The sequence below is a fragment of the Tsukamurella ocularis genome, from assembly GCF_024807615.1.
GTDB classification, from domain to species: Bacteria; Actinomycetota; Actinomycetes; order Mycobacteriales; family Mycobacteriaceae; genus Tsukamurella; species Tsukamurella ocularis.
Genome location: NZ_JANUCJ010000001.1, coordinates 165,734 through 275,397 on the forward strand (window position 1 = coordinate 165,734; position 109,664 = coordinate 275,397).

The 109,664-nt window shown below is 70.0% G+C and carries 118 protein-coding genes and 3 tRNA genes (2 of these 121 running past the window's edge); 49 read left to right on the forward strand and 72 right to left on the reverse strand.

All coding sequences use genetic code 11. The features are described from left to right. Nucleotides 1–345 carry the 3' portion of a hypothetical protein gene (locus HNP44_RS00860; RefSeq protein ID WP_259143977.1) on the forward strand. Its footprint begins 207 nt before the window's first position, so the window shows 345 of its 552 coding nt (coding positions 208–552); its start codon lies off the left edge, out of view; it ends in the stop codon at nt 343–345. Between the two features lie 103 nt (nt 346–448). Beyond that, nucleotides 449–991 (forward strand): hypothetical protein, encoded by a 543-nt coding sequence (locus tag HNP44_RS00865; protein WP_259143978.1) that lies wholly within the window; start codon nt 449–451, stop codon nt 989–991. A 95-nt stretch (nt 992–1,086) separates the two neighbouring features. On the opposite strand, the gene rpsQ is transcribed toward HNP44_RS00865, so the two are convergent. From rpsQ to rpsJ, 11 genes are read right to left on the reverse strand one after another with little or no spacing between them, the layout of a single operon-like run. Next, nucleotides 1,087–1,371, reverse strand: a complete 285-nt coding sequence (gene rpsQ / locus HNP44_RS00870) for a 30S ribosomal protein S17 (protein ID WP_068573211.1) — start codon at nt 1,369–1,371, stop codon at nt 1,087–1,089. Next, nucleotides 1,368–1,598: a 50S ribosomal protein L29 gene (rpmC, locus tag HNP44_RS00875; RefSeq protein ID WP_013128010.1), complete on the reverse strand. Its 231-nt coding sequence runs from the start codon at nt 1,596–1,598 to the stop codon at nt 1,368–1,370. Before rpmC ends, rpsQ begins: the two co-directional genes overlap by 4 nt. Further along, entirely contained in the window at nt 1,598–2,014 is a 417-nt protein-coding gene (gene rplP, locus HNP44_RS00880; RefSeq protein ID WP_259143979.1) for a 50S ribosomal protein L16, read from the reverse strand. The genes rpmC and rplP overlap by 1 nt, the downstream gene beginning before the upstream one ends. A gap of 4 nt (nt 2,015–2,018) precedes the next feature. Continuing rightward, entirely contained in the window at nt 2,019–2,828 is an 810-nt protein-coding gene (gene rpsC, locus HNP44_RS00885; protein WP_068522668.1) for a 30S ribosomal protein S3, read from the reverse strand. Between the two features lie 2 nt (nt 2,829–2,830). Next, nucleotides 2,831–3,232, reverse strand: coding sequence for a 50S ribosomal protein L22 (gene rplV / locus HNP44_RS00890; RefSeq protein ID WP_146485435.1), 402 nt, complete (start codon nt 3,230–3,232; stop codon nt 2,831–2,833). Next, nucleotides 3,232–3,513, reverse strand: a complete 282-nt coding sequence (rpsS, locus tag HNP44_RS00895; RefSeq protein ID WP_068573204.1) for a 30S ribosomal protein S19 — start codon at nt 3,511–3,513, stop codon at nt 3,232–3,234. Before rpsS ends, rplV begins: the two co-directional genes overlap by 1 nt. 14 nt (nt 3,514–3,527) lie before the next feature. Further along, the gene (rplB, locus tag HNP44_RS00900; RefSeq protein WP_224647304.1) at nt 3,528–4,364 is read right to left on the reverse strand and encodes a 50S ribosomal protein L2; all 837 of its coding nucleotides are present in this window, start codon (nt 4,362–4,364) and stop codon (nt 3,528–3,530) included. Beyond that, entirely contained in the window at nt 4,365–4,676 is a 312-nt protein-coding gene (gene rplW / locus HNP44_RS00905) for a 50S ribosomal protein L23 (protein WP_068522672.1), read from the reverse strand. Further along, complete coding sequence (rplD, locus tag HNP44_RS00910; protein WP_259143981.1) at nt 4,676–5,329, reverse strand: 50S ribosomal protein L4; 654 nt, start codon at nt 5,327–5,329, stop codon at nt 4,676–4,678. The genes rplW and rplD overlap by 1 nt, the downstream gene beginning before the upstream one ends. After that, nucleotides 5,326–5,991 carry a 50S ribosomal protein L3 gene (gene rplC / locus HNP44_RS00915; protein ID WP_224647306.1) on the reverse strand — a complete coding sequence of 222 codons (666 nt, stop codon included), beginning with the start codon at nt 5,989–5,991 and terminating at the stop codon, nt 5,326–5,328. Before rplC ends, rplD begins: the two co-directional genes overlap by 4 nt. Before the next feature lie 20 nt (nt 5,992–6,011). Beyond that, entirely contained in the window at nt 6,012–6,317 is a 306-nt protein-coding gene (gene rpsJ / locus HNP44_RS00920) for a 30S ribosomal protein S10 (protein WP_003938093.1), read from the reverse strand. A gap of 363 nt (nt 6,318–6,680) precedes the next feature. On the opposite strand from rpsJ, the gene HNP44_RS00925 reads away from it, so the two are divergent. The 3 genes from HNP44_RS00925 (at nt 6,681) to HNP44_RS00935 (ending at nt 9,033) form a co-directional block, all read left to right on the forward strand. Beyond that, nucleotides 6,681–7,694, forward strand: coding sequence for an alpha/beta hydrolase family protein (locus HNP44_RS00925; protein WP_259143983.1), 1,014 nt, complete (start codon nt 6,681–6,683; stop codon nt 7,692–7,694). A 31-nt stretch (nt 7,695–7,725) separates the two neighbouring features. After that, entirely contained in the window at nt 7,726–8,208 is a 483-nt protein-coding gene (locus tag HNP44_RS00930; RefSeq protein WP_259143985.1) for a hotdog fold domain-containing protein, read from the forward strand. A 117-nt stretch (nt 8,209–8,325) separates the two neighbouring features. Next, nucleotides 8,326–9,033: a S1 family peptidase gene (locus HNP44_RS00935; protein WP_259143988.1), complete on the forward strand. Its 708-nt coding sequence runs from the start codon at nt 8,326–8,328 to the stop codon at nt 9,031–9,033. 86 nt (nt 9,034–9,119) lie between these two features. Here the strand turns inward: HNP44_RS00935 and HNP44_RS00940 are convergent, their stop codons facing one another. Beyond that, nucleotides 9,120–10,217, reverse strand: a complete 1,098-nt coding sequence (locus HNP44_RS00940; RefSeq protein WP_259143990.1) for a CaiB/BaiF CoA transferase family protein — start codon at nt 10,215–10,217, stop codon at nt 9,120–9,122. Between the two features lie 33 nt (nt 10,218–10,250). On the opposite strand from HNP44_RS00940, the gene HNP44_RS00945 reads away from it, so the two are divergent. Next, complete coding sequence (locus tag HNP44_RS00945; protein ID WP_259143991.1) at nt 10,251–10,862, forward strand: alpha/beta hydrolase family protein; 612 nt, start codon at nt 10,251–10,253, stop codon at nt 10,860–10,862. Here HNP44_RS00945 and HNP44_RS00950 read toward each other — a convergent pair. Beyond that, nucleotides 10,847–12,334, reverse strand: coding sequence for a flavin-containing monooxygenase (locus tag HNP44_RS00950; RefSeq protein ID WP_259143992.1), 1,488 nt, complete (start codon nt 12,332–12,334; stop codon nt 10,847–10,849). The genes HNP44_RS00945 and HNP44_RS00950 overlap by 16 nt on opposite strands. A gap of 84 nt (nt 12,335–12,418) precedes the next feature. Beyond that, nucleotides 12,419–13,171: a M50 family metallopeptidase gene (locus HNP44_RS00955; RefSeq protein WP_259143993.1), complete on the reverse strand. Its 753-nt coding sequence runs from the start codon at nt 13,169–13,171 to the stop codon at nt 12,419–12,421. Nucleotides 13,172–13,293: 122 nt separating this feature from the next. Here HNP44_RS00955 and HNP44_RS00960 point away from each other — a divergent pair, with 122 nt between their 5' ends. Beyond that, nucleotides 13,294–14,316 (forward strand): ferredoxin--NADP reductase, encoded by a 1,023-nt coding sequence (locus tag HNP44_RS00960; RefSeq protein WP_259143994.1) that lies wholly within the window; start codon nt 13,294–13,296, stop codon nt 14,314–14,316. Next, nucleotides 14,316–15,431 (forward strand): alcohol dehydrogenase catalytic domain-containing protein, encoded by a 1,116-nt coding sequence (locus tag HNP44_RS00965; protein ID WP_259143995.1) that lies wholly within the window; start codon nt 14,316–14,318, stop codon nt 15,429–15,431. The genes HNP44_RS00960 and HNP44_RS00965 overlap by 1 nt, the downstream gene beginning before the upstream one ends. Before the next feature lies 1 nt (nt 15,432). Here HNP44_RS00965 and HNP44_RS00970 read toward each other — a convergent pair whose 3' ends face one another. Next, nucleotides 15,433–16,251: an SDR family oxidoreductase gene (locus tag HNP44_RS00970; protein ID WP_259143996.1), complete on the reverse strand. Its 819-nt coding sequence runs from the start codon at nt 16,249–16,251 to the stop codon at nt 15,433–15,435. A gap of 102 nt (nt 16,252–16,353) precedes the next feature. Here HNP44_RS00970 and HNP44_RS00975 point away from each other — a divergent pair, with 102 nt between their 5' ends. Both HNP44_RS00975 and HNP44_RS00980 read left to right on the forward strand, forming a co-directional pair. Continuing rightward, entirely contained in the window at nt 16,354–16,512 is a 159-nt protein-coding gene (locus HNP44_RS00975) for a DUF5302 domain-containing protein (RefSeq protein WP_259143997.1), read from the forward strand. 220 nt (nt 16,513–16,732) lie between these two features. Then, entirely contained in the window at nt 16,733–17,566 is an 834-nt protein-coding gene (locus HNP44_RS00980) for a hypothetical protein (protein WP_259143998.1), read from the forward strand. A gap of 7 nt (nt 17,567–17,573) precedes the next feature. Here the strand turns inward: HNP44_RS00980 and HNP44_RS00985 are convergent, their stop codons facing one another. The 9 genes from HNP44_RS00985 to HNP44_RS01025 form a co-directional block, all read right to left on the reverse strand. Then, entirely contained in the window at nt 17,574–17,933 is a 360-nt protein-coding gene (locus HNP44_RS00985) for a DUF732 domain-containing protein (RefSeq protein ID WP_259143999.1), read from the reverse strand. Between the two features lie 156 nt (nt 17,934–18,089). Beyond that, nucleotides 18,090–19,280: an elongation factor Tu gene (tuf, locus tag HNP44_RS00990; RefSeq protein WP_224647326.1), complete on the reverse strand. Its 1,191-nt coding sequence runs from the start codon at nt 19,278–19,280 to the stop codon at nt 18,090–18,092. 122 nt (nt 19,281–19,402) lie between these two features. After that, complete coding sequence (gene fusA / locus HNP44_RS00995) at nt 19,403–21,508, reverse strand: elongation factor G (protein WP_259144000.1); 2,106 nt, start codon at nt 21,506–21,508, stop codon at nt 19,403–19,405. A gap of 129 nt (nt 21,509–21,637) precedes the next feature. Beyond that, nucleotides 21,638–22,108, reverse strand: a complete 471-nt coding sequence (gene rpsG, locus HNP44_RS01000) for a 30S ribosomal protein S7 (RefSeq protein ID WP_068522691.1) — start codon at nt 22,106–22,108, stop codon at nt 21,638–21,640. Further along, nucleotides 22,108–22,482, reverse strand: coding sequence for a 30S ribosomal protein S12 (gene rpsL / locus HNP44_RS01005; protein ID WP_224647328.1), 375 nt, complete (start codon nt 22,480–22,482; stop codon nt 22,108–22,110). Before rpsL ends, rpsG begins: the two co-directional genes overlap by 1 nt. Nucleotides 22,483–22,825: 343 nt before the next feature. Beyond that, nucleotides 22,826–23,704: a DNA-3-methyladenine glycosylase family protein gene (locus tag HNP44_RS01010; RefSeq protein WP_259144001.1), complete on the reverse strand. Its 879-nt coding sequence runs from the start codon at nt 23,702–23,704 to the stop codon at nt 22,826–22,828. Nucleotides 23,705–23,713: 9 nt separating this feature from the next. Further along, nucleotides 23,714–24,106 (reverse strand): DUF5313 family protein, encoded by a 393-nt coding sequence (locus HNP44_RS01015; protein WP_224647330.1) that lies wholly within the window; start codon nt 24,104–24,106, stop codon nt 23,714–23,716. Between the two features lie 50 nt (nt 24,107–24,156). After that, nucleotides 24,157–24,921 (reverse strand): ABC transporter permease, encoded by a 765-nt coding sequence (locus HNP44_RS01020; RefSeq protein ID WP_259144002.1) that lies wholly within the window; start codon nt 24,919–24,921, stop codon nt 24,157–24,159. After that, nucleotides 24,918–25,799: an ABC transporter ATP-binding protein gene (locus tag HNP44_RS01025; RefSeq protein ID WP_259144264.1), complete on the reverse strand. Its 882-nt coding sequence runs from the start codon at nt 25,797–25,799 to the stop codon at nt 24,918–24,920. The genes HNP44_RS01020 and HNP44_RS01025 overlap by 4 nt, the downstream gene beginning before the upstream one ends. A 107-nt stretch (nt 25,800–25,906) precedes the next feature. On the opposite strand from HNP44_RS01025, the gene HNP44_RS01030 reads away from it, so the two are divergent. Continuing rightward, entirely contained in the window at nt 25,907–26,800 is an 894-nt protein-coding gene (locus HNP44_RS01030) for a hypothetical protein (RefSeq protein WP_259144003.1), read from the forward strand. Between the two features lie 46 nt (nt 26,801–26,846). On the opposite strand, the gene HNP44_RS01035 is transcribed toward HNP44_RS01030, so the two are convergent. After that, nucleotides 26,847–27,131 carry a DUF2277 domain-containing protein gene (locus HNP44_RS01035; RefSeq protein ID WP_259144004.1) on the reverse strand — a complete coding sequence of 95 codons (285 nt, stop codon included), beginning with the start codon at nt 27,129–27,131 and terminating at the stop codon, nt 26,847–26,849. A 217-nt stretch (nt 27,132–27,348) separates the two neighbouring features. Then, nucleotides 27,349–28,263 carry an FAD-dependent oxidoreductase gene (locus tag HNP44_RS01040; protein ID WP_259144005.1) on the reverse strand — a complete coding sequence of 305 codons (915 nt, stop codon included), beginning with the start codon at nt 28,261–28,263 and terminating at the stop codon, nt 27,349–27,351. A 162-nt stretch (nt 28,264–28,425) separates the two neighbouring features. On the opposite strand from HNP44_RS01040, the gene HNP44_RS01045 reads away from it, so the two are divergent. Then, nucleotides 28,426–29,259, forward strand: a complete 834-nt coding sequence (locus tag HNP44_RS01045; protein ID WP_259144006.1) for an acyl-[acyl-carrier-protein] thioesterase — start codon at nt 28,426–28,428, stop codon at nt 29,257–29,259. A 117-nt stretch (nt 29,260–29,376) separates the two neighbouring features. Beyond that, the gene (locus tag HNP44_RS01050; protein WP_259144007.1) at nt 29,377–31,140 is read left to right on the forward strand and encodes an MFS transporter; all 1,764 of its coding nucleotides are present in this window, start codon (nt 29,377–29,379) and stop codon (nt 31,138–31,140) included. Between the two features lie 26 nt (nt 31,141–31,166). Here the strand turns inward: HNP44_RS01050 and HNP44_RS01055 are convergent, their stop codons facing one another. The 7 genes from HNP44_RS01055 to HNP44_RS01085 all read right to left on the reverse strand — a co-directional run bounded on the left by HNP44_RS01055 (nt 31,167) and on the right by HNP44_RS01085 (nt 39,492). Beyond that, a complete protein-coding gene (locus HNP44_RS01055; RefSeq protein WP_259144008.1) occupies nt 31,167–33,506 on the reverse strand; it encodes an FdhF/YdeP family oxidoreductase in 2,340 nt (779 codons plus the stop codon). Then, nucleotides 33,503–34,348 carry a formate dehydrogenase accessory sulfurtransferase FdhD gene (fdhD, locus tag HNP44_RS01060; RefSeq protein WP_259144010.1) on the reverse strand — a complete coding sequence of 282 codons (846 nt, stop codon included), beginning with the start codon at nt 34,346–34,348 and terminating at the stop codon, nt 33,503–33,505. Before fdhD ends, HNP44_RS01055 begins: the two co-directional genes overlap by 4 nt. A 65-nt stretch (nt 34,349–34,413) precedes the next feature. Next, nucleotides 34,414–35,184 (reverse strand): MerR family transcriptional regulator, encoded by a 771-nt coding sequence (locus tag HNP44_RS01065; protein ID WP_259144013.1) that lies wholly within the window; start codon nt 35,182–35,184, stop codon nt 34,414–34,416. Between the two features lie 9 nt (nt 35,185–35,193). Next, nucleotides 35,194–36,678 (reverse strand): flavin-containing monooxygenase, encoded by a 1,485-nt coding sequence (locus HNP44_RS01070; protein ID WP_259144015.1) that lies wholly within the window; start codon nt 36,676–36,678, stop codon nt 35,194–35,196. Nucleotides 36,679–36,692: 14 nt separating this feature from the next. Then, nucleotides 36,693–37,616: a ferritin-like domain-containing protein gene (locus HNP44_RS01075; protein WP_259144017.1), complete on the reverse strand. Its 924-nt coding sequence runs from the start codon at nt 37,614–37,616 to the stop codon at nt 36,693–36,695. A gap of 38 nt (nt 37,617–37,654) precedes the next feature. After that, nucleotides 37,655–38,509, reverse strand: coding sequence for an SDR family NAD(P)-dependent oxidoreductase (locus HNP44_RS01080; protein WP_259144018.1), 855 nt, complete (start codon nt 38,507–38,509; stop codon nt 37,655–37,657). Next, on the reverse strand, nt 38,509–39,492 hold the full coding sequence (locus tag HNP44_RS01085) for an alpha/beta hydrolase (RefSeq protein WP_259144019.1): 984 nt from the start codon (nt 39,490–39,492) through the stop codon (nt 38,509–38,511). The genes HNP44_RS01080 and HNP44_RS01085 overlap by 1 nt, the downstream gene beginning before the upstream one ends. An 87-nt stretch (nt 39,493–39,579) precedes the next feature. On the opposite strand from HNP44_RS01085, the gene HNP44_RS01090 reads away from it, so the two are divergent. Further along, nucleotides 39,580–40,638: a ferredoxin--NADP reductase gene (locus tag HNP44_RS01090; protein WP_259144020.1), complete on the forward strand. Its 1,059-nt coding sequence runs from the start codon at nt 39,580–39,582 to the stop codon at nt 40,636–40,638. A 7-nt stretch (nt 40,639–40,645) separates the two neighbouring features. Here the strand turns inward: HNP44_RS01090 and HNP44_RS01095 are convergent, their stop codons facing one another. Further along, nucleotides 40,646–42,034 carry a lipase family protein gene (locus HNP44_RS01095; RefSeq protein WP_259144021.1) on the reverse strand — a complete coding sequence of 463 codons (1,389 nt, stop codon included), beginning with the start codon at nt 42,032–42,034 and terminating at the stop codon, nt 40,646–40,648. A gap of 175 nt (nt 42,035–42,209) precedes the next feature. On the opposite strand from HNP44_RS01095, the gene HNP44_RS01100 reads away from it, so the two are divergent. Next, entirely contained in the window at nt 42,210–42,833 is a 624-nt protein-coding gene (locus HNP44_RS01100; RefSeq protein ID WP_259144022.1) for a TetR/AcrR family transcriptional regulator, read from the forward strand. 36 nt (nt 42,834–42,869) lie between these two features. Here HNP44_RS01100 and HNP44_RS01105 read toward each other — a convergent pair whose 3' ends face one another. The 8 genes from HNP44_RS01105 to pdxA all read right to left on the reverse strand — a co-directional run bounded on the left by HNP44_RS01105 (nt 42,870) and on the right by pdxA (nt 48,158). Continuing rightward, nucleotides 42,870–43,808, reverse strand: coding sequence for an LppP/LprE family lipoprotein (locus tag HNP44_RS01105; protein ID WP_259144023.1), 939 nt, complete (start codon nt 43,806–43,808; stop codon nt 42,870–42,872). A gap of 98 nt (nt 43,809–43,906) precedes the next feature. After that, nucleotides 43,907–44,098, reverse strand: coding sequence for a hypothetical protein (locus HNP44_RS01110; RefSeq protein ID WP_259144024.1), 192 nt, complete (start codon nt 44,096–44,098; stop codon nt 43,907–43,909). Nucleotides 44,099–44,454: 356 nt separating this feature from the next. Next, a tRNA-Phe gene (locus tag HNP44_RS01115) sits at nt 44,455–44,528 on the reverse strand. A 41-nt stretch (nt 44,529–44,569) separates the two neighbouring features. After that, nucleotides 44,570–44,646: transfer RNA gene (locus HNP44_RS01120), tRNA-Asp, on the reverse strand. A 25-nt stretch (nt 44,647–44,671) separates the two neighbouring features. Beyond that, nucleotides 44,672–44,744: transfer RNA gene (locus HNP44_RS01125), tRNA-Glu, on the reverse strand. A gap of 147 nt (nt 44,745–44,891) precedes the next feature. Continuing rightward, the gene (locus tag HNP44_RS01130) at nt 44,892–46,355 is read right to left on the reverse strand and encodes an amino acid permease (RefSeq protein WP_259144025.1); all 1,464 of its coding nucleotides are present in this window, start codon (nt 46,353–46,355) and stop codon (nt 44,892–44,894) included. 14 nt (nt 46,356–46,369) lie between these two features. Beyond that, nucleotides 46,370–47,068, reverse strand: coding sequence for a 1-(5-phosphoribosyl)-5-((5-phosphoribosylamino)methylideneamino)imidazole-4-carboxamide isomerase (locus HNP44_RS01135; RefSeq protein WP_259144026.1), 699 nt, complete (start codon nt 47,066–47,068; stop codon nt 46,370–46,372). Between the two features lie 70 nt (nt 47,069–47,138). Further along, complete coding sequence (gene pdxA / locus HNP44_RS01140) at nt 47,139–48,158, reverse strand: 4-hydroxythreonine-4-phosphate dehydrogenase PdxA (protein WP_259144027.1); 1,020 nt, start codon at nt 48,156–48,158, stop codon at nt 47,139–47,141. Between the two features lie 74 nt (nt 48,159–48,232). Here pdxA and HNP44_RS01145 point away from each other — a divergent pair, with 74 nt between their 5' ends. After that, nucleotides 48,233–49,117, forward strand: a complete 885-nt coding sequence (locus tag HNP44_RS01145; RefSeq protein ID WP_259144028.1) for a LysR family transcriptional regulator — start codon at nt 48,233–48,235, stop codon at nt 49,115–49,117. Nucleotides 49,118–49,476: 359 nt separating this feature from the next. Here HNP44_RS01145 and HNP44_RS01150 read toward each other — a convergent pair whose 3' ends face one another. Beyond that, nucleotides 49,477–49,893: a VOC family protein gene (locus tag HNP44_RS01150; RefSeq protein ID WP_259144029.1), complete on the reverse strand. Its 417-nt coding sequence runs from the start codon at nt 49,891–49,893 to the stop codon at nt 49,477–49,479. 109 nt (nt 49,894–50,002) lie between these two features. Between HNP44_RS01150 and HNP44_RS01155 the strand changes: the two genes are divergently transcribed. After that, a complete protein-coding gene (locus HNP44_RS01155; RefSeq protein ID WP_259144265.1) occupies nt 50,003–51,256 on the forward strand; it encodes a glycosyltransferase in 1,254 nt (417 codons plus the stop codon). Here the strand turns inward: HNP44_RS01155 and HNP44_RS01160 are convergent. Genes HNP44_RS01160 through HNP44_RS01175 form a run of 4 tightly spaced genes read right to left on the reverse strand, consistent with a single transcriptional unit; the run spans nt 51,170 to nt 55,404 of the window. Continuing rightward, nucleotides 51,170–52,240: an ABC transporter ATP-binding protein gene (locus tag HNP44_RS01160; RefSeq protein WP_259144030.1), complete on the reverse strand. Its 1,071-nt coding sequence runs from the start codon at nt 52,238–52,240 to the stop codon at nt 51,170–51,172. The genes HNP44_RS01155 and HNP44_RS01160 overlap by 87 nt on opposite strands. Before the next feature lie 46 nt (nt 52,241–52,286). After that, on the reverse strand, nt 52,287–53,603 hold the full coding sequence (locus tag HNP44_RS01165; RefSeq protein ID WP_259144031.1) for an ABC transporter substrate-binding protein: 1,317 nt from the start codon (nt 53,601–53,603) through the stop codon (nt 52,287–52,289). A 38-nt stretch (nt 53,604–53,641) separates the two neighbouring features. Continuing rightward, entirely contained in the window at nt 53,642–54,445 is an 804-nt protein-coding gene (locus tag HNP44_RS01170) for a carbohydrate ABC transporter permease (RefSeq protein WP_259144266.1), read from the reverse strand. A 26-nt stretch (nt 54,446–54,471) separates the two neighbouring features. Further along, nucleotides 54,472–55,404, reverse strand: a complete 933-nt coding sequence (locus tag HNP44_RS01175; RefSeq protein WP_259144032.1) for a carbohydrate ABC transporter permease — start codon at nt 55,402–55,404, stop codon at nt 54,472–54,474. Nucleotides 55,405–55,595: 191 nt separating this feature from the next. On the opposite strand from HNP44_RS01175, the gene HNP44_RS01180 reads away from it, so the two are divergent. From HNP44_RS01180 to phoU, 8 genes are all read left to right on the forward strand, one after another. Beyond that, nucleotides 55,596–55,877 carry a hypothetical protein gene (locus HNP44_RS01180; protein ID WP_259144033.1) on the forward strand — a complete coding sequence of 94 codons (282 nt, stop codon included), beginning with the start codon at nt 55,596–55,598 and terminating at the stop codon, nt 55,875–55,877. Then, nucleotides 55,874–56,836, forward strand: a complete 963-nt coding sequence (locus HNP44_RS01185; protein WP_259144034.1) for an ABC transporter ATP-binding protein — start codon at nt 55,874–55,876, stop codon at nt 56,834–56,836. Before HNP44_RS01180 ends, HNP44_RS01185 begins: the two co-directional genes overlap by 4 nt. Continuing rightward, the gene (locus HNP44_RS01190) at nt 56,833–57,651 is read left to right on the forward strand and encodes an ABC transporter permease (RefSeq protein ID WP_259144035.1); all 819 of its coding nucleotides are present in this window, start codon (nt 56,833–56,835) and stop codon (nt 57,649–57,651) included. Before HNP44_RS01185 ends, HNP44_RS01190 begins: the two co-directional genes overlap by 4 nt. Further along, a complete protein-coding gene (locus HNP44_RS01195) occupies nt 57,648–58,805 on the forward strand; it encodes a sensor histidine kinase (protein ID WP_259144036.1) in 1,158 nt (385 codons plus the stop codon). Before HNP44_RS01190 ends, HNP44_RS01195 begins: the two co-directional genes overlap by 4 nt. Beyond that, nucleotides 58,802–59,440 (forward strand): response regulator transcription factor, encoded by a 639-nt coding sequence (locus tag HNP44_RS01200; protein ID WP_259144037.1) that lies wholly within the window; start codon nt 58,802–58,804, stop codon nt 59,438–59,440. Before HNP44_RS01195 ends, HNP44_RS01200 begins: the two co-directional genes overlap by 4 nt. Nucleotides 59,441–59,595: 155 nt before the next feature. Continuing rightward, on the forward strand, nt 59,596–60,582 hold the full coding sequence (locus HNP44_RS01205) for an acyl-ACP desaturase (RefSeq protein WP_259144038.1): 987 nt from the start codon (nt 59,596–59,598) through the stop codon (nt 60,580–60,582). A 140-nt stretch (nt 60,583–60,722) separates the two neighbouring features. Beyond that, nucleotides 60,723–61,925: a tRNA dihydrouridine synthase DusB gene (dusB, locus tag HNP44_RS01210; RefSeq protein ID WP_259144039.1), complete on the forward strand. Its 1,203-nt coding sequence runs from the start codon at nt 60,723–60,725 to the stop codon at nt 61,923–61,925. A gap of 500 nt (nt 61,926–62,425) precedes the next feature. Further along, nucleotides 62,426–63,088: a phosphate signaling complex protein PhoU gene (phoU, locus tag HNP44_RS01215; protein WP_259144040.1), complete on the forward strand. Its 663-nt coding sequence runs from the start codon at nt 62,426–62,428 to the stop codon at nt 63,086–63,088. A 69-nt stretch (nt 63,089–63,157) separates the two neighbouring features. On the opposite strand, the gene HNP44_RS01220 is transcribed toward phoU, so the two are convergent. From HNP44_RS01220 to HNP44_RS01250, 7 genes are all read right to left on the reverse strand, one after another. Continuing rightward, complete coding sequence (locus HNP44_RS01220) at nt 63,158–64,297, reverse strand: FHA domain-containing protein (protein WP_259144041.1); 1,140 nt, start codon at nt 64,295–64,297, stop codon at nt 63,158–63,160. Between the two features lie 49 nt (nt 64,298–64,346). Continuing rightward, the gene (pstB, locus tag HNP44_RS01225) at nt 64,347–65,123 is read right to left on the reverse strand and encodes a phosphate ABC transporter ATP-binding protein PstB (protein ID WP_259144042.1); all 777 of its coding nucleotides are present in this window, start codon (nt 65,121–65,123) and stop codon (nt 64,347–64,349) included. Nucleotides 65,124–65,137: 14 nt separating this feature from the next. After that, complete coding sequence (pstA, locus tag HNP44_RS01230; protein ID WP_259144043.1) at nt 65,138–66,052, reverse strand: phosphate ABC transporter permease PstA; 915 nt, start codon at nt 66,050–66,052, stop codon at nt 65,138–65,140. After that, on the reverse strand, nt 66,049–67,056 hold the full coding sequence (gene pstC, locus HNP44_RS01235) for a phosphate ABC transporter permease subunit PstC (protein ID WP_374758714.1): 1,008 nt from the start codon (nt 67,054–67,056) through the stop codon (nt 66,049–66,051). The genes pstA and pstC overlap by 4 nt, the downstream gene beginning before the upstream one ends. Nucleotides 67,057–67,166: 110 nt before the next feature. Beyond that, entirely contained in the window at nt 67,167–68,252 is a 1,086-nt protein-coding gene (gene pstS / locus HNP44_RS01240) for a phosphate ABC transporter substrate-binding protein PstS (RefSeq protein WP_374758737.1), read from the reverse strand. 168 nt (nt 68,253–68,420) lie between these two features. Continuing rightward, on the reverse strand, nt 68,421–69,296 hold the full coding sequence (gene mshD, locus HNP44_RS01245; RefSeq protein ID WP_259144044.1) for a mycothiol synthase: 876 nt from the start codon (nt 69,294–69,296) through the stop codon (nt 68,421–68,423). Continuing rightward, nucleotides 69,297–70,031 carry a winged helix-turn-helix domain-containing protein gene (locus HNP44_RS01250; protein WP_259144045.1) on the reverse strand — a complete coding sequence of 245 codons (735 nt, stop codon included), beginning with the start codon at nt 70,029–70,031 and terminating at the stop codon, nt 69,297–69,299. A 109-nt stretch (nt 70,032–70,140) separates the two neighbouring features. On the opposite strand from HNP44_RS01250, the gene HNP44_RS01255 reads away from it, so the two are divergent. From HNP44_RS01255 to HNP44_RS01295, 10 genes are all read left to right on the forward strand, one after another. After that, nucleotides 70,141–70,956 carry an LmeA family phospholipid-binding protein gene (locus tag HNP44_RS01255; protein ID WP_259144046.1) on the forward strand — a complete coding sequence of 272 codons (816 nt, stop codon included), beginning with the start codon at nt 70,141–70,143 and terminating at the stop codon, nt 70,954–70,956. A 70-nt stretch (nt 70,957–71,026) separates the two neighbouring features. Then, nucleotides 71,027–71,110 carry a putative leader peptide gene (locus tag HNP44_RS20865; RefSeq protein ID WP_369123335.1) on the forward strand — a complete coding sequence of 28 codons (84 nt, stop codon included), beginning with the start codon at nt 71,027–71,029 and terminating at the stop codon, nt 71,108–71,110. A 131-nt stretch (nt 71,111–71,241) separates the two neighbouring features. Next, nucleotides 71,242–72,069, forward strand: a complete 828-nt coding sequence (locus HNP44_RS01260) for a sulfurtransferase (RefSeq protein ID WP_259144047.1) — start codon at nt 71,242–71,244, stop codon at nt 72,067–72,069. An 11-nt stretch (nt 72,070–72,080) separates the two neighbouring features. Further along, nucleotides 72,081–72,386, forward strand: a complete 306-nt coding sequence (locus tag HNP44_RS01265; RefSeq protein ID WP_126196371.1) for a DUF1416 domain-containing protein — start codon at nt 72,081–72,083, stop codon at nt 72,384–72,386. A 168-nt stretch (nt 72,387–72,554) separates the two neighbouring features. Further along, entirely contained in the window at nt 72,555–73,598 is a 1,044-nt protein-coding gene (locus HNP44_RS01270; protein ID WP_259144048.1) for an alpha/beta fold hydrolase, read from the forward strand. An 83-nt stretch (nt 73,599–73,681) separates the two neighbouring features. Further along, on the forward strand, nt 73,682–74,215 hold the full coding sequence (locus tag HNP44_RS01275; protein WP_259144049.1) for a methylated-DNA--[protein]-cysteine S-methyltransferase: 534 nt from the start codon (nt 73,682–73,684) through the stop codon (nt 74,213–74,215). Further along, complete coding sequence (locus tag HNP44_RS01280) at nt 74,212–74,682, forward strand: RNA polymerase sigma factor (RefSeq protein WP_259144050.1); 471 nt, start codon at nt 74,212–74,214, stop codon at nt 74,680–74,682. The genes HNP44_RS01275 and HNP44_RS01280 overlap by 4 nt, the downstream gene beginning before the upstream one ends. Next, nucleotides 74,679–75,281 (forward strand): methylated-DNA--[protein]-cysteine S-methyltransferase, encoded by a 603-nt coding sequence (locus tag HNP44_RS01285; protein ID WP_259144051.1) that lies wholly within the window; start codon nt 74,679–74,681, stop codon nt 75,279–75,281. Before HNP44_RS01280 ends, HNP44_RS01285 begins: the two co-directional genes overlap by 4 nt. Then, entirely contained in the window at nt 75,278–75,772 is a 495-nt protein-coding gene (locus tag HNP44_RS01290) for a 2OG-Fe(II) oxygenase (RefSeq protein ID WP_259144053.1), read from the forward strand. Before HNP44_RS01285 ends, HNP44_RS01290 begins: the two co-directional genes overlap by 4 nt. 1 nt (nt 75,773) lies before the next feature. Further along, complete coding sequence (locus HNP44_RS01295; RefSeq protein WP_259144054.1) at nt 75,774–76,442, forward strand: alpha-ketoglutarate-dependent dioxygenase AlkB family protein; 669 nt, start codon at nt 75,774–75,776, stop codon at nt 76,440–76,442. Between the two features lie 20 nt (nt 76,443–76,462). On the opposite strand, the gene HNP44_RS01300 is transcribed toward HNP44_RS01295, so the two are convergent. Continuing rightward, on the reverse strand, nt 76,463–77,149 hold the full coding sequence (locus HNP44_RS01300; protein WP_259144055.1) for a TetR/AcrR family transcriptional regulator: 687 nt from the start codon (nt 77,147–77,149) through the stop codon (nt 76,463–76,465). A gap of 180 nt (nt 77,150–77,329) precedes the next feature. Between HNP44_RS01300 and HNP44_RS01305 the strand changes: the two genes are divergently transcribed. Next, entirely contained in the window at nt 77,330–78,037 is a 708-nt protein-coding gene (locus tag HNP44_RS01305) for a hypothetical protein (protein WP_259144056.1), read from the forward strand. A 2-nt stretch (nt 78,038–78,039) separates the two neighbouring features. Here the strand turns inward: HNP44_RS01305 and HNP44_RS01310 are convergent, their stop codons facing one another. Continuing rightward, entirely contained in the window at nt 78,040–78,648 is a 609-nt protein-coding gene (locus HNP44_RS01310) for a nucleoside/nucleotide kinase family protein (protein ID WP_259172155.1), read from the reverse strand. Between the two features lie 212 nt (nt 78,649–78,860). Here HNP44_RS01310 and HNP44_RS01315 point away from each other — a divergent pair, with 212 nt between their 5' ends. Then, complete coding sequence (locus HNP44_RS01315; protein ID WP_259144058.1) at nt 78,861–79,508, forward strand: FABP family protein; 648 nt, start codon at nt 78,861–78,863, stop codon at nt 79,506–79,508. Nucleotides 79,509–79,967: 459 nt separating this feature from the next. Here HNP44_RS01315 and HNP44_RS01320 read toward each other — a convergent pair whose 3' ends face one another. The 3 genes from HNP44_RS01320 to HNP44_RS01330 all read right to left on the reverse strand — a co-directional run bounded on the left by HNP44_RS01320 (nt 79,968) and on the right by HNP44_RS01330 (nt 82,516). Beyond that, nucleotides 79,968–80,933, reverse strand: a complete 966-nt coding sequence (locus HNP44_RS01320; RefSeq protein WP_259144059.1) for an NAD-dependent epimerase/dehydratase family protein — start codon at nt 80,931–80,933, stop codon at nt 79,968–79,970. Next, nucleotides 80,930–81,487 (reverse strand): TetR/AcrR family transcriptional regulator, encoded by a 558-nt coding sequence (locus HNP44_RS01325; protein ID WP_259144060.1) that lies wholly within the window; start codon nt 81,485–81,487, stop codon nt 80,930–80,932. Before HNP44_RS01325 ends, HNP44_RS01320 begins: the two co-directional genes overlap by 4 nt. Nucleotides 81,488–81,838: 351 nt before the next feature. Further along, entirely contained in the window at nt 81,839–82,516 is a 678-nt protein-coding gene (locus HNP44_RS01330) for a DUF899 domain-containing protein (protein ID WP_259144062.1), read from the reverse strand. 54 nt (nt 82,517–82,570) lie between these two features. On the opposite strand from HNP44_RS01330, the gene HNP44_RS01335 reads away from it, so the two are divergent. Then, a complete protein-coding gene (locus tag HNP44_RS01335) occupies nt 82,571–83,167 on the forward strand; it encodes a TetR/AcrR family transcriptional regulator (RefSeq protein WP_259144065.1) in 597 nt (198 codons plus the stop codon). Nucleotides 83,168–83,225: 58 nt separating this feature from the next. Here the strand turns inward: HNP44_RS01335 and cydC are convergent, their stop codons facing one another. From cydC to HNP44_RS01365, 6 genes are all read right to left on the reverse strand, one after another. After that, nucleotides 83,226–84,791 (reverse strand): thiol reductant ABC exporter subunit CydC, encoded by a 1,566-nt coding sequence (cydC, locus tag HNP44_RS01340; RefSeq protein WP_259144067.1) that lies wholly within the window; start codon nt 84,789–84,791, stop codon nt 83,226–83,228. Then, on the reverse strand, nt 84,784–86,388 hold the full coding sequence (gene cydD / locus HNP44_RS01345; RefSeq protein WP_259144068.1) for a thiol reductant ABC exporter subunit CydD: 1,605 nt from the start codon (nt 86,386–86,388) through the stop codon (nt 84,784–84,786). The genes cydC and cydD overlap by 8 nt, the downstream gene beginning before the upstream one ends. Further along, the gene (gene cydB / locus HNP44_RS01350; RefSeq protein ID WP_259256818.1) at nt 86,381–87,415 is read right to left on the reverse strand and encodes a cytochrome d ubiquinol oxidase subunit II; all 1,035 of its coding nucleotides are present in this window, start codon (nt 87,413–87,415) and stop codon (nt 86,381–86,383) included. The genes cydD and cydB overlap by 8 nt, the downstream gene beginning before the upstream one ends. A gap of 9 nt (nt 87,416–87,424) precedes the next feature. Next, entirely contained in the window at nt 87,425–88,936 is a 1,512-nt protein-coding gene (locus HNP44_RS01355; RefSeq protein ID WP_259144070.1) for a cytochrome ubiquinol oxidase subunit I, read from the reverse strand. Nucleotides 88,937–89,154: 218 nt separating this feature from the next. Beyond that, nucleotides 89,155–90,537 (reverse strand): amino acid permease, encoded by a 1,383-nt coding sequence (locus HNP44_RS01360; RefSeq protein ID WP_259144071.1) that lies wholly within the window; start codon nt 90,535–90,537, stop codon nt 89,155–89,157. Between the two features lie 60 nt (nt 90,538–90,597). Continuing rightward, nucleotides 90,598–91,461: an aminodeoxychorismate lyase gene (locus HNP44_RS01365; protein WP_259144072.1), complete on the reverse strand. Its 864-nt coding sequence runs from the start codon at nt 91,459–91,461 to the stop codon at nt 90,598–90,600. 92 nt (nt 91,462–91,553) lie between these two features. On the opposite strand from HNP44_RS01365, the gene ygfZ reads away from it, so the two are divergent. From ygfZ to HNP44_RS01380, 3 genes are all read left to right on the forward strand, one after another. Further along, on the forward strand, nt 91,554–92,570 hold the full coding sequence (gene ygfZ / locus HNP44_RS01370; RefSeq protein ID WP_259144269.1) for a CAF17-like 4Fe-4S cluster assembly/insertion protein YgfZ: 1,017 nt from the start codon (nt 91,554–91,556) through the stop codon (nt 92,568–92,570). Beyond that, nucleotides 92,567–93,205: an MOSC domain-containing protein gene (locus HNP44_RS01375; RefSeq protein WP_259144074.1), complete on the forward strand. Its 639-nt coding sequence runs from the start codon at nt 92,567–92,569 to the stop codon at nt 93,203–93,205. The genes ygfZ and HNP44_RS01375 overlap by 4 nt, the downstream gene beginning before the upstream one ends. A 135-nt stretch (nt 93,206–93,340) precedes the next feature. Continuing rightward, a complete protein-coding gene (locus tag HNP44_RS01380; RefSeq protein ID WP_259144076.1) occupies nt 93,341–93,541 on the forward strand; it encodes a DUF3073 domain-containing protein in 201 nt (66 codons plus the stop codon). Nucleotides 93,542–93,613: 72 nt separating this feature from the next. On the opposite strand, the gene purM is transcribed toward HNP44_RS01380, so the two are convergent. Then, nucleotides 93,614–94,690 (reverse strand): phosphoribosylformylglycinamidine cyclo-ligase, encoded by a 1,077-nt coding sequence (gene purM, locus HNP44_RS01385; protein ID WP_259144078.1) that lies wholly within the window; start codon nt 94,688–94,690, stop codon nt 93,614–93,616. 73 nt (nt 94,691–94,763) lie between these two features. Then, nucleotides 94,764–96,326, reverse strand: coding sequence for an amidophosphoribosyltransferase (gene purF, locus HNP44_RS01390; protein WP_259144079.1), 1,563 nt, complete (start codon nt 96,324–96,326; stop codon nt 94,764–94,766). A gap of 132 nt (nt 96,327–96,458) precedes the next feature. Here purF and HNP44_RS01395 point away from each other — a divergent pair, with 132 nt between their 5' ends. Then, the gene (locus HNP44_RS01395) at nt 96,459–96,812 is read left to right on the forward strand and encodes a sterol carrier family protein (protein WP_259144270.1); all 354 of its coding nucleotides are present in this window, start codon (nt 96,459–96,461) and stop codon (nt 96,810–96,812) included. A 32-nt stretch (nt 96,813–96,844) separates the two neighbouring features. Here the strand turns inward: HNP44_RS01395 and HNP44_RS01400 are convergent, their stop codons facing one another. Then, nucleotides 96,845–97,882, reverse strand: coding sequence for a LacI family DNA-binding transcriptional regulator (locus tag HNP44_RS01400; RefSeq protein WP_259144080.1), 1,038 nt, complete (start codon nt 97,880–97,882; stop codon nt 96,845–96,847). A gap of 126 nt (nt 97,883–98,008) precedes the next feature. Between HNP44_RS01400 and HNP44_RS01405 the strand changes: the two genes are divergently transcribed. Both HNP44_RS01405 and HNP44_RS01410 read left to right on the forward strand, forming a co-directional pair. Beyond that, a complete protein-coding gene (locus HNP44_RS01405) occupies nt 98,009–99,469 on the forward strand; it encodes a purine-cytosine permease family protein (RefSeq protein ID WP_259144081.1) in 1,461 nt (486 codons plus the stop codon). Then, nucleotides 99,466–101,085 carry an amidohydrolase gene (locus HNP44_RS01410; protein ID WP_259144082.1) on the forward strand — a complete coding sequence of 540 codons (1,620 nt, stop codon included), beginning with the start codon at nt 99,466–99,468 and terminating at the stop codon, nt 101,083–101,085. Before HNP44_RS01405 ends, HNP44_RS01410 begins: the two co-directional genes overlap by 4 nt. Before the next feature lie 15 nt (nt 101,086–101,100). Here HNP44_RS01410 and HNP44_RS01415 read toward each other — a convergent pair whose 3' ends face one another. Continuing rightward, on the reverse strand, nt 101,101–101,814 hold the full coding sequence (locus HNP44_RS01415; protein ID WP_259144083.1) for a hypothetical protein: 714 nt from the start codon (nt 101,812–101,814) through the stop codon (nt 101,101–101,103). 87 nt (nt 101,815–101,901) lie between these two features. Beyond that, on the reverse strand, nt 101,902–102,618 hold the full coding sequence (locus HNP44_RS01420) for a hypothetical protein (protein ID WP_259144084.1): 717 nt from the start codon (nt 102,616–102,618) through the stop codon (nt 101,902–101,904). Nucleotides 102,619–102,757: 139 nt separating this feature from the next. On the opposite strand from HNP44_RS01420, the gene HNP44_RS01425 reads away from it, so the two are divergent. Next, entirely contained in the window at nt 102,758–104,266 is a 1,509-nt protein-coding gene (locus tag HNP44_RS01425; protein ID WP_259144086.1) for a glutamate-cysteine ligase family protein, read from the forward strand. Nucleotides 104,267–104,273: 7 nt separating this feature from the next. Here the strand turns inward: HNP44_RS01425 and HNP44_RS01430 are convergent, their stop codons facing one another. Beyond that, nucleotides 104,274–104,813 (reverse strand): DUF4334 domain-containing protein, encoded by a 540-nt coding sequence (locus HNP44_RS01430; RefSeq protein WP_259144088.1) that lies wholly within the window; start codon nt 104,811–104,813, stop codon nt 104,274–104,276. Between the two features lie 40 nt (nt 104,814–104,853). After that, on the reverse strand, nt 104,854–106,200 hold the full coding sequence (locus HNP44_RS01435) for a TIGR01777 family oxidoreductase (RefSeq protein WP_259144089.1): 1,347 nt from the start codon (nt 106,198–106,200) through the stop codon (nt 104,854–104,856). Between the two features lie 95 nt (nt 106,201–106,295). Here HNP44_RS01435 and HNP44_RS01440 point away from each other — a divergent pair, with 95 nt between their 5' ends. The 4 genes in view from HNP44_RS01440 to HNP44_RS01455 are tightly spaced (at most 37 nt apart) and all read left to right on the forward strand, a layout consistent with a single transcriptional unit that may run on beyond the window. Beyond that, a complete protein-coding gene (locus tag HNP44_RS01440; protein ID WP_259144090.1) occupies nt 106,296–107,558 on the forward strand; it encodes an NAD(P)/FAD-dependent oxidoreductase in 1,263 nt (420 codons plus the stop codon). Nucleotides 107,559–107,572: 14 nt separating this feature from the next. Next, the gene (locus HNP44_RS01445) at nt 107,573–108,295 is read left to right on the forward strand and encodes a DUF1365 domain-containing protein (protein ID WP_259144271.1); all 723 of its coding nucleotides are present in this window, start codon (nt 107,573–107,575) and stop codon (nt 108,293–108,295) included. After that, nucleotides 108,292–109,578 carry a class I SAM-dependent methyltransferase gene (locus HNP44_RS01450; protein WP_259144092.1) on the forward strand — a complete coding sequence of 429 codons (1,287 nt, stop codon included), beginning with the start codon at nt 108,292–108,294 and terminating at the stop codon, nt 109,576–109,578. The genes HNP44_RS01445 and HNP44_RS01450 overlap by 4 nt, the downstream gene beginning before the upstream one ends. Before the next feature lie 37 nt (nt 109,579–109,615). After that, nucleotides 109,616–109,664 carry the start of a lipocalin family protein gene (locus HNP44_RS01455; protein WP_259144093.1) on the forward strand. The gene runs 548 nt beyond the window's last position, so 49 of the gene's 597 nt are visible here — the first part of the coding sequence; the start codon lies at nt 109,616–109,618; the stop codon falls past the right edge of the window.

The following is a 109,664-nucleotide window of genomic DNA, read 5'->3' on the forward strand; positions in this document are numbered from 1 at the left end:
TGGCAGTCCGGGTACGACACCCGCATCGTCGCCAGTCGCGCGACCGTCGCCTTCACCAAGGACCCGAAGTGGACCTGGGACGGCATCACCGGCCTGATCAACGCGGAGTTCGCCGCGATCGCCACGGAGACGGGCCGACTGCCGGGCATCATCGCCACGGAGAACCTCGCGCCCACGATCAAGACCGCGATCACCGACTACAAGGCCAAGCTCGACGCCTACAACGAGGGCCTGCGGGTCGACCAGGCCGCGCGCGGCTCGGGCGAGAACACCTGGGCCAAGAGCAACCCGGCGTTCTCGGCGCTGGGCGATGCCGCCAGCGCGGTGCGTCGCGCCTGCGCCTGATTGATCAACGACGTGTTCTAGATCACGAATATTTCCGTACGCTGACGTCGTTTGCCGGGCTATCTTCTTGGTGTTCATCATTTGACATCGAGAGGTAATCATCGTGACCATTCGCATCTGGGGTGCCCGCACCGTCTCCGCGGGCCTGCTGGCCGCCGCCCTCGCCACGCCCCTCGCCGGCGTCGCCGCCGCGGCACCGAATCCCGTACCCGGCACCGGAGCAGCGGCACCGTCGGCCCCGGCACCGGGCGCGAGCCCGAACGCCCGCACGGCCCGCGCCGTCTACGACCAGTGGATCGCGAACCGCGCGCCGCGCGCGAATGCGACCAAGGCCGCTGCGCAGTTCACGAAGAACCCGAAGTGGCAGTGGGACGGCATCCAGCCGCTGATCAATGCCGAGCTCGCCGCGATCCGCACCGAACAGGGCACCCTGCCGGGCACCATCAACCGCGCCGCCACCGTCCCTACTGTCGCGAACGCGCTGCGCGCCTACCAGGCCCGCCTGGCCGAGTACGCCACTGCGCTGAACAATGACCGCAACGCGCGCGGCACCGGCGATCGCACGTGGCCGACCTCGAACCCCGCCAGCACGCGCCTGAGCTCCGCGAGCCAGGCGGTCCACGACGCCGTCGGCGCTGTCCGCTAACTGCGGCACTGCGGCGACGGTCAGGCACCGTCGGACGACGAAACCCCGGCCTCCTCGCGGAGGGCCGGGGTTTCGAGTCTGTGGAGCGGGAGGGCCTACTTGGCCTTCTCCAGCACCTCCACCAGGCGCCAGTGCTTGCTGGCGCTCAGCGGACGGGTCTCCATGATCCGGACGCGGTCGCCGACACCGGCGACGCCCTCTTCGTCATGCGCCTTCACCTTGGAGGTGGTGCGGATGATCTTGCCGTACAGGGAGTGCTTCACGCGGTCCTCGAGCTCGACGACGATGGTCTTCTCCATCTTGTCGGACACGACGTACCCGATGCGGACCTTGCGGCTGTTCCGCTCCTCGGTGGTCACATTGCTTCCGTTCTCACTCATGCGGCGTCACCCTCCGGGCCCGAGGCCAGGCCGAGCTCCCGCTCGCGCAGGATCGTGTAGATCCGGGCGATGTCGGTACGCACGGTGCGCAGGCGACGGTTGTTGCTCATCTGCCCGGTGGCCATCTGGAACCGCAGGTTGAACAGCTCCTCCTTGGCCTCGCGCAGCTTCTCCACCAGCTCGTCCGCGGTGAGACCGCGAAGATCAGCGGCGACGGTGTTCGACATCAGAACTGCTCCTCTCGGGTCACGATGCGGGTCTTGCACGGGAGCTTGTGCTGGGCGCGGCGCAGGGCCTCGCGAGCGGTCTCCTCATTGGGGTAGGTCATCTCGAACAGCACGCGACCGGGCTTGACGTTCGCGACCCACCACTCGACCGAACCCTTACCGGAACCCATGCGGGTCTCGGCGGGCTTCTTCGTGAGGGGGCGGTCCGGGAAAATGTTGATCCAGACCTTGCCGCCACGCTTGATGTGCCGGTTGATGGCGATACGAGCGGACTCGATCTGACGGTTGGTGATGTAGGCGGGCTCGAGAGCCTGGATGCCGTAATCACCGAACGTCACCTGGTTGCCGCCCTTGGACTGGCCGGAACGGCCGGGGTGGTGCTGCTTGCGGTGCTTCACCCGACGGGGGATCAACATGGCGTCAGCCCTCCTGGTTCGTTGCAGCCGGAGCCGCCGCCACCGGAGTCTCCTCCGTTGCGGCGCGACCGGCCTCGGTGCTGGTGGCGGTCGTGCCCGACGCGCCGCTGCGACGCGGGCGCTGCGGGCGCTCACGACGCGGGCCGCGACGGTCGTCGTTCGACGGTGCCGCCAGCTCGCGCCGGCCGCCCACGACGTCGCCCTTGTAGATCCACACCTTGACGCCGATCCGCCCGAAGGTGGTCTTCGCCTCGTGCAGGCCGTAGTCGATGTCGGCGCGCAGCGTGTGCAGGGGCACGCGGCCCTCGCGGTAGAACTCGCTGCGGCTCATCTCCGCGCCGCCCAGGCGACCCGAGCACTGGACCCGGATCCCCTTGACGTTCGGCTGACGCATCGCCGACTGGATCGCCTTGCGCATCGCGCGGCGGAACGCCACGCGGTTGCTCAGCTGCTCCGCGATGCCCTGCGCGACGAGCTGGGCGTCGGCCTCGGAGTTCTTCACCTCGAGGATGTTGAGCTGCACCTGCTTCTTGGTGAGCTTCTCCAGCTCCGAGCGGATGCGATCGGCCTCGGCGCCGCGGCGGCCGATGACGATGCCCGGACGCGCGGTGTGGATGTCCACCCGCACGCGGTCCCGGGTCCGCTCGATCTCGATCTTGCTGATGCCGGCACGCTCGAGGCTGTCGGTCAGACGCTTGCGGATCTGAACGTCTTCCTTGACGTACTCGGAGTACTGCTTATCGGCGTACCAGCGGGACTTCCAGTCCGTGGTGATGCCGAGGCGGAAGCCGTGGGGATTGATCTTCTGACCCATGCTTACGCTCCCTTCCGGCTGTTGCGGCTGGCGGCGGGCTTCTTCGACTCGACCGACTCCACCACCACGGTGATGTGGCTGGTGCGCTTACGGATCCGGTACGCGCGGCCCTGGGCCCGCGGCTGGATGCGCTTCATGGTCGGGCCCTCGTTGGCGTACGCCTCCGAGACGACCAGGGTGCGCGGGTCGAGGCCCAGGTTGTTCTGCGCGTTGGCGATGGCCGACGCGAGAACCTTGGCGACGGGCTCGCTCGCGGCCTGCGGTGCGAACCGCAGGATCGCGAGCGCCTGCTCGGCGTCCTTACCGCGGACCAGATCGATGACGCGACGGGCCTTCATGGGCGTGACGCGCACGAAACGTGCGGTCGCCGACGCCGAGGTCTGTGCTGCTGTGTCGTTGCTCATTAGCGGCGCTTCGCCTTCCGGTCGTCCTTGATGTGGCCCTTGAACGTCCGCGTCGGGGCGAACTCGCCCAGCTTGTGACCCACCATGTTCTCCGAGACGAACACCGGCACGTGCTTGCGACCGTCATGGACGGCGAAGGTGTGACCGATGAAGTCGGGGATGATGGTGGAGCGGCGCGACCAGGTCTTGATGACCTGCTTGGTGCCCTTGTCGTTCTGGACGTCGACCTTCGCGAGGAGGTGGTCGTCGACGAACGGGCCCTTCTTGAGGCTGCGTGGCATTCTCTAACTCCCTCCTAGCGCTTGTTCTTACCGGACTTGCGGCGACGAACGATCATCTTGTCGCTCGCCTTGTTCTTGCGGGTGCGGCCCTCGGGCTTGCCCCACGGGCTCACCGGGTGGCGACCACCGGAGGTCTTACCCTCACCACCACCGTGCGGGTGGTCCACCGGGTTCATGACGACACCACGGACGGTCGGGCGCTTGCCCTTCCAGCGCATACGGCCGGCCTTGCCCCAGTTGATGTTGCTCTGCTCGGCGTTGCCCACCTCGCCGACGGTGGCGCGGCAGCGCACGTCGACGCGACGGATCTCGCCGGAGGGCATACGCAGGGTCGCGTACGCGCCCTCCTTGCCCAGCAGCTGGACGCTGGCACCGGCCGAGCGGGCCATCTTGGCACCGCCACCGGGACGCAGCTCCACGTTGTGGATCACCGTGCCGGCGGGGATGTTCCGCAGCGGCAGGCAGTTGCCCGGCTTGATGTCGGCGTTGGGGCCCGACTCCACGATGTCGCCCTGCTTCAGGTCCTTGGGGGCGAGGATGTAACGCTTCTCGCCGTCCAAGTAGTGCAGCAGTGCGATCCGCGAGGTGCGGTTGGGGTCGTACTCGATGTGCGCGACCTTGGCGTTGATGCCGTCCTTGTCGTGACGACGGAAGTCGATCAGACGGTAGGCACGCTTATGGCCGCCACCCTTGTGCCGGGTGGTGATGCGGCCGTGCGCGTTACGGCCACCACGGCCGTGCAGCGGACGAATCAGCGACTTCTCCGGGGTCGAACGCGTGACCTCGTCGAACGTCGAGCCCGACGAGCCGCGGCGACCCGGAGTGGTCGGCTTGTACTTACGGATAGCCATTTAGCTCGCGCCTCCGAAGATGTCGATGGGCTTGCTATCGGCACTCAGGGTCACGATGGCGCGCTTGGTGCTCTTGCGCTGACCGTAACCGGCACGGGTGCGCTTGCGCTTGCCCTGGCGGTTCAAGGTGTTGACGCTGTCGACCTTGACGCCGAAGACCTTCTCCACGGCGATCTTGATCTGCGTCTTGTTCGCGTCCGGGTGCACCACGAAGGTGTACGTGTTCTCCTCGATGAGGCCGTAGGCCTTCTCGGAGATCACCGGCGCGAGCAGGATGTCCCGCGGGTCGGCGGGGATGGTTGCGGTGGCCATCAGGCGTTCGCCTCCTCGGTCTTCGTGGCGCTCGCGATGAACGAACCCAGAGCCTCGCGGCTGAACACCAGGTCATCGGCGTCCAGGACGTCGTAGGTGTTGAGCTGGTCGGAGTAGATCCACTTCGCGTTCGGCAGGTTCTGGACGCTGCGCTGCGCGGTCAGGTCCTCGCGGCCGACGACCACGAGGAACTTCTTGCGCTCCGACAGCGCGGCCAGGAACAGGCGGGCGGTCTTGGTCGACGCCTCCTGGCCGGCCACCAGCTCGGTGACGACGTGGATACGGTCCTCGCGAACCCGGTCGGTGAGGGCACCGCGCAGGGCGGCGGCCTTCATCTTCTTCGGGGTGCGCTGGCTGTAGTCGCGCGGCTGCGGACCGTGCACCGTGCCACCGCCGTTGAACTGCGGCGCGCGGGTCGAGCCCTGACGGGCGCGGCCGGTGCCCTTCTGGCGGTACGGCTTGCGCCCACCGCCGCGGACCTCGCCGCGGGTCTTGGTGGAGTGCGTGCCGGCACGCGCAGCGGCGAGCTGCGCGACGACCACCTGGTGCATCAGCGCGATGTTGGGCTCGACGTCGAAGATCTCGGCGGGGAGCTCGACGGTGCCGTCGACCTTGCCGTCGGCGGTCTTCACATCAAGAGTCAGCTTGCTCATGCGCGAGCACCACCCTTCACTGCGGTACGGACCATCACGAGGCCGCCCTTGCGGCCGGGGATGGCGCCCTTGATCAGCAGGACGCCGGCCTCGGCGTCCACCTTGAACACGGACAGGTTCTGCGTGGTGACGTTGTCCGAGCCCATGCGGCCGGCCATCCGGACGCCCTTGAAGACGCGACCCGGGGTGGCGCAGCCACCGATGGAACCGGGCGCACGGTGCACGGCCTGCACACCGTGGCTGGCGCCGAGGCCCGAGAAGCCGTGGCGCTTCATGACGCCGGCGTAGCCCTTGCCCTTGCTGACGCCGGTGACGTCGACGAAGTTGCCGGCCTCGAAGACGTCGGCGCCCAGCTCCTGGCCCACCTCGTAGTCGGCGGCGGCATCGGCGTCGGCGAGCCGCAGCTCGGCGATGTGGCGGCGCGGGGTGACACCGGCCTTGGCGAACTGACCCGAGACGGGCTTGTTCACCTTGCGGGGGTCGATCGCGCCGAAGGCGAGCTGCACGGCGTCGTAGCCGTCAGCGGCCTGGGTACGGATCTGGGTGACCACGTTCGGCCCGGCCTTGACGACGGTGACCGGGACGACCCGGTTGTTCTCGTCGAAGACCTGGGTCATGCCGAGCTTGGTGCCCAGGATTCCCTTGATCTTGTTCTCAGTCATAATCGTTTCTCCGCAGCCGCTTACTGGATGTTCACGTCGACGCTGGCCGGCAGATCGATGCGCATCAGCGCGTCGACCGTCTTCGGCGTCGGGTCCAGGATGTCGATCAGCCGCTTGTGCGTACGCATCTCGAAGTGCTCGCGCGAGTCCTTGTACTTGTGCGGCGAGCGGATGACGCAGTACACGTTCTTCTCCGTCGGCAGCGGCACGGGACCGACGACACGGGCGCCGGTGCGAGTCACGGTCTCGACGATCTTCCGAGCAGACGCGTCGATCGCCTCATGGTCATAGGCCTTGAGCCTGATGCGGATCTTCTGTCCCGCCACGCTGTGTCCTCTTCCGTCAAGTGTTCAAACGTATTGCCTGACACACGGACAGCTGAATCACCTGCGGGAACGTATCCCGCTTGAAGTCGATCGACGCTGTTCATGTATCAAATTGCTCCGGTCCACGCGGTCGGGCGTGTCGCGCTGGCGCTCATACTCCGCCGTGTGTTCCGGTGGCTCCCTCGAGGGGTGCCGGGCGATACCGTAGCCGGTGGTACGGCCCCATACAGGACCGCGCCGCCCGACAGGGCAACCCGACCAGTATGCACTGCTCGGGCCGCATCTTCAAATCGAACCGGTCGATCCCGCCTATGCGATTCGCGTCACACCCGTCGCCCGGTCGCGCTCTGGAACAATATGGGCATGACCGAACGGGGCGTCCCGCCGAGGCCGGGCGCGCTGCTCCCGGCTGTGCTGCTGTGCGCCGCCCTGCTGGTCACCTCCGCGTGCACCCCCGTCGTTGACGGTGCCGCGACGCAGTCCTCTTCTGCGGACGCCTCGAAGTCGCGGATCCTCCCGCGCCCGGTCGCCGCGGTGCGGGACGACGCGGTCCGCTACCGCTACCCCGCGCCGAACGCGGACCCGCGGCAGAACTACGGCAACCTCTACCTCCCCCGCGGTGTCCACGCGCCGCGCAGCCTGCCGGTGGTGGTGCTCATCCACGGCGGCGGCTGGAAGAACCGGTCGAGCGCCGGCTACATGGCCGAGGTCGCGCGGGCCCTGCAGGCGCAGGGCCTCGCGGTGTGGAACATCGAGTACCGGCGGGTCGGCTCGGGTGGCGGCTGGCCCACGACCTTCACCGACGTCGGGCACGCGGTCGACTTCGTCCCGACCCTCGCCGAGTCCGCGCCGGCGTTGGACCCGACGAACGTGATCCTGGTCGGGCACAGCGCGGGCGGCCAGCTCGCGGCGTGGGCGGCTACCCGGCGCACGCTCCCGGCGGGGTCGCCGGGCGTGACGTGGCCGGCGGGCGGGGGCCCGACGGTGACCCCGCGCGCCTTCGTCTCCATGGCGGGGGTGCTCGACATGCGCACCAGCTCGCGCCTCAACGACCACGTGCGCAAGGCACTGGGCGGCATGCCCGACCGGGTGCCGGAGCGGTACGCGCTGGCGAACCCGATCCAGCGGATCGACCCGCTCATGCCCTCCGTCGCGATCCACGGATCCGAGGATTCGATCGTGCCCGCGTCGGAGTCGGTGGACTTCGTCGCTGCGGCGCGGGCGCTCGGCGCACCGTCGCTGCTGGTGGAGCTCGACGGGGCGAACCACGGGACCCCCGTCAACGTGCACTCGCCGTACTGGCCGCGGATCCGCGAGACCATCGTGACGCTGGCCCGGGAGGGCTTCGACGCGCTCGCCGCGAACCCGCCCCGCTGACCCCGAACTTACCGTGGAGTAAGATAGTGGCATGAGCGAGACTCCCACGTACAAGCTGTGGCGCACCCTCAGCGACAAGCCCCTCGGCAAGCTGGCCTTCTCCGCCGGAGCCTCCCTCAAGGCGCCGTACTTCGCCTCCATCACCCCGTACATCTCCGAGATCGAGTACGGCCGCGCCGTGGTCCACGGGCCGAAGTGGTGGTTCGTGCACAACCACATCGGCACCTATCACGCCATCGCGGCCTGCAACCTCGCGGAGGTCGGCATGGGCATGGTGATGGAGGCGTCCACGCCGGGCACGCATCGCTGGCTCCCGAAGTCGATGACGGTCGACTACCTCGCCAAGGCGGAATCCTCGCTCGTCGCGACCGCGACGCTGGCAGCGGGGACCGACTGGGACGCGATCACCACCGGGAGCGACGTGGTCGTCGACATCGCCGTCCGCGACAAGAAGGGCACCGAGGTGGTGCACGCGAAGATCACGACCTGGGTCACTCCCAAGCCCGCCGCATGAGATTCGGTAACTCGCGTCACTTGAGTTGACCTGCGCATCGTCGTTCACTCGGTTTACAGGCGGTGTGGCGTGTGGCACGCTACCGTCGCACAGTCTTGCGCCGACCCGAGGAGGATCATGCGCCGCACCATCACGTCGCTCGCAAGGAACGCCGCCGCGTCCGTGGCCGTCCTCGGCGGCGTCGCCGCGCTGATCCCGGCCGCCGCGCAGGCGGAGCCGGTCGCGACCGTCTCCCCCGGCAGCTCCGTGCTCACGGTCACCAAGCTGGTCGGCAACGTCGCCGACGGCCGCGGCTGCACCGTCGGCTTCGTCGGGCAGCGCCCCGACGGCACCCGCGTCGGCCTGTACGCGGGGCACTGCGGCGCGCAGGGCCAGCAGGTGGTTGTGAACGGCCGCATCGTCGGCGTCAACACCGGCTCGTCGGCGCCCGCGCTGACCAAGTCCGACACCTTCGTGGTGCCCGACGCCCCCGACTGGGGCGTCTTCACCCTCGACCCGAAGCTCGCGACGGCCGCCCCCGGCGGCCGCGTGCGCCCCACTTCGGTGGGCACCGCCCGCCCGGGCGATGCGGTGTGCAGCCAGGGCGTCTCGTCCGGCTGGCGCTGCGGCTCCGTGGTGAGCGTCGACGGTGGCTACATCGCCACCACCATCCCCGTGCAGGTCGGCGACAGCGGCGGCCCGCTCATCCGCAGCTCCGACAACGCCGCGCTCGGCATCGCCAGCCGCGCCGCCACGTTCGACGGCCCGCTCGCCCGCAGCGGCTCGCTGTTCTACGACCTCGGCTCCGCGCTGCGCGCGACCGGTACGTCGCTCGTCGTCGGATAGGGTCACCGTTCCCCGAAACCGGCCGAAATCCGGGCGGCGCCGCGTAGCCGCGGTGCCACCACGAAATCGGCCGGTTTCGCGCGCCCTCAGTCCCGCCAGAGCGTCGCCGGGTCGGCAGCCTCAGGATTCGGCGCCTCGGGTGTCGCGGCGGGCGTGCGGGAGAACCGCGGAGCGGGCATCGGCGCCATCGCTCCCCCGACCTCCTGCAGGTTCTGCCGGGCCGCCATATGCGGGTGCTTCGAGGCCTCCTCGAAGGTGAGGATCGGCGCGACGCAGGCGTCGGAGTCGAAGAAGACCTCGGCCCACTCGTCGCGGGTCCTCGTCTTGAGCGCGGCCTCCAGCGCAGCGCGCAGCTCGGGCCACCGCGCCTGATCCAGCTGGTAGGGCAGGTCCTCCTGCTTCAGGCCCAGCTTGCTCAGCAACTCGGCGAAGAACTGCGGCTCGATCGCACCGACGGAGACGTACTTGCCGTCGGAGGTCTCGTAGGTGTCGTAGAACGGCGCCCCGCCGTCGAGGGTGTTCACGCCGCGCTCGTCGCTCCAGATGCCCTGGCCCCGGAAATCCCACTGCATCTGCCCGATGAGGGAGGCGCCGTCGACCATGGCGACGTCGATGACCTGCCCCTTCCCGGAGGTGTTGCGCTCGTAGAGCGCCGCGAGCACGCCGAAGACGAGGAACATCGATCCGCCCGCGAAGTCGCCGACGAGGTTGAGCGGCGGCACGGGACGCTCGCCCTTGCGGCCGATCGCGTGCAGCAGACCGGTGAGGGAGAGGTAGTTCATGTCGTGGCCGGCGCGCTGCGCGAACGGGCCGTCCTGGCCCCAGCCGGTCATTCGGGCGAAGACGATGCGCGGGTTGCGCTCGAGCACCACGTCGGGACCGAGGCCGAGGCGCTCCATGACGCCGGGCCGGAAGCCCTCGACGATCACGTCCGCGCGGTCGATGAGCTCGAGGACGGTGGCGATGTCATCGGGGTTCTTCAGGTCGGCCTCGACGATGGTGCGACCGCGCTTGACGCCCGACGGCGTGCCCGTGATGCCGTTCACGCCGATGCCGGGCCGCTGCACCGAGACGACATCGGCGCCCTGGTCGGCGAGGAGCATGGCGGCGTGCGGGGCGGGGCCGAGACCTGCGAACTCGACCACTTTCAGTCCCGCGAGGGGACCCTGCTTCGAATCAGTCATGAATGCACGTTAACTTGCCCGTAGGGTGAAGAGGTGACCTGGCTCTCGATTCACGACCCCGAAGGTGACGTGCGAGCGAATCTTGTGCTCGCGCACGGCGCGGGCGGCAACCGCGACCAGGCGATGCTGCGGCTGCTGGGCGAGGAACTCGCGCAGCGCGGCGTGCGCACCGTCCGCATCAACCTCCCGTTCCGGCGGCTGCGGCCGAAGGGGCCGCCGTCACCGTCGGGCCAGGCGGCCGACCGGGCCGCCTTCGCCGAGACCGCCCGGCTCCTGGACCTGGACGGCCCGACTCTCTGGGGCGGGCACAGCTATGGCGGGCGGATGGCGTCGATGGCCGTCGCGGAGGGGCCGGAGCGGCCCGACGGCCTGCTTCTTCTGTCCTACCCGCTGCACCCGCCCGGCCGGCCGGAGAAGGCCCGTACGGCCCACCTGCCGGACATCACGATCCCGACGGTGCTCGTGCACGGCAGGCGCGACCCCTTCGCCTCGCCGGAGGAGATGGCGGAGGCCGCAGGGCTCATCGCCGGCCCGACCACCACTGTCGAGGTCGCGGCCGCGCACGACCTGGCGCCCGCGAAGTCCGGCGCACCGGCGAAGGCCGCCGACGCCGTGATCGCGCTGCTGGATCAGGCGAAGGCGTAGTCCTCGATCGGGAAGGTGCGGGCGTCACGGCGGGCGCCGATCACCGAGCTCGGCCGCAGCAGCGTCGCCTCGCCGTGCGGATCGAAATAGTAGCTGCGACTGCCCTCGCACGCGCCGAGTTGGAAGACCGACCGCCCCAGCCGGGACGACATCGTCTCCAGGAACGTCGCGTTCGCCTGCTCCGTCACCTCGACGGTGCGCGCGCCGGTCCGGTCGATCTCGTCGAAGACGCGGCGCAGGTGCACCATTTGCGCCTCGATGGTCCAGAAGTAGCTCAGGCCGGTGTAGCTGTACGGACTGTGCAGGCTGAAGAAGTTGGGGAACTTCGGCACCGCCATGCCCTCGTAGGCCTGGAAGCGACCCTCGCGCCAGAACTCGCCGAGATTGCGGCCGTCCCGGCCGGTCACATCGATCGCGGGGAAGTTCTTCTCCCACAGCGAGAACCCGGTCGCGAGCACGAGGGTATCGAGCTCGTGCACGGTGCCGTCGGCCATCTCGATGCCGTGCGGCAGCACCCGGGCGATGGACGACGCCTCCAGGGTCACGTTGTCGCGGCCGAAGGTCGGGAAGTAGGTGTTGGAGAAGGTGGGCCGCTTGCAGCCGAAGGAGTACGACGGGGTGAGCGCCGCGCGGGTCGCCCGGTCCGGGACCTGCGCGCGCAGGTGCGCCTTGGCGAGCAGCGCGGCGATGTCGTTGAACCGGTGGCCGTACTTGTAATTGAGCACGCCCACGGTGTTGAGCGCCTCGAGCGCCGTCGAATTCGCGAGCCGCGCCGCGCGCTGCGTCGCCGGAAACCGACCGAACAGCGCCTTCACCGGAGCCGGCACACGGAAGTCGACCTTGGGCACCACCCAGATCGGGGTGCGCTGGAAGACCGTCAGGTGCCCGGCGATCTTCGCCAACTCCGGTACCAGCTGCACGCCCGTCGCGCCGGTGCCGATCACGCCGATCCGCTGCCCGGTCAGGTCCGCGTCGTCGTCCCACTTCGCACTGTGGATGACGGTGCCCGCGAAATCCTCGATGCCCTCGATGTCGGGCAGCTTCGGCTGGCTCAGGAAGCCGGTGGCGGTGATGAGGTAGCGGGCGCGGAGCTTCTGCTCCAGCCCGGCGTCGCGCACGACGGTGACCTCCCACTCGGCGGCCCGGGCGTCCCACACGGCGCCGGTCACCTCGACGCCGAAGCGCATCAGCGGACGCAGGCCGTACTTGTCGGCGACGTGACTCGCGTAGGCCTTGAGCTCGGCACCGGGCGCATACAGGCGCGACCAGTTCGGGTTCGGCTCGAAGGAGTACGAGTAGGTGACCGAGGCGATGTCGACCGCGAGGCCCGGGTAGTGGTTGACGTGCCACGTCCCGCCCAGGTCCTCCTCGCGCTCGAGGATGAGAACGTCGGTGCGTCCGCGGCCGAGGAGTTCGATCGCGGCACCCATGCCGCCGAACCCCGCGCCGACGATGATCACGTCGTGGGTCATGCCCACCCCCTTTCGGTGAATGAAACGTCAGTCCTACGAAATCTACACCACCGTACGACCAGGTCGTCCCCCGTCGCGTCGTCCTCAGGGCGGAGTGACGCCGGCCTGCGCGGTCAACAGCACGACGCCCAGCACCGCTCCCCCGACGGTCGCCGCGGCGAACAGTGTCACCCACACGCCGCCGGGGACCCTCGTCAGCCGTGCGAGGTGGTCGGCGTCGCTCTCGTGGCCCCGCCCTCGGAGGCGCAGCAGCTGCAGCTCGGCGACGGCGCGGGGCGCCCCGAAGAGGAGGAACCAGGTGCCCAGATGGGCCAGCGCGACCTTCGCCTCCGCGGCCGCCCACCAGGAGACAGCAGCCACGACGGCGGCGGCGAGGAGCACCACGTACAGGCCGAAGACGTTGCGGATCTGCACGAGCAGCAGCGCCAGCAGGAGAACCGCGGTCCACAGCGCTGCCAGGGCGTAGCCGCGGGAGAGCAGGACGGCGGCGACGAGGCCGATCACCGTCGGGGCCGGGTAGCCCGCCGCGAACGTGGCGACCATGCCGGGCCCGCGGGGGCGCCCGCGGGAGACGGTGAGCCCGGAGGTGTCGGAGTGCAGGCGGACGCCGCTGAGCCGGCGTCCGCACAGCACGGCGATCACGGCGTGGCCGCCCTCGTGGGCGATGGTCACCACGTACCTCGCCCGACGCCACGCGGGCTGCCACAGGACCAGCAGGAGTGCTGCGGCGGCCGTGCCCAGGAGCACCGTGCCCCCGGGCGCGGGCTGGCGGTCGGCCACGTCGGCGACGACGCGGTCCCAGGCGTGGGCGAGGGCGTCGGGAAGGGCGGGATCCACCGGGTGCACGGTAGTCACGGCCGCTGTGGGAACGCTGAGTCCGCACTCTCCCGGCCCGTGTGGTCGATAGTGCCCGCTGGGCGGGCAGAATCCACCGCACGCTCGGCCGATAACCTGGACGCATGAGCCTCACCCCCCATTCGAGCCGCAGCCAGATCGTCACCGTGACCGAGGTGATCGACGAGACGGCGCTCGCGAAGTCCTTCGTCTTCGACGCGGAGTGGGACTACCGGCCGGGCCAGTTCGTCACCGTTCGGGTCCCATCGGAACAGACCGGTTCCGTGGCCCGCTCGTACTCGCTGTACACCTCGCCGTTCAACGATGCGAAGCCCGGCGTGACCGTCAAGCGGACCGTCGACGGATACGCCTCGAACTGGCTCTGCGACAACGTCACCGCGGGCGACGAACTCGAGGTCCTCCCGCCGTCGGGCGTCTTCGTGCCGGAGAGCCTCGACGTGCCGCTGCTGCTGCTCGCGGCGGGCAGCGGCATCACGCCGATCATGTCGATCCTGGCGGCCGCACTCAAGGCAGGCACGCAGCCGGTCACGCTGCTGTACGCCAACGCCGATCCGGAGGCCACGATCTTTCGCGCGGAGATCGCGCGACTGGAGGCGGAACACGAGCGGCTCACGGTGATCTGGTGGATGGAGTCCGAGCGGGGCATCCCCGACGCCGACATGCTGTCCGCGCTGCTCGCGCCGTACCACTCGCGCGCGACCTACCTGTGCGGCCGCGACGAGTTCATGGCCGCCTGCAAGGAGGCCGCGAGGGTCATCGGCACCCCGCGTGAGCAGGTGCATCAGGAGATCTACGCGTCCCTCACCGGCGATGCCTTCGCCGACATCGTGCCCCACGAGGTGGAGGTCACCACGGATTCGCCGCAGGTCACCGTCCACAATCTGGGCGCGAGCTTCACCGTGCCGTGGCCGGAGGGCGAGTCGCTGGTGGACGTCCTCATCAACAACGGCCACGACGTGCCCTACTCCTGCCAGTCGGGCGAGTGCGCGACGTGCCTGTGCAAGCTGACGAAGGGCACCGTCGCGATGGCGGTCACCGACGGACTCGACCCCGACGATGCCGAGGACGGCTACATTCTGGGATGCCAGGCGAAGCCGACGTCGCCCGAGTTGGAGGTCGAGTACTGATGCGGATCCGCGGAGCGGTGCTGGAGGAGATCGGACGCGCGCGTCCGTACGCGCAGTCGACGCCGATCTCGGTGGGCGAGCTCGAGCTCGCGCCCCCGGGCCCCGGCGAGTTGCTGGTCCGCATCGAAGCGGCGGGCCTGTGCCATTCGGATCTGTCGGTGGTCGACGGTAACCGCGTCCGCCCGGTGCCGATGCTGCTGGGCCACGAAGCCGCGGGCATCGTCGAGGCGCTCGGTCCCGGCGTCGAGGGCGTCTCGGTCGGCGACCGCGTCGTCATGGCCTTCCTCCCCCGCTGCGGCGAGTGCGCGAACTGCCGCACCGACGGCCAGCTTCCGTGCACGCCGGGCAGCGTCGCCAACAACGCCGGCGAGCTGCTAGGCGGCGGTCGCCGCCTCTCCCGTGACGGCTCGGCGGTGCACCACCACCTCGGGGTGTCCGGGTTCGCGACGCACACCGTGGTGGACGCCCGCTCGGTGACCCGCGTGGATGCCGATGTACCGCCGGAGATCGCAGCCGTGCTCGGCTGCGCGGTTCTCACCGGCGGCGGCGCGGTCCTCAACGCCGGGCTGCCGAAGGACGGCGACGACGTGATCGTCGTCGGCCTGGGCGGCGTGGGCATGGCCGCCGTCCTCACCGCCCTGTCGCTGCAGGCCGACGGTGCCGTCGGCCGCGTGATCGGCGTCGACGCCCAGCCCGCGAAGCTCGACGCCGTGCGTGCCCTCGGCGCCGACGCCGCCTACACCCCTGCGGAACTCGCCGAGGCCGGCGTCCGCGCGCCGGTCGTGATCGAGGCGGCGGGCCACCCGAAGGCCTTCGAATCCGCGGTGGCGGCGACCGCCGTCGGCGGCCGGACTGTGACCGTCGGGCTGCCGAATCCCGCAGCGCGGTCGGAGATCAGCCCCTTGGTGCTCACCGCCGAGGCCCGCACCATCATCGGTAGCTACCTCGGCTCCGCCGTCCCCCAGCGTGACATCCCGCGGTACGTCGAGATGTGGCGCGCCGGCCGCCTGCCGGTCGAGAAGCTGATCAGCGGCGTCATCACGCTGGAGCAGATCAACGAGGGCATGGACTCGCTCGCCGACGGCGCCGCCGTCCGCCAGGTGATCCGGTTCTGACCTACACCTCGGAAGCCTCCGGCGGCGACGCCGGACGGGGCCAGTCCGTCGGGCGCTGCTGGGCGTCGAGGCCACCGTCGGCGAAGACGACGGAGCCGACGCAGTATCCGGACTCGGGGCCGAGGAGGAACTGCGCGAGCGCAGCGATCTCCTCCGGCCGCCCAGCGCGGCCGGCGGGAATGAGCTCGAGGAAGGCGTCCATGGCGGCGCCGAGCTGCGGGTCGACGCGGCCGGCCTGCGTCATCGGGGTGTCGATGAGCCCCGGCGCGATGGCGTTGAGCCGGATGCCCTGCCGCACGTACTCGGCGGCGTGTGTGCGCACGAAGTACGCAAGCGCCGCCTTCGTCGCCGGGTAGGCCAGGATCGAGGCGTACTCGCCGTAGGAGTCGGCGAGGTCGGAGGCGGCGTGCTCGTCGCCGCCGAGGCACATCTCGGCCAGTTCCATGGGCCAGCCCGGCTGCGTGGTCGTGGAGTTCGAGCTCACCAGCAGTGCCGCCGACGGCCCGCGGGCGAGCAAGGGCCGCAGCCCCACCAGCAGGTCGACCGCCCCGAAGTAGTTCACCGCGACGACCGAAGAGCCCGACCGGCCTGCGGCCGGCCCCAGCCCGGCGAACGCGGCGAAGCCGGCGAGCGGCGCAGAGCCCACGAGCTCGCCGATCCGCGCGACGGCCTCGAACCGGCCCCCGGGCGTCCCGAGGTCGGCCTCGACGTCGGTCCCGCGCAGGTCGACACCGATCACGCCGTGCCCGGCGGCGTGCAGCCGCTCCGACGTCGCCGCGCCCAATCCCGAGGCCGCCCCCGTCACCACGTACATGCTCATGTCCTTGATCCTTCCCCCAGCGAACGGCCTTCCGGCAAATCGGGTGACATCCGCCCCTGCCCGGTTTAGCGTGAACGCACGCCGACGAGAGGAGACGACACCATGACCGCCGACGGTATCGCCGACAAGTTCAAGGAAGCACTCGAACGCAAGAACGCGTCGAATCGCAAGGGTTCCGCCCACCTGGACGGATCCGCCAAGCCCGCGGCCCCGCACGGGTCGGAGAGCCACCAGCAGCAGTTCCGCCGCAAGAGCGGATAGCGGAACCGCACGACGGCCCGGCGAACCCGACAGGGATTGCCGGGCCTCGCCGTCTCAGCAGGAGCTGCGTCGGCGGACGCACGGAGTCGGACGGGTCGGCCGACTCCACAGGGCATCCGATAGACTTGCGATCGCACTACGACGGTCGCACGAGGAGGGCGTCATCGACCTTCCGCTACTCATCCCTGTACCGATCGTGCGCCGCCCGGTCCTTTCTGGCATGCCGCCGGAAAACCCTGCCGTTCACCAGGTCCGAGCCGTCATCGGGTCGATCCTCGGGTCACTGCGCGGCGGTCCGCACCTGCCGGAGTCGGGCCTGAACTGGGCCGCCGCCTACCTCACGCGCGGGCCCGAGCCGCTGCTCGTCGTCACCACCACCGACGCCGGCTGGCTGCCGCTCGGCACCATCGTCCCCGCGGGGGTCCGAGTGCTGTGGAACGTCCCCACGGCGGCCGCGTGGGCCACCGTCGACGATCCGGTGCGGCAGCTGGTCGAGTTCGCCGAGGCTGAGGGCTACACGATCCACGCCGTCGCCACCACCCACCCGAGTCGGGCCCACCACATCCCGAACGGCCCGTGGAAGCTCGTCGGCGAGCGCCACCCCGGGCAAGTGCTGCCGCACCGCGTCACTCGCTTCGAGGTCGTCGCCTCGCCCGCACGGGTCGGTCACATCCGTGCCCTGGATCTCGATGAAGCGGACCGCCAAGCTCGCGCTCTGCTGCGCGACCTGGAGAGGATCATCGTCGAGCCCGAATATGCGATCGGGGTCGAGGAGGCCCGCACGGAGGCGCGCCGGTATCTCGCCGCCGGTCGGGAGATCCCCGCGGCGGTCGGCGATCAGCTGCTCCTCGACCAGGACGCCCTCGCCGACGCCCTGAACCTGGCACGCACGCCGCCGCGGTCGCTGACGGCCGGGGGCGGCCCGCCCGACGGTGCGGCGCTCCGGTCCCGGCTGGTCGAGCGTGCGCTGGTGGAGGTCACGATCGCCGCGGCCCGGCACGACCTGGAGTCCGCGATCTACGGCTGGACCTTCGCCCGCTACCTCGCCCGCTGACCCCGCATCAGGGGTACGTCTTGTACCGGTCCCAGTGGCGGACGCAGAGGTACTGCGCGGCGTAGAAGACCAGCTGCTGCCGTTCCCACAGCGGGTAGGCCCGCTCGTCGTTGTAGAGCGCGCGCGTCGCCGCAGCGGTGCTCCCAGGGTTCCGGTCCAGCGCAGCGCACGCGCGATAGCCGAACCGCACCATCTGAGCGTCGGTCGTCCGGTCGCCGAACGGTTTCGTGAAGTCGTGGAGGTTCTTCGAGGCCACGACGAACCGGCCCTCGTCGAGCCGGCCGTCGGCCTGCGCGGGGGCCTGCACAAGCGCGGCGCACCCGAACGCCACGGCCGCGGCCGTCACCGCCCTCATCAGCTTCGGCATCGTCTTGCTCCTCGCCTCCGGTGGGGCCGGCCCCACGTGTCGAGGCGATTATCGCCGATCGCGCGAACGTCGGGGGGCGAACCCGACAAGCCCGGAAACGCGGAACGGCGCCCCTCCCCGAAGGGAGAGGCGCCGTTCACGGCTGGTTACCGAAGATCAGGCGATGATCTTGGTGACGCGGCCGGCACCGACGGTGCGGCCACCCTCGCGGATCGCGAAGCGCAGGCCCTCGTCCATGGCGACCGGCTGGATGAGCTTGACGCTCATCTCGGTGTTGTCGCCGGGCATGACCATCTCGGTGCCCTCGGGGAGGGTCACGACGCCGGTCACGTCCGTGGTACGGAAGTAGAACTGCGGACGGTAGTTGTTGAAGAACGGGGTGTGGCGGCCGCCCTCGTCCTTCGACAGGATGTACGCCTGGCCCTCGAACTCCTTGTGGGGAGTCGTGGTGCCGGGCTTCACGACGACCTGGCCGCGCTCGACGTCCTCACGCTTGAGGCCACGGACCAGTAGGCCGACGTTGTCGCCCGCCTGGCCCGAGTCCAGCAGCTTGCGGAACATCTCGATGCCGGTGACGGTGGTCTTCGTCGACTTCTCGCGGATGCCGACGATCTCGACCTCCTCGTTGACGTTGACGATGCCGCGCTCGACACGACCGGTGACGACGGTGCCACGACCGGTGATCGTGAAGACGTCCTCGACGGGCATGAGGAAGGGCTTGTCGGTCTCACGCTCGGGATCCGGGATCGCGGTGTCGACCGCGTTCATGAGCTCGAGGATCGACTCGGTCCACTTGGGATCGCCCTGCAGCGCCTGGTAGCCCGACACGCGGACGACGGGGGCGTCCTCGTCGAACTCCTGCGAACCGAGCAGCTCGCGGACCTCCATCTCGACGAGCTCGAGGATCTCCTCGTCGTCGACCATGTCGCACTTGTTCAGGGCGACAAGGATGTAGGGCACGCCGACCTGGCGAGCGAGCAGCACGTGCTCACGCGTCTGGGGCATCGGGCCGTCAGTGGCGGCCACGACCAGGATCGCGCCGTCCATCTGGGCCGCACCGGTGATCATGTTCTTGATGTAGTCGGCGTGACCGGGGGCGTCGACGTGAGCGTAGTGACGCTTCTCCGTCTGGTACTCGACGTGGGAGATGTTGATCGTGATACCACGAGCCTTCTCCTCCGGCGCCTTGTCGATCTGATCGAAGGCCGAGGCCTCGTTCAGGTCCGGGTACTTCTCGGCCAGAACCTTGGTGATGGCAGCCGTCAGGGTGGTCTTGCCGTGGTCGACGTGACCGATGGTGCCGATGTTCACGTGCGGCTTCGTCCGCTCGAACTTCGCCTTCGCCACTTGATGTCCTCCTGGACGTAGGTGCTTGAGAGGCCGGTTGCCCCACAAGCGGGTGTATTTACTTCAGTTGTTCGACGCCGCGGAATTGTTCTGTGGCGTCACGCTCCGGAGAGCGGGGAGAATTACTCCCCGTTCACCTTCGCGATGATCTCCTTCGCCACGTTCGCCGGAACCTCGGCGTACGAGTCGAAGACCATGGAGTAGTTAGCCCGGCCCTGGGTCCGCGACCGGAGGTCGCCGATGTAGCCGAACATCTCCGACAGCGGGACCTGCGCCTTGACGACACGGGCACCACTGCGTTCCTCCATGGCCTGGATCTGGCCACGGCGGGAGTTGAGGTCGCCGATCACGTCACCCATGTAATCCTCGGGGGTCGTGACCTCGACAGCCATGATGGGCTCGAGGATGACGGGACCAGCCATGCGCGCGGCCTCCTTGAAGGCCTGCGCGCCGGCGATCTTGAACGCCATCTCAGACGAGTCGACGTCGTGGTACGCGCCGTCGAGCAGCGACACCTTGACGTTGACCATCGGGTAGCCCGCGAGCACGCCGTACTGCAGTGCATCCTGCGCACCGGCGTCGACCGAGGGGATGTACTCCTTCGGCACGCGACCACCGGTGACGGCGTTCACGAACTCGTAGGTGACGCCGTCCTCGGCCTCGGTCAGCGGCTCGAGCTTGATGATGACGCGCGCGAACTGGCCGGAGCCACCCGTCTGCTTCTTGTGGGTGTACTCGTGCTTGTCGACGGTCTTGCGGATCGTCTCGCGGTACGCGACCTGGGGCTTGCCGACGTTGGCCTCGACCTTGAACTCGCGACGCATACGGTCGACGAGGATGTCGAGGTGCAGCTCACCCATGCCGCCGATGACGGTCTGGCCGGTCTGATCGTCGAGCTCGACGGAGAAGGTGGGATCCTCCTCGGCGAGCTTCTGGATCGCGACGCCCAGCTTCTCCTGGTCGGACTTGGTCTTCGGCTCGATCGAGACGTTGATGACCGGATCCGGGAACGTCATCGACTCGAGGACGATGGGGTTCGCCGGGTCGCACAGGGTGTCACCGGTGGTGGTGTTCTTGAGACCGATCATCGCGTAGATGTGACCGGCGGTCGCATCCTCGACGGGCATCTCCTTGTTGGCGTGCATCTGGAAGAGCTTGCCGATGCGCTCCTTGTTGCCCTTGGTGGCGTTGAGCACGCCGGTGCCCGAGTCGATGTGACCCGAGTACACGCGGACGAAGGTCAGCTTGCCGAAGAAGGGGTGCGCGGCGATCTTGAAGGCCAGGGCCGAGAAGGGCTCGTCCTTGCTGGGCTTGCGCGAGATGATCTTCTCCTCGTCGCCCACGGCGTGTCCCTCGATGGAGGGGACGTCGAGCGGGCTGGGGAGGTAGTCGATCACCGCGTCGAGCATGGGCTGCACGCCCTTGTTCTTGAACGCCGAGCCGCACAGCACGGGGTAGAGCTCACGCGCGACGGTGAGCTTGCGGATGGCGCCCTTGATCTCCTCGATCGAGAGCTCCTCGCCGGCGAAGTACTTCTCCATCAGAGCCTCGTCGGACTCGGCGACGGTCTCGAGCAGCTTCTCGCGGTACTCGGCGGCCTTGTCGACGAGATCGGCGGGGATCTCCTCGATGGTCGGCTCGGCACCGGTGGCGACGACGCCGCGCCAGGTGATGGCCTTCTGCTCGAGGAGGTCGACGACGCCGTCGAACTCGTCCTCGGCGCCGATCGGCAGCTGCAGGACGAGGGGCTTCGCGCCGAGGCGCTCCTCGATGGTGCGCACGGTGAAGTAGAAGTCGGCGCCCAGCTTGTCCATCTTGTTGACGAAGCAGATACGCGGGACGTCGTACTTCTCGGCCTGCCGCCAGACCTGCTCCGACTGGGGCTCAACGCCCTCCTTGCCGTCGAAGACGGCCACGGCGCCGTCGAGCACGCGGAGCGAACGCTCCACCTCGACGGTGAAGTCGACGTGCCCGGGGGTGTCGATGATGTTGATCTGGTTGCCGTTCCAGAAGCAGGTCACGGCGGCGGAGGTGATGGTGATACCACGCTCCTTCTCCTGCTCCATCCAGTCGGTGGTCGAGGCACCGTCGTGGGTCTCACCGATCTTGTAGTTCACACCGGTGTAGAAGAGGATGCGCTCGGTAGTGGTGGTCTTACCGGCATCGATATGCGCCATGATGCCGATGTTGCGGACCTTCGTGAGGTCGGTAAGCACTTCCTGTGCCACGGTGGTAAGCCTCGTTCTCGTTAAAGGATGGTTGGAACTCCGCCGCGGGAGCGGCACCTGCAGCTCGGTAGCGGCAGCGGTTCTCCGGTGTCCCGCGGGCCGACCGGTGGGCCGGCCCGCAGGATCAGATCACCAGCGGTAGTGCGCGAACGCCCGGTTGGCCTCGGCCATCTTGTGGGTGTCCTCGCGACGCTTCACGGAAGCGCCCAGGCCGTTGCTCGCATCGAGGATCTCGTTGGCGAGCCGCTCGACCATGGTCTTCTCGCGACGCTGCCGCGTGAAGGTCACCAGCCAGCGCAGCGCGAGGGTGTTGGCGCGACCGGCCTTCACCTCGATCGGCACCTGGTAGGTGGCGCCACCGACACGGCGGCTCTTCACCTCGAGCGAGGGGCGCACGTTGTCCAGCGCCTTCTTGAGGGTGAGAACCGGATCGGTGCCGGTCTTCTCACGGGTGGCCTCGAGCGCGCCGTAGACGATGCGCTCGGCGGTCGACTTCTTGCCGTCCAGGAGCACCTTGTTCACGAGCTGCGTGACGACCTGCGAGCCGTAGACGGGGTCGTTGACGACGGGGCGCTTGGGCGCCGGTCCCTTACGAGGCATCAGCCCTTCTCCTTCTTCGCGCCGTACTTGCTGCGGGCCTGCTTGCGGCTCTTGACCCCCTGGGTGTCGAGCGAGCCGCGGATGATCTTGTAGCGAACACCCGGGAGGTCCTTCACACGACCGCCGCGGACGAGCACCATCGAGTGCTCCTGAAGGTTGTGGCCTTCGCCGGGGATGTACGCGGTGACCTCGACCGAGGTGGTCAGGCGGACGCGGGCGACCTTACGGAGAGCCGAGTTCGGCTTCTTCGGGGTCGTGGTGTAGACGCGGGTGCACACGCCACGACGCTGCGGCGAGCCCTTGAGGGCCGCCACCTTCGTCTTGGTGGCCTTGTCCCGGCGGCCCTTGCGGACCAGCTGGTTGATAGTTGGCATAGAAGCGCTTTTTCCTTCGTTTCGGCTGTCGCCGACCGCGCGGTCGGCTCTTCCTACTGCTGCGGTTGTAGCTCCGGGCAAGCCGCACGCCCCCAGGAAGGGGAGAACGACTTCCGCAGCGCGGCCCCACCGGCTTCGGCGACTCATCGTCGTTTCCGCTGGTCAGTCCCGTTTCCGGGAAGTAGCTACCCGCCTCGCGCGTACCCCGAGGTCGGGCGTGTCGCGTGTCCGTGGGCGGTTCCGGAGGTCCGGCCTAGCCATGGACACGTGTGAATAGTCCTGGTTACCCAGGCACGGCGACCAAGCTTACCCGCCTGAACTCACACTGGTCAAAATGCATTGCCTACAGGCCACGATAGTCGCGCACGGAGACCCGCGGCCCGCGGCGTTCGCGGTCGACGCCGGCGCGGACCAGTAGCCTGATCACCCGTCCGCGCTGGCCCCGATAGGGTTCGAGTACGTCGAGCATTCCGGGATCGTCCAACGCCTCGCCCGTGAGCGCTATTCCCACGATGCGGGGCAGGTGGTAGTCCCCGACGGGCACGGCGTCCGGATCGCCGCACGCCCGCCCGAGCAGGTCCCCGACGGTCCACGGTCCGATGCCGGGGAGGGCCCCGAGCTTCGCCGGACGGTGCTCGACCTCGACCGCGCTCGCCCCGACGATCGTGCGCATCCGGACGGGTTCCACGCCGGCGCGGTGCCACTCCCAGCCGGGGATCGTGGCCCACTCGGCGCGCGGCGGCGGCACCCGCAGGTCTGGCCCGCCGGTCGGCCCCGGGGCGACGGTGCCGAACCGTCGAACCAGGTACCGCCAGGACCGCCACGCCTCCGCGCCCACGACCTTCTGCTCGAGCACGGTCGGGACGAGGGTCTCCCAGACCCGGTTCGAGCGAGTGAGGCGCAGGCCCGGCGAGGCGGCCACGGCCCGCTCGACGATGTCGTGGCGCGGAACCAGTGCCGACGGCTCGTCGTCCGCGCCGGCCATCGCGGGGGCGTTGTCGAGGAGCCACTGGGCCCCACTCCCCCACGCCTGCGCGGTCACCGTCCCGTCGGCGAGGTGCAGGCGGAGCGTGCCCGGGCCGTCCGGGGTGTGCACGGCCCGCCAGAGCGCACCGTCGGGCGTGCGCGCGTAGGCCGGATCGCCTCCGCCGCGGCGGAGCACGCCGACGGTGCCGTGCAGGTCGAGGGCGTGCCCCGGAGCCCATGAGCGTTCTGCCGTCACCCGGCGAGGCTACGCCGCCCGGTGCCGGTACTTCTCCTCGTAGACCTGGGCGCGGCGACGGTGCTCGGCGAGCTGGCTGCCACTCTCGGTGTGCGGATCGATGCCGTTGTCGACGAGAAGTTCCTGCAGGTAGATCGACCGCAGGCCGCCGACGAAGACGATGGCCGGCAGGGCCATCATCGCGACGAGCGCCAGCTTGACCCACAGCGGCGACGGGAGCAGCAGGGCGACGACGAGGAAGGGCACGAACATCAGCGCCCCGCGGATGAAGAACCGACGGTTGTGGCCGGGGCCGGTGGCGTCGTTGACCACCCAATCGCGCATGGAATCGGGCAGGCGCATCCCCATGAGGTACTTCACCCGTTCGAGGAGGTTCGGTGTGGTTCGCGTAGTCGTGGACATGACTCCACGCTACGCTCGTGTGATTCAGGTCACAATCGTTCGGAAGCTGATCAGCGCTCGCCGCTGCGCCGGTAAGCGAGGGCGGCAGCGCCGGCGAAGACCACGAACCACGCCAGCACATTGACCACAGCCCCGAGCAGGGAAACATGACCGCCGGAAAGCATCTCACCGCCGGTCAGCGGGTAGCGGGCGAGGGCGGTGATCCCGTACATCGGCGTGAACTGCGCGGCTGTCAGCATCCCGCCCGACAGCGGGAAGAAGACGTTGCCGCCGAAGGCGAGCACGGTGAGCAGGAGCCCCGGCACGTGCATCACGATCTCGGGGCGCAACGCGAGGCCGAGGGCGAGCCCCAGCGCGCCGAACAGCGCCGAGCCCAGCCACGCGAGGAGCAGCGAGAGCACCCAGACCCGCGGCTCGGCCTGTGCGCCGGTCACCGCGGCCAGCGCCGCGAGCACGATCACGGGGAGCGCCGACATGGTCAGGGCACTCACCACCTTCGAGGCGATGTAGCCGGGCGGCTGCAGCGGAGTCAGCCGCAGGGTGCGCACCCAGCCGGTCGACCGTTCCGTCGCGACCTGGGCGGCGGTCGTCGTCGCCGCGGCCGCGGAGCCGTAAAGCGCGAGGCCGATCATCATCCAGGCGGCGAAGTCGCCGTGGGCGAACCGGGCGTCCGGCCCGGCCTGGGCGTGCAGGGCGAGGTACAGCACCACCGGCAGGACGGTGGTGATGATGAGGGTCTGCCGGTTGCGCAGCTGGCGCCGTACGTCGAGCAACAGGAAGCGGGGCGTCAGGCCCCAGGATGCGATGAAGGTCATAACTTCTCCTCGGTGAGCTGCAGGAACGCCTCTTCGAGACCGTGGGTGCGGGTCTCCACGTCGCGGGCGTCGGTACGGGTGAGCAGGAAGCGGAGCGCGTCGTCGGACGCGCGAGGGTCGCCGTCGACGGCGAAGACGGTGCGCTCGCCACGCACCTCCGCCACGCGGAGGCCGGGCACGGCCGCGACGAGCGCGGCGGCACCGTCGGGACCGAGCACCGCGGAGACGCGCCGGCCGGTGGCTGCGGCCCGGACGTCGGCGGTGGCGCCGTCGGCGACGATCCGGCCGCCCGCGATCATGACCACCCGGTCGGCGAAGCGATCCGCCTCCTCCAGGTAGTGGGTGGCGAAGAGCACCGTCGTGCCGCGGCCGGCGTCGGCGCGGACGGCGGCCCAGAACCGGCGCCGGGCGTCGACGTCCATGCCGGCAGTGGGCTCGTCGAGGACGAGCACGTCGGGCTCCGCGAGCAGGGCCAGGGCGAACCGCAGCGCCTGCTGCTGCCCGCCGGAGCACTTCCCGACGGTGCGCCGCCGCAGGTCGCCGAGGCCGGCGCGGGCGATCGCGGCGTCCGGGTCGGAGCCGGGGTGCAGCGCCGCGATCAGTTCGACGGTGTCCTGCACGGTGAGCCCAGGAAGGAGCCCGCCCGACTGCTGCACGGCAGCGACGGTGCCGGTGTGCGTCGCGGTACCGGCGTCCGGGGCGATGAGGCCGAGGACCATGTCGATCGTGGTGCTCTTGCCCGCGCCGTTGGGGCCGAGGAAGGCCACGACCTCACCCTGCTGGACGGTGAGGTCGATGCCGTCGACGGCGGTGAACCGCTCACCCGTCGGGGTCGTGTAGGTCTTGGTCAGCGATCTGAGTTCCAGTGCCGGTGTCATGCCGTCGACGATGCCCGCGACCTGCGCCGATCGGATCCACCCGCGGGTGGAGGCCGGGGTGGAGATCACCCTGTGACGTAGGTCATAGTCGGAGTAGATTCACTGCCATGCGTGTGCGGTACTCCTTCTCCCTCGCGGCGGCGCTCGCGCTGTGCGCGGCCGCCCCGGCGTTCGGCGCGTCGCCGCCGGGGGCACTGCTCGGCGAGTTCGCGCAGAACCAGCTGGAGAACTGCGCCGCGATCTGCCCGTACGCGCTGCAGGGCGCGATCGGTGTCCCCGTGGGTGCGCTCTCCGCGCCGGGCGCGGCGCTCACCGCGGCACCGGGCGGCCCCCTCCGGGCGCTCGGTGCGGGGGCCGCGGTGGTGACCGGGCCCGCCGACGCCGCGATGACCGGCATCATCGGCAACGACCTCAATCAGGTGGTCCCGCGGTTCCAGAACGGCGTGCTCATCGGTGTGCTCGACCTGATGCGGATCGGGGGTGGCACCGGCTCAGCCGGCGCGCTGCGCACCGACCTGCTGGCCGCGCTCCAGGAGCCACTACCGCCGGTGGCGCCGACGCCGCCCCCGCTCACGACGCCGCCGCCCTTCGGCATCACGCCGGCGCCCCAGGGTCCGGCGGAGACCGCGGTGGTGCAGGGGACGAACGCCTTCTTCGCCGCGGCCTTCTACGTCCCGGAGCTGTCGCTACTCGGGGCCACGCAGACCGCGAACGCCGCCGCGACGACGCTCGCGGAGTCCGGCGACCCGGTCGGCGCGGTCCAGGCCGGACTGGACGCCGCGGGGGCCGTGGGGGCGGAAAACACGCGGATCTTGGAGCGGGCGCTCTCGTCGCCGTCGACCAGCAGGCCGACGGGCGCGCAGGCGACGGGCTCTGGCGATGCGGCAGGCGCCGGCCAGAGTGCGACGGCCACCGACGACCCCACCGAGCCGGGCGACGCCACCGGCGCGAGCTCCACCAACGCGACGGGCTCCAGTGGGTCCGCCGGCGACGGGGACTGAGCCACGTCAGTCGGCGCCGCACGGCGAACGCCGCCCGGAGGTCCGCTCAGGCGGACTCGGCCGCGGCCCTGGCTTCGATCCGCGCCCGGACCTCCGGGCGGCGCAGCGGCGGCACGGTCTTCGGCGGCTGCCGGCGCGCAGGCAACGCGTCGAGCAGTTCCTCCGTCGCGGCGGTCACCTTGGCGACCGCGAGCTCGAAGGCGTCGTGGTTGGCGTCGCTGACCTTCTGAATCCCCGAGACCTTGCGCACGTACTGCCGCGCCGCAGCCTCGATCTCCTCGTCGGTGGCGGCGGGTTCGAGTCCCCGCAGTTCAGTGATGTTCCGGCACATACTCCGACGGTAGTCCCACTCCAGATAAACCGCTGTCGCACCGCGGACTTCACCGCGCGATCAGCCGGGGAGGCGACGTCCTGTCGATCGAGTCGCATCCGAACGTCGTGGATATGCACGGCCGCGCCGAGGTCGACGGCCGACTGTGGCTGGCGTGGGACTACGCCGCCGCCTTCGTCTCCTTCAGCTTCTTCCGAGATCCGCGCTGCGGCCCGGGTCAGACCAAAGCCACCACTTCGTCGGCGCAGCCCCAGCTCAGGGTCACCCCGGCCCCGCCGTGGCCGTAGCAATGGACGACGTCGCCGTCGCGCTCGAGGCGCACCGTCGGGCGGGAGGGCCGCAGGCCGACGTTGTGGCCGAGCACGCGCGCGTCCGCGAGCTCGGGGACGAGCGCGCGGGCCCGGGCGACGATGGCGTCGGCGGTGGCCGCGTCGATGGTGAGGTCCTCGGCGCCGTGGTCCTCGGTGCCACCGACCACGACATCGCGCGAGCGCGGCACGACGTACGTGGTGACGCCGAGATCGAGAGCGGAATCGTCGATCCACCAGCGGTCCACCCCCACCTGCTCGAGATACACCACTTGGCCTCGGACCGGCTCGAGGGTGGCGTCGCCGACGAACTCGCGCGCGCCCAGTCCGGTCGCGTTGACGACGATGCCGTCCAGCTCGTCGAGGGACCGCACCTCCCGTTGTTCGACGGTGCCGCCCAGCTCGCGGACGCGGCCCGCGAGCCATGGCAGGTAGACCGGCATCTCGATGACCGGCGAGACGAAGCTCCATCCCTCCGCGTAGCCGGGCCGCGGCGCCACGACCCGCTCGACCGAGGGCACGGCGGACGTCCACCACGGTTCCGGGACGGGCTCGCGGAAGATTTCGGTGCCGGGCGTCATGACGACACCGTCGGCGTCGCGGGCGGAGAGCGCCGTGAACTCGGCGAGCGTCGCCGCGGACCATCCGGTCACCCGGTCGCGGGGCTCGGCGAGATACGGGTACCAGACGGCGGCGGCGACCGCGGAGGTCAGGCCGGGCGTGAGTTCCCGCCCGTACACGCGAACGCAGTGTCCCGCCTCGAGTAGGCGCACCGCGCACGACAGTCCGATCACGCCGGCACCGACGATCGTCACCTCAGCCATGCGGACAGCCTGTCATGCCGGCCGCCTGGTCCGGCGCCCGTTCCCGCGATGCGACCACCCGGTCACGATTGCAGCGCGGGCACGCCCGCACGAAGGTCGGATCAACGCCCTCACGGCGAAGTTCCAGCGCGACTGAGTGCCCGTCTCGTTAGGCTCTCCCCTGTGAGTGACTACGAGTTCCTGCAGGCAGCGCCGCCCGGGCCCTCCTTCGAGAGGAGCTGGCCCGTCCGCACAGGCGACGTCGACCCCGAGCGTCGGGTCCGGCTCGACGGGATCGCGCGCTACCTGCAGGACATGGCGAACGATGAGATGTTCCATCGCGGCTTCGACGCCACCGACCCGTACTGGCTGGTGCGCCGCAGCATCATCGACGTGCTCGAGCCACTGCAGTGGCCCTCGGAGGTGACACTCCTGCGCTGGTGCGAGTCCACCAGCTCCCGGTGGTGCAACATGCGGATCACACTGCGCGGCAGTGCAGGTGGGCACGTCGAGACCGAGGCCTTCTGGATCCGATTCAGCGCGGACTCGGGGATGCCGACGCACATCAGCGACGGCGGCATGGAGTACCTGCAACAGCACGTGACGGAGACCCGGCTGCGCTGGAAGGCACTCAACACCGCCGCTCCACCCGAGCCCTCGGAGGGCGACTACACGGTGAAGCTGCGCGCCACCGACTTCGACCCTTACCAGCACCTCAACAACGCCTCCTACTTGCAGCTGGTCGAGGACGACCTGAACGGCGACGCGCTGCTCGCGGCCCCACACCGCGCGATCATCGAGTACCTCGCGCCGATACCCCTGGGTTCCAGCGTGCAGGTCCGGTCGGAGCGCGACGACACCGGCTACCGGCAGTGGCTCTTTCTTCTCGACGAGGACGGGGCGCCCGCCCGCAAGCCGGCGTCGACGGTCTCTGTCGTCGCGCTCCCCGGCGCCCCCTTCGACCCTCCCGCTCCGTGGCCGCCGGAACAGGTCGAACGGATCGAGTGGCGAGTCTGACGGCCCCGTATCGGTCGAAAAGGCGCACCTCCCCCACCCCGCGTGGCGGCAATCCATTCGCAGGCCTAAGCTCCTTGAGGTAGAGAGATAAGATCTTCTAACTTTAAGGACGGAACGTTGACGCCGGCCCTGCTCGACACTCCCGCCTCGAAGCCGCACAGCGACTCGTACAAGTGGATCGCCCTGTCCAACACGACCCTCGGGATGCTGATCGCGACGATCAACAGCTCGATCGTGCTGATCGCGCTGCCCGACATCTTCAAGGGCATCCATCTCAACCCGTTGGAGCCGGGCAACACCAGCTACCTGCTGTGGATGATGATGGGCTTCCTGGTCGTGACCGCAGTACTCGTGGTCGCCTTCGGCCGGCTCGGCGACATGTTCGGGCGAGCCCGCATGTACAACATGGGCTTCCTGATCTTCTCGGTCTCGTCGATCTTCCTGGCAACGACCTGGTTCGACGGGCACGCCGCGGCCCTGTGGCTCATCGGCTGGCGCGTGGTGCAGGGCATCGGCGGCGCCTTCCTCATGGCGAACAGCTCCGCGATCCTCACCGACGCCTTCCCACCCGATCAGCGGGGGCTCGCGCTCGGCATCAACAGCGTCGCGGCGATCGCCGGGTCGTTCTTGGGCCTGATCATCGGAGGCCTTCTCGCGCCGATCAACTGGCACCTGATCTTCCTGGTCTCCGTGCCCTTCGGGGTGATCGGCACTGTCTGGGCGTACCTGAAACTCGAGGACCGCGGCGCCCGCGTGCCGGCGACGATGGACTGGTGGGGCAACCTGACCTTCGCCGTCGGCCTCATCGCCGTCCTGGTGGGCATCACCTACGGCATCCAGCCCTACGACGGCCACGCGATGGGGTGGTCGTCGCCGTTCGTGCTCGCCTGCCTGCTGGGCGGCGCGGCGGTACTCGCGGTCTTCTGCGTCATCGAGCTCCGGGTCGACTCCCCGCTGTTCGATCTGCACCTGTTCCGGAACCGGGCGTTCGTGTGGGGTAACGCGGCGAACCTCTGCGGCTCGCTGGGCCGCGGCGGACTGCAGTTCATGCTCATCATCTGGCTGCAGGGGATCTGGTTGCCGCAGCACGGTTACGACTACACGCAGACCCCGTTATGGGCGGGCATCTACATGGTGCCGATGACCGTCGGCTTCCTCCTCTCCGCCCCGATCTCGGGCGCCCTCTCGGATCGGATCGGCGGCCGCGCATTGAGTTCCGTCGGCCTCGTCATCACCGCGCTCACCTTCCTCGCTCTCATCGCTTTACCGGTCGACTTCGCGTACTGGGCCTTCGCCGTCATCCTGTTCGTCAACGGCGTCGGCATGGGGATGTTCGGCTCGCCCAACCGCGCAGTGGTAATGAACTCACTGCCTGCGACGTCCCGCGGGTCGGGCTCGGGCATGATGACCACCTTCCAGAACTCGGCCATGGTGCTCTCGATCGGTCTGTTCTTCTCGCTGATGATCGCGGGCCTGTCGGGCTCGCTGCCCGGCGCGATGTCGACGGGGCTCCAGGCCAACGGCGTTCCCCCGCAGTACGCCTCGGAGATCGCCGCGCTCCCGCCGGTGGCGGTGCTGTTCGCGGCCTTCCTCGGCTACAACCCGGTGCAGGAGCTGCTCGGCCCGCACCTGGCGCAGCTACACCTCACGGCCGAGCAGACGCAGCACCTCACGGGCCTGCAGTTCTTCCCGCACCTCATCGCCGAGCCCTTCCGATCGGGCCTGGAGCTCGCATTCTCCTTCGCCGCGGTCGTCTGCCTCCTCGGCGCGGGCGCCTCGCTGCTGACGGGCGGCAAGGAGGCCGACGGTACGCCCGTCGACGACGACCCCGAGACCCTCGAGTCCGAGGCCGACGAGGTGGAGACGATCGCCCGGTACTGACCCGATCCGGAAGCCGGCCGGCCCCGCTAGGCCGATTTGGCCAGACGCACCGCGACGTTCTTCATGAGCGGCTGGTCGGACTGGGTGCTGTAGTCGGCGATCCCGATGAGCGCGTTCATCTCCGGCATGTAGCCGGCCGCGGCGCCCCGGGGGAGGTCGTACTTCAGTGCCCGGAACCGGCGCAGCGTGCGCTCGGAGCCGTCGCGCGAGGTGGACGTGATGTCTACGAAGTCGCCCTCGGCGAGGCCGCGGGCGGCCATGTCGGCCTCGTTGAGGAAGATCAGCTCGCGCAGGTTCTTGATACCGCGGTACCGGTCGTTGGCCGAGTAGATCGTGGTGTTCCACTGATCGTGCGAGCGCATGGTGCCGAGGATGAGCACGTCGTCGTCCGCGGGGATCACGTTCGGCATCGGGGCCAGCGAGAAGGTGGCCCGGCCGGACGGCGTGCGGAACTCCCGCTCGCGGGCGGGCTGCGGGATGCGGAACCCGCCGGGGTTCTTGAGCAGCTCGTTGAAGCCCTCGAAGCCGGGGAGCACCTTCGCCATCACATCGCGCATGCGGTCGTAGTCGTCGACGTAGGACTGCCACGGAGTCCGGCTGTCGGGCAGCGTCGCCTTCGCGATGCCGGCGATGATCGCCATCTCCGACTTCAGCTCCTTCGACGCGGGCCGGCGCTTGCCGCGGGAGATGTGCACCATGCTCATCGCGTCCTCGACGGTCACCCCTTGCAGGCCGGCGAGCTGCTCGTCCTTCTCCGTACGGCCGAGGCACGGCAGGATGACGGCCGCTCGGCCGTGCACGAGGTGGCTGCGGTTGAGCTTCGTGCTGACCTGCACTGTGAGGTCGGTCTTGCGGAGGCCGGCCGCGGTGTACGCGGTGTCGGGCGCGGCGAGCACGAAGTTGCCGCCCATGCCGACGAAGACCTTCACCCGGCCGTCGTGCATGCCCTCGATCGAGTTCACCGTGTCGAGACCGCCGGCCCGTGGGGAGACGATGCCGCAGACCTCGTCGAGCTTGTCGATCCACGGCGGCGGGCGGTGGTCGATGCCGCACGTGCGGTTGCCCTGCACGTTGCTGTGGCCGCGCACCGGCGACGGCCCCGCGCCGGGCCGGCCGATGTTGCCGCGCAGCAACAGCAGATTGGCGATCTCGCGGACGGTGTCCACTCCGTGCTCGTGCTGGGTGATGCCCAGGCACCACGCGATGATCGTCTTGTCCGAGTCCAGGTACACCTGTCCGGCGCGGCGGATCTCCGCCTCCGGCAGGCCCGCCTGCGCGGTGATCTCGTCCCAGCTCGTGGCCGCCACGAGGTCGCGGTAGGCCTCGAACTCGGCGGTGTAGTCGCGCAGGAATGCGGCGTCGAGCACCGTCGGATCCGAGTCCGCGGCCTCGAAGACGACCTTGGCCATGCCCCGCATCAACGCGAGGTCGCCGCCCGGCCGCACCTGGATGTTCATGTCCGACACCGACGTCGCCTTGAAGAGCGCCATGTCGACCATCTCGTGCGGCACGATCGTCTTCGTCGCGCCGGCCTCGACCAGCGGATTGATGTGCACGACCTGCGCGCCGCGCCGCGTGGCGTCGGCCAGGGCGGTCAGCATCCGCGGCGCGTTGGATGCCGCGTTGACGCCCATGATGAACAGGGCGTCCGCCTCCTCCCAGTCCTGCAGGTCGCAGGTGCCCTTGCCCGTGCCGATGGACGCCGTCAGCGCGCGGCCCGACGCCTCGTGGCACATGTTGGAGCAGTCGGGGAGGTTGTTCGTTCCGTACTCGCGGGCCAGCAGCTGGTAGAGGAAGGTGGCCTCGTTGCTGAGCCGGCCGGAGGTGTAGAACGCGGCCTCGTTGGGGCTCGAGAGCCCGCGCAGGGCGTCCCCGATCAGGGCGAACGCCGCGTCCCAGCCGATCGGGACGTACTTGTCGGAGGCCTCGTCGTAGACCATCGGCTCGGTGAGCCGGCCCTGGTCCTCGAGGTCGAAGTCGGTCCAGTCCGCCAGCTCGGTGACGGTGTGCTCGGCGAAGAAGTCGCGCTTGACCCGCTTCGGCGTCATCTCCCACGTCACGTGCTTGACCCCGTTCTCGCAGAAGTCCAGCGTGAGCTTCTTGTCGTCCGGCCACGCGCAGCCGGGGCAGTCGTAGCCGGTGGGGTGGTTCATCACGAACATCGAGTGCGTGCCGCGGATCAGCTCCCGCTGCTGGAACAGGATGGTGCCGACAGACTTGGCCGCGCCCCAGGACGCCGCCGCGTGGTGGTAGGGGGAACTGGACCAGGCACCGTCGGTGACCGGTCCGAAGCCGCCCTGCCGGGGGACGTCGGGCAGGAGGCCGGGGACGTGGGCCGGGGCCTGGGGCTGGTGATCGGTGGTCATGTCAGGACTTCCTGTCGCACTCGCTGGGGCTGGGAGTAGACGTTCATGTGGTCGCCGCGGACGAAGCCGAGCAGGGTGATGCCGGCCTCGTCGGCGAGCTCGACCGCGAGGGACGACGGTGCCGAGACCGCGGAGAGCACAGGGATACCCGCCATCGCGGCTTTCTGGACCAGTTCGAAGCTAGCGCGCCCGGAGACCTGGAGGATCACACCGCGCAGTGGAAGGCGGCCCTGCAGCAGGGCCCAGCCGATCACCTTGTCGACGGCGTTGTGGCGGCCCACGTCCTCGCGGAGCACCAGCAGCTCGCCGGTCTCGGCGTCGAACAGCCCGGCGGCGTGCAGGCCGCCGGTCTTGTCGAAGACGGACTGTCCTGCGCGGAGCCGGTCCGGCAGCGCGGCGACCCGTTCCGCGCCGACGACCACCGGATCGACCCGTACGTCGAACCGCGAGACGGTACGCACCGCATCGATGCTGGCCTTCCCGCACATCCCGCACGAGCTGGTGGTGTAGAAGTTGCGGGTCACGTCGGGGGCGGGCGGGCGCACGCCCTCCGCGAGGGCGATGTCGAGCACGTTGTACTCGTTGATCTCCCCGCCGCTGCCGGGCCCGCCGCAGTGGATGGCGGAGCGGAACTCCTCCGCGGCGCCGATCACGCCCTCGGAGACGAGGAAGCCCGCGGCGAGCTCGACGTCGTGCCCGGGGGTACGCATGGTGACCGCGAGCGGCGCCCCCGCGACGCGGATCTCAAGGGGCTCTTCCACGGCGAGGGTGTCGATGCGGCGCAGCGGATCCCCGCCCACGGTGACTTTGACCACCGCCCGACGCACCGTGATCCGACCCATGCCTCCGACGCTACACCCGCGTCTTCCGCACGTTCGCGGCATCGGCGGGAGGCGGAGACGGCCAATCAGCCGCGCGTCGCGCCACCTGCGTCGCCGCCGGCTCCGGCCCGACCGTCCGCCGCGACCTTGTGCGCCTGCAGCTCCTGATCAAGCGCAGCGTCGAGCGCCCGGTCCAGGGCGGCGTGCGCGTTCTCGGTGCCCGCGCGACGCATGGCGCCGAGCAGTCCGACGGCCCAGACGACGTCCTCGTCGGAGGACGGGAGCCAGCCGGGTCCGCGGCGCCGGTCCACCTCGTCGTGCGCCGCGGTCATGAGGATCTCGGCCGCCTCGTTCATCTTGGCGACGAAACGTAGCTGCACGTCGACCAGCACGGCGAGGTCCATCCCCTTGGCCACCAGGCGCGCGAGGTTGCCGATGATGTGCCGGTCGGCCGCCTCGTACCGCCCGGGTTCCGCGGTCTCGGTCACGATGCCGGCGCCGATGAGGGCCGCGAGCGCCTCCTCGTCCAGCGGCCCGAGCCGTGTCTCGAGCTCCTCGCGCCCGAGCACGGGGCGCTTCGCGGAGGCCCAGGGCTCGTCGAGGATGTCGTTCAAGTCGAGCGCGTCACCGATCCTCGCGCTGGGGTTGGTGAGGAAGGTCGCGATGTGCCCGAGTGTGAAGCCCTTGCTGAGTAGCTTGTTGATCGCGAGCAGGTTCCGCACGTGCTTCTCGGTGTAGATCGCGACCCGGCCCCGGCGCAGTGGCTGGGGCAGCAGCCCGCGCTCCTGGTAGCCCCGGATGTTGCGGGTCGTCGTCCCCGACACCCGGGCCAGGTCGTCGATCCGGTACTCGGTCATAGCCGCATGCTATCCGGCGGCGACCGCCGCACCCTCCACCTCGTGCACCAGGATTCGGTAGTCCCGCAGGTCGACGGTCCGCAGCTGCCCCACGTACTGCGAGGCGAAGCCCGGATACATGGTGGCGTTGAAACCGTCGTCGGTGAGATACCAGCTGCTGCAGCCGGAGTTCCACGTGGTCGAGGTGAGCCGGCGCTGAATCTCGCGGTTGTACTGCTCCTGCACGTCGGCGCGCACGTCGAGCGCCTTCCAGCCGTTGCCGATCAGCTGGGCGATCGCATCCGTGATGTAGTCGATCTGCGCCTCCATGTAGACCAATGCCGAGCTGTGCCCAGGGCCGGAGTTGGGGCCGAAGGTGACGTACAGGTTCGGATATCCGGAGACCGCGACGCTGCGGTAGGCGTACGCGCCGCCGCTCCACTCCTCCGCGAGCACGCGCCCGTCGAGACCGGTGACGGGGATCGGCGAACCGGTCTTGGAGACGTCGAAGCCGGTGGCGAAGACGATGCAGTCGAAGCGGTGCTCCACCCCCTCGACGGTGCGGATGCCCTGCGGCGCGATGCGCGCGATGGGCCACGTGACCAGTGTGCAGTTGTCGCGCTGCAGCGCCGGGTAGTAATCGCTGGTCATGAGCAGGCGCTTGCAGCCCGCGGCGAAGTCCGGGGTGAGCTGGCGGCGCAGCCAGGGGTCGCGCACCTGCAGCCGAAGGTGCAGCTTGCTGACGGCCTCGACGACACGCGTGAGGGGGGTGTTCCAGACGACGCCCAGCGCGACCGACTCGTGCCCCCAGAACCACAGGGCACGCGCGAGCTGCTGCGCGCCGGGGATCCGCCGGTAGATCGACTTGGTGAATTCACCTGTCTCGGTGTTGACCCGGGGCAGCACCCAGCCGGGCGTGCGCTGGAAGACCTTGACGGAGGCGGCCTGCTTCACCAGCTCGGGCACGATCTGGACGCCGCTGGCCCCGGTGCCGACGACGGCCACCTTCTTGCCGGTGAAGTCGTAGTCGTGGTCCCAGCGGGCGCTGTGGATCTTGTGTCCCTCGTAGTCCTCGATGCCGCGGATGGCGGGGAAGGAGCAGTTCGCGAGAGGGCCGGAGGCCAGGATCACGGACCGGGCGCGCAGCGGCTCGCGGCCGTCGAGGGCGATGGTCCACTCCCCCGCGTCGGCGTCGTACTCGATTCCAGTCACCGTGTGCTCGAACCTGATGTGCGGTGCGACCCCCGAGGTCTCGACCATGCGGTCGATGTAGTCGAGGATCTCGGCGCTGCCGGAGTAGGTGTGCGACCAGTCCGGGTTGGGCGCGAAGCTGTAGGAGTACAGGCGCGACGGGATGTCGCAGGCGGCGCCCGGGTAGGTGTTGTCGCGCCAGGTGCCGCCGACGCGGGTGTCGCGCTCGAGGACGACGAAGTCGTCGATCCCCTTGTCGCGGAGGCGGATGGCAGCACCGATGCCGGCGAAGCCGGCGCCGATGACGGCTACGGAGTGGGTCATGGTTGTGATCCTCGTCAGGCGGTGGGCTCGTAGGTCAGTTCCTGCGACCAGGTGGGCGTGCGGTGCACCAGCGGGAAGGGGATGAGAGAGGTCGCCTTCACCAGGGTGTCCGCGGGCACGTGGTACAGCCGGTTCGTGCGGTTGATGACCCAGCCGCCGTGCCACGCGACCACCCGGAACATGGGGAGCCGCTTGATGTACTCGCTGCGGTCGCCGGCGGCGCGGTAGCGCTTCATGGCGCCGTACAGCCGCTCCTCGTCGACGCCCATCTCGACGATGTTGTCGCGCATCTTGTTCAGCAGCGGGACGTAGCTGAGGAAGCCGATGAGCAGCGAGGGCTTGACCCACCCCCCGACGAAGTCGATGGTGCGCTTACGCAGATCGGCGTGTCCGAGCAGGTCCATGACCTCGAAGTCGACCGCCAGGTGACGGGACTCGTCGGCGTTGATCCGCTTGAACACCTCCTGCGCTACCGGGTCCTTCACCTCGTCGGTGATGAACTTGATCAGGGCGCCGTCGAGCGCGACCTCGAGCATGGGGATGACCGTGCCGAGGAAGGAGAGCGACATGCCGTCGGAGTGCTGGTCGAGCCAGTTGATCACGAGTTGCACGTTGATGTTCGGCGACGGGATCTCGTCGTCGTCGAGCATGCCCCACCGGCGCATGAGCGCGAGCTCGGCGTTGGCGTGCTTCTGCTCCTCCGCGTGGAAGTGCTCGTAGATGCTCTTGAGCGTGGGGGTCGGCGCCTTGCGTGCCATGGCGGCGAAGCCGCGGGCGCCCACGTTCTCGATCCACATCAGGTCGGAGAGGAAGGGCTTGAGCTTGGCGTGCAGCTCCGGGTCGATGAGCTCAGCACCGGGTGCGTCCCAGTCGATGTCGACGAGGGCCCACTGCCGGTCCTTGATCATCTGGAGCATGTTGTCGAGGTCCATGGCCATGAGAGCGGTCCTTTCGGGGTAGCGGAGGGGGTGTCCGGTCAGGAGGCGGGGAGCAGCCGGGTGAGCAGGCCGAGCCCGCGGACGTACGGAGTCGGGAAGTGGCGCTTGAGGTGCCAGATGACGTTCGCGTCGAGCTGAGGCACCACGTAGAGGCGACCGAGGTCGAGCGCATCGAGGGTCTGCGCAGCGACGCCGTCGGGCGAGATGCCCGTGAGCTTCATGAGGGTGCCGGCGAGGTTCTTGCTGCCCTCGGTGATCCGGCCGTCGCGCGCGACATTGGTCTTGACGAAGGTGGGGCACAGCACCGTCACATTCACGCCGGTGCCGGCCAGCTCGGCAGCGAGGGTCTCCGATAGGGACATGACGCCGGCCTTCGAGACGTTGTACGGCCCCATCGACGGCGCGGCCGCGAAGCCGGCGGCCGAGGCGACGTTGATGATGCCACCGCGGCCCGCCTCGCGAAGCATGGGCGCGAACAGCTCGCAGCCGTGCACCACACCCCACAGGTTGATGCCGAGAGCCCAGTTCCAGTCGTCGAGCCCGATGTCGCCGACGGGGCGGCCACCGATGCCGACGCCCGCGTTGTTGATCACCAGGGTGGGCGGACCGTCGAAGACGGTGCGCGCGAACGCCGCGAGGGATTCGACGGCGGCCCGGTCGGCCACGTCGACGACGACGGCGTGCGCCCTCCCACCGCGGGCCTCGATGAGCCCCACGGTCTCCTTCGCGCGCCCCTCGTCGATGTCGGCGCAGACGACCTCGCCGCCGCGGCTGGCGAGTTCGAGCGCGAAGGCGCGGCCGATGCCGCTGCCGGCGCCGGTGACGACGGCCTTCGCGTCGCCGGTGATCGGATCGCGGACGAGGTGGTGCAGGAGTCGGTCGATACCGAACATCAGGAGGCCTCCGAATCGGCGTGGGTGGCGGCGGGCCGGTCGATCCCCGCCAGGAAGTCGCGCACCCGCAGGAGCGCGGCGTCGGCCTCCGGCGCGAGCCGGGGCAGCGCCTGGAAGACGTGCATGAGGCCGGGCCAGATCTCGAGCGTGCTCGTGCCGCCGTGGCCGCGGAGTTCACCGTCGAGGTGGCGGGCGTCGGCCGAGAGCATCTCGGCGCCGCCGGCCTGGATCAGGAAGGGCGGCAGCCGGTCCGAGCGCCAGAAATCGAGGCGCAGGCGCGGATGTTCCGGATCCACGCCCGCGGTGTACAGGTCGACCAGGCGCTTCGCCGCGGCGGCGGAGATGGCCGGGTCACGGCGCACGCGCTCCTGCTGAGCGGCGAGGGCGAAGGTGAGGTCGATGAGCGGGGAGAAGAGCACAGCCGCGGCGGGCTGCGGGCGGTCGGTGGCCGCGCGGTGCAGCAACAGGTCGCAGATGAGATGTCCACCCGCGGAGTCTCCGGCGATCACCAGGTCCTCTGCCGCGTAGCCCTGGGTGAGCAGCCAGTCCCAGCCGGCGGCGACGTCGCGCGCGGCGGTCGGGAAGGGGTGCTCCGGCGCGAGCCGGTAGTCCACGACGAAGACCGGCAGCCCGGTGGCGGCGGACAGCCGGGCGGCGAGGCTGCGGTGGGTGCGCGCCGAGCAGATCGCGTAGGCACTGCCGTGGACGTAGTAGATCGCGCGGCGGCCGTAGGTGACGCCGGGACCGAGGACCCAGTCGCCGCGCACCGGGGCCCGCACGGCGGTGACGGCGGTCCCCCGCGGGGTCGAGCCCAGAGCACCCATGATCGTGGCCACGAGGCCGCGGGCGAGCCGGACCCCGGGTGCGTTCATCGGGATCAACCCGGTGGCCGCGCCGAATCCGTACCGGGTGAGCGCGGCCGCGAGGTCGGAACGGGCCGTCGAGGCCGACGGGACCGGCGGCGCCGGTGTCGTTGTTCGCATGCCGTTCACACCACCAGCAATCGTGCCATTTGTCAATGGCACAGTTGTCCCGGTAGCGTCCGGGTTCCCGACGAAGGAGCAGAGCACGTGGATCCATCGACGTCCGCACAGTCGCATTCACTCGAGATCATCGACGTGATCGAGGAGACCGCCGACGCGGTCTCCCTCGTCTTCGCGCATCCCGGCGGCAAGGGCTTCGACTACCGGCCCGGGCAGTTCCTGACGCTGCGCGTGCCGGGCACGCCGGAGGACGGCACCACCTGGGCGCCCCGCTGCTACTCGCTCTCCAGCGCGCCCGGGATCGATGCGCACCTACAGGTCACCGTCAAGCGGACGGCCGGGGGCTACGCCTCGAACTGGCTGTGCGACAACGCGAAGCCGGGGATGATCATCGAATCCCTCCCGCCCGGTGGGCGGTTCACCGTGCGCGACTCCCCCGACGCGCTCGTGCTGTTCGCCGCGGGGAGCGGCATCACCCCGGTGATCTCGATCCTGCGGTCCACCCTCGCGGAGTCCGCCGTGCCGGTGGTGCTCGTGTACGCGAACCGGGACCGCGGGTCCGTCGTCTTCGACGCGGCGCTGGCGGAACTGGCGGCGTCCCACGGCGACCGGCTGCGCATCACCCACTGGCTCGAGTCCGAGCGCGGCCTGCCCGACGCCGCGGCGCTCGGCGCACTCCTGCCCGCGCCGACCGCCGCGACGTCGGCCTTCCTGTGCGGTCCCGCCCCGTTCATGGACTGCGCCACCGAGGCCGCCGCGGCCGCGGGCATCGACGGTGCGCGCATCCACCGGGAGGCCTTCTCGTCGCTGACCGGCGATCCGTTCGCCGCACCCGTCGGGGCACCCGCCGGCGGCCCGTCATCGCCCGACGGTGCCGCGACCGTCACCGTCGACCTGAACGGCGCGACCACCGTCCTCGCCTGGCCGCGCGAGACGGTGCTGCTCGACGTCCTCCTGGACCAGGGCCTCGACGCACCCTACGTGTGCCGCGAAGGAAACTGCGGCGGCTGCGCCTTCACGCTGCGCCGCGGCGACGTGCACATGCTGGTCAACGACACCCTCGACGACCACGAGCTCGGCAACGGCGTCCGGCTCGCCTGCCAGTCACTCGCCCGGGCGGACGAACTCGCCGTCGAGTTCGACTGACCCTCGATCAGCGCCCAGCGCCGATCGCGTGCCCGAAGAGCGCCGCCAGGTCGCCGCCCACCACCTGCGAGAAGGTCGGCCACCAGGCCGGATCCAGCGCCATCGAGCCCGCGTCCTTCGTGGAGCAGCCGGCCGGGGCGGGCCTGCCCTCCAGGCGATCCCGGAGCCAGAGCAGCGCGAGCGGCGCTCCGACGACCTCGCCGGTGATGTGCTCGCTGAAATGGTCCCTCGTGTAAGTCACCCTCGCCCCGGGCTTGGCGCAATAGTCGGCGACCAGCCGGTTGACCTGACCGACCGGGATCACCTCGTCGGGATTCGAGTTCCAGATGTACATCGGCATGTCCGGCACCACCTTGCCCATCTTCGTCTCTTCGATCACCCGTCGGACGGGCGGAGCCGACAGCGGATCACCCGGCCAGCGGATCATGCCCTTGAGATTCGCGAAGGGCAGGGTCGCGGCCTGAATTCCGACGCAGAAGGGCTGTTTGATCGCTGCGAGAAACGTGCCCAGCGGATCCAAGCGCTCCTCGAGGAAGTCCTTGAAGTACGGGTACTCGCGAGTGAGGCCGAGCACCGCGCCGAAGATGAGGCCGCTCGTCGCTTGACCGTTGGCGACATTGAGGACCGCCCCGAGGTCCGCAGGAACACCGCCCTCCGCTGCGCCGACGATCGGCAGCTCCGGGGCGTACTTGCGCTTGAGCTCCGCTGCATGACCGGTGGCGATGGCGCCGCCCGAGTAGCCGAACATCGCCATTCGGCTGTCCTTGGAGACCCCCAGCGGCCCGAAGTCCCGCGCGGCACGCAGGCCGTCCAGGGTGATCCGCGCGTGCAACGGGCCGGCAGCGTAGGCCGACGCCGCACCCTGGTAGTCCGGGATCGATACCGCGTAGCCCTGCTGCAGCATGCCCTGCACCACCAGCATTTCGAACGGAATCGCGGCGTTCTGCACGGGGAGGCTCAGCGACCACTGCTGCACCGCGTACGACGGAGCGCAATACTGCGCGAGCCCGTCCTCCGCCAACTGCATGGACACCACGTGCCGCGCGCCGGCGGTCCGGCCCCGCGGCTTGAGCAGGGTGGTGACGCCGAGTATCGGCTCACCCCGGGTGTTCTCGGTACGGAAGGACACCTTCCAGGCGTCCACGTTGAGAGGCAGGACGCCGAAGTTGGCGGCCTTGATCGCCTGGGCCGCGACGATCTCACCCGGCTTCTTGTCCGCATAGGCCGCCGCCGGGGGCGCGTAGAAGGATGGGTCGAATTCAGCGGGCAACGGGATCACCGGTGCCGGCTTCACGGGCACCGTCGCCGGGCGCACGGCATCGCCCGAGGCCGGGCCGGGCAGTCCGGTCACCGCCATCGCAACCGCCAAGGCCACGGCGCCGACCAGCCTCGTCATCCGTCGTGAAATACCGCCACGAGCTGCCACGTTACCCTCCCGGGGGTTAGTGTGAAACATTCATGTGTCACTGTGATGCCCGACACTAGCACGCGATTCGGCGCGGACACGTGAAATCGAAACGAATCTGTTTCAGATGCGCGATGGGCGTGCGCCGCGGCGGTATTGTCGTGTCGTGGCGCGGACCAAGCAGTACGGCGGCGAGGAGCTCGAGCTCCGGCGCGCCCAGCGCAGAGAGCGCCTCATGGAGGCGGGGCTCGAAGTGTTCGCCCGCGACGGGTATTCGGCGGCGAGCGTGCCCGCCGTGTGCGCCGAAGCCGGCCTGTCATCCCGGCAGTTCTACGAGCTCTTCGCCAACCGGGAGGCTCTCCTGACGGCGATCTACACGGAGGTGCACGCGAACGCCATGGCCTCCGTCACGGCAGCTGTCGACGGATTCCCGAGCGACATGACGGAAGTCGAACCCTGGATCCGGATCGGCCTCGGCGCCTACTTCGATCACTTCCGCGCTGATCCCCGCCGGGTGCGACTGTGCTTCATCGAGGTCGTCGGCGTCTCACCCGAACTCGAGGAGCAGCGGCGCAGAACGCGGGAGAGCTGGAGCGGAATCCTCGATGCGGCGAGCCGGTCCATCGCCGCACAGGGACTCATCGACACCCGCGACCGAACCTTCGACTGGACCGTCTTCCAGGGCGCGGTGAACGCCGCCACTGTGGAGTACGCTTCCCGCCCCGAGATCGAGCTCGCCACCGTGACCGCGGCGCTGATGCGACTGATCACCTCCGGAGTCCTCAGCTGATCGACGCCGTTGCCGCGCACCGGCGCCGACTGACGCCTAGCAGCCCAGCCGTGCCGCGGTGGTCGTCGGAACACCCTTCTCCGCGCACGAGAACCCACTGCCGAAGGCCACACCGCTCCAGCCGCCGCCGGTGTAGCGGAACAACAACTTCGCGCTCTGCGGATAGGCGTCGCGCGCCGGTATGCGCGCACTCGCCCAGTCGTCGACGCAGGTGACGGAGTCGACGGTGAAAGGCTTGACGATCTGTGTGCCCCAGTTCATCTCGGCGTTGGTGCGCAGGTTCTCGGGCGTCGCCTCCGCGCAATGCGAGACCGGCGCGGGCGTCGCGGTGGAGAGAGGGGCAGTCGTGGCGGCAGTGCCGCCGTCGAAGACCTGCGGCGGCACGTCCTTGTCAGGCGTCACCGTGCGGCCAGTCAAGGTATACGTGACGATGACGGGACCGCCCGAGACACCGGCCGTGCTGTCGCCCGGATTGAGCCAACGGTAGGAGATCGCGACGGAGTCGTCGGTGCTGCCGAAGACGCCGGTGAAGGTGGTGTACCGGCTGGTCGCTGTGCCGAGGTAGCCCTGGCGGTCGAAGAAGAGCATCCACACGGGAGAGCTCCCCGTACCGCCGGTCAGGTCAGCGCGAGCCCACATCAAGGCCGGGCAGGAGCCCTCCCTCGCGTCGGTGCCGCGCGTGGCGGTGAACCCGCCGCCGCGGAACGACGGGAGCTTCGCGACCGCGTCCCGGACCGTCGAGGAGGAGAGGTCCAGACACTTCCCGCTCCCCTGCGTCACGGGGCGGGAGTCGCTTCCCGCGGCAGCCGGCGTCGTGGCACCCGCAGAGATCCCTCCTGTTCCGGCGTGCACGCTCGTCGCCGGCGCAGCGAAGGTCGACGGTGCGTCCCCCGCCGTGGTGGATCCGTCGCCGCACCCGCCGGTGAGAGCGAGTGCGGCGACGAGCGCAATGGCGGCCTTCGATCTCCTGGTCATACATTCCCCCGAACGACGGTCGGCGCAACCCCCAGCGGTGCGCCGTCGTTCTCTCGTTCGGTGATCGCCAGGCAATCGTTACCACCGTGGAGTGCAGCTCAGTCGGTGATCTTCGACGCGGCGTGCTCCAAGATCCGCGAGATGCGGTCGACCGGAACGCGGATCGCCCGGCCGTCGTCGAGGCGCACGGAGGCCTCCTCGTCGTACGGCACGGAGAGGAGAGTGCCGAAGGCGGCGGGTTCCTCAAGGTATCGAACCCGGTCGCCCGGATACAGTCGCACTGCCACCACTGCTCGTTCCTTCGTCGTGCGGCCTGCGCGGTTCGCGGGCCGGGCCCCACGAAGACGTTTCGTGGAGCGAACGACACATGATTGCCGTCTGCATACATGTCGTGCAACCGTACATGTACGGAACAGAACCAACGTTTCACTTCATCACACAGATCTGGCCACCGCGCACGGAAGCCGCTAGCTGCACGAACACCGCGCCCGACCCGGGTCGCTCGACGACAACCTGCGTCCCCCGACGGGTCCGGAATGGACACCTGCCGCGCGGCATCGGCCGCCAGGCAAAATCCCGCATCGGGCGCGGGAGCACACCAGCTCCGGACACAAGAAAACCCCCTGCGAACAGGGGGTTTTGCTTGTGGCCAGAGCCGGGATCGAACCGGCGACCTACCGCTTTTCAGGCGGTCGCTCGTACCAACTGAGCTACCTGGCCGTGCCGGTAAAACCGTCACCGCCGAGTTCATAGAACTCGGATGGCGACCCTGACGGGACTCGAACCCGCGACCTCCGCCGTGACAGGGCGGCGCGCTAACCAACTGCGCCACAGGGCCATATGTAATTTTTCGTCTTACGACGTACCCCCTACGGGATTCGAACCCGCGCTACCGCCTTGAAAGGGCGGCGTCCTAGGCCACTAAACGAAGGGGGCTCGCTTCGGGCGACATGAAGCCGCTCTCCGCACCGCTTCCGTGTTCCGTTGGGAGCTGGGATAGCTTATGCCACACTCGGGCAAGATCCCAAATCGCCTGGTCAACGGTGAAAACCCCGGAAGCGGTGCCGAGACGAGCGACGCCCCTCACTGCCGCGGAACACCGATGTGCTTGCGCGCCACGAACCAGCCGGCGATCAAGGCCGGCACCCCCACGACGACGAAGGTGCCCACGGTGTAGGTCCCGACCGGGTAGTCCAGAGCGATCAGCACGAGGGCTACCGCCAGACCTCCGAGTGTCAGGTATCCCGTGTACGGCGCCCCCGGCATCCGATAACCAGGACGCTCGGCGAGGCCCGCCGTCGCTCGCCGATACAGAGCGATCTGGCACAGGACGATCGTTCCCCAAGTGGACAGAATTCCCAGGGTCGACATGTTCATCACGATGTCGAACGCCTTCGCCGGAACGAAGTAGTTGATCGCCACTCCGATCAGCGCCACGCACGAGGTCACGAGAATTCCCATGTACGGAACCCCGGTCCGGCTCAAACGACCGGTGAAGCTCGGCGCCGCACCGTTGAGCGCCATCGAGCGAAGACTGCGGCCGGTGGAATACAGCCCGGCGTTCATCGCGGACAGCGCGGCAGTAATCACGACGAAATTCATGACACTGCCGGCAATCTCGCCCGCCTGCTGCCCGCCGAGGCTGGCGAAAAAGGTAACGAACGGCGATTCGTTCGCCTTGTACATCGAGTACGGGAGCAGGAGGGAAAGCAACACCAGCGTCGCGATATAGAAGACGCCGATCCGCCACACCACAGAGTTCACCGCTTTCGGAATCACGGTGTGCGGGTCTTTCGTCTCGCCGGCCGCAGTCCCGATGAGCTCAGTGCCGCCATATGCGAAGATCGCTCCCTGCAGAACCAGCACCGTCGCGATCATCCCGTTCGGAAAGATCCCTCCATGATCGGACCAGGTAAGTATCGATGGAGTGACGACCTTCCCTCCGGATTCGAGCGGCCACCCGAAGCCCAAGGCCACGGATCCGATCACCAGGAAGGCAAGGATCGCACCGACTTTGATGAACGAGAACCAGAATTCGAGCTCACCGAACAACCGCACCGAGACCAGATTGATCCCCAGAATGGCGACCAGCGCGATCAACGCCAGAACCCATTGGGGAATTGCGGTGAAAGCCTTCCAGAACTGCACGTACAGGGCCACAGCGGTGACGTCGACGATGGCCACCGTTGCCCAGAACACAAAATTCATCCACCCTGCAATGAATGCAGCCTTCTCCCCCAAGAACTCGCGGGCGTACGAGATGAACGATCCGGAGGATGGACGGTAGACCACGAGCTCGCCTAGTGCGCGCATCACCATGTAGACCATCAGACCCGCCACCGCATAGGCCACGAACAACGACGGCCCTGCACTCGCGAGCCGCCCACCAGCACCGAGGAAAAGCCCCGAACCGATTGCTCCAGCGATCGCGATCATCTGAATCTGCCGCGGACGTAGTACCTGCTGGTATCCCGATTGCTCTCGCTCGAAGTCCTGTGCGAACAATTCGGCGCGCGGCACCTCCGACACCGACTCAGATTCGTTCATCGCACCCGCCCGCCTCAGCGCTGAGCGCCGGCAGGCGCGGTCGTAGGCGCGGCCGCAGCCTCGAGCACTTCAAGCAACTGCGAGCTCAGCGCACCCTTTCGCGGATTGACCTGGCCAGCCAGTGCCGCCTGGCCAATGGTGAACGCATCCACACCTTCCGCCGCCAACAACCGAATCTGCTCAACCGAGGTGATGCTTCCGGCAACGGCAAGAATGCCGTTCGTCGCCCGACGTGCGGCTCGTACCAACTCGATCGGGTCGGCCTCACTCGCTCGGTACGCGAGTAGGTCCACGCCGGCAGCACCCGCGGCTTCGGCCTCCCGGCAGTCGGCGGCGATCACGTCGGGCTGACCACCGAGGACCGTCGGGTGGCCCGTGGGCACCCCCGGGAAGGGCAGGAGCTTGACGTCGCTTCCCGACAGCGCGTCGAGCATCTCCGCGACCCACGTCCCGCCCATGACGTAGTCCACACCGAGCTCCCGGCCCAAGCGGACCGAGGCGAGAGCCTGTTCCTTGGTCTCGCTCACCACTTCGAGGTAGCTCTGCGCTCCGCGCTTCTTGATCTTGCCGTGCAACTCCCGGAGCGTGTCGATGTCGACACCGACGTCTTTGAAGCCGATGTGCTGGAGCGGAACGTCAGATAGCTGTTCCAGCAATTCCAGGCAGTCGCCGACGGTCTGGTCATTGCGAGTGAGCATGAAGATGAAGTCCATGTTTTGTCCTTTCACAAATCGCCGGGTCGGCGACGTTTCTGCGGTTGGTGCGGGTCGGTGGCGATGGAGGTCAGCGCGCCGCGGACGGAGTGACATTCGGGGCCGACTCCGTCACCAGATCGGTCGCCTGGCGGAGAGCCATCTGCAAGCTCGCGTGATCGGCGACGCCCTTGCCCGCCAGATCGAAGGCAGTGCCGTGATCCACACTGGTCCGTACGAAGGGCAGACCGATGGTCACGTTGGTACCGAGATCGATTCCCAGATACTTGAAAGGAATCAAGCCCTGGTCGTGGTACTGCGCGATGACCACGTCAAACGCACCCTGCCGCGCTCGCATGAACACGGTGTCCGGAGGGAACGGCCCGGAGGCGTCGATGCCCTCTCGCTGGGCGGCGGCGACGGCGGGACCGATGATGTCGATCTCCTCGCGGCCCATCAACCCGTTCTCTCCCGCGTGGGGGTTGAGCCCGGCGACGCCGATCCTCGCCCGCGTGCCCCCACGGGACAACGTCCGATCCGCCAGCCGGATCACCCGGAGCACGGCCGCTTCGTCGATGCTCGCGATGGCCTCCCGGAGCGCTTGGTGAATCGTGACCAGTACGACGTTAAGGTCGTCACTCGCCATCATCATCGAAAAGTCTTCCGTACCACTGTGTTCAGCGAGGATCTCTGTGTGGCCGGGGTAGTGGTGGCCGGCGAGCCGGATCGATTCCTTGTTGATCGGGGCCGTCACGATGGCCGCCACCTCACCTGCCATCGCGTCGGCGATCGCCGATTCCACGTAGCGGAAGGCAGCTTCGCCCGCCGCTGCGCTGACGCAGCCGATCGGAAGGTCCGCTGCGAGCGCGGGCCCCTGGAGAACGTAGACCTGGCCGGCGACGGCCCGCGCCTCGCCCGGTGTCTCGATCGACACCACCTCCACGGACAGGCCGAGCGCCTCCGCCTCTGTCTCCAAACGCGCACAGTCGCCGTACACCACGATCGGCGTCGTCGGCACCTGGTGCGCGATCGTCTTGACGACGATCTCGGGTCCGATACCGGCAGGGTCGCCCATAGTGATCGCGATAGGACTGTTCATCGATGTGCGCATACATCGATGGTGCAACACCATCTGCGCATGTAAAAGCGCAGATTACGAACACCAATTGTGCAAAAATAGAACACATGGGAAGAGTTCCGCCGTTGAATTCACTGGCACCGTTCGAGTCCACTGTTCGCCTGGGCAGCATGACTCGCGCGGCCGCAGAGCTGCATCTGACGCACAGCGCGGTCAGTCGCCAGATCGCCTCGCTGGAATCACACCTGGCGCAGCAGCTGTTCGTCCGCGACGGTCGGGGCGTGACGCCGACTGACGAAGCACGCGCGTTCGCCGCCGCCGTCGCGCGGGCGCTGGACATGATCGTCGGAGCGGCGGACACCGTTCGTCGCCCCGCTCATCAGCCGCTGGTGGTTTCCTGCGAGCCGACCCTGCTGCAACGGTGGCTGCTACCGAGACTGGCCGGATTCTCCACGGAGACACCACTTCACCTGTCCACCTCCGGCGGTCCCGTCGAGTTCCGGACGGACGCCATCGACGCGGCGATCCGCAGGGACGACTTCACACTCTCCGAGAACACCCGGGTGCGAACGCTCTTCGCAGAGTGGATCGGTCCCGTGTGCCACCCTGACGCGCTCACGGCGGACGGCGCGGACGCGAGCTCCCTGGTCCGGCTGAACACACAGACCCGCCCCGATGCGTGGGACACCTGGACCGAACTCAGCGGGCGAGTCGTCGCCGACGGATCGACGCAGTCGCTCGAGCACTTCTTCCTGACATTGCAGGCCGCCTCGGCCGGCCTCGGCATCGCCATCGGCTCGTATCCGATGGTCGCCGACGACCTCTCGACCGGCCGTCTGATCGCACCCTGGGGCTTCGTTCCCGACGGTAGTCGGTACGTCGTCCTGACCCCGGAATCCGCCCCGCCGGCACGAACGGAATCGCTCTTCCGGTGGCTATGCGACCAACCGGACACAGTGCCGCCACCGCACCTGCAGGCACGCCGACCGTAGGTCGGTTCCCCACGTGGGCCCCGTGGGACTCGAACCCACAACCTACGGATTAACCTGCCACTTCGCCTTTCGACGCCGCCCGAAGGCGTTCGTGGTCTGGACTGTCCCTTCACCATGGCGCTCACGCGCTGTAGGTGCCACCCGTCCAGTCTCTACACCTTCCGAAGTTTCCCTCGGCTTGGCTCGGGATTGCCATGCCGGTCTCCCGGCGCAGGGTTCCCCGAATTTGAGTGGTGTCATCCCGGCCGTTTCCGACCAGGCGCTCCTATTTGAAGTCCGCAGCTCTGCCAATTGAGCTAGAGGCCCTAGCGACGGTTAGTCTAGCGACTGACCGTCGCGGTCATGTGCACCGGGCCGGATCAGGACGCGGAGGCGTTGACCATCCAGTGCACACCGAAGCCGTCGACGCACATGCCGAAGGTATCGCCCCACGGCGCCTGCACGAACGGGACGGTGACGGAGCCGCTGGCGGAGAGCTTCTCCCACCACCCGGTGAGCTTCGCGAGGTCGTCGCCCGACAAGGAGACGGAGACGTCGTCACCGACGTTCCGCGGCATCCCGGTCGGCGTGTCCGCACACATGAGGGAGAAGCCGTCCGGTGTCGACAGGTATCCGTGCATCACCTTGGTCGCATCGGCGGGGTCGGAGAGCATCTCGGGTGGCATCCCCTCGAAGGTGGAGATCTCGAGCTCGCCACCGAAGACGTCCCGGTAGAACTCGAGCGCCTCACGGGCGTTGTCGGAGAAGCTGATGTAGGGGTTCAGACGTACGGTCATGCCCCTGATTCTGCTCCCCCGGACCGACAAGTTCATACAGTTCGTCCAGCGGACTCCGCCCGTTCATCCCCGCGACCGCCCCCACGGGCAGCCTGGCGGGATGCAGCCGATGCACATCGTTCAGCTGGCGAACTTCTACGGGCCCCGCTCGGGTGGCCTGCGCACCGCCGTGGACCAGCTGGGCGCCGGCTACGTCGACCGCGGGCACGCCGTCACGCTGGTGGTCGCGGGCCGCGGCCACCTCGACGAGGTCCTCGAGTCCGGCGTCCGCCGGATCACCGTCCCGGGCCGCAAGTTCTTCAAGGTGGAGGGCTACCGAGCCGCGAGCCCGGTCCTCATCCGCCGGCTCCTCCCCCGCCTCGGCGCCGACAGCCTCGAGGTCTCCGACCGCCTCACGCTGCGCGGCATGGGCCCGTGGGCGAAGGCGCACGGCATCGGCTCGATCATGATCAGCCACGAGCGCCTGGACCGGATGATCGAACTCGGCGCCCCGCCCCGCCTCGCGACCTGGGCCGCCGACGTCGCGAACCTCGGCACCGCGCGCAGCTACGACTCCGTCGTCTGCACGACCGCCTTCGCCGGCGAGGAGTTCGCCCGCGTGCAGGCGCCCAACGTCGAGACGGTGCCGCTCGGCGTCGACCTCGCGACGTTCCGCCCGGACCGCGCCACCCCATCGGCGCGCGCCCGCTGGGCCACCGGCACCGGGAACGGAGCGAGCGGGCCGCACGACACCGCCGCGGACGTTCTCCTGGTGCAGTCCTGCCGGCTGTCGATGGAGAAGCACCCGGCGCGCGGGATCGAGGTCGTGCGGGCCCTCGTGGCCGACGGTGTCCGTGCCCGCCTCGTGGTCGCGGGCGACGGTGCGATGGCCGACGAACTGGCGCGGCAGGCCCGCGGACTGCCGGTCACGTTCACGGGACATCTCGCCGATCGCGGCGCCCTCGCCGACCTGCTCGCGGCATCGGACGTTGCGATCTGTCCCGGCCCGCACGAGACCTTCGGGCTCAGCGCGATGGAGGCGCTGGCGTCCGGCACGCCGATCGTGGTGTCGCGCAACAGCGCCCTGGCCGACGTGACCCGCGACGGGTGCGGCCTTCCGGCCGCCGACACGGGAGCCGCGTTCGCCGCGGCGGTGCGGGCGGTGCTGGAGCGCGACGAGTACCGCACGGCGGCACGGGTCTGTGCCGAGCAGTACACCTGGGACCGCGCTGTGGACGCGATGCTGGACCTGCACCGGGTGACGGCGCAGCGGCGGATGTTCCTGCGCGGCGGGCGGTCAGCGCAGCCGGTCGCCCGTTTCCGCGTGGAAGAACAGCGCCTGCTCCGCCGCCGGAACGAGGCCGGTCTCCTCGCCGGCTCGTAGCGTCGACGCGCGGTCGGCGCGCGCCACGACCGGCTTGTCCTGGCCCTCCACGGTGACGTAGACGAGCGCCTCGGCGCCCAACTCCTCGACCAGGGCGACGGTGCCCTTGGCCGCGCCCGGCGTGCCCGCCGCGACCACGTCGAAGGCCTCGGGCCGCAGGCCGACGGTCACCGTCGCACCGGATTCGACGGTGCGCGGCACCGGCACGGTCGCGCCGCCGAGGTCGGCGCCCGCGTCGGTGCGGGGCACGGTCAGCAGGTTCATGCCGGGCGAGCCGAGGAAGCCCGCGACGAAGGTGTTGACCGGGTCGTCGTACAGCTCGCGCGGCGGCGCGGCCTGTTGCAACAGGCCGTCCTTGAGCACCGCGACGCGGTCACCCATGGTCATCGCCTCGACCTGGTCGTGCGTCACGTAGAGCGTGGTGACGCCGAGCCGCCGCTGCAGCGCGGAGATCTGCGAACGGGTCGAGACCCGCAGCCGCGCATCGAGGTTCGACAGCGGCTCGTCCATCGCGAAGACCTTGGGATGGCGCACGATGGCGCGCCCCATGGCGACGCGCTGCCGCTGCCCGCCCGAGAGCCGCGCGGGCTTGCGGTCGAGCAGCGGCTCCAGCTCCAGCATCGCCGCCGCCTCGGCGACCTGCTTCGCCGTGTCCTCTTTGGAGACACCGGCGTTGCGCAGCGCGAAGCCCATGTTCTGCGCCACCGTCATGTTCGGGTAGAGCGCGTAGTTCTGGAAGACCATGGCCACGTCGCGCTTCTTCGGCGAGACCGCCGTGACGTCCACGTCGTCGATGAGGATCCGCCCGTCCGTCACGGCCTCGAGCCCGGCCAGCGCCCGCAGGCTGGTGGACTTGCCGCAGCCCGACGGGCCGACCAGCACGACGAACTCGCCGTCGGCGATGTCCAGGTCGAGCGAGCTGACCGAGGGCCGCTCGGCGCCCGGGTACTGGACGGTCGCACCGTCGAAACGCACCGTTGCCATGGTCTTCCTGTCACTCCTAGTTCGTACGAAACCGCTCGTGCCGGGTCTACTTCGGCAGCTTGGGCTTGATCTGCGAGTCGATCTTGCCCTGGATGGTCTTCTGGAGCGCCCCGAGCACGGCCGCGGCGTCGCCGCCAGTCGCGATCTGCTGCAGCGCCCGGCCGATGTCCTCGCCGCCACCCGGTACGAAGACGCGGGCGTTGTCCTGGCTGCGGGTCAGCGGCAGCTGCTTGACCGCGGTGCCGAAGTTCGGGTTCTTCTCGATGAAGGCCTTCATCGACGGCTCGTCGACGGCGGCCTTGCGCACCGGCATGTAGCCCGTGGCCTGGGAGAACTTCGAGGTGTTCGCCGTGTTGGTGAGGAACTCGATGAACTTCACGGCCGCGGCCTTGCGCTCGGCCGAGATGCCCTCGGCCACCGCGACACCCGCGCCGCCGGTGGGGCACGACTTGCCGGCGGGGCCGGGCAGGAAGGCGGTGCCCAGCTCGAACTTGGCGGTGGTGCTGATCGTCTTGAGCGAGCCGGTGGACTGCAGCGTGACGGCGGCCAGGCCGGCGCCGAAGTCGTTCTCCGGGGTGGTGGCCAGGCGGCCCCACTTACCGATGACGTCCTTGAGCTGGTTGGCCGCGGCGATCGACTCCGGAGTGGTGAACTTCAGGTCCCAGCCGTCGGAGTAGGCGCCGCCCTTGGACCAGTTCCAGCCCTCGAAGACCCAGTCGATGTAGTTCTCGCCGTCGGCGATGACGATGGCCTTCTTGTCGCCGCCGATGGCCTCCTGGATGCGGGGCGCCCACTGCGCGAACTCGTCCCAGTCCTTGGGGCCGCGGTCCTCGAGGCCGGCCTTCTTCCAGACGTCCTTGTTGTAGTAGAACAGCGGCGTCGAGCGGGCGAAGGGCACGGCGTAGTGCTTGCCCTCGAACTTCGTGTCGGCGAGCAGGGAGTCGACGTAGTCCTCGGGCTTGAGGCCGGCGGCGCCGAAGAGATCGTCGAGGGGCGCGATCTGCTTGTTCAGCGCGAAGTTGAACCAGGTGACATCGGAGACGACGATGATGTCGGCCTTGTCGCCGCCGGAGAGCGAGGTCTGGAACTTCTGGGCCACCTGCTCGTAGTTCTTGCCGCCGTCGAGCAGCTCCACCTTGATGCCGGGCTTGGCCTTCTGGAACTCCTCGATCAGCGCCTGTTCGGTGGCCTTCGAGCTGCCGGGGTGGTTACTGAGGAAGCGCAGCGTGATGTCGCCGCCGCTGCCGCCGCTGCCCGAGTTCGACGAGCCGCCGCCCGAACCCGAGCCCGCGCACGCCGCCGCCACCGCCGCGGTCGCCGCGAGGCCGGTGACGAGGAATCCGCGCCGTGTGAAGTCGCCCATGAGTTTCTCCCTTGGTGTTTCTTCTGTGGTGGTCCCGGTCAGCCCTTGACGGCGCCGGAGGTCAGGCCCTTGATCATCTGCCGTTGCAGGATCAGGAAGACGACGAGCATCGGCAGGGCGGTGAGCAGGGTGGCCGCCATCACCGGCCCCCAGTTCACCCCTTGCTCGGTGTTCTGGAGCAGCGTGAGTCCGACGGGCAGCGGCGCGACCGCGGCGTTGTCCGACATGAGGAACGGCCAAAGGTACTCGTTCCACTCGTTCACCAGCGTGATGACCGCGAAGGCCACCATCGTGGGGATGGAGATCGGCAGGATCACCCGGAACAGCAGCCGCAGGTGTCCGGCTCCGTCCATGCGCGCCGCCTCCACGATCTCCTTGGGCAGCGAGAGGAAGTGGTTGCGCATGAGGAAGGTGCCGAAGGCGACGCCCGCGAGCGGCAGGATGATGCCGACGAAGGTGTTGCGATAGTCCGCCATGAGCGCGTAGTTCGAGATGACCGTGATCTGGTTGGGCACCATGAGAGCCGCGATCACGACGAGGAAGAGCAGCTTCTTGAACGGGAAGCGCAGGAAGACCAGCGCGTAGGCGGTGCTCACGCCGAGGACGAACTTGATGGTCCCCGTGACGAGGGTGATGATCGCCGAGTTCCGCAAGTACTGCCAGTACGGGATCTCCTGCGTCACGTAGCTGTAGTTCTCGGGATACCAGGTCGGCGGCCACCACGTCGCGGGCGAGACGAAGATGTCCGGCCTGTCCTTGAACGAGGTGATCACGATGAAGTACACCGGCACGGCCACGAGTAGCAGCGTCGCCGCCATACCGAGGTAGCCGAGCGCCTTCATGCCGGTGGCGCCCGTGGGCGATCCGCTCACTTGTCGTCCCCCCGGTCCATCATCCGCACCTGCACCACGGTCACGATCAGCAGCACGAGGAACATGATCGTCGCGATGGTCGCGCCGTAGCCGGCGCGTTGGTTCCGGAAGGTCTGCCAGTAGATGTCGAAGACCATCGTCGTGGTGCCCCCCTGTGGGCCGCCCGCGGGGAACATGATGTTGATGATGTCGAAGACCTGAAGACTGTTGAGCAGCACGGTGATCGACAGGAAGTAGGTCGCCGGTCGCAACTGCGGAAGCGTGACGCGGACGAACTTGCGCCACGGCGGGGTCCCGTCGATCGCAGCGGCCTCGTCGAGGTCCTTGTTGAGCCCCTGCAGTGCCGCGAGGTAGATGACGAAGGTGTATCCCAGGTTCTTCCAGATGTAGGTGAAGGTCACGAGGAACAGCGCCCAGCCCGGATTCTGGTAGAAATCCGGGCTCTCGATGCCGAACCACGCGAGGATCGAGGCGACCGCGCCGAACTGCGGGTTGAAGACGAAGTAGAAGGCCGCGCCGATCGCGGCGCCCGAGATCACGAAGGGCGCGAAGACCGCGGAACGGACCAGGTTGCGACCCTTGAGGTTCTGGTCCAGCAGCATCGCCAGCGCCAGGCCCAGCACCATGGAGAAGACGACCGCGCTCACCGTGAAGATCAGCGTGATGGTGACGACCTGCCAGCTCTCCGCCTTCGAGAAGAACTCGCGGTAGTTGTCGAGCCCGATCCACCGCGCCGGGTCCACGCTGGCCAGCGACCAGTCCTGGAAGCTCAGGCGCACGTCGTCGATCAGCGGGCGATAGGTGAAGACGGCCAGCAGCACCAGGTTCGGCACGACGAACAACAGGAACAGCAGGTTGTCCTTGGGTACCAGGTTGGCGGCCAGCCCCGTCTTGGGTGATGGCTCCACCCGTTCGGTCGTGGCGGTCACTGCCGTAGCGTGCTGCACTTCCCCGTCCGGCGGAGGAAGAACGGGAAAAGATTCGGTAACGAATGAGTGATCGCACGGGGGCGGCGCGGCGACCCGGCATGACAGATGTCATCGAGAATCGGTGACAACCTGCGGGAAACCGCTGACAGCGCGCACTACTGGGCGGCCCGGATCGCCGAGAAGCTGAATGCATGAACGCCAACGATCTCCACACCGCCCACCGCCCCGACCATCCGCCCGCGGCACCGTCGCCCGGCGGGCTGCACGACTTCTTCGTCGACGTCTGCCGACTCGGCCCCGCCCCGACCCGGGCCCGCGAGGGCGCCGTGATCGTCGCGACGGTCGTCCTGATCGCCCTCGTCGTGGTCGTCCTGCAGCCGCCCGTCGTGCTGGCCTCGATCGTCGCGGGCCTCGCCGCGCTGCACCTCGCGGTGCGGTGGGTGCTCGGCATGCGGAAGTGGGACCGTCGATGAGCGCGCCCACGTCCGCCGCCGGCCCCGTCATCGAGGCGACCGGACTGCGCCGCACCTACGGCACCGGCACCGACGCCTTCGAGGCCGTACGCGGCATCGACCTGCGCGTCGAGGCCGGCGAGGTCTTCGCCCTCCTCGGCACCAACGGCGCCGGCAAGACCTCAACCCTCGACCTGCTGGAGGGCCTCGCCCGGCCGAGCGCCGGCGAGCTCGCCGTCTTCGGCCTCGACCCGCACACCGAGCGGCGCCGGGTCCGCCCGCTGACCGGCATCATGCTGCAGTCCGGCGGCCTGCCCGCCGAGCTGACCGTGCGCGAGACCCTCGAGATGTGGCGCGGCACCTGCAGCAACCCCACCACCGCCGACGCCGTGCTCGACCGCGTGACCCTGCGCGAGCGCGCCGACGTCCGGGTGGGCGCCCTCTCGGGCGGCGAGCAGCGGCGCGTCGACCTCGCGTGCGCACTGATCGGCCAGCCGCGCCTGCTGTTCCTCGACGAGCCGACCACCGGCCTCGACCCCGAGAGCCGCCGCTCCACCTGGAAGCTCCTCGCCGAGCTCAAGCGCGACGGCGTCACGATGGTGCTCACCACGCACTACCTCGACGAAGCAGAAGCGCTCGCCGACCGCATCGCGATCATGCACCGCGGCGCGATCGCCCGGCTCGGCACACTGCGCGAGATCGTCGGGGGCCACCCCGCCGAGATCGCCTTCGACGACCCCGGCGTGCCCCTGCCGTCGCTCGCGGGCGGCTGGTCCGCCGAGGCCGACGGTGCCGGCCGCGTCACCCTGCGAACCTTCCGGCTGCAGGACGACCTGCACGCCCTCCTCGGGTGGGCCGCCGACCGCGGCCTCGCGCTGTCCGGGCTGCAGGCCCGTCACCCCTCCCTCGAATCCGTCTTCCTCACCATCGCGAGCGGAGACGAGACCGTCGCCGACGAGACGATCGGAGTCCCCGCATGACCACCGCCACCAGGCCGACCGTCGTCGGCTACGGACGACATCCCCTGCGTGCCCTCGCGCACGCCGAGTTCCTACAGTTCCGGCGCAACAAGACGCTGCTCTTCATGGGCACCGTCTTCCCCATCGGGACGCCCCTGCTCCTGTTCTTCCTCGCGCGCGGCGACGCGGCACCGAAGCCGCTGGGCGTGGCGATCACGATGGAGATGTTCGCGGTCTTCGCGCTGCTCTTCGTGCAGTACTACTCGGTGCTTTCGATGGTCACGACCCGGCGCTCCGAGGGCGTGCTCAAGCGGCTGCGCACGGGCGAGTCCTCGGACCTCCAGATCCTCGCCGCCCCGGCCGTCCCGGGCATCGCGCTGACGCTCCTCGGCGCGGTGATCGTGGCCGGCGCGGTGTACGGCGCGGGCGGACCGCTGCCGGTGAATCCGCTGCTCATGCTGTTCGCGCTCGCAGCCGGGCTCCTGATCTTCACGCTCCTGGCGCTCGCCACCAGTGCCGTGACGAAGAACGCCGAGGCCGCCCAGATCACGTCGATGCCGGTCATGGTGCTCTCGATGGTGGGCATGGCGAACATCCGGCAGATCCTCCCCGAGCGACTCGCGCTCATCGCCGACTGGACGCCCTTCGCGGCGATCTCCGACCTCGTCCGGCTGGGGCAGGCGGGCCTCGCGCCCGGCGCCCCCGACGACGCCGCGACGCTCGGCTTCGCCGCCACCTTCGGCGAGACCGGCCGCCCGCTTGCGACACTGGCGGTATGGACCGTGATCGCAGTACTTCTCGCGAGGAAGTGGTTCCGCTGGGACGACCGCGGTTGATCCCCGCCCGCGTCCGGCGCGCGGTGGACTGGTGGCGCGACATGCCGGGTGTGGAGAAGTACCGCCTCTACACCCGGCTCGTGCTGCAGAGCGTGATGGTCGCCGTGGTCGCGATGCTCCTGATCAGCGGCAGCCGGACCTGGCCGACGATCGGCATCATCATCGCCGGGCTGGCGTCGATCGCCGGGATCGAGGCGCAGCCCGACCTCGCCATCCGCGCCACCGGCCGGCAGCGCCGCCTGGCCTGGCGGTTCGCCGTCGCCGGCGTCGCCGGGGTCTGGCTGGTGACCGTCGTCGGGTCACGGGTGATCGGCGCGGTCGACGAGCGCGAGGCCGCCGTCACCGCGTCGATGACGCTCCTGATGGCCTCCGCCGGCGTCATCCCGTTCGTCCGGCACCGGTGGCCCGTCTTGATCGCGGGGGCGATCCTGACCCCCCTCCTCACCCGCGGTCCGGACGGCTGGCAGCTCGGGCTCGTCCTCCTGCTCGTCGGCATCGGCCTGATGTGGACCTCGCGCAGCACCGTCTGGGGCCTGCAGGTGCTCAACGAGCTCGAGAACGGCAAGCGGCTCGCCGCCGAGCTCGAGGTCGCGGAGGAGCGCCTCCGCTTCTCCCGCGACCTGCACGACGTGGTCGGCCGCGCCTTCTCCGCCATGTCCGTCAAGAGCGAACTCGCGGCCACGCTCGCTCGGGCCGGCGCGGTAGAGCGCGCCGCCGGCGAGATGGACGAGGTCAAGGCCCTCGCGGTCTCCTCGATGGAGGACGCCCGCACCCTCGTCCGCGGCTACCGCGCCATCGACCTGGCCACCGAGGTCGCCGGCGCCCGCTCGCTGCTCTCCGCAGCCGGCTGCGAGCTTCGCGTCATCGGCGAGCCCGACGACGTCCCGCAGGCTTTCCACGAGGCCGCGGCCTGGGTCGTCCGCGAGGGCACGACCAACATCGTCAAGCACTCCACGGCCGCGCAGGCCGTACTCACGCTTCGCCCGTCGGGCCTGGTGCTCCGCAACGACGGTGCCGGCACCGCGACCGGGGGCGACGGCGCACCGTCGGGCATCGACGGTCTGCGCGGGCGGCTCCGGGCGGTGGGCGCCGGCCTGGATGCCGCGCACGACGGCGACGAGTTCACCCTGACCGCGACCTGGGAGGCAGTATGACCGACACACCGGCGATCGAGGTGATGATCGCGGACGACGAGCATCTGATCCGCACGGCCGTGGCCGCGCTGCTGGACCTGGAACCCGACATCTCGGTCGCGGCGGAGGCGGCGTCCGGCACCGAGTTGATCTCGCTGTGGGAGCGCCGCGCAGCTGAGGGGCTCCCGCCCGCGGTCGCGGTGATCGACCTGCAGATGCCCGGCCCGGACGGCATCGACACCGCGGCGGAGCTGTTGCGCCGCACGCCCGGCGCCGCAACGCTCATCGTCACCAGCCACGGCCGGCCCGGTTACCTCAAACGCGCACTCGCGACCGGGGTCCGCGGCTTCCTGCCGAAGACGGTGCCAGCGGCCACGTTGGCGCAGGTCATCCGCACCGTCCACGGCGGCGGGCGGTACGTCGACCCGGAGCTGGCGGCGGAGGCGATCAGTGCGGGCGATTCGCCGCTCACTCCCCGCGAGGCCGACGTGCTGGAGTTCGCCGTCGACGGGGCATCGGTCGACGAGATCGCGAAGCGGGCGCACCTGAGCGCGGGTACCACGCGCAACTACCTCTCCTCCGCGATGGCGAAGCTGGGGACGGCGAACCGGTACGAGGCGGCGGTACGAGCCCGCGAACTCGGCTGGATTCTGTGACCCCCGTCTCGGTGTAACGTACCCACGTCCCGTGACGATGCAGAGGGTGCGTCCTTACCCGAAAGCGTCACTTTCCGCTGGGGACGTTGAGTACAACGACCGAAGTGCGTAGACTTTCGGGATAATCTGGAACTGATCTAAACGTCGAAAGAGGAATGATGTCGACCCGCCAACTGACCCAGCTGGAGCTCCTGCGGGAGCTCTCCGGTGTCGCCGAGGACAACGTCAACCGCCATCTCTCGATGACGAAGGACTGGAGCCCCCACGACTACATCCCGTGGTCGGACGGCAAGAACTTCGCCGCCCTCGGCGGATCGGACTACGACCCCGAGGAAAGCCGCCTCGACGAGGTCGCCAAGGCCGCCATGATCACCAACCTCCTCACCGAGGACAACCTCCCCACCTACCACCGCGAGATCGCCGCCAACTTCTCCATGGACGACGCCTGGGGCCACTGGGTCGGCCGCTGGACCTCCGAAGAGAACCGCCACGGCATCGCCATGCGCGACTACCTCGTCGTCACCCGCGGCGTCGACCCGGTCAAGCTCGAGCAGGCCCGCATGATCCACATGACCAACGGCTGGGACCCCCAAGGCAAAGTCGCCCAGCACACCGAGCAGAAGATGACGATGCTGCACTCGGTGGCGTACGTGACCTTCCAGGAACTCGCCACCCGCGTCAGCCACCGCAACACCGGCAAGGTCTGCCAGGACCCCATCGCCGACAAGATGCTCCAGCGCATCGCCGCCGACGAGAACCTGCACATGATCTTCTACCGCAACATCTCCGCCGCCGGCCTCGACCTCGTCCCCGACCAGGCCATCCGGTCGATCACCGACACCATCAAGCACTTCGAGATGCCCGGCGCCGGCATGCCCGACTTCCGCCGCAACGGCGTCCTCATGGCCAAGCACGGCATCTACGACCTGCGCCAGCACAAGGACGAGGTCGTCATGCCCGTCCTGCGCAAGTGGAAGATCTTCGAGCGTGAGGACTTCAGCGCCGAGGGCGAGCGCACCCGCGAGGAGCTCGCCGCCTTCCTCGACGAGCTCGAGACCGCGGCCGTCAAGTTCGAGGAGATGCGTGACCGCTCGCTGGCCCGCGAGGCCGCGAAGCGCGAGAAGGCCGGACTGGCCGTCTAGCACCGACGCAACCGGAACCCGCTGCGCCTCCGGGCACGGCGGGTTCCGTCGTTTCCCGTCGCAGCAGTTTGCCAGGGCACGACGGGGCGGCGATCATGGAGGGCGGCGAGCGACCGCCGCACGACCACGGGAGAGCACTGATGACCACAGCCACCACGACGCAGCCCAAGCTGCGCATCGGCCGGTTCGAGCTCGATTCTCCCGTCGTGCTCGCACCGATGGCTGGCGTGACCAACGTCGCCTTCCGCAGCCTGTGCCGTGAGCTGGAGCGCGCACGCACCGGCACCGTCGCGGGGCTGTACGTGTGCGAGATGGTGACGGCCCGCGCCCTCGCCGAGCGGCACCCGGTCACGATGCACATGACCACCTTCGCGCCTGACGAGGATCCGCGCAGCCTGCAGCTGTACACCGTCGACGCGAAGTGGACCTACGAGGCCGCCCGGATGATCGCCGAGGAGGGCCTGGCCGATCACCTCGACATGAACTTCGGCTGTCCCGTCCCCAAGGTCACCCGCCGCGGCGGGGGCTCCGCACTGCCGTACAAGCGGAATCTCTTCGCGAGCATCGTCGACGCCGCGGTGCGCGGCATCGCCGACGGGGCCCCCGCAGGCTCCCCCCAGATCCCGGTGACGGTGAAGTTCCGCATCGGCATCGACGACGAGCACCACACCCACCTCGATGCCGGCCGGATCGCCGCCGAGCAGGGCGCGGTCGCCGTCGCACTGCACGCCCGCACCGCCGCGCAGCGCTACTCGGGCCAGGCGGACTGGGACGAGATCGCGCGGCTCAAGGAGCACGTGCACCACCACTTCGGCGACACCATCCCGGTGCTGGGCAACGGCGACATCTTCGCCGCCGAGGACGCGGTGACCATGATGGAGCGCACCGGCTGCGACGGCGTCGTTGTGGGCCGCGGCTGCTTGGGCCGGCCGTGGCTGTTCTCCGAGCTCTCCGCGGCGATCAACGGCACCCCGATGCCGACCCCGCCGCACCTGGGCGAGGTCACCGACATCATGTACCGGCACGGCGAGCTGCTGGCCGCGCACCACGGCGAGGACAAGGGCATGCGGGAAATCCGCAAGCACGTCGCCTGGTACTTGCGCGGCTTTCCCGCCGGCGGCGAGCTGCGCACGCGTCTGGCCACGGTCAAGACTCTCGCCGACCTGCGCGCACTGCTCGACACGCTGCCTCACGACGTGCCCTTCCCGAAGGATGCCGAGGGCCCCCGCGGCCGGCAGGGCACGCCCGGCAAGGTGGTCCTCCCCGAGGGGTGGCTAGACGATCCGTGGGAGTCGGACGCCGCGGCGATGCCGGGCGCCGAGGCGGAGACGAGCGGCGGATAGTCATGGCGGATAAGACCCCGATGCCGCCTACGATCACTCGGTAACAATTCGCGGGATTCTTCGGGAAATAATAGCAATCAAGACGCTCAGAACGGCTCGGTACGCGTTCAATTCGACCAATTCCCTCAGCCGAATGTCCATCACGCGCGATGCGCTCACCGAGCTGAGTACGACCGCCATTGAAACAGCGCGTTACAGCAGGAACGATGCCCGCTCAACGCTCTCACTGCATCGTCGAATGCTCGAGAAGATCTCCACTGCGCCTTTCACTCTGCGGTCTCAGCACGTGCGCGCGCCAATCTTCAACCTGATATTCATACAGGCATTGTCGCCGACCGGCAGATCAGCAAGGCGACGCTGCACTCGCGTTGCTTCTTCGAGCGTCTGACCGTCCTCGCGCACGTCCACGGCCGACGGACGTCTTCCCAGCGTCGAGCTTCGTTCACCCGCAGTTCATCATACGGTGCAATGACGTAAGAATCACACGTTAGACTCCGCACATGCGTAACGCGTACATCCAGCAGATGGCTGCTTTCAACGATATCCTCGGCGACATTTGCGACAAGTCGGGCATCGCCATGGAGAAGGCCACCAACTCGCTGCTCCAGGCCGACCTCGCCCTCGCCGAGGAGGTCATCACCGAGCACGACGAGATCGTGCGGCTGAGCCGCCGCGCCGAGGAGGAGGCCTTCTCCCTCCTCGCACTGCAGGCGCCGGTCGCCAGCGACCTGCGCGTCGTGGTCTCCGGTTTCCAGATCGTGGCCGACGTCGACCGGATGGGCGCACTCGCCCTGCACGTCGCCAAGGTGACCCGCCGCCGATTCCCGAACAAGACCCTCCCCGAGGAGGTCAACGGCTACTTCGCCGAGATGGGCCGCCTCGCGGTCGAGCTCGCGAACTCCGCCCGCGAGGTTCTGGTCACCCAGGACCCGAAGCAGGCCGCGGAGATCGAAGAGCAGGACGACGCGATGGACGACCTGCACCGCCACCTGTTCACCGTACTCATGGACCGCGAGTGGAAGCACGGAGTCGCCGCCGCCGTCGACGTGACGCTGCTGGGCCGCTACTACGAGCGCTTCGCCGACCACGCCGTGGAGATCGGCCGCCGCGTGATCTTCCAGGCCACCGGCAGTCCCGAGCCCACCGCCGACGTCTCGACGTAGCAACCGCACGCACGGCCGCCCTCCGGGGCGGCCGTTCCGCTGTCGGGGGTCAGGCGCCCCCTGCACGCTTCAGGCCCCGACGCCGTCCTGTAGCTGCAAGATCCTGCCCCCGAGGTGGATGTCGGAGCCCACGCCGAGCGGGACCGGCTGGCCCGGCGGGAGACGCAGCGGCTGCGCCGCGCCCGGCGGCCGCACCCATGTGCCGTTCGCCGAGCCCACGTCGACGGCGAGCACCTGCCAGCCGTCGATGCGGATCTCCAGGTGGGCGCGCGACAGTGCGCCACTGCGGTCCGGCAGGACGATGGGCACGAGCCGCCCGGCACCGCCCTGCGAACGGCCGGCGCGCTGCGCGACGAAGGCTGCGGGGTCGCGCCCGATCACCATGTCGTTCTCCACGACGAAGGCGGTGCCATCGTCGGCGACGAGCAGCCCCAGCGGCGGCCGCGGGCCGCTGTCCAACGGGGCCCGCCGATCGACGAGGGCGCCGCAGCGGGTGCAGTACGCGGCGACGGGCGCGTTGAGGTGTCCGAAGGCGCAGCGTCGTCCCTCGACCGTGGGCCCCGCCGCCACGGCGGCGCTCACATCGCCGACGTCCACCTCGTACTCGGTGGCGGCGAAGAGCGGACTCACGCCCGTCGGCTCCTCGTTGGTGGGCGCGTCGGCGGGGAAGACGTCGGTCGCGATCTCGCACTCCCCCTCGACCTGCACGGACGCCTCCGACCACAGCACGACTCCCGCGCCGGGCACGGCACCGTCGTCGAAGTGGAGCGCACCGGGCACGCACACGGGGGCGGGCGGCGGCGGCGGACCGACCGTCACGGTCACGACCGCGCCCGGAGCCAGCGGCGCGCCCCCCTCAGCGAAGCCCGGGCCGGCGTGCAGCACGTGACCGGGTGTGGCCGCCGCGGCGGACGGGAAGATCGCGAGGGTGATGGAGACGTCGGAGTCGGCGCCGGCGACGCCGCGGAGCATCGCCCGCGCCACACCGTTCCGCAGCTCGAGCACGGCGAAGGCCGGGCCGGTGATGGTGCTCAGGACGGGCGCGATGTCACCGTCGACCTCCAACGCCGCACGCAGTTCGGCGACTGCGGCAGGCGCGCCGACGGCCGGCGCGTCCACGAACAGGAACCGCTCGCGCGCGCGAGCCACCACCCGGTCGCCGGGCAGCACGGTGACGTACCGGTCGCCGGTCCGGGGCTGCGATGTCATCCCCCGAGGATACGGCTGATATCCGACGACACCGTTCCGGTGTGACCGGTCAGCCGAAGCGACCCGAGATGTAATCCTCGGTCGCCTGCTCGTTCGGGTTGGAGAACATCTTCTCGGTCGGGTTGATCTCGATGAGCTTGCCCGGCTTGCCGGTGGCCTCCAGGTTGAAGAACGCGGTCTGGTCGGAGACACGCGCCGCCTGCTGCATGTTGTGCGTGACGATGACGATCGTGTACTTCTGCTTGAGCTCGCCGATCAGGTCCTCGATGGCGAGGGTCGAGATCGGGTCGAGCGCCGAGCACGGCTCGTCCATGAGCAGCACGTCGGGGCTGACCGCGATCGCGCGGGCGATGCAAAGGCGCTGCTGCTGACCGCCGGAGAGGCCGCCGCCGGGCTTGTTCAGGCGGTCCTTGACCTCGCCCCAGAGGTTCGCGCCGCGCAGCGACTGCTCGGCGACCTCGTCGAGCTTGGACTTGCTCCGGATGCCCTGCAGCTTGAGGCCGGCCACGACGTTGTCGCGGATCGACATCGTGGGGAACGGGTTGGGTCGCTGGAAGACCATGCCGATGGTCTTGCGCACGCCCACCGGGTCGACGCCGGTGCCGTAGATGTCGGCGCCGTCCAGGGTGATGTGCCCGTCGACGCGCGCGCCCGGGGTCACCTCATGCATGCGGTTGATCGACCGGAGCACCGTCGACTTGCCGCAGCCGGACGGTCCGATGAACGCCGTCACCGAGTTCGGCGGCACCGTCAGCGAGACGTCCTGCACCGCGTGGAAGGCGCCGTAGTAGATGTTCAGGTCCTTGATGTCCAGGCGCTTCGCCATGATGGATCTCCTTGTTACTTCGTCTTGGGGGCGAGCAGCCGGGACATGAGGGCGGCGAGGCCGCTCGCGATGCCCACCAGGATCACCAGGGTGAGGGCGGCGCCCCACGCCCGGTACTCGCCGACGGCGCCGGGGTTGTTGCGGTACTGGTCGTAGATGAACAGCGGCAACGACGACATGTTGCCGTTGAAGAGGTCGTAGTTCATCCGGTCGCTGATGCCCACGAGCAGCAGCACGGGCGCGGTCTCGCCGACGACGCGGGCGATGGCGAGGAAGACGCCGGAGACCATGCCGGACGCGGCCGTCGGCAGCACGATCCGCACGATGGTCTTCCACTTGGGCACGCCCAGCGCGTAGGAGGCCTCGCGCAGCTCGTTCGGCACGAGCTTGAGCATCTCCTCGGTGGAGCGCACGACGACCGGCACCATGAGCAGGATCAGCGCGAGGCTCACCGCGAATGCGGACTGCGGCATGCCGAAAGTGGTGATCCAGATGCCGAAGATGAACAGCGTCGCGACGATCGACGGGATGCCGGCGAGCACGTCGACCATGAAGGTGGTGGCCTTGCCCAGGCGGGTGCCCTCGGCGTATTCGACGAGGAAGATGCCCACCATGACGCCGATCGGCACGGAGAACAGCGCCGCGATGCCGGCCTGCACGAGCGTCCCGTACAGGGCGTGGCGGATGCCTCCGGCGTAGGAGTCGGGGGCCACGCGGACCATCGACTTGGTCCACCACTCGGGTTCGAGGATCGCGGGGAGGCCGTTGGCGATCACCATGTACAGGAGCGAGACCAGCGGCGCCAGGGCCAGGAGGAAGCAGGCGCCGAAGATGATCGCAGCGGCGTTGTTCTTGATCCGGCGCGCGGTGGAGGTGCGGTGGAAGACGGTGCCGCTCTTGGCGACGTCATCGAGCTCAGTGGCGGTCATCCGTTCACCCGTCCCCCGCCGATCCAGCGGGCGACCGCGTTCACCACGAAGGTGAGCACGAACAGCACGAGGCCGGCGGCGATGTAGGCGCCGCGCTGGTCGACGTTGTCGAACTCAGCGGCGGCGGAGGCGATCTTCGAAGCGAAGGTGTAGCCGCTGTCGAACAGCGACCAGATGGAGGTCTTGGTGGCGGCGAACAGGATGATGAGCACCGCGATGGTCTCGCCGAGGGCGCGACCGAGAGCCAGCATGGAACCGGCGACGATGCCGGACCGGCCGTAGGGGAACACCGTCAGTCGGATGACCTCCCACTTGGTGGCGCCCAGGGCCAGCGCGGCCTCCTGGTGCGCGACGGGGGTCTGGCGCAGCGACTCGCGCGTGATCGACGTGATGATCGGCAGGATCATGATCGCGAGCACGATGCCCGCGGTGAACACCGTCGAGCCGAGAGAGAGCTCGACGTTGCCGGTCTTGAACAGGAAGAACCAGCCCAGGTTCTCGTTGAGCCACCGCTGCAGCGGTACCAGGAACGGCGCGAGCACGAAGATGCCCCAGAGGCCGTAGATGATCGACGGGACCGCGGCCAGCAGATCGATCACGGCGCTGAGCGGCCGCGACAGCCGCGCCGGCACGTACTGCACGAGGAAGGTCGCGATGCCCACGGCCACGGGGACGGCGATGATGAGCGCCATCACTGACGAGAGGACGGTGATCTTCAGCAGCTCGAGGATGCCGAACCGCATGTTGGACGGGCTCGTCTGCCACTCGGAGCTGGTGAGGAAGTTGACGTTGTTCTTGGTGAGCGCCGGGACCGCCTGCACGACGAGCTGCAGGAAGATCAGCGCGATCACCACGACGAGCAGGATTCCGGAGGCGTAGCTCGCCCACTTGAAGATCTTCTCCATGCGGTCGTGACCGCCGGCGAAGGTGGTGCGGGTGGGAGCCCCGTCGGTGGCCGCTACGGCGCCGTCGGCGTCGCGGTCCGTCGAATCCTCAGTCGCCATGTTTCCCCGTTGTTCGGCCACGCGAAAATCGTCCTTCCGGCTGAGCCGGACGTCGTGCGAGTGCCATTGTGCCTGGCCGCCCGCACGACGCCCGGTGGTTCAGCAGTGTCTTACTGGATCGAGTCGATCGACTCGGTGAGCGTGGTGCGGAAGGACTCGGGGATCGGGGCGTAGCCCTGGCCCGCGAGTTGGTCCTGCGCCGGCTTGCTGGCCGCGACCTTGAGGAAGGTCTTCAGGCCCTTGCCGACCTCGGCGTCCGCGTACTTGGAGCACACGATCTCGTAGGTCGCGAGCACGATCGGGTAAGCGCCGGCCGCCGACGGCTTGTAGAAGCCCTCGGTGTCGATGACCAGGTCCTTGCTGCCCGGAGTCTTGAACTTGGCCGACTCGATGGTCTTGGCGACCGACTCGCTCGAGAGCTTCACGGCCTCGGGGCCGGCCGAGGTGATGATGTTGGCGACCTGCAGCTTCTGCGCCTTGGCGAAGCTCCACTCGGCGTACGTGATGGTGCCCTCGGCCTTGTTCACGGTCGCGGCGACGGCGGCGTTGCCGCTCGCGCCCTGGCCGGTGCCGCCCTTGAAGGCCTTGCCCTTCTTGTCAGCGGACCACTCGGCCGGCGCGGCCGAGCCGAGGTACTTCTGGAAGTTCTCGGTGGTACCCGACTCGTCGGAGCGGAAGACGACGGTGATCGGCAGGTCGGGGAGCGCGGCACCCTTGTTCTCGGCGGCGATCTCGGGGGCGTTCCACTTGGTGACGACGCCGCTGAAGATCTTCGCCAGGGTCGGGGCCGACAGGTTCACGGCGACGTCCCCGGGCAGCTTGTAGGCGACGGCGATCGGGCCGAAGACGAGCGGGAGGTTCAGGGCGGGTGCGCCGCACTTCTCCTCGGCCTTCTTCGCCTGGTCGGCGTTGAGCGGCGAATCGGAGCCGCCGAAGTTGGTCAGCCCCGAGGTGAACTCGGTGATGCCCTGACCCGAGCCGTTGCCGCTGTAGTCGACGTTCGCGCCCGAGCAGTCCTGGGCGAAGGTGTTCTTGAAGACGGTCATGGCGTTGGCCTGCGCCGTCGAGCCGCTGCCCTTGAGCTGCAGCTTGCCGTCGCACTGCACGCCCGAGCCGCCCGCGGACGAGCTGCCCGCGGCATCGCTCGACTCCTCGCCGCCACACGCGGACAGGGTCAAAGACAGGGCGGCCACCATGGCCAGGGCCGATACGGATCCACGCTTGAAGTTCACCGAGATTCCTCCGGGTCGAGTCAGGACTGATCACCCCGGCAACTGCGGGTGTCTTCCTGCAACATAGGGAGGCCGGGTGTCCGATTCGGGTGTCCCGGGTGAACGGACGGGAAACTCGCCCGGTCGAGTGGATTACCGGAGCGCGTACGCGACGTGTCTTTCGTTTTCCTCAAAACCCAGCCGGGTGTACGTGCGCAGCGCGGCGGCGTTGTCGCCCTCCACGTACAGCTCCACCGCCGCGAGGCCGCGACCGGCGAGGTAGTGCAGGCCGGCGGCGGTCAGCAGGTTCCCGAGACCCTTCCCCTGACCTGCGGGGGCCACCGCGACGATGTAGACCTCGCCGATGCCCGCGGCAGGGTCGGCGACCTTGGTCCAGTGGAAGCCCAGCAGGCGGTTCTGCTCGTCCACTGCCAGGAACAGGCCCGCCGGGTCGAACCAGTCGGCGCCGGTTCGCTCGTCGATCTGCTCGCCGGTCCAGCCGCCCTGCTCGGGGTGCCAGGAGAACGCTGCGTTGTTCACCGCGAGGATCGCGGCGTCGTCGACCGGACCGGCGTAGGTCCGCACAGTCACCCCCTCGGGCGGGGCGGGAACCGGGGCCAGCCCGGCGAGTGGGCGCCGCAGGTTGAGCAGGGTGCGTACCGCGGTCAGGCCGAGGCTCGCGGCGAGCGCGCGAGCCGCGGGGAGGTCGCCGTGTGCCCAGACGGTGCCGCCGTCGCCCACGAGGTCGAGCGCCCCGGTCACCAGGGCGCGCCCCAGGCCGCGTCGGCGCTCCGACGGTGCGACGACCACCTCCACCGCGCCGGGCCCGCCGGCAGGCGGGACGACGATCCCCGCGTAGCCCGACGGTGCGCCGTCCACGCCCCGCGCGAGCACGTGCGGACCGTCACCCGCGATGCCGAGGCGGAACTGCTCCGAGAGCGGGCCTATGCCGTCAGCGGCCTCCGCGGCGCCGGCGATCCCGAGCACCGCCTCCGCATCGGCGATCGGACCGCGCACCACGTCGACCATCTACATCTCCTCGAGATCCTCGTCCGTCGGTTCCATGTCCTCGACGGGGCGCTCGCCCTTGCCCCGCACGGGCCGCACCGCCTTGTAGCCGACGTTACGGACCGTGCCGATCATGCCCTCGTGCTCGGCGCCGAGCTTGGCCCGCAGGCGCCGGACGTGCACGTCGACGGTGCGGGTGCCGCCGAAGAAGTCGTAACCCCACACCTCCTGCAGCAGCTGGGCACGGGTGAAGACGCGGCCCACGTTCTGCGCCAGGAACTTGAGCAGCTCGAATTCCTTGTAGGTGAGGTCGAGAGGCTTGCCGCGCAGGCGGGCGGTGTACGTGCCCTCGTCGATGACGAGCTCGCCGAGCGTGACCTTGTCGGCCACCTCGTCCTCGCCGCCGGCGTCGCGGCGCGCGACGACGAGCCGCAGCCGGGCGTCGATCTCGGCGGGACCGATCGTGGGCAGCAGGAAGTCGTCGAGGCCCCAGTCGGCGCTGGCCGCGACGAGCCCGCCCTCGGTGAGCACCGCGACCACGGCCATCCGGCCCGCGCCCGTGCTGCCGAGCAGCCGGCACAGCCCGCGCGCCGTCACCAGATCGGTGCGGGCGTCGACGAGGGCGACCTCCGCCGGTCCGACCTCCAGCAGCGACGAGACGTCGGCGGGCAGCGTCCGCACCGTGTGCGGCAGCAGCGAGAGCGACGGCAGCACCGTGTCCGGCTCCCGGTCGGACGTGAGCAGGATCAGATCCACATGCCCTCCCCACAGTGCGCGGCGGTCTCGAAGAAAATGTCGAATGTCAGAATAGCGGTGGTCAGAACGCCGCGCGTGACGGCGTCGGTGTCGACGAGAGGGTGCGAGCGTGGCGCAGGGGCGGGGACGGGCGTGGATCAGGCGGGTTCTGATCGCCGTAGCGACGCTCCTCACGGTCGCGCTGCTCGCCGAACTCGGGTCCGCGGCGACGGCGGAGTACCGCCTTTCGCGCGAGCTGCGGGCGGCCGCGGGCCTGTCCGACGACCCTGAGGTGACGATCGGCGGATTCCCCTACCTGACCTCGGGCGGGGAACACCCGAAGCTGACCATCGCCGCGCCTGCGAAGGTGCACGACCGGAGCGCTCGCATCGAGGCCGAGATGACCGACGTCCGGATCCCCGGCGGCCTCCTGCCCGGGTTCGCGCCGGACACCCCGATCGCTGCGGGGCACGTGGAGGCGCGGGTGCGGCTGGACCAGAAGACAGTGGGCCGGTACATGGACATCGTCGACCTGCAGGTGCACACGCCCGCCCCGAAGCGCGCCGGCGCGGGCAGCCCCGCAGACGGCTACGTGAAGGCGTCGAAGGGCATCGTTCTCACCGGCACCGTTCCGCTGCCCACCCCGGCCGAGCCGAAGCGCACCGTCCTGATCTCGGTCGCCGCGGGCTTCGCCAACGAGGGCGACGCGATCTCCGTGCGCGCCACCGGGATCTACGCGGGCCCCGAGGATCACGCGAAGGCCGACTTGCTGCCGGGCGAGGACCAGGCGGTCCTGGCCGCCTTCACGCGGGTGCTGCCGCGGATGGCCCTGCCCTTCGGCATCGCGCCGACCGGCGCGCGGGCGGAGAACGCCGACGTCGTGCTGCTCGGCGAGGCGGACGGGGTCACCGTCACCCCCGGCGCCTTCTACCGCACGCTGGCCTGAGCCTCCCGTCCGCTACGGGTCCCGTGACCCTCCCGTGACGGAACCTCGCGGGTTGGGTATTCTCACTCTCATGCGCAACCGCTGTGAGCTGCTGCTCACCCGCCGTCTGGCGGTCGATCTGTGCCGTATGGCCGGTTGTTGCTGTCTGGGCTAGTCCCGCCTCCCCCGGGCCGGGTGCCCGATTGTCAGTGCATCCTCATGCCCTCCCAGCGCATCCGCGCACCCTTCGAAGTGGCGATCTCGCTTCTCACTTCACGTCCATAGGAATCAACGAAAGGGATCCTCATGGCTCGCTCCGACGTCCTGGTCTCCGCAGACTGGGCTGAGCAGAACCTCGACACCCCGGGTGTCGTCTTCGTCGAGGTCGACGAGGACACGTCGATCTACGACGACAACCACATCCAGGGCGCCGTCCGCCTCGACTGGCGGGGGGACCTGCAGGATCCGATCCGTCGCGACTTCCTCGACCAGGACGGCTTCTCGAAGCTCCTCTCCGAGCGCGGCATCGGCAACGACGACACCGTGGTGCTCTACGGCGGCAACAACAACTGGTTCGCGGCGTACGCCTACTGGTACTTCAAGCTGTACGGCCACCAGGACGTGAAGCTGCTCGACGGCGGCCGCAAGAAGTGGGAGCTCGACGCCCGCCCGCTGTCGACCGACGCGGTGTCCCGCCCGGCCACGAGCTACCAGGCCAAGCCCGTCGACCTGTCGCTGCGCGCCTTCCGCGACGAGGTGATCGACTCGATCGGCAAGAAGAACCTGGTCGACGTGCGTTCGCCCGACGAGTTCTCCGGCAAGATCTCCGCGCCGGCGCACCTCCCGCAGGAGCAGGCGCAGCAGCGCGGCCACGTCCCCGGCGCGATCAACATCCCCTGGTCGACCACCGCGAACGAGGACGGCACCTTCAAGTCGGACGAGGACCTCGCGACGCTGTACGCGGAGAAGGGCTTCGACGAGTCCAAGGAGACCATCGCGTACTGCCGCATCGGCGAGCGCAGCTCGCACACGTGGTTCGTGCTGCAGGAGCTCCTCGGCAAGAAGAACGTCAAGAACTACGACGGCTCGTGGGTCGAGTACGGCTCCCTCGTGGGCGCCCCGATCGAGAAGTAAGGAAGACCATCATGTGTGGAGCACCGAAGCAGGGCCAGGTCCTGCCCGCAGGCGTCGATGTCGAGAAGGAGACCGTCCTGACCGGTCAGGTCCTCGACGGAGCCGGTAACCCCGTCGCGGGCGCGTTCGTGCGCCTCCTCGACGGCACCGGCGAGTTCACCGCCGAGGTCGTGGCCTCGGGCACCGGCGACTACCGCTTCTTCGCGGCGCCGGGCACCTGGACGCTGCGTGCGCTGTCCTCCGTGGGCAACGGCGACATCCAGGTCTCGCCCGAGTCGAACGGCGTCTACAACCAGGACATCACCGTCTCGAAGTAGCCCGCCCCTCGCAATTGAACACCGTTATGGACAACAAACCCCCAGGTGGGAATGTCCACAACGGTGTTCAATTCGTTTCGGGGGTCGTTGCGTCCGTTCCCGAGTAGCGTCGGACATCAGTACCGAATCGGTACTACGTCGCGAATCCGCTACCCGAGGAGTCCCACCGTGCCCGCTCCCTCCGACGCCGAGTATTTCGAGCTCGGCGACGTCACGCTGCAGTCCGGCCACACCCTGCGCGGCGCCCGCCTCGCGTACAAGACCTTCGGCACCCTCAATGCCGACAAGTCGAACGTGATCGTCTACCCCACCTGGTACTCGGGCTGGCATACCGACAACGAGTGGCTGGTGGGCACCGACAAGACGCTGAACCCGGACGAGTACTTCATCGTCATCCCCAACATGCTGGGCAACGGCCTCTCGACCTCCCCGTCGAACGCGGCACCGCCGTACGACCACGCCCGCTTCCCGCTCGTCACCTTCTACGACCAGGTCGAGGCCCAGCACCGCCTCCTCACGGAGAAGTGGGGCATCACGACGATCGCGCTGGTCACTGGCTGGTCGATGGGCGCCGGCCAGACCTACCAGTGGGCCGTGAGCCACCCGGAGATGGTGCAGCGCGCGGCGCCGTTCTGCGGTTCCAGCCGGACCGCGCCGCACAACCAGGTGTTCCTCGAGTCGCTCCGCGAGGCGCTGCGGGCCGACGCGGCGTGGGCCGATGGCGACTACGACCCCGCGCGCCCACCGATCAAGGGCCTGCGCGCCTTCGCCCGGATTTACTCGGGATGGGGCTTCTCCCAGGCCTTCTACTGGAACGAGACGTGGCGCGAGCTGGGCTTCACCTCGCTCGACGACTTCCTTTACGGCTTCTGGGAGCAGTTCTTCCGGGACGGCCGCGACCCCAACGACCTGATCGCGATGATCGGGACGTGGCACGCCGGGAACGTCGGTGACACCCCCGGGTTCGACGGTGACCACGGGGCCGCGCTGCGCTCGATCAAGTGCCCCCTGCTGGCGATGCCCGCGGAGAAGGACCTGTACTTCCCGCCGGAGGACGAGGCCTGGGCCTCGCAGTTCATCGAACACGGCGACGTCCGGGTGATCCCGGGCGTGTGGGGCCACTTCGCGGGCGGCGGCAAGAACCCCGTCGACACGGCCTTCATAGACGCGGGCCTGCGCGAGCTGCTCGCCCGCCCCGGCTACACCGGGTAGCCGCTCCGCTCTTCTGGAGATCCGGATCTCACGTTCCGCCCGCCCGCGGCGTCTACAGGGCAGGATCGAGACGAGGAGAGATCATGAGCACCAGGCACATCGTGGCGGAGACCACCTTCGGCGAGCTGACGCTCGTCGCCGACTCGCGCGCCGTGACCGGCGTGTATTTCCGCCACCACATCCGCCGCCCGGCGGAGTCGTCGTTCGGGGAGCGCGTCACCACGGACGCCCTGCTCGACGAGGCGGCGCACCAGATCCGCGCCTTCCTCGCAGGGGAGCGTCGCGGCTTCGACCTGCCGCTCGCCACCCACGGCAGCGACGTCCAGGAGGCCGTCTGGGCCGCGCTGCGGGAGATCCCATACGGCGCGACCACGACGTACGGCGCCCTCGCGGAGCGGCTCGATCTCGACACGTCGGCGTGGGGCGTCGGGCAGGCCGTCGGCGCGAATCCGCTGTGCGTGCTGATCCCGTGCCACCGCGTGCTCGGGTCGAATGGCACGCTCACGGGGTACGCAGGTGGCCTGGGCCGCAAGCGGGTCCTGCTCGACCTCGAGGCCGCCGCCGACGGGACGCCGTGGCTCCCCGGCATGGGAGCCCACAGCCCGGGAGCGGCGTGAAACCACCGTTCGAGCGCGTCGTCGACGACCACGCCGGCACGGTGCTGCGCGTCTGCCGCGCGATCCTCGGCCCACACGACGCCGAGGACGCATGGTCGGAGACCTTCCTCTCTGCGCTGCGCGCCTACCCGGACCTGCCGGAATCGGCCAACGTCGAAGCCTGGCTCGTGACCATCGCGCACCGCAAGGCCATCGACCAGGTCCGGGCGGCACAGCGGCGCGCCGTGCCCGTCGACAGCGTGCCCGAGCGCCCCGTCACCGCCGCCCTGCCCGACGGTGACCTCTGGGTCGCCGTGGCGGCCCTGCCCGACAAACAGCGGCAGGCCGTCGCGTACCGCTACGCGGCGGACCTGCCCTACGCCGAGATCGCCGAGATCCTCGGCGGCACCGTCGACGCCGCGCGCCGCGCGGCCGCCGACGGACTCAAGAAACTCCGTACCACTCGCACCAGGGAGGAACTCTCATGAGCGAGAAGATCACCGAAACCCTCTCGGCCCCGGCCGATACCGACGCCCTCGCCCGGCTCCGCGCCCGCCTCACGGCCGACGCGGAGGCGGACGGCCTGCTCGACATCGCGTACACCGTCATCGACTCCCCCGTCGGCGGGCTGCTCCTCGCCGCGACCGAGCGCGGCCTGGTCCGGGTGGCGTACGCCCGCGAGGACCACGACGCCGTCCTGGCGACGCTGGCGGAGAAGGTGAGCCCGCGGGTGCTGCGCGCGCCGCGAAGGCTCGACGGGGCGGCCCGCGAGCTCGACGAGTACTTCGCCGGCACGCGCACCGCGTTCGACCTGCCGCTCGATCACGCCCTGTCGCACGGCTTCCGACAGCTGGTGCAGAGCCGGCTGCCCGACATCGGCTACGGGACGACGCTGAGCTACAAGCAGGTGGCCGAGCTCGTCGGCAGCCCGGCGGCGGTCCGCGCTGTCGGCACCGCCTGCGCCACGAACCCCCTGCCCGTGGTGGTCCCGTGCCACCGGGTCGTGAAGTCCGACGGCGGGATCGGCCAGTACGTCGGCGGGGTGGAGGCCAAAGCCGCCCTCTTGGAGCTGGAGTCGGCCGCATGAGCGGCGCCGTCGATGCCGCCGACTGGGACGCCGTCGTCGCCGAGCTGGACGCGGTGGGCGGCGCGCTGCTCCCCCGCCTGCTGTCGGACGAGCGCACCGTCGGACTCCGCGAACTGTACGGCCGGGAAGAACTGTTCCGCAGCACGATCGACATGGAGCGGTACCGGTTCGGCGCGGGCGACTGGAACGCGCTGCACCGGGATCTGTACGGCGACCTCGTCTTCCCGCTGCAGGTGGTGATCGCGCTCAACGATCCCGGTGTGGACCACGAGGGCGGCGAGTTCCTGCTGCTCGAGCAGCGTCCCCGCGCGCAGTCCCGCGGCACGTCCTTCACGCTGCTGCCGAGCGGGCACGGTTTCGTCTTCACCACCCGCGATCGCCCGGTCCGCTCCGCGCGGGGATGGTCCGCGGCACCCGTGCGGCACGGGGTCTCGACGGTCCGCTCCGGCTCCCGCCACACGCTGGCCCGGGTCTTCCACGACGCGGCGTGACATGGGCTCCGAGATGCTGTTCCCGCCCGACCGGTCCGTGGTCGACCTCGCGCCGGGCGCGTACCTGATCCGTGGGTGGCTCGACCTCACGCAGCAGGAGTGGATCGTCCGGCGTTTCCGGGAGTGGGCGGCAGGGCCGGTGCCGATCCGCGCCGCGACGGTGCGCGGGCACCCGATGTCGGTGCGCACGGTGAGCCTGGGCTGGCACTGGCAGCCCTACCGCTACTCGCGGGACGCGACGGACGTGAACGGAGCCCGCGTGCTGCCCTTCCCGGACTGGCTCGTACGGGTGGGCCGCCGCGCGCTGGCCGATACCGGCCACGTCGCCGACGAGGTCGAGCGGTACACCCCCGACACCGCGCTCGTGAACTTCTATGACGAGCGGGCCCGCATGGGCATGCACCAGGACAAGGACGAGGTCTCCCGCGCGCCGGTGGTCTCCCTGTCGATCGGCGACAGCTGCACGTTCCGACTGGGCAACACGAAGAACCGGAACCGACCCTATTCCGACGTCACGCTTGAATCCGGCGATCTCGTCGTCTTCGGCGGTCCGTCCCGGCTGGCCTTCCACGGCGTCACCGCCGTCCAGCCCGGGACGGCGCCGCCCGACTGCGGCCTGAAGACGGGACGGATCAACCTCACCCTCCGCGAGACCGGCATGGAGGGCTGAGCGCCATCGCGAGCCCCCCTCTACAGGCGAAGGACCGACGTGATCGCGTGCACGAGGGTCGGCCCGATCCGGTCGAGCGTCTCCGGGGGAGACACGCCGACATGTTCGGTGATCAGCTCGATGCACGCAGCGACCGCGACGTGCATGCCCATGGTGGCGTCGCCATCGTCGGCGTTCGGACCCGCGCCGAGCGCCGTAGCCAATGGGACCAATGCGGCGACGAATTCACCGATCGCCTCGTTGCGCCGCGCTCTGATAGCCGGGCCCGCGCCGAGCGCCTCCAGGAAGAAGACCCGGGTGGCAGCGGGCTCCGACGCGAGCACGCCCAGAGTCCGCTCGACCCCGGCTACGACGACCGCTCGAGGGTCGGACGGCAGCCCCGTGGGCTCATTGCCCCCCGAGGCTGTGATCAGCACCCGGACGGCAGCGGCGTAGGCGTCGACGAACACCGCTTCCCGCGAGCCGTAGAACTGGTAGAAGGTCTTGCGCGACACTGCCGCTCGCTCAGCAATCTGCTGCACAGTCGTGTTCGCGAAGCCGCGATCGGCGAACAGCTCGATCGCCGCCGCCACGATCCGCGTGGTCTGCGCCTCCCTGACCTGGTCCCGCGTGAGGTCGTGACGGTGCCGGGGTAGGCGCTCAGGCTCCCCACCGGCAACCAATCGCATGATCGCCGACCCGAGTCGTTCATCGACGGATCCGCCCATGAGAACTGATCATAGCGGCGCCGTCGACGACGTCGCGCGGCGCTGAATCCCGCGGGCACACGACGAGCTGCCCTCTTGTCCATTCCAGAAACAATCTGTACCGTCAGTGAAGCACTGTGTTTCTGGATGAGGGACATGTAGTGCTACCCCTCCGATTCCACAACGTCACCAGGAGACCACGTGTCCATCGCACAGCGTTCCAGTCCCGCGGTCGCCGCACCGGCGAGCGCCGGAACACCGCATCACCGTGCCGTCGACCTCGTCGCATGGCTCTGTTCCGCGGGAGTGATCGCCGCGACGGTCTTCGTCGTGCTCGTCTTCCCCGATGCGTCGTCAGCGTCCGCCGTCCGACGCTTCTACGACGAATGGTCCGGCGTCGCCCTCATCGGGATCACGATCCTTACGGCCTTCTTCTTCGTCCAGGTGTGGTCGCTGGGTTGGATGACGGCGATCATCCGGAGGGCCGAGGGCGAGGGCCCGTACGCGTGGATCACCTTCGGCGCCGAGCTGATGTTCATGACAGTGTTCAACGTCGAGATCGGGCTGTGGGCGACCGCCCATCTCCTGCAGGATCGGATCAGTGACGAGTCCCTATACGTCCTGCACGTCGCGGGCTTCGTCATCGCGGCCCCGGTGACCTTCGCAGGCGTCGCCTACTTCGCGGCGATCGTCGGCCTGCAGCGCACCACCGGCCTCTTCCCGCGTCACGTCGTCGTGATCGCGGCGGTCGCCGGCATCGGAAACCTCGGGGCGCTCGGAGGGCTCGTCGCGACGTCCGGGCCGTTCAACCCCGCCAGCGGCGCCATCGCCATCGGCGGCCCGATGATCGCCTGGATGCTCTGGTACGGAGCCGCTTTCGGCTGGTTCTACCGCCACCGATCCGCCTGACCTCACCACCCATCGACGATGCGATCGGCTCGCCGAGCCATGGCCTCGATGAGCCGGGCGTTGATCTCGTCGGTGCCATGGGCTCGGGCACACGCTTCCTCGTGCCCACGGCCGAACCGCATGTGCCGCTCGATGAGTCGCTCGCGGCGCAGCGCGGGATCGATGCGCAGGAACCACACCTCGTCGAGTACGGCGCGGGCGCGCGGCCAGGCACCCGTCTCAGCCAGCAGGTAGTTGCCCTCGGTGATCACGAGGGGGACGTCCGGCTCCACCTCGATGGCACCGCCGATCGACGCCTCGAGCGCGCGATCGAACCTCGGGGCATAGACGGTGCCGTCGGCAGCCCGCAGACGGTCCAGCAGCTCGGCGAAGCCGGCGTCGTCGAAGGTGTCGATCGCGCCCTTGCGCTCCCAGCTCCCCTGCCGGCGCAGAACCGCGTCGTCGAGATGGAAGCCGTCCATGGGCACCAGGACCGCGTCGTCACCGAGCGCGGTCACGAGCCGCTCCGCGAGCGTCGACTTGCCCGACGCAGGCGCTCCTGTGATGCCGAGTAGCGCGCGCCCCGGACGTGCAGCCAACGCACGGGCCCGAACCAGCAGCTCATCAGCCATCTTGCCGCGTGCCATATCCGCGCTCCCGTCTTTCGGTCCGAGGGTATCCATCACAGCGACTCGTGCGGTTGCGGGCGGTCGCGCGCCGGGGGTTAGTATCGAGGCCATGGTCATCTTCTTCGAGATCCTCATGGCGGTGGCGTCGGTCGCGATCTTCGCGTTCGCGATCTTCGTGATGTACCGCGTCCTCACCGACGGGCAGTAGTCTCGCCGTGAGCGACGAGGCCACCTCTGACGCCTCCGTCTCCGCCGGTACCGGTCAGGAGGCGCTGGACGCCGCCGTCGAGCGCGCCGAGACCACCTCGTCGCGCAACATCTCGAACCTCCCCGGGCTGCCGCTCGCCGACGATACGGCCAACCTGCGGCACGGCCCGGATCTGCATTCAGGCCTTCTCGGCCTGCTTCCCCTCGTCGGTATCTGGCGCGGCGAGGGCGAGGGGCACGACGAGTCGGGCGACTACCACTTCGGCCAGCAGATCGTCGTCAGTCACGACGGCCAGAACTTCCTGTCGTGGGAGGCGCGGTCCTGGAAGCTGGACGAGAAGGGCGAGTTCTCCGAGCCCGACTTGCGCGAGGCCGGGTTCTGGCGTATCGGCGAGGACGACGAGATCGAGTTCGTCGTCACCCACGCCAGCGGCATCGTCGAGCTGTACTACGGCAAGCCCGTCTCCCAGACCGCATGGGAGCTCGAGGCCGACGTGGTGATCCGCTCCAAGAGTTCCCCGCTCGCCGGCGCTTCTAAGCGTCTCTACGGCCTCGTCGAGCAGGGCGGCGCACTCGCCTACGTCGAGGAGCGCATCGACGCCGACGGCGAGCTGATCCCCCGCCTGAGCGCCAAGCTCAACCGCTACGCGGGCTGAGTCACCTCCGCACAGCTGGCAGAACGGGGGCGGGTACCCATCCGCACCCGATCAGCGCAGTCGCCCCCGGCGTGCGGGGCGGGATCGGGTGAAACGGGTCCGGGTAGTCCATCCGCACGCGATCTAACGCCTCTGCGCACGGCCGCTACTCGATGACGAGATTCTCAGGTTCCGGCGGCAGTCCAGTACGGCGGAGTGCCGCGATGCCGTCGCACATACGGCACCCCATCCGCACGGCCCGGCGTAATACCAGTTCTCGATCCCCGCGACGGGGATCCACAGGATGGCGCTGGCGACGACATGGGCGTCGTTCCGGGTATGGCCGGCGCCGTCACCGATCCTCAACGGGACTCGGCAGTAGGCTTCAGGTTCAGGCGCAGGCTCAATCGTGCGACTCCCACCGGATATCCCGGACGCACAAGGATCGCATATCGGGCCTCGCGGTCACCCCGGGCGATGTCAGGTCTGCGCGAGTTGCGCCAGCCCTTCCGCACGAGTGGTGGTACCTATGTACCCGAGATCGCGGCGGGCCGCCCCGTCGTTGGTGGTGAACTCCCGGCCGATGAGCCGCACCATCGTGCGCGTCAGCGGCGGATCGCCTGCACCTGGTCGCAGCGCCACGAGCGCCTCCAATAGCCGGCCTGCAATGAACGCCAGCCGGTACGGCAGCGAACGGACACGGTCGATTGACCGGCCACTCGAGGCTGCGAGCGCTGCGGTGAACTCGCGGAAGCTGACTGTATCGCGGTCGGCGATGAAGTAGGCGTGGCCTCCTGTGCCGCGTTCGAGCGCGCATCGGATCGCCTCAACCACGTTGTCCACGTGGATGGTCGACGTTTTGTACTCGCCACGATCGATCAGTGCGAACCGGCCAGAGTCCAATGCCTCGGGGAGCTGGGTCTCGAACGGACCACCGGGACCCCAGATGCCTGGCGGACGAAGGGCGAGCGTCCGGAATTGTGGCGAGTTGGCCGCGAGCACGACCGCCTCGCCTCGTGCTTTGCTTGCGATGTAGCCGGAGAAGCTGTCCGGGTACGTCGGTGCCGACTCGTCGACGTCGCGCAGGGGTGTACCGCGGTCGTCCATCGCAACAGCCGCCGCACTGATGTACACGAACGTCTCCACTCCGGCGCGTTGTGCCGCTTCGAGCAGACGTTGTGTGCCGTCGACGTTCGCCCGGAAGTAGGGAGCTCTCGGCCCCGCGAAGCGGAAGAGCGCAGCGGCGTGGACCACGGCATCGACATCGGGAACCGAGAGGGAATCTCCGTCGAGATCGCCGAGGACCGGCTCGGCGCCGAGTGCGCGGACTCGCTCGCCTGAGCGTTCAGTCCGGGCGAGGGCGAACACCGTGTGGCCTTCGTCGACGAGGCTGGGGATGAGGCGGGCTCCAAGGAATCCGGAGCCACCGGTAACGAAGATCTTCATAAGGGAGTCTTTCTTTCCGAATCGGTGACAATAGTGCTGATGGTGCTGTCGCGCAGGATCTTTACCACGTCGCGATCTGCGTTTCCCAGTAGGAAAAGGGTTGCGGCGCCATGCGCTGTCGCGAAGATGAGATCGGTGGCGGCGGAGGTGGTGACACGGAGGCGGCCCTGTGCCGCGATGTCGGCGATGCGCTGATCGAGGACGGCGCGGCCGGCATCCGCCGCAGGAAACGTTGCGCCTCCCAGGAAGCGGGCCGCCATGGCGGCGTATAGGTTTGGGTGTTCCGCCGCGAATTCGACGTAGTGGTCCCATCCCTGGCGGAGCGCCTCGACGGGGTCAGTGGCGTAGTCGATCGATAGCTTGCTCGCGAGAAACCGTTGGAATCCCGCGGTGATGGCGGCGCTGAGCAGGCCATCGGCGTTGCCGAAGTGGTGGTACAGCGTTGGCGCCGCCACTCCCGCCTTCGCGCACACGGCCCGGGTGGACAAGGCCACCTCGCCTCGTTGTTCCACCAGGTCGAGTGCCGCCTCCAGCAGCGTTGTTCGAGTATCCACTCCACCACTATAGCGTCGCTACATTACTTTGTATAGCGCCGCTATAGCGAGGGTCGGCCCGTTCGTGCATCGAGCGCCGCGCAGAGGTGGCTCGACTCTCGCCGCGTGGCGGGACCTGGCCGCGGGCTGACCTGCGCTGGCCCCGGAACGGAAACAGGCCCCGGGTGCGTGAACATCACGCGCTCCCGGGGCCTGCCGTATTCCAGGTGGGCGACCGCCGTCAGGCGGCGGCCACCTCCTCAGTCCTGAAATTCACCATTTCTCGGACCACCTCCTTTCCGTTGACCTCTTCGACGCTACGCGCGCGTCTGGACGTCGGCAACGGAATTATTCGGAGGGCGAACGCACTGGTCAGACGCCGTACCAGCCGGCGATCTGCTGGGAGGACGCCCAGCCCGAATACGTCTCCTTCTGCGGCCACCCCTCGGGTGCGTCCTGCCACTTCTCCTGCCGGCCGTAGGGCAGCGCGTCGAGGATGCCGAACAGATGGCTCAGCTGCTCCGAGCCGCGGCCATCGGTACCCCACACCCGGTAGACGGTGTCGCCGTCGCGGACGAAGGTGTTGAGCCCGAAGCCTTCACCCGGCCCCGCGCCCATATCGGCCCCGAATGTGCTGCCGGCGCTCGAGTACCAGGTCATCGTGTTGCCGACGCGCCGCTTGTACGCAAGCACCTCGTCGATCGGGCCGTTGGTGACGACCACGAAGCGCGCATCCCAGTTCGCGAGCGAGTCGAGCCGCGTGAACTGGGAGGTGTACCCGGTGCACCCCGGGCACTGCCACTCGTTCCCGTCGGTCCACATGTGGTGGTACGTGAGCAGTTGCGAGCGGCCGTCGAAGGCGTCGGCGAGGGTCACCGACGAGCCGTCCTCGGCGATCAACCGGTACTCGGGTAGCTCGACTGCGGGCAGGGCGCGACGCTGGGCGGCGATGGCGTCGAGCTCGCGGGTGGCAGCCTTCTCGCGGATGCGCAGCGCGTCGAGCTCCTTCTGCCAGGTCTCTCTATCGACGACGGGCGGGATGGCGGTCATGACTACTCCTCGCATGTTCACAGCGTCCACATCTGCTATGTTCACACCGTACACTTGAAGAGCGGGGGACACAAGGGCATGGCGTACCACCACGGGGACCTGGCGCAGGCGCTGGTCGACGCGGGCCTGGAGGTCACGCGCACCGGCGGACCGGCGGCGCTGACCATCCGCGAGGTCACCCGCCGGGTCGGGGTCAGCCCCAACGCCGCGTACCGCCATTTCCCCGACCGCCTCGCGCTCCTGCGGGCGGTGAGCACCGCGATCGAGCAGCGCATGGCCGACGCGATGCCCGTGACCCCCGGTCAGGGCCCCGTCGAGCGCCTGCGGGCGGTGGGGCTCGGCTACATCGCCTTCGCGCTGGCCGAACCGGGCTGGTTCTCGGTGTGCTTCTTCGGCGACGAGGCGCCGGACCCGGAGTCGCTCAACGGGATCCCGCCGTACGTCGCACTGTCGGAGGCCCTGGATCTCCTGGTGCACGCGGACCTGCTGCGCCCGGAATCCCGACGGTCCGCCACCTGGTCCTGCTGGTCGATGGTCCATGGCTTCGCCGAGATGGCCCTGCGCGGACCGCTGCACCACCTACCGGGCGATCAGCAGTGGCCGCTCGCCGAGGCCGCGGTCGACGCGGCGATCCGGGGCGTCATCGCCTGAGCACCTCACGATGTCGAGCTGAGCGGGCGCGGACACGCTCAGGCGCACGTCCGACCGCTCAGAACCCCACATCGTGAAGGGGGACGCCGTCCGGCAGCGCCGCGTGCCCCGCCACCACCACGGTGCGACCGGGGAACAGCCCCGTGGGGCCGAGGATCTCGGCGAGGAGCCGCTCCCCGTCGGCGGCGTCCAGGTGCTCGGTCGGCTCGTCCAGCAGGACGACGTTCGCGGGGCTGAGCAGCGCCCGCGCCAGCAGCAGCCGGCGGCGCTGGCCCCCGGACAGGGAGTCGACGCCGTCCTCCAGCGGGGTCCGCACGCCGTCCGGAAGGCCGTCGATCCACTCCCCCAGGCCGACGCGGCGCAGGGCCGCGTCGATCTCGGCGTCGGTCGCGTCGCCGCGCGCCACGCGGCAGTTCTCGGCAACCGTCGTCGCGAAGACGTGGGCGGACTCGCCGAAGAAGCCCACCGACGCGGGCAGGTCCGCGCAGTCGCGCGCGGGCGTCCCGTCCACGAGGACCTCGCCGCCGCGGTCGTCGAGGCCCGCTAGGGCGAGCAGCAACGTCGTCTTCCCTGCCCCGGAGGCGCCGCGCACCACCAGCCTGTCACCGGGTTCGAGCGCCAGCGCGTCCAGTTCTAGCCGCGGGTGCGGGGCGACCGGCACGGTACCGGACGGCACCGCCGGCAGAGTCAGCAGCGGCGCGATCCGGCGCGCGGCGTCGGCGGAGCGCACGTACTGCCGCGCCGCGTCCGGCAGCACCGCGACGGCCTCGAAGGCGCTGAGCGGCAGCAGGATGAGGACCCCGAACGTGGTCGCGGCCGCCGAGTCGACCCGGGCGGCGGCGACGAGCAGCGCGGCGACCACGGCGATGCCGACGGCGAGCGGGATCGCCGCGTCCGCGAGCGCGCCGGTGCGGGCCGCGCGGTCGACGGCGGACCGTCGGGCGTCCTCGGCGCGGACGGCGCGGGCCCGGACCTCGTCCAGTCGACCCGCGACGGCGAGCTCTCCGGCGTGGTCTAGCACAGCCGAGGCCGCGGCGCCGAAGGCCTCACTGCCCGCCGCCTCCGCGGCCGCGCGGTCGCGGGTCGCGCGCGCGGTAAGCCACGGCGCGACGAGCCCCGCCAGCAGCAGGCAGACCCCGAGCGCGACGCCGGCCCGCGGATCGAGGAACCACATCCACCCGGTCGCCACCACCGAGACCGTCGCCGCGACCGCGGCGGGGATCACGGTGCGCACCAGCGCATCGCCGACCGCGTCGACGTCGGCGCCGGTACGGGCGAGCAGCTCGCCGTCCGAGAGCCGCACGGACTCCGCCGGCGCAGCCCCGGCGAGCCGGAGGTACAGCGCCGCCCGCAGCTCGGTGAGCCCACGCAACGCGACCCGGTGCGAGGCGAGCCGCTCGACGTATCGCATCAACCCGCGGGTGATGCCGAGCCCGCGCACCGAGGTCACGGCGAGCGAGAGCGCGAGCACCGGCGGCATCGTCCACGCCTTCGTGATGAGCCAGGCCGAGAGCCCCGCCAGCGCGAGGGCGCTGGCGGCGGTGAGCACGCCCGCGCCCACCGCGCCGAGCGCGGCGAGAGGACGGGTCCGCATGGCCCGCAGACAGATCAGCAGGTCACGCACGCGCCACCTCCAGCACCTCGTCGGCGGCGGCGAGCACCTGCGGGTCGTGCGCCGCGACCACGACGGTCGCGCCGGCGTCCGCGCGGGCACGGAGCACGGCGAGGACACGCGCGGCGAGTTCCTCGTCGAGATGCGCCGTGGGTTCGTCGAGGAGCAGGACCTCACGCCCGAGCGCGAGGGTGCGGGCCAACGCGAGCCGCTGCCGCTGCCCGGCAGACAGTCCGGCCCCGGCGGTGCCGACGGGCCACTCCCAACCGCGCTCCGCGACCACCTCGTCGAGGCCGGTCGCGGCGAGGACATCGGGCACCGAACCCGGTGCGGGGGCGCCCAACAACGTGAAGTTGTGTACCAGCGTGCCAGGCTCCACGTACGGGCGCTGCGGGCACCACGCCACGTGCGCCCACCAGTCCGGGCCTCCGGCCAGCGGCACACCGTCGACGGTGACCGTGCCCGCGTCCGGCGCCGCGAGACCCGCCAGGACGGTGAGCAGCGTGGACTTGCCCGAGCCGTTGGGCCCGGTGAGCACGGTGAGCCGGCCGGGGGCGAAGGCACCGTCGAAGCCCGACGGGGCCGCCCCATCCCGCCCGTCGACGGTGACGCCGCGGGCGACGAGAACGCCCGGGCGCGGGGTGCCGCGCACAGGAGCGGGCGCGGGGGCGTCGAGCAGGGAGAAGACGCGTCCGGTGGCCTCGAGCCCCTGCTCGGCGGCGTGGAAGCCGGCGCCGACGGCGCGCAGCGGCCGGTACACCTCGGGCGCGAGGATCAGCGCGAAAACACCGGCGAACAGGGTCATCTCGCCGTAGACCAGCCGCAGGCCGATGCTCACCGCCACAAGGGCGACGCACAGGGTGGCGAGCAGTTCGAGCGCGAAGGACGAAAGGAAGGCGATCCGCAGCGCGCCCATCGTCTCGGACTCGTTGCGCGCGCCGAGCTCGCGCACCGTGCGCTCGGGACCGCGCTCGCGGCCCAGCGCCCGCAGCGTGGGCAGGCCGGCGACGAGGTCGAGCAGCCGCGCGGAGAGCCGCGACATCGCCTCCAGGCGGCGCCGCGTGCGGTCGCGGGTGAGCAGGCCGATGAGCACCATGAAGATCGGCAGCAGCGGCAGGGTGCCGAGCGCGATGGCACCGGAGACCCAGTCCGCGAGGAACATCGCGAGGATGAGGACCGGCGTCGCGATGGCGCTCAGCGCGAGGGCGGGGACGTAGCCGGTGAGGTAGGGCGGAAGGTCGTCGAGGCCGCGGGTGAGCGCGGTGCGCAGCTCCTCCCGGTCGACGGGCGTGCGGCCCGGCCCGACCGCGTCCAGTGCGGCGGAGCGCAGTTCGGAGACCACCCGGTCGGCGGCGCGCCGCTCGATGCGGGATCGCAGGTGGCTCACCGCGACCCGTACCGCCACGGCGGCCACCGCCAGCACGACGGCCTGCGTCACGTCGGCGTTGCCGGTCACCAGGCGCGCCAGCGCTGTCGCGAGCGCGAAGGCCAGCGCGATCACCGCGGCGGTCTCCACGACGCCGCAGGCGATCACGGTGACCATCAACCCGCGCGAGCTGCGCGCGTAGCGGAGCAGCCGCGGGTCGACGGGAGCCCGGGTGTCAGGCACGGGGGCGCAGGCCGATCGACGGCGGGATCTGCGCGACGGAGATCCGCTGGCGGAAGACCCAGTAGGTCCACGCCTGGTAGATCATCACCAGCGGCAGCAGCACGACGGTGCACCAGGACATCACGACCAGCGTGTAGTGCGAGGACGCCGCAGCCTCGATGGTGATCGTGCGGGCGGGGTCGGTCGCGTTGAGGACGTTGGGGAACAGCGAGCCGAAGAGCAGCACGCTCACGCCGATGACGGTCAGCGAGGTCGCGAGGAACGCCGCGAGCTCCCGCCCGGCGCGGACGAGCGGCCCCGCGGCGAGCAGGCCCGCGGCGGCCAGGGCCACCATCGCCCAGGTCCACGGCTTGCCGTGCTCGAGCTGCGTCCACACCGCGAAGACGGCGCCGATCGCGGTGACGGGCAGCCACATCCGCACGGCGAGGCTCCGGGCGTCCACGCGGACGTCACCGTCGGACTTGAGCGCGACGAAGATCGCGCCGTGCAGGAGGAACAGGCCGAGGGTCGCGATCCCGCCGAGCAGCCCGTAGGGGTTGAGCAGGTCCCAGACCTCGCTGGTCATGCCGCCGCGCTCGTCGAGATCGACGCCGTGCACGATGTTCGCGAAGATCAGGCCCCACGCGAAGGCGGGGATCCAGGAGCCGAGTCCGATGCCGACGTCCGCCCAGCCGCGCCATCTCGGCTCGTCGATCTTGCCGCGCCACTCGATCGCGCAGACCCGAGTGATGAGCCCCACCAGGATCGCGAGCAGCACGAGGTAGAAGCCGGAGAAGACCTCGGCGTACCAGACGGGAAAGGCGGCGAACATCGCCGCGCCGGCGGTGATGAGCCACACCTCGTTGCCGTCCCAGACGGGTCCGATGGTGTTGAGCAGCACGCGGCGGCGCTGCTCCGCGTCGGCGTGGGAGCGCTTGCGGCCCAGGATCGGCATGAGCACGCCGACGCCGAAGTCGAAGCCCTCCAGCACGAAGTAGCCGGTGAAGAGGAAGCCTATGGCGAGGAACCAGTAGTCGGGGAGTGTCATGGCGGCCTCCTAGTACGCGAAGGAGAGGTGGTCGGACGAGGCCTTCCGGCCCGTCCCGTCGCCCTCGGGGGCGTCGTCGCCGGCGGGCGGATCGTCGATGTCGTCGTCGTGGGGCGGGTCCAGCGGACTGTGCAGGTTCGGGCCCTTGATCACATACCGCCGGAGCAGGAAGAACCACAGCAGGTAGAGCGTGCCGTAGACCGCGGCGAAGGTGATGAGGGAGAAGGCCATCATCGTCACGGAGTGGCCCGAGACGGCCTGCCCGACAGTCAGCCGGATCGTGGGGTCGCCGTTCGGATTGGGCACCACCACCCAGGGCTGGCGGCCCATCTCGGTGAACACCCAGCCGGAGGTGTTCGCGAGGAAGGGCGTGGGCAGCGCGATGAGGCAGATCCGGCTGAACCACTTCTGGTTCGGGACGCGGCCGCGGCGGGTGACCCACAGGCCGGCCAGCGCCAGCACGCCCGAGCCGATCGACCAGCCCATCATGGCGCGGAAGGCCCAGTACGAGACGAAGAGATTGGGGCGGTAGTCGCCGGGGCCGAACTTCTCGACCGCCTCGGCCTGCAGCTCGGTGACGCCCTTGAGCGTCGAGTTGGGATCGCCGTTGGCGAGGAAGGAGGTCACGTACGGCACCTGCAGCACGTGCGTCACCGACTCGCAGTTGTTGTGCGTGCCGATGGTGAGTAGGGAGAAGCTTGCGCCGGTCTCGGTGTGGCAGAGCGATTCCGCCGAGGCCATCTTCATGGGTTGCTGCTCGAACATGAGCTTGGCCTGCGCGTCACCGGTGATGCCCAGGCCCACGGCCGAGACGATCATGACGCCGAGGCCGAACCGGGTGACGGGGCGCATCGACTGCGCCAGTTCGATCGCGTCGGGGTCACCCTTGCGCATGCCACGCACCATCCACCAGCCGCCGATCGCAGCGACGAAAGTACCGGCGGTGAGCCAGGCGCCGAAAACGGTGTGCGGGAACGCCGCAAGGGTGGTCGAGTTGGTGAGCACCTCCCAGATGCTCGTGAGCTCGGCGCGGTTCTTCTCCGGATTGAAGGTGGCGCCCACGGGGTGCTGCATCCAGGAGTTCGCGGCAATGATGAAGAAGGCGGAGGCGTTCACGCCGAGCGCGACCATCCAGATGCAGCCCAGGTGCACGAGTTTCGGTAGCCGCGTCCAGCCGAAGATCCACAGGCCGAGGAAGGTCGACTCCATGAAGAAGGCGACGAGCCCCTCGAGCGCGAGCGGCGCGCCGAAGACGTCGCCGACGAACTTGCTGTACTCGCTCCAGGCCATGCCGAACTGGAACTCCTGGACGATGCCGGTGGCCACACCCAGGGCGAAGTTGATGAGGAAGAGCTTGCCGAAGAAGTTCGTGGCCTTGAGCCACGCCTGCTTCCCCGTCACCAGCCAGAGGGTCTGCATCGTGGCGACCATCGGCGCGAGGCCGATCGTGAGCGGCACCAGGATGAAATGCATCACCGTGGTCATGCCGAACTGCCAGCGGGCAATGTCCAACGCGGTCATGCGTACTCCCTGGGCCGAGGGGCGGACCGGCATCGTCGCCGACCCTTACTACTACGTTCAGTAGTAATTACTACTGATGGTAGTAGAGATCGCCTCCGTTCCCAAGTGTTGAGACACAGCACACGTCCGCGCACCGCGGCCGACCCGGTGCGTCCACCGTAAGCCCGGCACGCCGCGCCCGCGGGGCGCACGGCGGATTCGCCAACTCCCCTCCGCGCTCAGCGCGAGGTGACGGAGGACCGTCGATCCATGCGCCTCTGATGCGCGACACTGGCGGCGACCACGATCACGGCCAGCGCCGTCGAGAGTCCGACCGCACTACGCTGGTCAGGGTCGACGATCATCGCGACGATGACGAAGACGATGAAGGCGATCACCGCGTACGTCGCCCACGGGAAGAACCACATCCGCAGCGGCGACGGGACGCTCTCCCGACGGCGCAGGGCGATCTGGCTCACAGCGATGACCAGATAGACGAACAGGGCCACCGCGCCCGTCGTGGCCAGCAGATAGCCGAACAGCTTCTCGGGCAGCACGTAATTGCCGATCACTGCGAGGAAGCCGAGGACCATCGACGCCAGGACCGCGACGGCGGGAACGCCCCGCTTCGTGGTGCGGCCCGCCGCCCGGGGAGCGTCACCGCGGCTGGCGAGCGAGTACAGCATCCGCGAGGCGGTGTAGAGCGCGCTGTTGAGGCACGACGCGACGGCCACGAGGACCACGACGTCCATGATCCCCGCGGCGGCCGGGATGTTCATGGCTTGCAGAACCGCCTGGTACGACCCCGTCGCCGAATCAAGAGTGTTCCACGGGACGAGGGCCACCACCACGAAGATCGAGCCGATGTAGAAGAGGCAGATCCGCCAGACCACCGAGTTCACGGCCTTCGTGATGCCCTTGGCGGGCTCGGGCGATTCGGCGGCGGCGATCGTCACGATCTCCGAGCCCATGAACGTGAACATGGTGGTGAGCATCGCCGCGATCACGGCGCCGGCCCCGTTCGGCATGAACCCGCCGGTGTCCCAGAGGTGGCTCACGCCGGAGACCCCCGAGCCCGGCAGCAGCCCGAAGATCGCGAGCGCGCCCAGCACCAGGAAGGCCGCGATCGCGAGCACCTTGATCAGCGCGAACCAGAACTCGAACTCGCCGTAGTTGCCGACGGAGAAGAGGTTCGTCACGGTGAGGAGCACCACCACCAGCAGGGCCCACGACCACTGCGGGCCGCCGACCGTCTTCGACAGGATCACCGCGGCGGCGGTCGCCTCGACGGGGATCACCAGCACCCAGAAGAGCCAGTACAGCCATCCGATGCTGCAACCCGCCCAGCGGCCCAGCGCCCGCTCGGCGTAGGTCGAGAAGGAGCCCGTGTCCGGGTGCGCCGTCGCCATCTCGCCGAGCATCCGCATCACCAGGATCACCAGCAGCCCGGCGAGACTGTAGGAGATCAGCACCGCCGGCCCCGCGAGCTTGATCGCGTTCGCCGAGCCCACGAACAGGCCCGCGCCGATGACGCCGGCGATCGAGATCATCGTGATGTGCCGGGGTTTGAGACTGGTGCCGAGTTGATCGCCCTCGGTGCCGGTGTCCTCGCGCGTACTCATCCCGCGACGCTATGCCGATCGCAGCCGCACCGCAGGCTGTGCCCGGATTGTCCGGAAACGCTACGGGGTGTTCGCGATTCCCGCTTCGATGAGGGACCGGACCGTCGCGTCCATGGGCGCGTCGGGCAGGGCGCGACCGTCCAGCGTGTGCACCCGCGCGCACAGCGTGATCGACGAGACGAGCCACACCCCGTCGTTCATGACCAGGTCCACAGGGAAGAGCGGCTCGACGGCGGTGGAGACGCCCTTGTCCTCCGCGGCGTCGAACAGGGCGCGGGCGGTGGTACCGGGCAGGATGCCCTGCTCCGCGGGCGGGGTGACGAGGGTGCGGCCGCGGGCGATCACGACGGTCGCGCGGGGCGCCTCGAGGACACGGCCCTCGCTGGAAGTGAAGATCACGTCGTCGGCGCCCTGCTCCTCCGCGTACCGTGCGGCGGCCATGTTCACCGCGTAGGAGAGCGTCTTCGCGCCGAGCAGGAGCCACGGCGCATCGGTGCCGAGCCCCGTCGAATAGCCCCGGCTGAGCGTGATGGCCGAGATCCCCTCGGTCCGCGCCCGTCGTGCCCGGTCGGGCAGCGGCGACACCGAGACGTACGCGGTGGGCGTGCCGGGCGCCGACTCGCGGCCGCGCGTGTAGACGAGCCGCAGCGCGCCCTCGGCGCTCCCCGCCTCCTCGCCGTAGAGCATCGCGGCGCGCTGCATCGCGGCCCACCAGGCGCCGTCGTTGGGCGCGGGAAGGCCGAGCGCGGCGGCCGAACGGCCCAGCCGATCGAGGTGTGCTCGTCCCTTGAGCGGGGCGCCGTCGCGGACCAGGACCGTCTCGAAGCAGCCGTCGCCGCGGACCGCGCCGAGGTCGTCGGCGTACAGCAGGGGCGCGTCGGGAGCGCGCACGGAACCGTCCAGGGTGACCACCACGGATGCCATGGCGGCAACAGTATTCGACGCCCCGAAGCGCCGCGCGGCCAGCGGGGTAGGCTTGAGGAGTGTCGACTGAAGAACATTCCACGTCCGGCATCATGAACCCCGAGGACACGCCGGACACCGGCGTGACCTGGCATTTCGGGGATCCATTCGGGGAGCAGCGCGCGGCCGAACGCGGCGCCGCGGTCATCGACCGCTCGCACCGCCGCGTGATCACCCTGACCGGCTCCGAGCGCCTGTCCTGGCTGCACTCGATCACCAGCCAGCACCTGACGCACCTGCCGGACCGCACCGCCACCCAGAACCTCAACCTGGACGGCAGCGGTCGCGTGCTCGACCACTTCCACCTCATCGACGTCGACGGCACGACCTACCTCGACACCGAGCCCGCTGCGCTCGCGCCGAAGGAGGCCCCGCTCAGCCCGGACCTCGCGACCTACCTGCAGCGCATGGTGTTCCGGTCCGACGTACAGGTGCAGGCGCGGGACGACCTTGCGGTGCTCACCGTGATCGGCCCCGAGGCCGAGACCGTCGCCGCGCAGGTGGAGGGCGTACGCCGCACCGAGCCCGGCGAGGTGAACCTCATCGTGCCGCGCGAGCGGCTGGGCGCGGACTTCGCCGCCCTCGTCGCCGCCGGGGCGCGCCCGGCCGGCACCTGGGCCTACGAGGCCCGACGGGTCGCCGCCGCCCGCGCCCGGCAGGGCGTCGACACCGACGAGAAGACCATCCCGCACGAGGTGGACTGGATCGGCACCGCGGTGCACCTCGACAAGGGCTGCTACCGCGGGCAGGAGACCGTCGCGCGGGTGCACAACCTGGGCCGGCCCCCGCGCCGCCTGGTGCTGCTCCACCTCGACGGCTCCGCCGACGCGCGGCCCGCGACGGGCGACTCCGTGACGCTGGACGGGCGCACCGTCGGGCGGCTCGGCACCGTCGTCGAGCACGCCGACTACGGGCCCATCGCCCTCGCCCTGATCAAGCGCTCGATCCCCGACGACGCGAAGCTCGATGCCGGCGGTGCTGCCGCCGCGATCGACACCGACGTCACGCCCTCCGCGGACGCCGGCCAACAGGCCGGACGGTCCGCGGTCGACCGGCTGCGCGGCCGGTGACGCCGACCAGGGTCGTCGCGGTCTGCGTCGTCGGCGAAGAGCTCCGGCTCGACCCGCGCAAGCCGGAGCAGCGCACCGCCATCGACAAGCGGCCCGCCGACGGCTCCGTCGACGTTGGCCCGCTGGGACCGGTCACCGACCACGTCTGCGACACCCGGCACCACGGCGGCGAGGAGCAGGCCGTCTACGCCTACTCCGAGCACGAGGCGCGGCGCTGGGCCGATGAGCTCGGTCGCGACCTCCCGCCCGGCTGGTTCGGGGAGAACCTCCGCCTCGACGGCGACACCACCGACCTCGTGGTCGGCACCAGGCTGCGGGTCGGGGCCACGCTCGAGCTCGAGGTCACGATCCCCCGCACCCCGTGCCGCACCTTCGCGCTGTGGTCCGGCGAGGACAATTGGCTGGCGCGGTTCATGGCCCGCGGCGACTCGGGCGCCTACTTCCGGGTCGTCACGCCCGGCCCCGTGGCGGCGGGCGACCCGATCGTCGTCGCGGAGGTCCCGGAGCACGGAGCGACCGTGCGGGACCTGTTCCGCGCCACGCGGCCGGACCGGCTGCGCGCCCTCCTCATGGTTGGTGACCTGCCCCCGAAGGTCGAACGGGACGCCACGAAGGCCCTCAAACGCGCCGACTGACACCCGGGCGGCAGCACCATCGGCGCGAGCACGCTAAACTGGGCGTCAGGAAGAATTAGTAAACGGAGAAAGGGGCCGCCACCCGCCGGGCAATCCGGTAGCTGGCCGCCCCTTCATTGCGCAAGGGGGTCCCCCATGGGCCGCGGCCGGGCAAAGGCGAAGCAGACGAAGGTTGCACGCGAGCTCAAGTACAGCTCGCCCAGCACTGACCTGAAAAGGCTGCAGGACGAGCTGGCAACGGGTGAGAGCGACGAGGCGGACGTGATCGCCTCGCACCCCGAGTGGAGCGACGTCGCGGGGGAGCCGTACCGCGAAGAGGAGTGGCGCCGCGCCTGACGCGTCGCGCTTTCTCGTTCGTACCGGAGCCGTTGGGCACCGTGACCATGGGTCACGGTGCCTATGGCGTTCCTAGAACTTCGGGTGCGAGCCGCTCAGTACGGCCCGATCTCCCGCACCGTCGGACTTCTTGATCGTCCCCAGGACCCAGCTATCGATGTGGCGTGCCGTGAGCACGGCCAGTGCGCGGTCCACGTCCTCGGGCGCGACGATCGCGACCATGCCGACGCCCATGTTGAAGGTCTTCTCCATCTCGGCCTGCTCCACGCGGCCGCGCTGGGCGATGAGCGCGAAGACGGCCGACGGGCTCCACGTGTTGCGGTCCAGCTCGGCGATGAGGCCCTCGGGGATCACGCGGCCGAGGTTGGCGGCGAGTCCGCCTCCGGTGACGTGGCAGAAGGTGCGCACCTGCGTCTCCTGCGCGAGGCGCAGGCAGTCGAGGGCGTAGATGGCGGTGGGCTCGAGCATCTCCTCACCGAGGGTGCGGCCGAACTCCTCGACGTAGCCGCCGAGGTCCATATGGCCCCAGTCGAGCAGCACCTTGCGGGCGAGGCTGTAGCCGTTGCTGTGCAGGCCGGAGCTCTTCATGGCGATCACGACGTCGCCGGCGCGGACGTTGTCCGGGCCGAGCACCTCGTCGGCCTCGACGACGCCGACGCCGGTCGCGGAGAGGTCGTACTCGCCCTCGGCCATGAGGCCCGGGTGCTCGGCGGTCTCGCCGCCCAGCAGGGCGCAGCCGGCGCGGACGCAGCCCTCGGCGATGCCGCCGACCAGCTCGGCGACGGTCTCGGGGACCACCTTGCCGACGGCGATGTAGTCCTGCAGGAACAGCGGCTCGGCGCCGGTCACGACGAGATCGTCGACCACCATGGCGACGAGGTCGATGCCCACGGTGTCGTGCTTGCCCATGGCCTGAGCCACCGCGATCTTGGTGCCGACGCCGTCGGTCGACGCAGCGAGCACGGGCTCGCGGCACTTCTTGAGCGCGAACAGGCCGGCGAACCCGCCGAGGCCTCCGAGGACCTCGGGGCGGGTGGCGCGCTTGGCGTGCGGCTTGAACAGTTCGACGGCCCGGTCACCGGCCTCGATGTCGACTCCGGCAGCGGCGTACGAGGCACCCTGGGGCGGGTGGGTGTTGGAATCCGTCACGGATCCATAGGCTACCGGACCGTGAGCGCCAGGGCGCCCGGCGGAGTCGACGACCCCGCCGGGGCGAGCGCGCTCAGGGGCGACGCAGCGCCGAGGCGTTGTCGTTGTCGGCCTGCAGCGGGTCGCCCTGCGTGCCCGCCTTGAGCATGTTCTCCAGCACGGCCTTGCCCATCGACGACGACTCGGGCAGCGGGATCGGGTAGACCCCGTCGAAGCAGGCCCGGCACATGGACTCGCCGGCGTGCTCGGTCGCGGCCGTCATCTCGTCGAGGGAGATATAGCCCAACGAGTCGGCGCCGATCGCGGCGCGCACCGACTCGACCATGGCCTCCATGGAATCGGCGCCGCCGCCGTTGGCGATGAGCTCGGCCGGGGAGGCGAAGTCGATACCGTAGAAGCAAGGCCACTTCACCGGTGACGAGGCGATGCGCACGTGGATCTCGGCGGCGCCGGCCTCGCGGAGCATCCGGATCAGCGCGCGCTGCGTGTTGCCGCGGACGATCGAGTCGTCGACCACGACGAGCCGCTTGCCGCGGATCACCTCGCGCAGCGGGTTGAGCTTGAGCCGGATGCCCAACTGGCGGATGGTCTGGGACGGCTGGATGAAGGTACGTCCCACGTAGGCGTTCTTCATCAGGCCCTGGCCGTACGGGATGCCGGACGCCTGCGCGTAGCCGACGGCCGCGGGGGTGCCGGACTCCGGCACCGGGATCACCAGGTCGCCGTCGGCGGGGTGCTCGCGGGCCAGGCGGCGCCCGATGTCGACGCGGGTCGAGTGCACAGACCGGCCGTGGATCACGGAGTCGGGGCGGGCCAGGTAGACGTACTCGAAGATGCAGGTCTTCGGGGTGGGCTCGGCGAACCGGGTGGAGCGCACGCCGTCCTCGTCGATAGCGAGCAGCTCGCCCGGCTCGATATCGCGCACGAAGGAGGCGCCGACGATGTCGAAGGCCGCGGTCTCGGACGCGACGACCCAGCCGCGGTCCAGGCGGCCGAGGCTCAGCGGGCGCACGCCGTGCGGGTCGCGCGCCGCGTACAGGGTGTGCTCGTCCATGAAGGTGAGGCAGAAGGCACCCTTGACGGTGGGCAGCAGCTCCATTGCGGCCTGCTCCAGGGTCCGGTCGGCCGCCGCGTGGGCGAGCAGCGCCGTCAGGATGTCCGAGTCGGATGTGGCCGCGGTGCGCGGACGCCCGCCGGCGACGCCGAGCTCGACGGCGCGCTCCGCGAGCTCCGCGGTGTTGACCAGGTTGCCGTTATGGCCCAGCGCCACCCCGTTGCCCGCGCTGGTCGTGCGGAAGATCGGTTGGCTGTTCTCCCAGGTGGTGGAGCCGGTGGTCGAGTATCGGCAGTGGCCGATCGCCACGTGGCCGGGCATCGAGCTCAGGGTCTGTTCGTCGAAGACCTGGCTGACCAGCCCGAGGTCCTTGAAGACCAGCACCTGCTGGCCGTCGCCGACGGCGATGCCGGCGGCCTCCTGGCCGCGGTGCTGCAGGGCGTAGAGGCCGTAGTAGGAGAGCTTGGCCACATCCTCCCCGGTGGCCCAGACGCCGAAGACGCCGCACTCCTCCCGGGGCTCCTGCTCCTCACCCTCATCGAGGGGGGCGTTGTTGACGACGCTGAGCGGAAGCTGCTGCACGGCTGACTCCTGGGGCTGGGGGCGTGGCCTGATCCGATTGTAGGACCGATCCGCCAGCGGAAACGAATCGCCGAGTAGGTTTCTTCCCGGAGACAGGGGGTTCGCGTGGCGAAGACGATCGATCCGGCGGAGATGCGGGCCGCCGTGCTGGCCGTCCGGGAATGGATCGTCGACGACGACGCGCCCGCTCCCCCGCGCGCCGCGATCGCCGCTGCCGTCCGGTCGACGGCCCGCACGCTGGCGCAGGACGCGCCGGGCGGATCCGTCGAGGTGCGGGTGCCGCCCTTCGTCGCCGTGCAGTGCATCGAGGGCCTGCGGCACACCCGCGGGACGCCCCCGAACGTCGTGGAGTGCGCGCCCCGGGTGTGGCTGCGGCTCACGACGGGCCTGGTCACCGTCGACGAGGCGACGGAGGCGGCCGACCTGGCGGCCAGCGGCTCCCGCGCGGGCGAGATCGCCCGCTACCTGCCCATCCTGCGGCTGTAGTCCCGCGGCCGCAGATCCACGCCGGTAGCCACTCAGCGCGCCGTCGAGCCGCGGGGCACGAGTCGCCCGACGCCGCCGGACGGACCGGGAGCCTCCGCGTCCCGCAGCCTCGCGACCAGCGTCGTCACCGCCCGCCGAGCCAGTTCCTCGGGCTGCAGGTCGACGGCGGTGACGTCCGCGGCGCGCGCTTCCTCGGCGTCGGAGCCCGCTGCGATCCGCACCGCGCCCGGCACCTCGTAGCCGAGTTCGCGCAGCCGGTCGGCCGCTCCGACGGCGGGCGCGGCGGCGAGGCAGTACAGCGCATCGGGCACACCGTCCACACCCGGCACCGAGCCCGCCGGGAACCAGCGGTCGACCGCGACCACGCCCGCCAGGGCGCCGAGGGCGTCGGCGTGCAGGCTCACGGTGGCGGGCATCCCCCGCTCGGCGCACCAGGCGCGATACACCTCGATCGAGCGCAGCGACCACTCGTCCTGCTCGTCGGCCGCGAGGAAGGCGATCGCCCGGCCGCCGGCGTCGACGAGGTGCCCGAGCACGTCGCGCGTGATGCGTTCGGTCTCGATCCCCACGTGCCCGGGAGCGCCGTCGTCCCAGGTCCCGTCGTCGCGCGGCGGCAGTCCGACGGTGACGCACGGCGTCCCGATCCGCTCGCACAGGTCGAGCAGCGGGTCCCCGAGGGTCGGCTCGGTCAGGAGGATCCCCTCGGCGGCGAGCGCGGCCGACGGGGCGTCGTCCCGCGCGGGGTCGCCGACGAGCATGAGGCAGTAGCCCGCGTCGAGCGCGGCCATCGCGGCGGCCCCGGCGAGCCGGAGGAAGTAGTCCACGCCGTGCAGCTGTCCCGGGTCGATCCGGTCGAGCGGCCGCGCAACGAGCGCGAGCACGCTCAGCCGGTTGCGGCGCAGCCCCTGGGCCAGTACGTCGGGCCGGTAGCCGAGCTCGTGGGCCGCGGTCCGCACCCGGTCCTGCGTGTCCGCGGCGACCACGCCGTTCCCGCTGAAGGTGTGCGAGACCGTCGTGACCGAGACGCCCGCGCGGCGGGCGACGTCGGCGATCCGCGGCCGGCTGCTCATGGCACCACGCTAGACCTTCGGGACATTCCGCCCACAGCCTTGTCCAAATCGTTTTGGGCACCTAGCGTGATCCGCGCCACACAGCGCCGCCGCCCGCGCGGCGCGACCGATCCCCGTGGAGGCCCCATGACGCCGACCCAGCAGCCCGCACCGTCGGGCGCACCCCTGCCCGCCCTCGCGACTGCACCCGCCCCGTCGAGGCCCCGGGTCGAGGCCCACGGCATCGACGTCATTCCCGACGCCGAGCGACACGGCCGCGCCCGCGACCTGTTCGCGCTGTGGTGCGCGCCCAACATCAGCTACCTCTCCGTGGTGGTCGGCGGGGCGCTCGTGCTCTTGGGCCTCGAGCTCTGGCAGGCGATCGCCGTCGCGGCCGCCGGCTGCCTGTTCTCCGTGGTCACCGGGATCGTGGCGATCCCGGGGCCCGCGTCGGGCACGCCGAGCCAGGTGACCACCCGAGCGATGTACGGGGTGCGCGGCAACCGCGTCGCGATCGCCGTCAACGGCTGGTTCGTCTCGGTCTGCTACATCGCCATCAACTGGGCCGCGGCGGCGGCCGTCGGGTACGCGCTTCTGCAGCACTTCGGGGTGCCGGTCGGCACGCCGGTCAAGCTCCTCGTGATCGCGGCGATCGCCACCGCGACGGTGACGGTCGCGATCTTCGGGCAGGGCATGATCAGCCGCCTGTACCCCCTGCTGTCGCTGCTCCTCGGCATCGTCTTCCTGGTGATGTCGGGATTCGTCGTGGCTCGCGCCGACGTCGGCTTCGCGCAACCCGCGCCGCTGCACGGCCCGGCGCTGTGGGCCGCGGTGCTGGGCGGGGTCACCCTGGTCGCCGCGGCGCCGCTGTCGTACACGATCAGCTCCGACTTCGCCCGCTACCTGCCCCCGGACACCAGTCCCGCCTCCGTCGCCACCGCGACGGCCTTCGGCGGCGCGATCCCGGGCTTCGTCCTCGTTTCGGTGGGCGCCCTGGCGGCGACCGCGGTCGACATATCCGACCCCCAGGCGGGCCTGATCTCGATGATCCCGTCGTGGTTCGTCCCGGTCTTCCTCGTCGCGGTGATCGTGAGCACCGTCAGCAACAACGCGCTCACCTCGTACAGCGCCGGCCTCGCGCTGCAGTCGGTCGGCGTGCCGCTGAGCCGGGCGCGGGCGGTCGCGGTGACCGGGGTCCTCGGCGCGGTGCTCACCCTGTACGCGCTGTTCGTGTCCGACTTCCTCGGCGCGGTCAGCAGTGCACTGTCGATGCTGGTCGTGCTCATGGGACCGATCATGGCCGTCTACGTCACCGACATCGTGCTGCGCCGCGGCCGGTACGACGGGCCGGCGCTCAGCGACGTCTCGTCCACCTCCCGGTTCTGGTTCACCGGCGGCGTGAACCTGGCCGGCGCCGTCTCCGTGCTCGCCGCGGCGGGCCTCGCCCTCCTCTGCGCGCACACCGTCGAGTTCCGCGGTCCGATCGCCGTCGGCCTGGGCGGGATCGATCTCTCGCTCCCGGTCGGCGTACTCGTCGCCGCCGGCCTGTACGCCCTGCTCACCCGCATCCTCTACGGATTCCCCACCACTGCATCGGAGAAGCCATGACCACCACCCTGCACCGCGGCGGCCGGATCTTCACCGCGGACCCGGACCGCCCCTGGGCCGAGTCCCTCCTCGAGTCCGGCGGCGTGCTGACCTTCGTCGGATCGGACGCCGACGCGCGCGACCTCGTCCGCGACGTCGACGGCCTGCGGATCGTCGAGCTCGACGGTGCCGTGGTCCTGCCCGGCTTCGTCGACGCGCACACCCACCTCGTCCACCTCGGCACCTCGCTGGGCCAGCTCGACCTACTCGGCGCCCGCGACGCCGCCGATCTGCAGGACCGCCTGCGCGCGTACGCCGCGGACCGTCCCGATGCTCCGCGCCTGCTCGGCGGCAAGTGGCTGTTCGATCCGCTCGGCGGGCGCGCCCCCGACCGTCACCTGCTCGACGCGGCCGTCGCCGACCGCCCCGTGTACCTGTACTCGAACGACATGCACTCGACCTGGGTGAACACGGCGGCCCTGGCCGAGCTCGGCATCGGCGACTCCACGCCGGATCCCCTCGGCGGCACCATCGCCCGCGACGCGAGCGGCGCGGCCACGGGCATGCTCTACGAGACGGCGGCGCTCGAGCTCGCCGACGACTTCCTCGCGCGGCAGGTCTCCGACGCCGACCGCGACCGCGCCCTCGACGCCGCGGTCGCCGCCTACCTCGCGGCGGGCGTGACGGGCGCCGTCGACATGGGGATGCGCGCGGACGACCTCGCCGCCCTCGAGCGCGCCGCGGCCGACGGACGGCTGGGGATCCGGGTCGCCGCGCACTGGCTCGTCGCACCGACCGGCGACCCCGCAGCGAACCTGGCGCAGGTCGACGAGGCCCGTGCGTACGCCGAGCGGCTCGCCGGCGGCCCGATCCAGATCGCGGGCATCAAGATCATGGTCGACGGGGTCATCGACAGCTGCACCGCCGCCATGCGGGCCCCGTTCGCCGACGGCAGCCGGCCCGGCCCCATCTGGCCCCTGGCGGCGCTGGAGCCGGTGGTCCGGGCCGCCGACGCCGCGGGCCTGCAGGTGGCGATGCACGCCATCGGCGACGAGGCCTCCGACATCGCGCTCACCGCGATCGAGCGCGCGATCGAGGCGAACGGCCCGCGCGACCGGCGGCACCGGCTCGAGCACCTGGAGACGGTCGCCCCGGAGAACGTCGCGCGGCTCGCGCGGCTCGGCGCCGTCGCGTCGATGCAGCCCGTGCACGCGGACCCGGCGATCCAGTCGACGTGGCGCGCCAATCTCGGCGACGACCGCGTCGACCGCGGCTACCCGTGGCCCGAGTTCAACGCCGCGGGCGCGGTGCTGGCCTTCGGCTCCGACGCGCCGACCGCTCCGCACCCGCCCCTGCCGAACATGTTCGTCGCGTCCACGCGGCGGTCGGCGATCGACCCTGCGCTGCCGGCGAACCTGCCGGAGCTGGCGCTGCCGCTCGCCGAAGCCCTCGGGCACGCGACCCGCGACGCGGCCTACTCGTGTCGGTGGGAGGACGTCGCGGGGACGCTGCGCGCAGGGCTGGCCGCGGACTTCGTCGTGCTCGACGCCGATCCCTTCGCCGCCGGGCCGGACGCGCTGCTCACTGCGCAGGTGGCGCGGACCGTCGTGGGCGGCCGGACCGTGGCCGGGCACTGAGCCGCGGCGGGGCGGCTACTTCGCGGTGCGGACCTTGTTCGTCGCCGCGGCGAGGGCCTGGGCGAAGCCCGCGCGGTCGGCCCGGGCGGCGTCGCTCACGGTGGTCGAGACCAGCAGCACGGCGTAGCCGCGGACCTGTTCGCCGCCGATGATCTGCTCCTGCACGAAGCGGGTCTCCTTCCCGTCGATCGCGACCGTGCCGGTCGCGCGGGTGAGCACGGCCCGCGCGCCCTTCGGCGCGCCGGGCAGCGCGATCGGGGCCGAGGTGGCGTTCATGACGACCCGGTCGGCGGAGCCGGGCTTCGGGTTCATCTCGATGCGGAAGGACTCGCAGCCGGCGGGGATGCGGAGCGCGTTGTCCACCGCGCCCGCGGAGGAGAGCGTCTCCGCGAGCGAGGTGCGCTTCGCCTCGTTCACGGCCACCACGATGGGCATCCCGGCCGCCCGGGTGAGGGCGCCGCGGTCGAGCGCGGGTGCGCACTGCGCGGGGGTCACGCGGGCCCCGGAGATGCCGGTGCCGACGCTCTCGGTGATCTCGGAGAGGTCCTGCGTGGTGACCTTCTCGACCCGGTATCCCGCGGGGAACTCGCCCTGCGTCAGCAGCAGCTGCGCGGCGGGGGTCGTCGGCTTCGCGGGCGCTGCGGAGGCGATCCCCGCGGGCGTCAGGGCCGCCGGGGCGGCGAGGGCGACGGCGGCGAGGGCCAGGGCGGAACGACGGACGGCGCGCATGAAGGTTCCCCTATCGGTTCGGCATCGGCGATGTCGACGATAGTTCATCACGCATGCTCGCCGGCGAACAACCGACAGCCGGTCGGGCTACTGCGCGGCGCGCACCTTGTCGACCGCCGCGGTGAGGGTCTGCGCGAACGCCGCCCGGTCGAGCTTGCCGCCCTGCGAGCCGGACGCGGTGACCACGACGGTGAGGCCGCGCACCTGCGAGATGCCCTCGACCTGGTTGACGACGACCTTGCGCTCCTTACCGGGCTTGCCGTCCTTACCGTTGACGGTGACGGTGCCCGACCCCTGCGTCGCGATCACCATCGCGCCGGCGGGCACCCCGGGCACCGAGGTGCGGGTTACCTTGATGGCGATGTGCGCCTTGGCCGGGACCTGCTCATTCGGCTCCAGCTCGACGGTGACGTCGCTGCACCTGCTCAGCATGTCCGCGTTCGTGCCAACGGGCTGCGTGGAGATGACCTCGACGAGCCCGGTCGTGGTGCGGTCACTGAAGGCGCTGACCATCGGGAGGTCGCTCGCACGCTGCTGCAGGGCCGGCGTCACCTTGGGCGCGCACTCCGCGGGCGTGACCTTGAGGTTCTTCGCGAACTGGTTCAGCGGCGCGATCATCTCCAGCCGCTCGGCCACCGACAGGGGCATCACCTCGTAACCGGCAGGGAACTCGCCATCGGCGAGCAGCAGCTTGCCGACGGGGGTCGTCGGCGCACCGGCGGGATCCGCCCGGGCCACCGCCGCGGGGGCGACGAGAGTGACGACGGCCATGCCGACAGCCAGAGTGTTGCGGAGAGTACGCACGGTGAGGACTCCTAGATCTGCGGTGTCAAAGACGCTGTTCGCAATGACACTCTAGACAACAACCATTGCAATCGTGAAGCCGGTCCCGATGCCTCGATTCGGCCGCGCGCCCTGCGCCGCTTCTGCAAAGCTGCGAGCCATGGGTGCCGATGTCGATGCCAGGGTGTTCACTCGCGAGGACCGCATGCGGTTCCGCCGCCAGGTCCAGCGCGGTACAGACGCCATCGCCCGGATGCTGGCCGAGGGCCTGTTCACGGACGACGGTGCGCCGCCGGAGCCGCTGCTCGGCATGGAGGTCGAGCTGAATCTCGTCGACGACGAGATGGAGCCGGCCATGGCGAACGCGGAGGCGCTCGATGCCATCGCGGACCCGGACTTCCAGACCGAGCTGGGCCAGTTCAACATCGAGATCAATGTCGCGCCAAGGCCGTTCGTCGACCAGAGCACGGAAAACCTCGAGGACTCGCTGCGGGACTCCCTGAACCGCGCCGATGAGCGGGCCCGCGCCGCAGGCTCGAATCTGGTCATGATCGGCATGCTCCCGACCCTCGAGGAGGAGCACTTCGGCAAGCAGTGGTTCTCCGCGAACCCGCGCTACGACCTGCTCAACGAGCAGGTCTTCGCCGCCCGCGGAGAGGACATCGAGATCGACATCGAGGGCGCGCCGCTGCCCGGCGCGGTGGTCGGCGAGCGGCTCGACATCACCTCGGACACCATCCTCCCCGAGGCGGCGTGCACCTCGCTGCAACTGCACCTGCGGGTGGCGCCCGAGGACTTCGCGGCGCACTGGAACGCGGCACAGGCCATCGCGGGGGTGCAGGTGGCTATCGCCGCGAACTCCCCCTTCCTCGCAGGGAAGGCCCTGTGGCACGAAACCCGCATCCCGCTATTCGAGCAGGCCACCGACACCCGTCCGATCGAGCTGCGCAATCAGGGTGTGCGGCCGCGGGTCTGGTTCGGCGAGCGGTGGATCACCTCCACTTTCGACCTGTTCGAGGAGAACACCCGCTACTTCCCCGCACTCCTGCCGGTGTGCAGCGACGTCGACCCGCTCGAGGTGGTCTCCCGCGGCGAGTCGCCGGAACTGCCTGAGCTCCGGATGCACAACGGCACCGTCTACCGCTGGAACCGACCCGTCTACGACGTGGTCGACGGGCACGCCCACCTGCGGGTGGAGAACCGGGTGCTGCCCGCGGGCCCGACGGTGGTGGACACCATGGCGAACGCCGCCTTCTACTACGGCGTGGTCCGCGCGCTGGTGGAGGCCGACCGCCCCATCTGGACCCAGATGAGCTTCGACGCCGCGACCGAGAACCTGCACTCCGGCGCCCGCGACGCCTTCGACGCCGGCCTGTACTGGCCCAACGTCGGATGGATCCGGCCCGACGAGCTGGTGCTGCGCCGCCTGCTGCCGCTGATGGACGCCGGCCTCAAGTCCTACGGCGTCGGTTCGAAGTCGCGCGAACGGTACATGCATGTGCTCGAGGGTCGGTGCATCCAGCGCCAGACCGGCTCGTCGTGGCAACGGCAGGCCGTCGCGAACCGCGAGGCCGCGGGCGAGTCCCGCGAGCAGGCGCTACGCGGCATGCTCGCCGACTACGTCCAGCACATGCACGAGGGGAACCCGGTGCACACCTGGGAGGTGTGAGGAAGATTCAGCGGCGCAGCACGAAGAAGAACGGCGGTACGTCGCGCAGGTCCATGACGCCCAGGAGGGTGGCCTCGTCGACGCGGCGGAAGTGGTCGTTGATGGGCAGCGCGTCGTAGCTCATCGTCGCGGTGACGACGCCGCGGTGCTCCATCATCCGCAGCCGCGCACGAGGTTTCGCGGTGCGCGCGAGCCGCAGCCCGCGGCGGGCCAGCGGTGCGGTGGCGGTGAGCAGCGCCCGGGGCAGGCGCATCGACGCGCCCAGCGGCATCGCGGCGGGGTTCACCGGGTACGGGCCGCGCGGACCGTCGAAGACGAGCGGCTGCACGTCGTTCGCGGAGGCGAAACGCTTACCGTGCCAGCCGTACAACTCGAGGAGGCCGTCCATGGGGTGTCCGGTGTCGAGGCCCTCGCCGCGCCAATCTCCGAACACGTCCGCGACCTGAACGGCGGGCAGCGCGTCGTAGAGCGCGAAGGCCTCGGTCGCGGTGCCCGCGGCCTGCAGGCGGGCCAGTTCCACCGCCGGTGCTCCGGGTGTCGTGGTCATCGGTCCTCCTCGTCGGCGCCGTCGACCCGACGGTACGCGCTCAGCCGCCGAGCAGGTGGGCCAATGCGTCGTCGACCGCGGGATACCGGAAGGAGTGGCCGCGTTCCTCCAGCACGGCGGGACGCACCCGCTGGGAGGCGAAAGCGAGGTCGTTCGCGCCCTCGCGGCCCAGGAGGAGCGCCGGGCCGAACGCCGGGACGGGGAGCAGGGTCGGCCGGTGAACGGCCCGTCCGAGGGCGCGGGTGTACGCGGCGTTGCGGACCACGCCGGGCGCCACAGCGTTGACGGGCCCCGACAGGCCGGTATCCCACAGCGCGCGGTGGTAGATGTCGACGAGGTCGTCGATGCTCACCCACGGCTGCCACTGGCCGCCGTCGCCGAGCCGGCCCCCGAGTCCCGCGCGGAACAGCGGAAGCAAGAGTTTGAGCGTTCCGCCCTGCGGCGCCTGGACGATCCCGGTGCGGACGGTGACCACGCGGGTCCCGTCGCCGGCCCCGTCGTGCGCAGCGTCCTCCCACCGCTGCACCACGTCGGCGAGGAAGTCCGGCTCCGCGGGCGCCGACGCCTGCTCGGTGAGGACCTCGTCGCCCCGGTCGCGCCCGTACCAGCCGACGGCGGAGGCACTGACGAACAGCGGTACGCCGGCCCGGGCGGCGGCTCGCGCCAGGAGCCGGGTCGGCTCGATCCGGCTCGCTGCGACCCGTTCCTTGTGCGCCGGCGTGAACCGCCCCGCGATGCCCGCGCCGGCGAAGTGGATGACGGCGTCCACGCCGTCCAGGGCGGAGGGATCAGGCGCCGCGGGGTCCCAGCGACGTTCGTCGTCGGACTGCGGTTCGCCGCGGACCAGCCGCAGCACCCGGTGCCCGCCGGTGCTGAGGAAGGCGACCAGGTCCGTTCCGACCAGGCCGGACGCGCCGGTCACCGCGACCGTGGACGGCCGCAGCCCCGCGTCAGCCGCCCGACGGTGCGCGGCGAGGTCCCCGGCGAGACGCCGGTAACGGAAGGCGATGACCTCCGCGAGCAGACGCTCGGGCACGGGGGTGTGCACCTCGTCGGTCACCCGGGTGCGGGTGGCGTCGACGGGCTCGAAGCCGTGGACGTGCCGCCACGGGACCAGGCCCGCGGGCAGGGACCGGGCGCCGCCCACGGAGACCTCGTCGACGAAACGCCGCCCGGGGACGTACACCGACGGGTCGTGCGCCGCACGCCATTGCAGGCCGCCGGGGAGGTCGATCACCGTCACCCCGTCGGCGAGCGACGTCGCCTGCGACCGGAGCCGCATCGGCAGCCAGGGCGCCTGGAGGCGGGCGAACGCCCCGGGCCGGGAGAACCAGTCGAAGACCTCGTCGACGGGGGCGTCGACGACTGCGGATCCGTGTATTCCCATGGCACCACGCTAGCCCCGGGACACCGCTCGCACACGGTGGGAAATCTCTCCGCGCCGGTCCCCATCCGGCGGCGCCGCGGCTCCGAATGACGGGCATGAACGATGCGAACAAGCGCTTCGCGGTGATCGGCAGCGGGGTCAGCGGACTCGTCGCCGCGCACGAGCTGAGCCGGTCGGCGCGGGTCACGCTGTACGAGCGGGACATCCGCTTGGGCGGGCACGCCCACACCCACACGGTCGATCTCGGGTTCGACGAACCGGTGCAGGTGGACTCCGGGTTCATCGTGCACAACGACCGCACCTACCCGGTCCTGTGCGGCCTGTTCGAGGAACTCGGCGTCGCCACGCGGGACGCCGAGATGAGCATGTCGATCCGCGACGACTCGCGCGGCGTCGAGTTCGCGGGCGGCAAGGGCATCCGCGGCCTCCTGCCCACGCCGCGCCACCTGGTCGACACCGACCACCTGCGGCTGCTCGCGGAGGTACCGCGGTTCCACCGCCGCGCCCGCGACCACCTCCACGGCGATGCGGCGGACCTTCCGCTCGGCGCGTTCGTCCTGCGCGAGGACTTCAGCGAACGTCTCGTGGAGGGCTTCCTCCGCCCGCTGGTGGCGGCCGTGTGGTCGTGCCCGCCCGACCACGTCGACGCCTATCCGGCCCGCCATCTGTTCCGGTTCCTCGACAACCACGGCATGCTCACCGTCGGGCGATCGCTGCAGTGGCGCACGGTGGTCGGCGGATCGGCGCGGTACGTCGAGCGGGTCGCGGCTGGCGTCGCCGACGTTCGGACCGGGACCGGGGTCCGCGCGCTCGCCCGGACGGACCGAGGCGTACGGGTCGTCGACGACGCCGGGACCGCGGAGGAATTCGACGGTGCCGTGGTCGCGGTCCACCCGCACCAGGCCCTGGCGCTCCTCGATCGGCCGACCGCCCTCGAGCGCGAGCTGCTGGGCACGATCCGCTACACGCCTAATCCCGCTCTGCTGCACACGGATACCTCGCTGCTGCCGCGCACCGAGAACGCCCGCGGTTCGTGGAACTACCTCGCCACCGGCGACGGGCGACCGGTCTCGGTGACCTACGACCTGACCCGCCTCATGGGCCTGCCTCGCGGCCGCGAGACCGCGCTGGTGACGCTCGGGGGAGCGGACCTCGTCGACCCCGCGCGGGTGCTCGCCGAGCTGCCCTACGAGCATCCCGCGTTCACCTCGGAGTCGGTGGCCGCGGCGCGACGCCTGGACGGGATCTCCGGCCCGGGGCTCGCTTTCGCGGGGGCCTACCACGGCTGGGGCTTCCACGAGGACGGTGCGGCGTCGGGCCTGCGCGCCGCCCGCCGAGTGGCCGGGGTCGCGCCGTGACCCGCCCGCCCGCGATGTACGACACCGAGATCGGGCATCTGCGACGCTCCCCCGTCGAGCACGGCTTCCGGCATCGGAGCGCGAGCTGGTTCATCGACGTCGACGCCCCGCCTACCGTGCCGCTGTGGCTGCGCCCGCTCGCCTCCTTCCGCGCCGCCGACCACCTGTCCCCGGTGGCCGACGGTGCCGACACCCTGCGCGGCAGGGTCGAGGAGACACTGCGCGACAACGGCGTCGACGTTCCCGGCGGCACGATCACCGCACTCCTCAACGCGCGCTGCCTGGGCTACGTCTTCGACCCGTTGACGGTCTTCTGGTGTCACGACGCCGCCGGGAACGTGTGCGCGATCGTCGCCGAGGTGCACAACACCTACGGTGGTCGGCACGCGTACGTGCTGGGACCCTCGGCGTTGTCCGGCGCGTCGGTCGCCAAGGCGTTCTACGTGTCCCCGTTCCACCCGGTGGACGGCGTGTACCACCTCCGGATACCCGAACCGGATGGAAGCTTATCCATCGACGTGGTGCTTGAGAGGGCCGGCCGGGCCCCGTTCACCGCCCAGTGGCGGGGAACCCGCAGAGCCGCCACGCCGGGACGGATCCTTCTGGCGCAGCTGCGCGCCCCCCTCGTGCCGCTGCTCGTCGCCGTCCGGATCCGCCTGCACGGCATCCGCTTGTGGGCCTCCGGCCTACCGCTCGTCCCCCGCCCCGACACCACCGACCAGAAAGCGCACCCGTGACCGTCGACCTCGCCCCCCGCAGCTTTCGCGCCGGCCATCTCGGCGTACCCGTCCCCACCGGGCTCCGCGCCCGCGTCCTCGGCCGTGCGGCCCGCACGCTGCTCGCGCGTGCCGCGGCGCGCAGCGGCGTCGCCGTCACGACGGCGGATGATCCCGCCCCCGCAGAACCGACGATCGTCCTTCGTGCACCGGATGCCGTGCACCGCAGGATCGGGACCGCCCGACTCATCGGGTTCGGCGAGGCCTACGTCGCCGGAGAATGGGACTCTCCGGACCTGGTCGCGGCGCTCACCGCTCTGGCGGAGCAGATGCCCGAGCTGGTGCCGCGGTGGCTGCAGTCGCTGCGCCGTCTCGCCGCCACCGCCCGGCCCCACACCGAGATCGGCACGCCCGACAACGTGCAGGACAACGTCTCCGACCACTACGACCTCTCCAACGAGCTGTTCGCGATGTTCCTCGACGAAACCCTCACCTATTCCAGCGCGCTGTTCTCCCCGGAGGAGATCCCCGACGGTGAGCCCGGCGTGACCCGCGCCGGTGACGCCGGCGAACCCCACTGGGCGGCACTGACGGAGGCGCAGCACGACAAGATCGACCGTCTCCTCGACGCCGCGGGCGTCGGCCCCGGCACGCGCCTGCTGGAGATCGGGACCGGCTGGGGCGAGCTCTGCCTGCGCGCGGCGGCGCGGGGCGCGACGGTCCGCTCGGTGACGCTGTCGACGGAGCAGCGCTCCCTCGCGCTGGAGCGGATCGCCGCGGCCGGACTCGCCGATCGGGTGCGGGTGGACCTGCTCGACTACCGCAGCGTCGACGGGGAGTACGACGCGGTCGTCTCCGTCGAGATGATCGAGGCCGTCGGCGCCGCGCACTGGGACGAGTACTTCGGGACGCTGGCCCGGCTCGTCGCGCCGCACGGACGCATCGCGCTGCAGGCGATCACGATGCCGCACGACCGGATGCTCGCGACACTCCGCACGTACACGTGGATCCAGAAGTACGTCTTCCCCGGCGGGATGCTGCCCTCCACCGAGGCCATCGCCGCTGCCGCCCGGACGGCGGGCCTCGCCGTCCGGGGCCGGCACCGGTTCGGCGAGCACTACGCGGAGACCCTGCGCCTGTGGCGCGAGCGCTTCCTCGCGGACCCCGACAACCTGCCGCCGCCGGCGGACGCGCCGGACTTCCGGCGTCTGTGGGAGTTCTACCTCGCCTACAGCGAAGCCGGGTTCCGCTCTGGCTACCTCGACGTGCAGCAGATCGTGCTCGCACCGGAGGCCACCCGATGAGCACCTTCGTCCCCCGATCCTACCGAGGAGAGAACCGATGATCCACACCGTCCGCTCCGCCGCGATCGCCTGCACCGCTGCCCTCG

Bases quoted from the DNA above. Each gene is read 5' to 3' on its own strand.
- cydB (WP_259256818.1), bottom strand. From the start codon at position 87,415: ATGACACTCCCCGACTACTGGTTCCTCGCCATAGGCTTCCTCTTCACC.
- HNP44_RS00960 (WP_259143994.1), top strand. From the start codon at position 13,294: ATGAGCCTCACCCCCCATTCGAGCCGCAGCCAGATCGTCACCGTGACC.
- HNP44_RS01055 (WP_259144008.1), bottom strand. From the start codon at position 33,506: ATGACCACCGATCACCAGCCCCAGGCCCCGGCCCACGTCCCCGGCCTC.
- HNP44_RS00935 (WP_259143988.1), top strand. From the start codon at position 8,326: ATGCGCCGCACCATCACGTCGCTCGCAAGGAACGCCGCCGCGTCCGTG.
- HNP44_RS01070 (WP_259144015.1), bottom strand. From the start codon at position 36,678: ATGACCCACTCCGTAGCCGTCATCGGCGCCGGCTTCGCCGGCATCGGT.
- HNP44_RS00950 (WP_259143992.1), bottom strand. From the start codon at position 12,334: ATGACCCACGACGTGATCATCGTCGGCGCGGGGTTCGGCGGCATGGGT.
- HNP44_RS00965 (WP_259143995.1), top strand. From the start codon at position 14,316: ATGCGGATCCGCGGAGCGGTGCTGGAGGAGATCGGACGCGCGCGTCCG.
- HNP44_RS01020 (WP_259144002.1), bottom strand. From the start codon at position 24,921: ATGACCTTCATCGCATCCTGGGGCCTGACGCCCCGCTTCCTGTTGCTC.
- pstB (WP_259144042.1), bottom strand. From the start codon at position 65,123: ATGGCGAAGCGCCTGGACATCAAGGACCTGAACATCTACTACGGCGCC.
- HNP44_RS01080 (WP_259144018.1), bottom strand. From the start codon at position 38,509: ATGTTCGGTATCGACCGACTCCTGCACCACCTCGTCCGCGATCCGATC.
- HNP44_RS00980 (WP_259143998.1), top strand. From the start codon at position 16,733: ATGCCGCCGGAAAACCCTGCCGTTCACCAGGTCCGAGCCGTCATCGGG.
- pdxA (WP_259144027.1), bottom strand. From the start codon at position 48,158: ATGCGCACATCGATGAACAGTCCTATCGCGATCACTATGGGCGACCCT.
- HNP44_RS00985 (WP_259143999.1), bottom strand. From the start codon at position 17,933: ATGCCGAAGCTGATGAGGGCGGTGACGGCCGCGGCCGTGGCGTTCGGG.
- HNP44_RS01160 (WP_259144030.1), bottom strand. From the start codon at position 52,240: ATGGCAACGGTGCGTTTCGACGGTGCGACCGTCCAGTACCCGGGCGCC.
- mshD (WP_259144044.1), bottom strand. From the start codon at position 69,296: ATGGTCGACGTGGTGCGCGGTCCGATCGCCGATGCGGAGGCGGTGCTC.
- HNP44_RS01430 (WP_259144088.1), bottom strand. From the start codon at position 104,813: ATGACCACGACACCCGGAGCACCGGCGGTGGAACTGGCCCGCCTGCAG.
- HNP44_RS01165 (WP_259144031.1), bottom strand. From the start codon at position 53,603: ATGGGCGACTTCACACGGCGCGGATTCCTCGTCACCGGCCTCGCGGCG.
- HNP44_RS01085 (WP_259144019.1), bottom strand. From the start codon at position 39,492: ATGCGAACAACGACACCGGCGCCGCCGGTCCCGTCGGCCTCGACGGCC.
- HNP44_RS01190 (WP_259144035.1), top strand. From the start codon at position 56,833: ATGACCACCGCCACCAGGCCGACCGTCGTCGGCTACGGACGACATCCC.
- HNP44_RS01155 (WP_259144265.1), top strand. From the start codon at position 50,003: ATGCACATCGTTCAGCTGGCGAACTTCTACGGGCCCCGCTCGGGTGGC.
- rplB (WP_224647304.1), bottom strand. From the start codon at position 4,364: ATGGCTATCCGTAAGTACAAGCCGACCACTCCGGGTCGCCGCGGCTCG.
- HNP44_RS01040 (WP_259144005.1), bottom strand. From the start codon at position 28,263: ATGGCTGAGGTGACGATCGTCGGTGCCGGCGTGATCGGACTGTCGTGC.
- rpmC (WP_013128010.1), bottom strand. From the start codon at position 1,598: ATGTCGAACACCGTCGCCGCTGATCTTCGCGGTCTCACCGCGGACGAG.
- HNP44_RS01360 (WP_259144071.1), bottom strand. From the start codon at position 90,537: ATGAGTACGCGCGAGGACACCGGCACCGAGGGCGATCAACTCGGCACC.
- pstA (WP_259144043.1), bottom strand. From the start codon at position 66,052: ATGACCGCCACTGAGCTCGATGACGTCGCCAAGAGCGGCACCGTCTTC.
- rplP (WP_259143979.1), bottom strand. From the start codon at position 2,014: ATGTTGATCCCCCGTCGGGTGAAGCACCGCAAGCAGCACCACCCCGGC.
- HNP44_RS01025 (WP_259144264.1), bottom strand. From the start codon at position 25,799: ATGACACCGGCACTGGAACTCAGATCGCTGACCAAGACCTACACGACC.
- HNP44_RS01300 (WP_259144055.1), bottom strand. From the start codon at position 77,149: ATGGGCGGATCCGTCGATGAACGACTCGGGTCGGCGATCATGCGATTG.
- rpsS (WP_068573204.1), bottom strand. From the start codon at position 3,513: ATGCCACGCAGCCTCAAGAAGGGCCCGTTCGTCGACGACCACCTCCTC.
- HNP44_RS20865 (WP_369123335.1), top strand. From the start codon at position 71,027: ATGCGCAACCGCTGTGAGCTGCTGCTCACCCGCCGTCTGGCGGTCGAT.
- rpsL (WP_224647328.1), bottom strand. From the start codon at position 22,482: ATGCCAACTATCAACCAGCTGGTCCGCAAGGGCCGCCGGGACAAGGCC.
- rplD (WP_259143981.1), bottom strand. From the start codon at position 5,329: ATGAGCAAGCTGACTCTTGATGTGAAGACCGCCGACGGCAAGGTCGAC.
- HNP44_RS01415 (WP_259144083.1), bottom strand. From the start codon at position 101,814: ATGCGCGCCGTCCGTCGTTCCGCCCTGGCCCTCGCCGCCGTCGCCCTC.
- rplW (WP_068522672.1), bottom strand. From the start codon at position 4,676: ATGGCCACCGCAACCATCCCCGCCGACCCGCGGGACATCCTGCTCGCG.
- HNP44_RS01425 (WP_259144086.1), top strand. From the start codon at position 102,758: ATGGGTGCCGATGTCGATGCCAGGGTGTTCACTCGCGAGGACCGCATG.
- HNP44_RS01075 (WP_259144017.1), bottom strand. From the start codon at position 37,616: ATGGCCATGGACCTCGACAACATGCTCCAGATGATCAAGGACCGGCAG.
- HNP44_RS01220 (WP_259144041.1), bottom strand. From the start codon at position 64,297: ATGACATCGCAGCCCCGGACCGGCGACCGGTACGTCACCGTGCTGCCC.
- fdhD (WP_259144010.1), bottom strand. From the start codon at position 34,348: ATGGGTCGGATCACGGTGCGTCGGGCGGTGGTCAAAGTCACCGTGGGC.
- HNP44_RS01400 (WP_259144080.1), bottom strand. From the start codon at position 97,882: ATGAGCAGCCGGCCGCGGATCGCCGACGTCGCCCGCCGCGCGGGCGTC.
- pstC (WP_374758714.1), bottom strand. From the start codon at position 67,056: ATGGCGACTGAGGATTCGACGGACCGCGACGCCGACGGCGCCGTAGCG.
- HNP44_RS01310 (WP_259172155.1), bottom strand. From the start codon at position 78,648: ATGGCTGATGAGCTGCTGGTTCGGGCCCGTGCGTTGGCTGCACGTCCG.
- HNP44_RS00970 (WP_259143996.1), bottom strand. From the start codon at position 16,251: ATGAGCATGTACGTGGTGACGGGGGCGGCCTCGGGATTGGGCGCGGCG.
- HNP44_RS01035 (WP_259144004.1), bottom strand. From the start codon at position 27,131: ATGTGCCGGAACATCACTGAACTGCGGGGACTCGAACCCGCCGCCACC.
- HNP44_RS01410 (WP_259144082.1), top strand. From the start codon at position 99,466: ATGACCACCACCCTGCACCGCGGCGGCCGGATCTTCACCGCGGACCCG.
- HNP44_RS01275 (WP_259144049.1), top strand. From the start codon at position 73,682: ATGAGCACCAGGCACATCGTGGCGGAGACCACCTTCGGCGAGCTGACG.
- HNP44_RS01185 (WP_259144034.1), top strand. From the start codon at position 55,874: ATGAGCGCGCCCACGTCCGCCGCCGGCCCCGTCATCGAGGCGACCGGA.
- HNP44_RS01095 (WP_259144021.1), bottom strand. From the start codon at position 42,034: ATGACGAGGCTGGTCGGCGCCGTGGCCTTGGCGGTTGCGATGGCGGTG.
- HNP44_RS01320 (WP_259144059.1), bottom strand. From the start codon at position 80,933: ATGAAGATCTTCGTTACCGGTGGCTCCGGATTCCTTGGAGCCCGCCTC.
- HNP44_RS01445 (WP_259144271.1), top strand. From the start codon at position 107,573: ATGTACGACACCGAGATCGGGCATCTGCGACGCTCCCCCGTCGAGCAC.
- HNP44_RS00925 (WP_259143983.1), top strand. From the start codon at position 6,681: ATGACCGAACGGGGCGTCCCGCCGAGGCCGGGCGCGCTGCTCCCGGCT.
- HNP44_RS01440 (WP_259144090.1), top strand. From the start codon at position 106,296: ATGAACGATGCGAACAAGCGCTTCGCGGTGATCGGCAGCGGGGTCAGC.
- HNP44_RS01405 (WP_259144081.1), top strand. From the start codon at position 98,009: ATGACGCCGACCCAGCAGCCCGCACCGTCGGGCGCACCCCTGCCCGCC.
- HNP44_RS01290 (WP_259144053.1), top strand. From the start codon at position 75,278: ATGAGCGGCGCCGTCGATGCCGCCGACTGGGACGCCGTCGTCGCCGAG.
- HNP44_RS01285 (WP_259144051.1), top strand. From the start codon at position 74,679: ATGAGCGAGAAGATCACCGAAACCCTCTCGGCCCCGGCCGATACCGAC.
- HNP44_RS01205 (WP_259144038.1), top strand. From the start codon at position 59,596: ATGATGTCGACCCGCCAACTGACCCAGCTGGAGCTCCTGCGGGAGCTC.
- rplC (WP_224647306.1), bottom strand. From the start codon at position 5,991: ATGACTGAGAACAAGATCAAGGGAATCCTGGGCACCAAGCTCGGCATG.
- HNP44_RS01295 (WP_259144054.1), top strand. From the start codon at position 75,774: ATGGGCTCCGAGATGCTGTTCCCGCCCGACCGGTCCGTGGTCGACCTC.
- ygfZ (WP_259144269.1), top strand. From the start codon at position 91,554: ATGAACCCCGAGGACACGCCGGACACCGGCGTGACCTGGCATTTCGGG.
- HNP44_RS01395 (WP_259144270.1), top strand. From the start codon at position 96,459: ATGCGGGCCGCCGTGCTGGCCGTCCGGGAATGGATCGTCGACGACGAC.
- HNP44_RS01380 (WP_259144076.1), top strand. From the start codon at position 93,341: ATGGGCCGCGGCCGGGCAAAGGCGAAGCAGACGAAGGTTGCACGCGAG.
- HNP44_RS01180 (WP_259144033.1), top strand. From the start codon at position 55,596: ATGAACGCCAACGATCTCCACACCGCCCACCGCCCCGACCATCCGCCC.
- HNP44_RS00975 (WP_259143997.1), top strand. From the start codon at position 16,354: ATGACCGCCGACGGTATCGCCGACAAGTTCAAGGAAGCACTCGAACGC.
- rpsG (WP_068522691.1), bottom strand. From the start codon at position 22,108: ATGCCTCGTAAGGGACCGGCGCCCAAGCGCCCCGTCGTCAACGACCCC.
- HNP44_RS01030 (WP_259144003.1), top strand. From the start codon at position 25,907: ATGCGTGTGCGGTACTCCTTCTCCCTCGCGGCGGCGCTCGCGCTGTGC.
- HNP44_RS01170 (WP_259144266.1), bottom strand. From the start codon at position 54,445: ATGAAGGCGCTCGGCTACCTCGGTATGGCGGCGACGCTGCTACTCGTG.
- HNP44_RS01330 (WP_259144062.1), bottom strand. From the start codon at position 82,516: ATGACCGCCATCCCGCCCGTCGTCGATAGAGAGACCTGGCAGAAGGAG.
- rpsC (WP_068522668.1), bottom strand. From the start codon at position 2,828: ATGGGTCAGAAGATCAATCCCCACGGCTTCCGCCTCGGCATCACCACG.
- phoU (WP_259144040.1), top strand. From the start codon at position 62,426: ATGCGTAACGCGTACATCCAGCAGATGGCTGCTTTCAACGATATCCTC.
- HNP44_RS01365 (WP_259144072.1), bottom strand. From the start codon at position 91,461: ATGGCATCCGTGGTGGTCACCCTGGACGGTTCCGTGCGCGCTCCCGAC.
- HNP44_RS00940 (WP_259143990.1), bottom strand. From the start codon at position 10,217: ATGACTGATTCGAAGCAGGGTCCCCTCGCGGGACTGAAAGTGGTCGAG.
- HNP44_RS01150 (WP_259144029.1), bottom strand. From the start codon at position 49,893: ATGACCGTACGTCTGAACCCCTACATCAGCTTCTCCGACAACGCCCGT.
- dusB (WP_259144039.1), top strand. From the start codon at position 60,723: ATGACCACAGCCACCACGACGCAGCCCAAGCTGCGCATCGGCCGGTTC.
- HNP44_RS01260 (WP_259144047.1), top strand. From the start codon at position 71,242: ATGGCTCGCTCCGACGTCCTGGTCTCCGCAGACTGGGCTGAGCAGAAC.
- HNP44_RS01015 (WP_224647330.1), bottom strand. From the start codon at position 24,106: ATGTCCACGACTACGCGAACCACACCGAACCTCCTCGAACGGGTGAAG.
- HNP44_RS01355 (WP_259144070.1), bottom strand. From the start codon at position 88,936: ATGACCGCGTTGGACATTGCCCGCTGGCAGTTCGGCATGACCACGGTG.
- HNP44_RS01145 (WP_259144028.1), top strand. From the start codon at position 48,233: ATGGGAAGAGTTCCGCCGTTGAATTCACTGGCACCGTTCGAGTCCACT.
- rplV (WP_146485435.1), bottom strand. From the start codon at position 3,232: ATGAGCAACGACACAGCAGCACAGACCTCGGCGTCGGCGACCGCACGT.
- HNP44_RS01200 (WP_259144037.1), top strand. From the start codon at position 58,802: ATGACCGACACACCGGCGATCGAGGTGATGATCGCGGACGACGAGCAT.
- HNP44_RS01265 (WP_126196371.1), top strand. From the start codon at position 72,081: ATGTGTGGAGCACCGAAGCAGGGCCAGGTCCTGCCCGCAGGCGTCGAT.
- HNP44_RS01130 (WP_259144025.1), bottom strand. From the start codon at position 46,355: ATGAACGAATCTGAGTCGGTGTCGGAGGTGCCGCGCGCCGAATTGTTC.
- HNP44_RS00930 (WP_259143985.1), top strand. From the start codon at position 7,726: ATGAGCGAGACTCCCACGTACAAGCTGTGGCGCACCCTCAGCGACAAG.
- HNP44_RS01135 (WP_259144026.1), bottom strand. From the start codon at position 47,068: ATGGACTTCATCTTCATGCTCACTCGCAATGACCAGACCGTCGGCGAC.
- HNP44_RS01435 (WP_259144089.1), bottom strand. From the start codon at position 106,200: ATGGGAATACACGGATCCGCAGTCGTCGACGCCCCCGTCGACGAGGTC.
- HNP44_RS01105 (WP_259144023.1), bottom strand. From the start codon at position 43,808: ATGACCAGGAGATCGAAGGCCGCCATTGCGCTCGTCGCCGCACTCGCT.
- pstS (WP_374758737.1), bottom strand. From the start codon at position 68,252: ATGGTGGCCGCCCTGTCTTTGACCCTGTCCGCGTGTGGCGGCGAGGAG.
- rpsQ (WP_068573211.1), bottom strand. From the start codon at position 1,371: ATGAGTGAGAACGGAAGCAATGTGACCACCGAGGAGCGGAACAGCCGC.
- HNP44_RS01065 (WP_259144013.1), bottom strand. From the start codon at position 35,184: ATGACCGAGTACCGGATCGACGACCTGGCCCGGGTGTCGGGGACGACG.